The organism is Sphingobium sp. LMC3-1-1.1 (genome assembly GCF_040676285.1).
Classification (GTDB): domain Bacteria; phylum Pseudomonadota; class Alphaproteobacteria; order Sphingomonadales; family Sphingomonadaceae; genus Sphingobium.
In genome coordinates, this window is sequence record NZ_JBEGHQ010000012.1 from 1 (window position 1) to 115343 (window position 115343).

Consider the following 115343-nt stretch of genomic DNA (forward strand, 5'->3'; position numbering starts at 1 on the left):
CATCTAAGCGGGAAGCCTCCCTCAAGATAAGATTTCTTCGAGCGGTCGTAGACCACGACCTTGATAGGCCGGATGTAGAAGTGTGGTAACATATGGAGCTAACCGGTCCTAATTGCTCTGATCGCGCTTGGATGGTCCCCTGCAAAAGTACCACTTTTGTAGGAGCCAAAGAGTCCCACCATCAATGACAACACTGGATATTCCAGCAAACGTCAGCATATGTGGTGATCTAACAGCCAGATATCTAAACCTTATGTGCACGGCACCGATTAAAACCCGAAGCGCAAGCTCTATTGCTTGGTGACCATAGCGTCTGTGACCCACCCGATCCCTTCCCGAACTCGGACGTGAAACCAGTCTGCGCCGATGGTACTGTGGCTCAAGCCCCGGAAGAGTAGGGCGTCGCCAGGCATTACAGCTCGCGCTTCAATACCCATTCACAATTTATGCTTCATGCAAAAAAGCCCGCCCGCAACGGCGGGCTTTCTTGCGTCTGATACCCCATCTCTGAATAGCCCCTAGAGCGTTTTCTAATCAGGTGGAATCACCTGATGACTGTAACCGGTGTTCTGGCGCCACCTTGTCTGATTTGGTGGCTCAGGCAGAGATGCGAGGATGGACGACGCCATCCTTACGACCGCATTGGACACCCACACTGGAGTGGCTCTGAAGCCAGTTCGGCGGGTTGAAGTTCTCAGCGGGATGGCCGGACGACGGCGTGTCTGGACGCTGGAGCAGAAGCTGGCGCTGGTTGCGGAGATGGAGCGTTGCGACAATGTCGCTGCCTTTGCATGCGAGCGGGATGTCAGCACTGCGCTGCTTTACACATGGCGCCGGGAGCTGCGTTACGCGGTAGAGGCCAGCAAGATTCCGCCCCGTCACGAGCCGATGTTCGTGCCCGTGGTTGGCGAGACATCGCCGCCGGGTTCGCACGATGGGGTTGTAGAGGTCGAGGTCAGCGGTGCCGTTGTCCGGATCGGGCAAGCGGCCCGGACTGACCTGGTGGTAGCCGTTATCCAAGCTCTGCAGGCCCCAGGCATTGATGGTGATCGATGATCGGGATCGGGCCTGGTACACGGGTGATGGTGGCGACGCGCCCGGTAGATTTTCGCAAGGGTGCAGATTCGCTCGCGGCGCTGGTTGGTGCTGAGTACGGCAGTGATCCTTATTCGGGCGTGATCTACGTGTTCCGGGCGAAGCGCGCCGACCGGATCAAGCTGATCTGGTGGGACGGCACCGGCCTGTGCCTGATGGCCAAGAGGCTGGAGTCCGGCGGTTTCAAGTGGCCCGGCATCCAGGACGGCGTGATGCGTCTGACGGCGGCGCAACTGGGCGCTCTGCTGGAAGGTCTGGACTGGCGCCGAGTGCATGGCGGGCGGCGCCCGATTGCTCCGCAGATTGCCGGTTGACGGGGCATTCGTCTGCTGATTCACTGCCCTCATGCTTATAGAAGCGGACCTTCCCAACGATGTCGAAGCGCTCCGTACGCTCGTCCTCAAACAGGCCCGCGAGCTTGATGCTCTCAAGGTTTTCCAGGCCGAGGTCGAGCGCCTGAAGGCCATCATCGATGCCTTGCAACGCCACCGTTTCGGCCGCCGTTCCGAACAGCTCGATCCCGACCAGTTCGAGCTCTCCCTGGAAGAAGTCGAGACAGCATTGGCTCAGGCCGAGCAGGCCCGCGACAAGGCGAAGCGGGCACCGGCGGATCGGCCGCGCAAGACCAACCGCGGATCACTGCCTTCCCATCTCGAACGGATCGAACAGGTTGTCGATCTCGAGGACAGGGCTTGCCCTTGCTGCGGGGGCTCACTCCACCAGATCGGCGAGGATGTGGCCGAGCGTCTCGATGTCGTGCCCACCACCTTTCGCGTGCTGGTCACGCGCCGTCCGCGCTACGGCTGCCGTTCGTGCGAAAGTGCCATTGTGCAGGCGCCGGCGCCGGCACGGATCGTCGAAGGCGGCATTCCTACCGAAGCGCTGATCGCGCAGGTGCTGGTCGCCAAGTACGCTGATCACCTGCCGTTGTACCGACAGGCACAGATTTACGCCCGCCAAGGCATCCAGCTTGATCGCTCAACGCTGGCCGACTGGGTGGGACGGGCGGCTTGGTATCTGCGCCCACTGCGCGACCATATCCTGGAGCGATTGCGACGATCCGAGCGGCTGTTCGCCGACGAGACCACCGCACCAGTGCTTGATCCCGGTCGAGGGCGGACCAAGACCGGGCAGTTATGGGCCTATGCTTGCGATGATCGCCCGTGGGACGGCGATGATCCGCCGATGGTTGCCTATGTCTATGCCGCCGATCGCAAGAGCGAGCGGGCGGAAACGCACCTGGGCGACTTCGCCGGCATCCTGCAGGTCGATGGCTATGGTGGCTACGCCGCGCTCGCCCGGCGGCGCAACCATATCCACCTCGCCTTTTGCTGGGCACATGTGCGCCGCAAGTTCTACGAACTGGCCGACAGCTCGCCAGTCGCCACCGAAGTGCTGCGCCGGATCGCACAGCTCTACGCCATTGAGGACGAGGTACGAGGGCTGCCTGCCGAACAGCGCCGGTTGATCCGCAGCGAACGCAGTCGCATCATCGTCGATGACCTGCACCAATACCTCAATGCGCGGAACCGCCAGGTAAGCGCAAAGAGCAAGCTCGGCGAGGCAATCCGATACGCGCTCACCCGTTGGGATGGCCTCTCGCGCTTCCTCAATGATGGCCGCATCGATCTGGACAGCAACACCGTCGAACGCTCAATCCGGCCCCTCGCGCTCAATCGAAAGAATGCCCTGTTCGCCGGCTCCGATGAAGGCGGCGACAACTGGGCGGTCACCGCCACGCTAATCGAGAACTGCAAGATCTCCGGTATCAATCCGCACACCTGGCTGACCGAAACGCTCAGCAAGCTGGCCGCGGGTCATCCGGCCAGCGCCGTCGGCGAACTCATGCCATGGACCGCCGTGGCCTGAGAACACCGGTTACGGTTGAACTCCGCCCTGGAGCAAAACACGCCGACGCCTGCGTAGAATGTCGTTGGCGGCGAGCCGATTCACCGGTTTCATGTCTGTCGCGACGTTGCTCCCACGATCTTGGGTTTCGGCAAGCCGGAGTGAGCGCATCGCCGGACCAGGAATCACCGCAGCGTTGCTCGCAGCAGGATCTATGGCGCGAGGATAGCACATGAGTTTCTGCTCGCCACCTTTACGCCACCTAGGATCTGGCCATCGACAAAGGTGGGCGCCATTTGCATTTCGAGACACAGGCGAGGGCTTCATCAGGGCGTTGACGGCCCGAGGGTCAACCGCCTCACCGCACGCCAAATTATCGACGTCCAGGCACGGCCGAGTCACAATTCACCGCGCCTGATCGATCACATCCAGCAACCGTCGGTGGCACTGCAAGCCTTGTGTAGTGGCACTCTTGGCGTAGCAGGAGCGCGCAATCGTCCTAGACTTGGCTGTATCGGAGGATGCCGGGCACCTGCATCGCGACATCAAGAACGCAAACGAACGGGGCACGGACATGAAGAAGCATCAAAACCTACATAATGGGCTGATGATGGGGGTTGCCCTTACCGGCCTGCTGGTGGCGATACCTGCGCGCGCTCAGGCACCGCAGCAAGACGCTCCACCAGGAAGGGACGAGGCGCAAGGACCGAGCGAGATCGTTGTTACCGCTACCCGCCAGGCGCAGGTCGCATCACGCGTCCCAATCAGCATCAGCGCCTATTCCCAAGAGTCGATGGATGTTCGCGGCATCAAATCCTTGGCCGACGTCGCGCGCTTCACCCCTGGGATTCGTTTCGGGCGAAGCGCGGGAGGCGCAAGCAACAACATCAGCATCCGTGGCATTGCGTCAGACGCGGGGGCGGGCACGACCGGCATCTACATAGACGACACTCCAATTCAGATACGCGGATTGGGCTTCAGTTCAGATAACACATTGCCCGCCATCTTTGATCTGGAGCGTGTAGAAGTGCTTCGCGGGCCGCAAGGCACGTTGTTCGGCGCCGGGTCGGAAGGTGGTACGGTCCGATTCATCACGCCGCAACCCAATCTTGATCATTTTCAGACTTATGACCGGGCGGAGATCGCTGCCGTTGCACATGGCGGTGTCAATTGGGAAACCGGCGCAGCGATTGGCGGACCGATCGTTCCCCAGAAACTCGGCTTCCGGATCAGCGCCTGGCACCGGCGTGACGCCGGCTACATCGATCATGTCGACAACCAAACCGGCATCGTCGATGACAAGAACATCAATCACGGCGACGTCACTGTGCTGCGGGGCGCTCTTACTTACGCGCCGGACGAGGACCTCAAGATCACCCTCGGCATCACCTATCAGAAGCGCGTTACAAACGCATCTGACAATTTCTTTGTCGGCATTTCTGATCCGGGGAACGGGGTTTTCCGCACCAGTACTCCGGAATATCGGGGCAGTTCCGACCGCTGGTATCAACCCTCGCTGAACATCCAGTACGACGCCGGCGGAGTCTCGATTACATCGATCAGTTCATATTTTCAACGTATGAACCGCACCGGTTACAGCGGCACGCTGTATAATCTTTCCTATTACCAGAAATGCTATCTGGATGGTTGCGGGTTTCAAAGCACCGGGCCCGGCGGCAGTACCGATGCCAATCCCGGCCCGCTCTACCCTTTCCTGACGCCGACCGGCATCGATAAGAGATTGCCCTACTATCTTAGCCCATCGCACGTCACCAATACACAGCGGCTCGTGACGCAAGAACTTCGCCTGCAATCGTCGGATCCGAACGCACGCCTGAACTGGGTGATCGGGCTTTTCTACCAGCACAGCCGCCAACGCAGCACGGACGAGCTGGTCGATCCGCTCGGCAATAGCTTCTTCAATGCAGTGTTCGGCCAAAGCCTCGAAGACTTTTTCAGCTATCCGCTCTATGGACAGGATAGCTACATCAACAATTCGGTCGCCACGGAAAGCCAGATAGCCGGTTTCGCCAATGTCACCTATGGGATCACCGAAAAGCTCAAGCTCGTCGCCGGCGGTCGCTACGCGGAGTCCAAATTCTCAGTCGTCAATTTCGCCGACGGCTCGCAAAATGGTTCGCGTACCGAAGGATCCGGCAGGAAAACCGACAGGCCCTTTACGCCAAAGCTGGGCGTGAATTATCAGGCCGACCGGAACAACCTGTTCTACGCCAGCTGGTCCAAGGGATTTCGCGCCGCCGGCGCCAATCCGCCGATCCCGGTCACTCCGTGCGCAGACGATCTTGCTGCGCTTGGTCTGAACTCTGCTCCAGGCGCCTACAAATCCGACAAGGTTACGAGTTGGGAGCTTGGTTCGAAGAACAAGTTTTTCGGAGGAAAGGTCCAAATTGAAGCGTCGGCGTATACTTCGAACTGGAGCGACATCCAGCAAATAGTCAACCTGCCGACCTGCGCCCTGCGCTTCATCGCCAACCTTGGCACCGCGCGTAGTCGCGGGTTCGATCTTCAGGCTTCGCTCTCGCCGCTGCGGGGCGTGACACTGGACCTGGCGGCGGGCTACACCGATACGCATTTCACGCAGGATGCGCGGTTGGCGCCGCAAGGTCAGATCGTGGTGCTGAACGGCGACGCGATCGAAGGTCCGCCTTGGACATTGAGCGTCGGCGGGCGGTATGAATTTGGAATCGGCGGCGTCGATGCCTTCCTCCGCGGTGACCTTCAGTATCAAAGCCGACTGCGACGTCCGATACCGCAACGCGATCCTGCTAGCGCCAGTTACGACGCCGGTTTGATCGCCCCCGCGGCCACTACGTTCGTCAGCCTGCGTGCTGGCGCGCTTGTGCATGGCGCGGATATATCGCTGTTCGTGGACAATCTGCTCGATAGCGCCCCCCGTCTGGCCCTTGCTCATCAGGATAGCAGCACGCTGCTTTTCGAGAATGCGACATTCCGCCCGCGTACCATAGGTCTTACCGTGACGTACCGCCGGTAGCAGCGTCTGTCGCCGATGATGGCGCAGCTGACCGGACGCGCGCTGATGGAGCAAGCACATCAGCGTCCGGTCGGTGTCGCGCTTGGCCATCGGAAATCTTGCATGGATTTGGGCTGCGAAGCCCAAGCTGTCGATGACATGGAGAAGACGGAAGTGCAGGCGTCGCTGGGACAGAGTGCCGACGGGCGGCTTTCTACGGATGATCGGCTTTGCCGCGCAGTGGCTGACGCGACTTTGGGTTGGCGGATCCCTGGCTGGACCAGCGTGCTGAAAGTTTCACCGGCTGCCACAGTCGTGGTCCCATGATAGTCAGGGCCGCGCCTGCGCTTCCGCTCAGAAACAAAAGGGCGGCGAGTGTGATTTCTGCAGCGGTCATCTCCGTGCCCGGAGTGCCCAGGACCAGCCGATGTAACAGGCCTTCCTCTGGCCAAGTGGAGATCAACAGGACCAAGCCAGCCAGCCTCACTCCGATTTTAGCTGCCCCATGTTCATACCAGTGCGTCATTTCGGCATTCTCCTTCGGGGAGAATGTCCAATTGCGCATTTCGGCGTAGATTATCGAGAGCGAAAGGCCGCGCTCTGCGTTTAAATTCCATAGGATCCGACAGGATTTTCGTGCATTCCTACGCCAATCCTATGCTGATCGAATAAAGTTCCACTGGAAATATAATGTGGCTCCATGCAATGGGCGGCCGGGAAACAGCGGGTGACGGTGCGGATGACGGATCGAGCGGGCGAGGGGGTTGGCCACGGCCATCCGCAAGAGAAGCTGCCGCTTCTGGCGCTGGGGGCGCTGGGTGTGGTGTTCGGCGATATCGGCACATCACCGCTTTACGCCTTGAAGGAGAGCTTTGTCGGCCACCATCCGCTGGCCGTCGACCCCGCTCACATCTATGGAGTTTTGTCTCTGGTCTTCTGGACCATGACGCTGATTGTCACCGTCAAATATGTGTTCATCATCATGCGTGCCGATAATCACGGGGAGGGCGGCAGCATGGCTCTGCTCGCGCTGATTTCCCGCAAGCTGGGCGAGAGTCGGTGGACGCCGACGATCGCCATATTGGGCGTGCTGGCGGCAGCCTTGTTCTACGGCGACGCGATCATTACTCCCGCCGTATCGGTTCTCTCTGCGGTGGAAGGGCTGGAGACCGTGAATGACGGTTTCACGCCCTTCGTTCTTCCGGTCGCTATCGTCATCCTGATCGGGCTGTTCCTGATCCAGAAGCATGGCACGGCGCGGGTGGGCGCGCTGTTCGGACCGATCATGGCCGTTTATTTCCTGGTCCTGGCCGGGCTCGGCATTCTCAACATCATTCGCCATCCGGCGATTGTCGCGATCGTCAACCCGATGTGGGCCATCCATTTCTTTGTACTGGATGTAAAGCTCGCCTTTCTGGCGCTCGGATCTGTCGTGCTCGCGGTGACGGGAGCGGAGGCGCTCTATGCCGATATGGGGCATTTCGGGCGCAAGGCGATCAGCATAGCATGGCTCTACGCTGCCTTTCCCTGCCTGCTGCTCAACTATATGGGCCAGGGCGCGCTGCTGCTCGATCTCCCGGAGGCGGCGGAAAATCCCTTCTTCCTGCTTGCGCCGGAATGGGCGCGCCTGCCGCTGGTGATATTGGCCACACTCGCCACGGTGATTGCCAGCCAGGCCGTGATCTCCGGGGCTTTCTCGGTCACTCAGCAGGCGGTGCAGCTAGGCTTCCTGCCTCGCCTCAAGATCGCACACACCAGCGCCTCGGCGGCGGGACAGATCTATGTGCCGCTGGTCAATTGGGCGCTGCTGTTCCTGGTCGTGCTGCTGGTGCTGGGCTTTCGGTCTTCGAGTAATCTCGCGGCGGCTTATGGTATTGCCGTTACGGGGACCATGGTCATAACCACCTGCATGATGGCCGTGCTGACCTTCAGCGTCTGGCGCTGGAACCGGCTGCTCGCCACGGGCGTAACGGGGCTGTTCCTGGTGGTGGACGGTGCCTATTTCCTGTCGAATGCGACCAAGATTCCCGATGGGGGCTGGTTCCCGCTGCTGGTGGCGGCCGTGGTGTTCATCGCCCTTACGACATGGTCGACAGGACGGAAGATCATGAACTTCTATCTGCTCGAAGGCGCGATGGATGTCGAACTGTTCATCCAGTCTGTTTCCGGTTCCCTGAAGCGTGTGCCGGGCACGGCGATCTTCCTCAATTCCCGCATAGAGGGGGTGCCGCCGGCGCTGCTCCATAATGTGAAGCATAACAAGATACTGCATGAGCGCGTGATCATCCTGACCGTGCGAACGGAAGGGGTGCCGCACCTGCCGCTGACCGGCCGGTCGGAAGTGACGGATCTGGGCGCGGGCTTCTATCGCGTGATGTTGCGCCATGGTTTCATGGAAGAGGTCGACATTCCAGCCGCGATGAAAGCGGTCGAAGGTTGCGGCGGACCGATCGCCGTCAGCCAGACCAGCTATTTCCTCAGCCGCCAGACATTGATCCCGTCGGAGAAGCCCGGCATGGCCATTTGGCGCGAGAAGCTGTTCGCCTGGATGATGCGCAACGCGGTGACGCCGATGGATTTCTTCAAATTGCCCACCAACCGCGTCGTGGAACTGGGATCGCAGGTCGAGATCTGAACGCTGCGCTTCGGCGGCTCAGTGCGGGAGCGCTTAACCGCCATCGCCCTCCTTCAGCCGGTAGCCTATTCCCAGTTCATTGGCGATGATGCGCGGTCGTTGGGGGTCATCCTCCAGCTTCTGCCGCAGGGTGCGCACCAGAACGCGCAGATATTCAACATGATGCGCATGTTCGTGCGGCCACACATGGGCCATGATCTGCTGATGGGTGATCACCCGCCCGGGATATTTGGCCAGTTGCGCCAGCACGCCATATTCCTTTGGCGTCAGATGCACTTCCTGTCCCTTCTTCGTCACGATCCGCGCCATCAGGTCGATCATGACATTTCCCGCGCGGACCGTCGAAACGCCACCATCCTTGGTCATACGATTGCGGAGCGCCACGCGCACGCGCGCGAGCATCTCGTCCGTGTCGAAAGGTTTGGTGAGATAATCGTCCGCGCCCAGATCAAGCGCCGCGACCTTCTGTTCGGTCGCGTCCCGTGCCGAGATGACGATCAGGCTGGTGTCCGAGTCCCTCTTGATGAGCGGCACCAGTTCCAGCCCGTCCCGGTCGGGCAGGCCCAGATCAAGCAGGCTGATGTCCGGTCGCTCCTCCCGCAGTTTCTCGAGCGCTTCCCGGGCATTGGCTGCTTCCACCGTCGCATAGTCGGCGCGGGCCAGGGCCGCATGGATCAGCCGACGGATCTGCGGTTCATCGTCGACGATGAGTACCTTGTGGCGGGTCGTCATAATATGTCCTCATCGGGAAGCGGAGACAGGATCAGTGTCTGGGGAAAGCGGAGGGTGAAACAGGCCCCTGTCGGGTCGCCCCGGTTTGCCGCGGAAACGCCAAGGCCCATGGCCTCTGCAAAGCCCTTGACGATGGCGAGGCCAAGGCCGGTACCGTGCTTCGCCCGGTCAGATCCCTCCATGCGGGTGAAAGTGTCGAACACCCTAGCCTCGCTGCCCAATGGAATTCCGGGGCCTTCATCGATCACCGAAAGGGTGATCGCATCATGCAGGCGCTGCCCCCTGATGATTACGGGCGTGTCAGGATCGGCGTAGCGCCCCGCATTGTCGAGCAGGTTGATGAGGATATGATGCAATAGCGTCGGATCGACCCGGACCAAGGGAATATCGGGCAGGATATCCACCTTTACCTCATGCCCTGCGAGCGATTGGCGCGTGTCATGTACGGCGCCTGCCACTGCATCGAACAGGTCGATCGGCTCGATCTTCAGCGGCAATGCGCCAGCTTCGACGCGCGCCATGTCCAGCAGGTTGGCGACAAAGCGGGTCAGCCGCTGCGCCTCCGCCTCCACCGTGTCGGCAAGATCGGAGGGGTGTTGGCGCTTCAACTCGTGAATGGCCGAGATGATGGTGGTGAGGGGGGTGCGCAGGTCATGGCTCACGGAGGAGAGCAGGGCCGAACGCAGCCGGTCCCGTTCCCGGATCTGGCGCGCATCGAGCATCTCCTCCTCCAGCGCCATGCGATCGAACGCGATCGAGGCCTGGTCCAGCAAGCTCATGAGCAGCGGCAACTGATCGGATCGCAGCGGTTCCCCGGCATCCTCCCGCGCCAGCCCCAGCACGCCGAGCACGCCGCGCGTCGTCCGCAAGGGGTGAAACAGCCAGTCCGATGCCGTCAGCGTCGATGATCCACGTCCCGCGGGCTGCTCATTGTCCATCGCCCATTGGGCGGCGGCCTTCTCGATCTGCTCCAACCGATCCTCGGGTGGCACGGCGGCTCGCAGCTGCGGCCCATCGGGGGAGGGAAGGAGGAGGACCGTGCGCACATCGAACAGCCGTCCGACCTCGCCGCATATGGCGTGCATCAACTCATCCTGGCTGGCAGCGGCGGTGAGTTGACGGGAGAAGCCGGCGAGCGCTGCATTTTGCCGCGCGCTGCCATGCGCCAGATCCGCCTGGGCGCGGACGCGCGCGGCGAACTGGCTGGTGACGATGGCGACGCCCAGCAGGACAAGGATGGAAATGACATTTTCCGGATTGCTGACCGTCAGCGTGCCGGTTGGCGGCAGGAAGAAGAAATTATATGCCAGGCTGGACAGCAGCCCGGCGAACAGCCCGGCACGCAGGCCGAAGCTGGCGGCGGCGAACATCACAGGCACCAGATAGAGCAGGGCGATGTTGCCAAGCGCGATGGTCTGGACCAGCAGGCGCCCCACGGCGGTCATCATCGCGATCATCGCCGTCGACCACAGATAGTCGGAGGGCTTCCCCCAGGGACTCGTGGCGGCGCGCCGGGTACGGCGATGATGGGCCGTTTCTTCGCCGGGCAGCACATGGACTGCGACATCGCCCATATTGCGCACCAGCCGATCGACCACTGACCCATGGCGCAGTTCGAACCACCAGCTCCGGCTTGCCTTTCCAATCACGATCTGGGTGGCGCGTGCGTCTGTCGCATATTGACGCAGTCCTTCCACGACACTGGAGGCCGGGATGGTCGCGGTCGTTGCCCCCAGGCGCGACGCCAACGCCATGGTGTCCGCCAGATGAGCGCGTTCCTCCGCCGTGAAGGCAAGGCTGCGCTGGGTTTCGATGTGGACAGCGGTCCACGGGGCCCTCAGGGCATCTGCCAGTCGCTTGGCAGCGCGCACAAGGCCCTGTGCGCTTGGCAGTTCGCTGATCGCGACGACGATGCGCTCGCCCGCTGCGAAGCTGCCGGCGAGCGCATGGGCCCGCACATAGTCCAGCATCTGGGCATCGACCGCCTGCGCGGCGCGGCGCAGCGCCATCTCTCGCAGCGCCGTCAGATTGGATTTGGAAAAGAAATGGTTGAGCGCCCGGCTGGCCTCCGCCGGAACATAGACCTTGCCCTCCTTCAAGCGCTCGATCAGTTCGTCGGGCGGGATATCGACTACCTCGATCTCGGCCATTTCAAGGATTGAATCGGGTACGGTTTCCCGCACCCGGACGCGCGTGAAGGAAGCGACGATGTCGTTCAGGCTCTCGACATGCTGGATGTTGACGGTCGAATAGACATCGATGCCGGCATCGAGCAACTCCTCGACATCCTGATAGCGTTTGGGATGGCGGCTGCCCGGTGCATTGCTGTGAGCGAGTTCGTCGACCAGCACCAGAGCGGGATGGCGGGCGAGGATGGCGTCGAGGTCCATTTCGGTCAGGCCATGGCCCTGATGATCGACTTCGCGTCGGGGGATGACCTCATGCCCATGGAGCAGGGCCTCGGTTTCGTGCCGGCCGTGAGTTTCGACCACACCCACCGCGACATCTACGCCGGCCTTCAGCCGTTGCATGCCGTCGGTGAGCATTTCATAGGTCTTGCCCACGCCCGGTGCCGCGCCGAGAAATATCTTGAGACGGCCACGCCCCTCCTGCGCTGCCTGACGGAGAAAAATTTCGGGATCGCGGCGCTCAGGGTCACTCATTCTGTCACAGCGAGGTGTCTGCAGCCGCGGGAAGGTTTCCGGTCGGAACCCAGGCAAATTCATGGATTGCTTCAGCATGGCCCGATTGGTTTGCGTGATCAAGCGAAATCGCGGGTAAGATCCCGATAAAGACGGTCCGCCTACTGATTGTTGTCGCTGTGCCACGCACATGCGCCGGTCAGAGCCCCGGAAGAAAGCGAACCGTAACCGTTGCTGCCTTCAATGATTTAAGCCCGGCCAGGTCGTCAGACGGCGGCAGAGGATCCTGTGATGCCAGATCCCTGTTTCGCCTCAATCTTGGAAAAACACTCGCCGGGCGGTTTCGCCGGGCAGGAAGCGTCACGACGTTCGGCCGGGTAAGCGTCCGCCTGTTCATGCGTTCCAATCTGGCGCGAGCCTGCTGATCGGCTGCTTCTTCAGCAGCACTCGATCAGCAACGGTGCTGCCCTGGGCCTGCCGGCCCTTTCGACATCTCCGGATTCAGGCGCGTTGCGAGAATGGCACGGTGCTTGCGGTCCTGATCATCGTCAGCCGCTGCGGCCGAATGCGGCATTTTGGAGGATGGTAGGATGGACTTCCGCTCGACGACTTTGGACGGCAAGGGTTTGCAGGCGGTCAGCCCAGATGTCAGTGATCCCCTGGCCCGGGCCCATGCTCTGGCCGAGCTGTTTGACCTTTCCGCGCCGGATCGCGACCGTGCCGGCGGAACGCCGAAGGTGGAGCGCGATCTGCTGCGGGAAAGCGGGCTTTTGCGTCTCAGCATTCCCGTCGCTTATGGTGGCCTTGGCGGCGACTGGACGACCGTGATGAAGACCGTGCGGATTCTGGCAGCGGCCGACAGCTCGCTTGCTCATGTCTATGCCTTCCATCACCTGCTGCTGGCCACCGTCCGACTCTTCGGCGCGGCGGGCCAGTGGGAATCGGCCTATCGGGATACGGCGCGCGCGCCGCTGTTCTGGGGCAATGCGCTCAATCCGCTCGACAGTCGCATGCTCAGCACGGCGCAATCAGGCTGGCGGTCGTTCAGTGGGCACAAGAGTTTCTGTTCCGGCGCACTCGATTCCGATCGCCTGATTGTCTCGGCACGGCAGGCCGGGCTCGACCGGCTCGTCATCGCCGCGATCCCCAGCGACCGGAAAGGCATCACCCCGCATGACGACTGGGACAATATCGGCCAGCGCCAGACGGACAGCGGAACCGTGACGTTCGAAGACGTGCGCATCGAGGAAAGCGAGATATTGCAGACGCCGGGTCCGCTGGGGTCGACCTTCGCGACGCTGCGCCCGCTCATCGCCCAGCTCATCCTGTCCAACATCTATCTGGGCATTGCCGAAGGCGCGTTCCGGGCGACGAAGAAATATGTCCATGGCGAGGCGCGCCGCTGGTTGTTTTCGGCCGCCGAGCAGCAGTCGAAAGACCCCTATGCATTGGAGCGGGCCGGGGAGTTCTGGCTCGCTCTGGAAGGTGCGCGGTTGCTCAACGATCGTGCTGCGGCCCTGTTGGACGCCGCATGGGAGCAGAACGACGCCCTATCCGGACAGCGGCGGTCGGAAACGGCGATCGGCATCGCCACCGCGAAGGTCGCGTCGATCCGCGGTGGGATGGAGATCACAAACCGCATGTTCGATGTGATGGGCGCGCGTTCGACCATGGGACGTTTCGGCTTCGACCGCTTCTGGCGCAATTTGCGCACCCACGCCCTGCATGACCCGATCGATTACAAGCTGCGGGAACTGGGGGATTGGGCGCTCAACGATGAGGAACCGCTGCCTACCTTCTACTCCTGATGATCTCCTGCTGCTTATGCAGCAGGAGATCAGCACATGGCTGCGCAATAAGAAGCATGCCGGTCGAACGATGTGGGCTAGAACTGAAGTAAATAGCTGAAAATAAATAATATAATCAAACTGGCACGCTTTCTGCTTAGTGAAGTTCGTCCACAAGGAAGCAGTTCGATGACCAAAGTGCTCAACGTAACGGCCATTGCCGGCTCACTGCAGCAGCCCTCTCGTACCGAGGCGTTGCTCGATGCGATAATTGGTGAATTGCAAGCCGCGATGCCTGCCCGCGTTCGGACGGTGAAGCTTTCCGAAATCGGACCGCAGGTCGGCGGCGCAATGCAGCGCGCGCATCTGCCCGCCGATGCCTTTGCTGCCGTGCAGGCGATCGAGGAGGCGGACCTGCTGATTGTCGCCAGTCCCGTCTACCGGGCATCCTATACCGGGCTCCTCAAGCATCTGTTCGACTTTGTCGGGCGGGAGGCGCTGGTCGGCCGTCCGGTGCTGCTCGCCGCGACGGGTGGCACGGAGCGGCACATGCTGATGATCGATCATCAATTGCGCCCATTATTCGCCTTTTTCGACGCGGTGCCGCTCCCGCTCGGCATCTACGCGACCGAAGGCGACTTCATCGATTTTCGCCCGGCCAGTCCGGCCCTGGTCGAGCGCATCGCAAGGGCGGTCGATGCCGCTCTCCCCTGGCTCAGCCGGCTGGAGGCAGCGCAGCCCGCCATTCTGCGCCAGCCCTTTCTGGCCCAGCTCTGACTCCCCCAATCCTTCCCCATCACGACAGGAGATTGCCCATGTCCTCCCCCTCAGTCGAACCAGTTCGCTTTGCCTATTGGGTGCCCAATGTCAGCGGCGGCCTGGTCGTCAGCAAGATCCAGCAAAGGACAAGCTGGGACATCGACTACAACCGCAAGCTCGCCCAGATCGCGGAAGCGGCGGGCTTCGACTATGCGCTCTCACAGATCCGCTTCACCGCAGGCTATGGCGCGGAATATCAGCATGAGCCGGTTGCCTTCAGCCAGGCGCTGCTGGCGGCGACGACTAGGCTGAAGGTCATCGCCGCGATCCTGCCGGGGCCGTGGACGCCGGCCGTCGTCGCCAAGCAGCTTGCCACCATCGATCAGATCAGCGGGGGTCGGGTGGCCATCAACCTCGTCAGCGGCTGGTTCAAGGGCGAGTTCACGGCCATTGGCGAACATTGGCTGGAACATGACGAGCGCTATCGCCGCTCTGAGGAATTCATTCGCGCGCTCAAAGGCATCTGGACTACGGACAACTTCAGCTTCCGTGGCGATTTCTATCGTTTCACTGACTATACGTTGCAGCCCAAGCCGCTGCAGCAACCGCATCCCGAGGTGTTTCAGGGCGGCAGTTCGCGCGCGGCGCGCGACATGGCGGCGCGCGTGTCCGACTGGTACTTCACCAATGGCAACAGCATCGAAGGGATTAAGGCACAGGTCGACGATGTGCGTGCCAAGGCGGCAGCCGAAGGGCGCAGCGTCAAAATCGGTGTCAACGCCTTCATCATCGCGCGCGATTCCGAGGAGGAGGCCCGGCAGGTCCTCGACGACATCATCGCGCAAGCAGATCCGGAGGCGGTCCAGGCGTTCGGATCGGCGGTAAGCCAGGCAGGCAAGGCTTCGCCGGAGGGTGAAGGCAATTGGGCCAAGTCGACCTTCAACGACCTCGTCCAGTATAATGACGGGTTCAAGACGAACCTGATCGGTACGCCGCGCCAGATCGCCGAGCGCATCATCGCGCTGAAGGCTGTCGGCGTCGACCTCATCCTTTCGGCCTTCCTGCATTTCCAGGAAGAGGTCGAATATTTCGGCCGCAATGTCCTGCCGATCGTGCGGGAGCTGGAAGCCGAAGCGGCGCTCGAAGTGGCCTGATCCCGATGAGCAGCGCACCACCCGTCCTTCTCGCGCATGATGGAGCGGAACCCGCTGACCATGTCTCGCGGGCAGGCGGGTGCGGCCTGCCGGCGCGAAAACGCCGATCACCCCTCAGAAGGAGGCAAGGCATTGGCCAATAGCGATTCCTTCCTGACCTATTCCGATCCGCGCTCGCTCACCAAGTCGGTGCGCGCGTCCGCGATGGTGTTCGAAGATCCGTTGTCGCGCGCGCTGCTTGACCGCATCCGCCGCATCGCGCCGAGTGAGGCCAATGTCCTCATCATCGGCGAGACCGGCACGGGCAAGGAGATCGTCGCGCGCCACGTCCATGAACTGAGCGCGCGGCGGGAAGGGCGCTTCGTCGCCGTCAATTGCGGTTCCCTGCCGGAAACGCTGGTCGAGGCAGAGTTGTTCGGCCACGAAAAGGGCGCGTTCACCGGCGCCGTCAACGCCAAGGAAGGCTGGTTCGAAGCCGCTCATGGCGGCACATTGTTCCTGGACGAGATTGGCGACCTGCCGCTTGCGATGCAGGTCAAGCTGCTGCGCGTGCTGCAGGAACGCGAGGTGGTGCGTGTGGGCTCCCGCACGAGCCGCCCGATCGATGTGCGGCTGATCGCCGCCACCAACGTTCATCTGGAACGGGCTGTGGCTTCGGGCCGGTTCCGCGAGGATCTGTTCTATCGCCTGCGCGTCGCCTCGCTCGAATTGCCCGCCTTGCGAGAGCGGACGCGCGATATCCTCCCCCTTGCCGCCTTCTTCCTGCGCCAGCATTGCCAGCGGCTCGGCTATGCGCATGCCGTCCTCTCGCCGGAAGCGGAGCGGGCTTTGGTGCAGCATAATTGGTCCGGCAATATCAGAGAGCTGGAAAACGCCATTCATCATGCTCTGCTGATGTGCGAGAGCGGGGTCATCAGCCCTGCGGACCTCCAACTCCAGGTGCGCGCCGCTTGGGAGCCGGGAGCGGCGGCGCCAGCCTCCCGGAGTGCTGACGCGGAACCGGCTGCGCTCTCTTCCCAGGGCAGGCCCGGTCTGGAAGAGGCGCTGGTGCCGTTGTTCGAGGAAGGCGGCGAGAACCTGTTCGAACGGATCGAGGATCGATTGTTCCGCGCCGCGTTCGACTATTGCCACCGCAATCAGGTGCAGACCGCGCGCCTGCTTGGCATCAGCCGCAATATCGTGCGGGCGCGCCTGATCCGCATGGGCGAGATAGGCGCGCCGCCGAGCCGCCCCGCGTCGCCGGCGAACAACAGTTCCTCCGCAGATGACACGACGCTTTCACTCGACGGCCGCTCCGCGCTGCCGCCGTTCCACAGCATCAACTGAACAGACAATCCGTCCATCCCCGTTTCAAAAGGAGTATCGTCATGAATGCGATCAACAAGCCCAATGTCCAGGAAGGCGTGCCGCCGCTCGCCCGCCCCGCCGAGCCTGCCCACATCATCCGCAGCGATGCCGAGGCGATCGAGACGGCAGAAAAGCTGGCGGCGCGTTTTGCCGAGGGGGCTGTGGAACGCGATCGCGAGCGCATCTGGCCGGTCGCTGAACTCGACGCCTTTTCGCAAAGCGGACTCTGGTCGCTCAACGTGCCGCGAGACCATGGCGGGCCGGAGCTTTCCTACCGGACGATCGTGAAGGTCATCGAAATCATTTCGGCCGCCGATCCGTCATTGGGCCAGATTCCCCAGAACCATATCGGGGTCGTCGCGGCGATCCGCACCACCGCCGAGCCGGAGCAGAAGAAGATCCTGTTCGAGAAGGTGCTGTCGGGCACGCGGTTTGGCAATGCCTTCTCTGAATTCGGATCGAAACGCGCCGCCGAATTCGAAACCAGCTTCGCCGAGGACGGCGACGATGTGATCGTTTCGGGCCGCAAATTCTATTCGACCGGCGCCTTGCTCGCGCATCTGGTTCCGATCGTCGCCGTCGATGGCGAAGGCCGCGCCTGGTATGCCATTGCCGAGCGGGGCGCGCCGGGTCTGACCGTGATCGACGACTGGTCCGCCTTCGGCCAGCGCACGACGCTGAGCGGCACGGTCATCCTGGACAATGTTCGCGTACCCAAGAGCCACGTGATCCCAGGGTGGAAGGGCTATGCCGAGCCGACGGCCGACGGCCCGATCTTCCAGATCATTCAGGTCGCGGTCGATACCGGCATCGCCGCCGCCGCGATCGAGGACACCATCCGGTTCGTGCGAACCAAGTCGCGACCATGGCTGGACAGCGGCCTCGACCATGCATGGCAGGATCCCTATGTCATCCAGGCAGTCGGTGGGCTGAAGCTGCGCCTCAACGCGACACGCGCGCTGCTTGATCGCGCGGCGATCGCGGTCGATGAAGCGGTCGTCAACCCGAATGCGGAAACCGTAGCCGCGGCGCAGATCACCACGGCCGAAGCCAAGGTGCTGAGCACCGAGCTTGCCATCGACGCAACCAACAAGCTGTTCGAGCTGGCCGGTACCCGCTCGACGCTTGCCGAACATGGGCTCGACCGGCACTGGCGGAACGCGCGCACCCATACGCTGCACGATCCGGTCCGCTGGAAATATGCGATCCTGGGCAATTATTATCTCAACGGCGAAAAGCCGCCGCTTCACGCGTGGAGCTGAGCCATGGCCGCCCCCGTCCCTGACAAGATCAATGTTCTCTGGTTCCTGCCGACGCATGGCGACAGCCGCTATCTGGGCACGCAGGAGGGTGGCCGGGCGGTCGACCTGCCTTATCTGAGGCAGGTGGCCCAGGCCGCGGATTCACTGGGCTATTATGGCGTACTGCTGCCGACGGGCCGCAGTTGCGAGGATAGCTGGGTGGTCGCCTCCGCACTTGCGCCAGTGACGGAGCGGCTGCGCTTTCTGGTAGCGGTGCGCCCGGGCCTGCAGTCCCCCACGCTCGCCGCGCGAATGACAGCGACGCTGGATCGCATTTCCAACGGTCGCTTGCTCATCAACGTGGTCACCGGCGGCGACCCGGTGGAAAATGGCGGCGACGGCATCTTTCAAAGCCATGCCGAACGCTATGAGGTGACCGAGGAATTTCTCGGCATCTATCGGGCGCTGCTGCGCGGCGAGGTCGTGGAGCATGAGGGCAAGCATTTCCGCATTTCTGACGGGCGTCTTTTGTTTCCGCCGGTTCAGACGCCCTATCCGCCGCTCTATTTCGGCGGATCGTCCGATGCCGGGTCGCGCATCGCCGCGCGCATGGTCGACAAATATCTGACCTGGGGCGAACCCCCGACGGATGTCGCCGCGAAAATCGCCAATATCCGCGCGCTGGCCAGGGCGGAGGGGCGTGAGGTCAGCTTCGGCATTCGCCTGCATGTGATTGTCCGGGAGACGCGAGAGGATGCCTGGGCTGAAGCCGACCGTCTGATCAGTCGCCTCGACGACGACACCATCGCCAGCGCGCAGAGCGTGTTCGCGCGGATGGACTCGGTGGGCCAGCAGCGCATGAGCAACCTGCATGGCGGCCGCCGCGACCGGCTGGAGATCAGCCCCGACCTGTGGGCGGGCGTTGGCCTCGTCCGGGGCGGGGCGGGCACCGCTCTTGTTGGCGATCCGGAAACGGTGGCGGCGCGCATCGACGAATATCGACGCCTGGGCATCGACAGCTTCATCCTGTCGGGCTACCCGCATCTGGAGGAAGCCTATCGTTTCGGTGAGCTGGTGCTGCCGCGCCTGCCGCTCGCCCATGCGACCGGGGCCAGGGCGGCCGCCAGCAATATGGGACCGTTTGGCGAAACCATCGCCGGCGACCACCGCCCGTTGCTGCGAACCGGTCAGTCCTGAGGAAGATGGCGTGACAAACCATCTTCCTCCAACGGTAGCGATCATCGGCGGCGGTTTTTCGGGCGCGGCGACTGCATATCACCTGGCGAGGATCGGGGGCGATGCCGTGCGCATCCTGATCTTCGAACCGCGTGATGCGATCGGTGCGGGCCTGGCTTATTCAACCCTCGATCCATCGCATCGCGTCAATGTTCCGGCGCGTCGCATGACGCTGGATCCTGATGAACCCGACCAGTTCAGCGACTGGCTCGACCAGAATGACGCGCTGGGCGACGATCCGGATGCGGTGCTGCCGGACGGGCGCCGCTTTCCGGCGCGGCATTTGTTCGGGCGCTATGTCCGCGAGATGCTGGAACCGGTGCTGGCGAGCGGGCGCGTTCGCCATATCCGGTCCGCAATCGCCCGCGTCCGTCCCTCCACCCGTCTTGGCTGGGCCTTGGAGACGAGCGGAGGAGAGCTGTATCAGGCAGATGTGGTCGTCATCGCCACCAGCCACCCTCCGCCCATGCCTCCGGCGCTATTGACCGGCGGATTGGCGGGGCAGCCCAAGTTCGTTGCCGATCCATGGGCGCCGGGCGCGCTGGATGGCATTGATGCCAGCGACAGGGTGCTGATCGTCGGGACCGGGCTGACCATGGCTGACGTCGTCGCTTCGCTGGAGCGCAAGGGACATGCCGGTCCCATCACCGCCATTTCCCGCCGCGGCCAGCGGTCGCGCGCCCATGCCCGGAAGCTGGTCGAACCTTATGGCGATTTCCTGACTCCGCCTTCGCGTACGGCACTCGACCTGGTTCGCCGCGTGCGTCGGGCGGTGCGGCCCGACCGCCCCTGGCAGGGCCTGTTTGATTGTCTTAGAACGCAGGGCCAGGGCATCTGGCGCGCATTGCCGCTTGCCGAGCGGCGTCGTCTCATTCGCCATATCCGCCCCTTCTGGGATACGCACAGATTTCGCATAGCGCCGCAGGCCGACGCGCTGCTCGATCGACGATTGGCGAGCGGGTCGCTCGACATATATGCCGCATCCCTGCGATCGGCCGATGCCGACGCTGCTGGCTTGCATGTGTCGCTCAAAAGGCGGTGCGGACGGACGGAAAGGCGGACCTTCGATGCCGTTGTGGCGACGACCGGGCCGGGTCATTCGGACGTCCTGACGTCCCAGCCCTTTCTCGCCGACCTGTTTAACGCGGGCCGGGCCGTGGTCGATCCGACCGGACTTGGCTTGCCTGTGGATGAGAAAAGCCGATTGCTCGGCAAAAACGGCGCGAATGGCTCGCTGTTCGTGGCCGGTCCATTGGCCCGGGGCCAATTTGGGGAACTGATGGGTCTTCCCGAAGTGACCCATCATGCGGTGCTTGTCGCCAATGGCATCATCGAGGCCCTCTCATGGGTCATGGCCTCAGCCGCCGAATGACGAGGGTCAGGGCCGTGTCCGATGGGCGACGATGTCGTCCAGTCGTTGATTGATTTCGAGGACATTGACCCGTGCTTCGCCCAGAAAGCCGAGAAGCGGCTTCCGGATGCTCCCCTGGACCAGCGCGCGGACCTGATCAGCGTTCAGTCGGCGTGCCTTGGCCACCCGTTCCACCTGGAAAAAGGCCGCATCGGGGCTGATATCAGGGTCCAGCCCCGATGCGGAGGTGGTCACCAGGTCGGATGGAACGGGACGACCGGGCGAGTGAAGCGCTTCGACGTCCGTTGCGACCCTCTCCGCCAGCGCTTTCGCCGTGGGACCGAGGTTGGAGCCGGAGGAGGCAAGGCCATCATAGCCCTTGCCCGCTGCGGAGGGGCGTGGATGGAAATAGCGGTCTTCGGAGAAGTTCTGGCCGATCAGGGCGGAGCCGGTTGGTCTGCCGTTCTGCCGGATCACGCTGCCATTGGCCTGAAAGGGAAAGAGCGCCTGGCCAATGCCGGTCAGCGCCAGGGGATAGATGAGCCCCAGCAGCAGCGCGAAAAGCAGGGTCATGACCAGCGCGGGGCGCAGGGCGGTCTTCAGGTCGGTAAACATCGGAAAGTCCTTTCCTCCGTTCGCGCGAAACGAACGGCTGTTGCGCTGCGGGTCAGGCCAGGCCCAGCCCATTCACGGCAAGGTCGATCAGCTTGATCCCCACAAAGGGCGCCACCAGCCCGCCAAGTCCATAAATGGCGAGGTTTCGCGCCAGCAGCGGTCCCGCCCCGATCGGGCGATAGGTCACGCCCTTCAGCGCCAGAGGAACCAGGCATGGGATGATCAACGCGTTGAAGATGATGGCCGAAAGGATCGCGCTCTCCGGACTGGCGAGGTCCATGATGTTGAGCACCCCAAGGCCGGGATAGAGCGCCACGAACATCGCCGGGATGATCGCGAAATATTTGGCGACGTCATTGGCTACCGAGAAGGTGGTCAGCGCCCCCCGCGTCATCAGCAATTGCTTGCCAAGGCCCACCACCTCGATCAGCTTGGTCGGATCGCTGTCGAGGTCGACCATGTTGCCGGCTTCCCGCGCCGCCTGGGTGCCGGTGTTCATCGCCACGCCGACATCCGCCTGCGCCAGCGCCGGCGCGTCGTTGGTGCCGTCGCCGCACATGGCGACCAGCCGGCCTCCCTGCTGTTCCTTGCGGATCAGCGCCAGCTTGTCCTCAGGCGTGGCCTGGGCGAGGAAATCGTCCACGCCCGCTTCCGCCGCGATGGAGGCTGCGGTCAATGGATTGTCGCCGGTGATCATCACCGTGCGGATCCCCATTTGCCGCAGTTCCCCGAAACGTTCACGGATGCCCGCCTTGACGATATCCTTGAGGAAGATCGCGCCGAGCAGCCGCCCATCCTTCGCCACCGCCAGGGGCGTGCCGCCCGCGCGCGCGATTTCGTCGGTGATGCGGCGAAGCTCCTGTGCCGCGGCCTCCTCCTCCAGGCCGGGATTGGCCCGCAGGATGCTGTCCACCGCACCCTTCTGGATGGTCGATCCCTGAAGCGTCACCCCGGAAAGGCGGGTCTGGGCGGTGAAGGGAATGACCACTGCTCCCTGGGGCAGCGTATCCGCGCTTTGCCCGAACTTCTCCCGCGCCAGAAGGACGATGGAGCGGCCCTCCGGTGTTTCGTCAGCCAGGCTGGCGAGCAGCGCGGCTTCAGCCAATGCGGCCTGGGTTGCTCCCCCGACGGCGCGGAATTCGGTCGCCTGACGATCGCCCACGGTAATGGTGCCGGTCTTGTCGAGCAGCAGCGTGTCTATGTCGCCGGCCGCCTCCACCGCGCGGCCCGACTTGGCCAGCACGTTGAACCGCACGAGCCGGTCCATGCCCGCAATGCCGATGGCCGACAGCAGCGCGGCTATGGTCGTCGGAATGAGCGTGATCAGCAAGGCGGCGAGGATCGCCACCGGAATGCTGCCGCCCGCATAGCTGGCAAAGCCCGGTATCGTGCCGACCGCTATCAGGAATATGATGGTGAGGCCCACCAGCAGCAAGGTGAGGGCGATCTCATTGGGGGTTTTCTGCCGTTCGGCGCCCTCCACCAGGGCGATCATGCGATCGAGAAAGCCCTGTCCAGGATTGACCGTGACGCGAACGCGGATCTGGTCGGAAATGACGCGCGTACCCGCCGTCACCGCACTGCGGTCGCCGCCCGCTTCCCTGATGACCGGCGCGGATTCGCCTGTGATGGCCGCTTCGTTGACCGAAGCGACGCCGGCAATGACCTCGCCGTCGGAGGGGATGAGGTCGCCGGTTTCGACCAGCACGACGTCGCCCATCCTGAGCAGGCTGGCCGGGACCGTCTCGACGGCGTCGCCCTTCAGCCGCTTTGCGGTCAGTTCCGCCTTGGCTGCGCGCAGCGAGGCGGCCTGCGCCTTGCCGCGCCCTTCCGCCAGCGATTCGGCAAAGGTGCCGAACAGCACCGTCAGCCACAGCCAGACCACCAGTTGCAGCTTGAAGCCGATGGCGAGATGGTCCTGCCCCACGGCGAGCAGCACCGTCAGCAGCACGGCGACCGTGGCGGTCGTGAACATCACCGGGTTGCGGATCAGTTCCCTTGGGTTGAGCTTGCGGAAGGCGTCGCCGATCGCTGGAAGGATGAGGTCGGCGGTGAAGAGCGATTTGGCTTCGGACCGGGGCATGGGGTGATCCTTAAAAGAGCTGGCCATGGATCATCGCGAGATGATCGGCGATGGGGCCAAGGGCGAGGCCGGGCAGGAAGGTGAGTCCGCCGACGATCAGCACGATGCCGACCAGCAGCCCTGTCCAGAGCGGCCCCGTGGTGGGGAAGCTGCCCGCGGTTTCCGGCGTGTATTTCTTCGCCGCCAGCCCGCCGGCGATGGCCAGCATGGGTATGATGACGAAGAAGCGCCCGATCCACATCGCCACGCCCATCAGGCCGTTGTAGAAGGGCGTGTTGGCGGAGATGCCGGCAAAGGCCGACCCATTGTTGGCGACCGCGCTGGTGAAGGCGTAGAGGATCTCGCTGAACCCGTGCGGTCCCTTGTTGAGCGGCCCCGCAAGACCAGCCGGCAGCACGCTCGCCAGCGCGGTGAAGACCAATATCACCAGCGGCAGCACGGCGATGGCGAGAACGGCGAGCTTTACCTCCCGGCTCTCGATTTTCTTGCCGACATATTCCGGGGTGCGACCGACCATCAAGCCGGCGACGAACACGGCGAGGATGGCGAACAGCAGGAAGCCATATATGCCCGCGCCGACGCCGCCGACCACGACTTCGCCCAACTGCATGTTGAACAGCGGGACCAGGCCGCCGAGAGCGGTGAAGCTGTCATGCATGGCATTGACCGCGCCGCAGCTTGCCGCCGTGGTGATGACGGAGAAGAGGGCGGAGGCGGCTATGCCGAACCGTACCTCCTTCCCCTCCATATTGCCGCCGGGCACTCCCAGATGGTGGAGGATGGGGTTGCCCGCCGCCTCCTGCCAATAGGTGACGGCCACGCCGGCGAGGAACAGGACCATCATCGCGGCAAGGATGGCCCATCCCTGGCGCACATTGCCGACCGCCTTGCCGAAGGTGTAGGTGAGGCCGACGCCGATTGCGAAGATCGAGAGCATCTGCACGAAATTGGTGATGGCGGTCGGATTCTCGAACGGATGGGCGCTGTTGGCGTTGAAGAAGCCGCCGCCGTTGGTGCCCAGCATCTTGATCGCCTCCTGTCCCGCGACCGGGCCCAGGGCGAGGGTCTGCTTCGCGCCTTCCAGCGTCGTGATGTCGATCGACCCCGCCAGCGTCTGCGGCACGCCGCTCGCCATGTAGAAGATGGCAAGCACGACAGAGAGCGGCAGCAGCAGGTAGAGCGTTACCCGCACTGTATCGGCCCAGAAATTGCCGATGGTGGCGCTGCTGCGCCGCGCGAAACCCCGGAACAAGGCGAATGCGAGCGCAATGCCCGTCGCGGCCGAAAGGAAATTGTGGAGGGTGAGCGCCAGCATCTGGCTGAGGTTCGACATGGTCGATTCCCCAGAATAGCTCTGCCAGTTGGTGTTCGAGGTGAAGCTGATCGCGGTGTTGAAGGCGAGATGCGCGTCAATCGCGCCCAGATGCTGCGGGTTGAGCGGCAGCACCGCCTGCATCCGCAGCAGCGCATAGGTGAGGAGCAGCGCCACCGCGTTGAGGATCAGCATGTGCACGGCATAGCGGCGCCAGCCCTGCTCCTCCTGCGGGTCGATGCCGCAAAGGTGGTAGAAGCCGCGCTCGACCGGGCCGAGCACGGCATGAAGCGGCGTGCGGCGCCCTTCGTATAGCGCGAACAGCCACAGGCCGACCGGCTTTACCAGGACAAGCAGCAGGCCGACAAAGGCCGCGATCAGCAGCCATCCCTGAAAGGTCATGAAACGCCCTCCCTAAAAGCGTTCGGGCCGCGCAAGCACGGCGACCAGATAAAAGAGAAGGGCGATGGCGGTGAACCCGGCGAGCCAGAGGTCGATGGTCATGACGCCGCTCCTCACGCCCGCTCGCACAGCGCGGCATAGCCGAGGCTGGCGACGAGAAGGAGGAGGATCAGGCCGATCCAGAGCATGTCTTGCATAAGAAAACTCCCGCAGTCGAAACTGTCGCGCAGGGGTGCGGGACGGGCTATCGTCTGCCGCAGGTCAATTAAGGCATGGCGGCGTTTGAAATCGAGACAGGGGAAATGAGCGAGGCATAGAAATTGCGTATGAAAATGATCTGCTGAAAATGATCTGCTTCGCAATCCAGCCCGCGCCGCGTCAGATGCCTTTCACTGCGGGGCACTGCCCGGCACGGCGTCATGGATCGAGCAACGGGATGACGGATATGGCGTCGTCATTGCAGATGGAAGGGAACGGTTCTTGTCCGGTGCGATTGTTGACGATGGCTGACCGCCGTTCCTGCCGCGTGCACCAATGCGCCCCTTGCGGCGTCCGGTCCGGTCCGATCTTTTGGCGGCGCAAGATGCAGGTTCAGCGCAGAGGAAAGGCTGCGCGCTCGACTGATTTTCCTGGCCTTGATGATTTTACCCGACACAGGAGACAAGCCGACACCATGACCGACACGCGCGCTCGCATCAACGCCATCGGGTGCGCCGTGCCCACGCTGGACATGCATGCGCCCTTCGTCCGATGGGCGACGGAGCAATTGGACGACCCGCACGAACGACGGCTGTTTCAGCGCATGGCGGAGCGATCCGGCATCGAACATCGCTGGTGCGTGCTGCCGTCCACGGCGGAGGGCGGGTCCCCGGTCGACCCTGGCGGCTTCTATGCAGGCGAAATGCCGCCGACCTCGCTGCGCATGCGCTGCTACGCCGATCACGCTCCCCGACTGGCGATGGAGGCGATCGCCCGACTGAAGGCGCAGGTGCCGGTCGAGGGGATCAGCCATCTGGTGGTGGCAAGCTGCACCGGCTTCGTCGCTCCCGGCATAGACCAGATCATTGCCGAGCGGCTGGGCCTGGCCGATGTCGAGCGGACCCTGGTCGGCTTCATGGGCTGCTATGCCGCCGTTGCGGCGTTGCGCACGGCGCGGCATATCGTGCGGTCGGAGCCCGATGCGCGGGTGCTGGTGGTGACGGTCGAACTGTCTTCCCTGCATTTCCAGCCGGAGCGGCAGATCGAGCGGCTGTTGATGATGCTCCAGTTCGCGGATGGCGCTGCGGCCGCGCTGGTGATGGGGACCGGGGCGGGGATTGCGATCGACCGGCCCTTCTCGCTCAACCTCGCCGACTCGGCGGAACTGATCCGCTGGGACATAGGCGATAGCGGCTTCGTCATGCATCTGTCCGGCGAGGTGCCGGGGCGCATCCAGGCGGCGCTGGCCGATCCCGCTGTACGTCGTCGCCTTTGGGGCAGTGAGGATATGGCGGCGATAGAGCGATGGGCGGTGCATGCCGGCGGCCGGTCGATCCTGGACGCGGTGGAGCAGGGACTCGACCTTGGCCGGAATGCCCTGGCGCCGTCACGAAGCGTGCTGGCGCGGTTCGGGAACATGTCGTCTTCCACCCTGATGTTCATCCTGCACGACATGCTGGAGGGCGCGGGGCAGGGGGTGGCGCTCGCCTTCGGGCCAGGATTGGCGGCGGAGGGATTTCGCTTTGAAGGACTGCCATGACGTCGCGCTTGCCCGCGCTGGTCGTCGGTGGCGGGCCGGCGGGCGCCGCGGCGGCGATCGCCCTTGCGCGGGCGGGGGTGGACGTGCAGCTCATCGACCGCCAGAACGGCCCTCATGACAGCGTGTGCGGCGGTTTCCTAGGCTGGGATGCCCTGGCGGCATTGGGCGATCTGGGTCTCGACGCCCACCTGTTGGGCGCGCGGCCGATCCAGCGATTGCGCCTGCTGGCGGACGGCCGGGAACTGGAACTGCCGCTGCCCCATGCGGCGGTGGGGCTGTCGCGGCGTACGCTGGACGAAGCACTGATCGGCCGCGCCGCGCAGGCTGGAGTTGTCATCCGGCGCGGCCGGGCAGTGCGTGCCGCCCATCCCGCAGAGCGCTCCATCCGGTTGGACGATGGCGAACATCTGAAGGGAGACGCGCTGTTCCTGGCGACGGGCAAGCATGAATTGCGCGGATTGGCGCGTGATCTTGCCCGGTACCGGCAGGCGCCATGCGTCGGGATACGCGCAATCCTTCCCGGCGGTGCGGACTTGGCGGGCGTGATCGAGATGCATCTGTTCGACGGCGGCTATGCAGGGTTGCTGTTGCAGGAGGATGGCTCCGCCAATTTCTGCCTGTCCGTTGCGCGGGACCGCCTGTCGGATGGCGTCCCGGAGCTGATCCAGGCCATTATGAAGGAAGCGCCGCATCTGGCCGATCGCATGGCCGGAAAAATGCCGCACTCTTTCGAGGCGATTGCTGGCGTACCCTATGGCTGGCGCGCGGCGGCGAATGTGCCGGGCATCTTCCGCATCGGGGATCAGGGCGCGGTGATCGCTTCCCTGGCAGGGGACGGCATCGCCATCGCGCTCCACAGCGGAGCGAGTGCGGCGCAGGCCTATCTGCGCGGCGGTGCGGAGGCGGCGATGGATTGGCAGGACGCATGGCGCCGCCGCAGCCGGCGGCCGCTGGCGATTGCCGAAGCGTTGCGTCTCGGGGCGGCGGGACCACGGGGGCGCGGGCTGCTGATGCAGTTGCTGCGCTGGATACCGGCCCTGGGGGCTCAGGCCGCGCTGTTCACCCGCATATCCGCTCCACGCACAGGCGGAAGGAAAAGCGTCGGACGATCCGGACATCGTCCAGGCTGACACCGGCCTGGGGCAATATTTTCGCCCAGTCGCCGGGACGGAAGGACCGGGCGATCGACAGCTTGCCATCCTCCCGGACGATGCGGTGGACGCGCAGCAGGCGCGCGAGCAGCGGAAAGCCCCAATAGGCAAAGCCATGCCGGTGCAGGTCGCAGATCAGCCAGCCCATGCGCGCTTCCGCCTCCATATGGCGCAGGAACGTCATCAACTGCGCGTCCGTCATATGATGCGTCACCTGGCTGGAGATGATGAAGTCGAATTGTTCGGGCTGGTCCAGATAGTCGCCAGCGCGATAGTCGATGGGAAGGTTGGGCGGCGTGGCTCGACGAGCCGCGGCAAGGCTCTTTTCATTGAGGTCGACGCCGATCAGTTCCGCCTCGACGCCCCGCCGGCGCGCCCAGCGCGCGACGGCACGCAGGACGTCGCCGTCGCCGAAGCCGACGTCGAGCAGGCGGAAATGCCGGGCGGAACCGATTGCGCGGTTCAGGAAAGCGATGGTGGGCCACGCCGTGAAGGTCCAGCGGTTCACGCGCGCGAGATCGTGGAGCACGCGCTCATAGACGGCGGGATCCAGGTCTGGCGCGTCCATCTGCTCTTCCTGCCGCGAACGGATCGAAAGATCTGCCATAAGCCCTCTCTTCTTTGCTTGCATCATAGCATATCTTCATGGGCGTGGAGGTGCATGCCATGGGATTATTCGCCGCGTTCCTGCTCCTGACGGCCGGAGCCCAGCCAGCGTCCGTCGAGGGGCAATGGCTGACGGAGGATCGGAAGGGCGTGGTGCAGATCGCGCCATGCGGGGGACAGATGTGCGGACGGATCGCGCGGGTGCTGGACAAGGGGCCGGGCGTGCCTGCGACCGACGTCAACAATCCTGAGCCGAAATTGCGCGGGCAGCCGATATTGGGCCTGCTCACCCTATGGGGTTTCCGCCGTGTCGGCGCGATGTGGAAGGATGGGCGCGCCTATGATCCCAAATCGGGGCGCAGCTACCGAGCGACGCTGGGGTTGAACCTGGATGGAACGCTCAAGCTGACGGGCTGCGTGTTGTTCATCTGCCAGTCTCAGCGCTGGACGCGGGTGCGTTAGAGGGATTTTCAAGCGGTGGATCGCTGGTCCGCACCCTTTTCCCAAAGGAAAATGCCATAGCGCATGGCGCCTGTGCGAAGCGCGAGGATCAGGCGCGGCAGGCTTAGGATGAAGTCGCGGCTCCGGGTACGGGGGTTGAAGGCGAGGCTTCGCAGCATCGGATCGTGGATCATCGCCAGCGCCAGTCGCCGCAGGCAGATGGTCCAGGTGCGGCGCACGCGGACGCTTGCATCCTCATAATCGCGCAGCACGAACCCCGCTCCGGCTGCGAGCGCCTCATAGTCCATCCGGCTACCCATGCTGGGCAGCCGCCCTTCGCGACAGATGGGATGCAGGAGGTGGCGGATCTCCCATGGCCGCGCTCCTTCACCCTCCAGCCAGGCGCAGACGACCAGCCGCCCGCCGGGCCGCAATGTCCGCGCAACCTCCGTGAAAAAGCGGGCCTTGTCGACCATATGTTCGGAACTTTCGATCGCATAGGCGCCGTCGAAACCCGCATCGGGCAGTTCATTGTCCAGCCAGTCGCGACGCAGGCAGGTGAAGCGGGAGAGCGCGCGCGCTTTTGCAACATTCTCCTGCACGGCGGAAAGGGTGAGGCCCATGATGTGGACATCGTGGCGGGCGATGATCCGGGCGGCGGTGGCGCCATAGCCGCACCCTATGTCGCACAGCGTCTGCCCCGGTTCCGGCGCCAGACGCGCCTCCACCTGCGCAACCAGCGCTTCGGCCGCTTCGGCGGGACTCTCATATCCCGTCTGCCAGTAGCCATGATGGACATGCTCGCCCCAGATCCGCCGGTAGGCGAGGTCCAGTTCGTCATAATGAACGGCGACGCCCGCCGCGGTAGAGGGGCTGTCCGGTACGATCATGCCGCCTGTATCACCCGCCGGACTGGCGGGCGCAACGGATTTTCAGAAGCGAGGCCGCGCCTTCACCCCGCCGCCGCCAGCAGCTTCGCGCTGAGCGCGGGCCATTCGGTCATATCCCAGCCTTCGGGCGTTTCGCGCGTGATGATCTGGTCCGCGCCGAAGCAATTGGCAAGATCGATATCCTCTGCCTTCACAAAGCCGCGGTCGGCGAGGCAATAGAAGGGCCGCACCACCGGCAGCGTCAGATCGTCCGCATTCTGCTCCACCACGATCGCCAGCCGGTGCGAGCGCAGGCGAACCAGCGATCCGACCGGATAGATGCCGACCGCCCGCTGAAATGCCTGGAAGATTTCGGGGTCGTAGAGCGTCTGCGCCTCATCCAGCATCAGCAGGGTGCGGGACGGGTCTTCGCCATGGCGGTGGATGCGGTTGGACGTCATCGCGTCATAGGTGTCGCAGATCGCCGCCATGCGGGCGAACCGTCCGATTTCCTCGCCCTTCAGCCCATGGGGATAGCCGCTGCCGTCCAGCCGCTCATGATGATGAAGGCAGACGTCCAGCACGGCGTCCGGCATTTCTCCGCCCAAAGCCAGAAATTCATGGGCCAGCGTGGTGTGGCTCTTCACCACCTCCCACTCCTCTGGCGTGAGCGGACTGTCCTTGTCCCAGGTTTCCTGCGGCACATGGCCCATGCCGACGTCCATCAGCAATCCGGCAAGCCCGGCCTGTTGCACCTCCTCGGGAGAAAGGCGGAGCTGCTGCGCCAGGCTGATCATCAAGGCGCAGACCGACAGGGCGTGGAGATAAAGATATTCGCTCGTGTTCTTGAGCCGCGTCACGGCCATGAAGGCATGAGGATTGCGCTGGATGGAACTGGAAATCTCGTCGATCATCGATTCCAGCTTGTTGAGCTTGATCGCGTTGCCCAGGCGGGAATCGTCGAAGATCTTGTGCATCGCGCGCACGGACTTGCGGACGAGGCGGTTCGCGTGAACCATCTCTGCCTTGGTCGAAAGCCGGTCCTTCGACAGCGGATCGAAGGGACGGCTGACGGGAGCGGGCGCGGCGCGTCGGGCTATGGTCGCGCCTGCGCGGCCGAAAGGGCGGTCGCGCAGGTCGTTTGCCGGCGCGCGGGGTGCGGCTGGCGTTTCCCTGGGTTTCAGGTCAGCGCCGCGCGTCGTGTCGATCTGTACCCATTCGACCTTGCTCGCCTTCAGGTTTTCCAGCTGATCGGCGTCCTCCAGCAGCATCCGGCTCTTCCAGAAGGGGTGGGAGAACCAGGACCCTTCCATCTTGTGGAGAAACATGCCCAGCTCGACATGCTCGGTACGAATTCTTTTCAACATGATGATGCGCGGCCCCGAGTTGAGAGTCCGTCCTGTCTGAACCGAAGCGCGCTTCTCCGTACGTGCCGGGTCCCCTCCCGGACGGGTCGCGCTCTCATCCAGACGATATGGACTTCCAGAAGGGCATTTCGCCCCTAAAGCCTTGCGGAAAGGTTAAATTCCCGATTGCCAGCCCAGGCCAAGCGCCTTTTGCAGGGCGATATAATCCGCCGTCATGGCCGCTGTCCCCTGCGTCAGAGCCTGTGCCGCCGACAGGCTCTGCCGCTCCGCGTCAAGAAGCTGGATACGCGTGGCAGTTCCGGCGTCGAAACGCTGGCGTGTCAACGCGGCGGTGCGGTCGGCCGAAGCCTTGGACCGGGCAGCGCTGGCGACGCTCAGCCGACGGGCGCCGAAGCGGGAAAGCGCATCCTCGCTGTCGCGCAGGGCGTTGAGCACTGCCTGCCGATATTGCGCGGCCGCCTCGTCCCGCACGCCTTCGGCCTGGCCCACGCGGGCCGCGTTGCGGCCGAAATCAAGGAAGCTCCAGCTCAGGCGTGGCATGGCGATGGCGGCCAGCGTACCGAGATCGACCAGATCACCCGGATTCGTGCCGCCGATCCCGATCAGGCCCATGAAGCTGAGGCTGGGAAAACGCGCCGCTTCCGCGACGCCGATCCTGGCGGTGGCGGCGGCGAACTGGCGTTCCGCCGCACGAATGTCGGGACGGCGTTTCAGCAGCGCAGCCGGATCGCCGACTGCCACCTGTGCGGGAGGCAAGGGCACCGGTGCGGGCGCGGCCAGCATGCCGTCAAGCGCACCGGGCGCTTCCCCGGCAAGCGTGGCCAGCGCGTTCAGATAGGCGTCGCGCTCCGCACTGAGCGGCAGCAGCGCTGCGTCGCTCTGCTCCAACTGGTTGCGCTGCTGTTCCACCTCCAGCGCGGACGCAGTGCCCTGGGCACGGCGCTGCTCCGTCAGGCGCAGCATCTCCTGCTGCCGGGCCGTGGCCTGCTGTGCGAGGGCGATCCGCTGCTGGCGATCGCGCAGATTGACATAGGCCTGGGCGATTTCGGCGGTCAGGCTGACCTGCGCGTCGGCGACATTGGCTTGCGCCGCCTCGAACTGCGCCCGTGCCGCCTCCATGCCGCGTCGCCGACCGCCCCACAGGTCGATTTCCCAACTCGCGTCGAAGCCGAGATTATAGAAGTTGAGCGACTGGCTGTCGCCACCGTCGGAACTTCCATCGTTCGAACTGCCCAGATTGACGCCGGGAACGTCGGCATGGACGTAGATGGCGGATGCATTGACCTTGGGCAGGGTGTTGGCGCGCTCTGTCCGCAGGGCGGCGCGTGCCTGCCGCACCCGCGCCTCTGCCACGGCCACGCCCGGATTGGCGGCAAGCGCGCGGGTTTCCAGCGCGTCGAGAACCGGATCTGCCAGCGCCGTCCACCAGTTCGCCGCGACCGGGGCCTGCGGGCTGATGTCAGCGGGCGTCCTGGCGAAATTGGCGGCCGGGCTGACGGGCCTGGCCGCTTCCGGTCCATGATAATCCGGTCCGGCGGTGCAGCCAGCCAGGATCAGCAGGGGAAGGACCGCCGGGAAAAGGACTTTCGGGGGGAAACGCATGGAACCAGCCTCAATGCATCGCGATCGCTTGCCCCTTGGGCAAGGGACGCAGGAACAGCACCAGCGGCAACACGGCAATGATGCCGACCGCCAGCATCGTGAAAATGTCGTTATAGGTCATCACCAGCGCTTCCCGCTGGATCGTGCCCGCCAGCGAGCGAAGCGCGGCGTCCTGCCCGCCCAGCGAATGGGCCAGGCCACCGATATAATCCTGCACTTGCCCGCTATTGGCGCTCAGGCTTTCCTCCATGCGGCGGCTGTGCAGCCAGCTTCGCTGGTCCTGGATGGTGGCGATGCCTGCCAGCGCCAGCGATCCGCCCAGATTGCGAACGGCGTTGAACAGCCCGGCGGCATCGCCTGCATCCTCGGGCGGAACTGCTGCGATCGCGGCCTGGTTGAGGAAGAGGAAGCCGAACACGTTGCCGATGCCTCGCAGTAATTGCGACTCGACGAAATCATGACCCACCGCCTGATTGGTCAGCACCGTGTCGATCCCGCAGCTTGTCGCCATGACAAGGAGGCCAGCGCCAACGGCAATGCGTATGTCGAGATGCCGGATCAGCAGCGGGGTGAGCGGCATCAGCATCAGGCTGGGAATGCCCGACAGAAGGACGATCCGTCCCGATTGCAGCGCGTCATAGCCGGCGATCGCCGCCAGAAACTGTGGAATGATGAAGGCGGTGCCGTAGAGCATCATGCCGATGACCAGCCCCATCAGCGCAACAGCGCCAAATTGCCGGTCCAGCAGCAGCTTCAAGCGGATGACCGGCCTTTTCGCGAAATATTGCCCCGCGAACAGCAGGATGAAGCCGATACCGCAAATGATCGACATCAGGACGATTTCCCGGCTCTGGAACCATTGTTCCCGCTGTCCCTCCTCCAGCACGATGGTAAGACCGCCCAGTCCCAGCGCCATGCCCGCAATGCCGAGCCAGTCGGCCTGCCAGAATTCGCTGGGGCGCGGCTTTTGATGCGGCATCGTCACCAACAGCAGGGTGATGAGCAGGATGCCCACGGGCAGGTTGAGGAAGAAGGCGTAGTGCCAGCTTATATTCTCCGTCAGCCATCCACCGACCAGCGGGCCGAGTACGGGGCCCAGAATGGCGGTGACCCCGAACAGCGCATTGCCGATCGGCTGCTGGGAACGGGGCAGGCGGGTGGCGATGATCGTCATCGCCGTCGGGATCAGCGCGCCGCCGGTAAAGCCCTGGCCGACCCGGCCGACGACCATTGTCGTGAGATCGCTCGCCATGCCGCAGAGCATGGAAAAGCCGGTGAACAGAAAGGCGGCGGTGAGCAACAGGGTGCGTAGACCCAATAGTCGTTCCAGCCATGCCGCCAGCGGAATGATGATGATTTCCGCGACCAGATAGGATGTCGCGATCCAGGTGCCTTCCGTGCCGCTGGCGCCGATTTCGCCCTGGATCGTGGGCAGTGCGGAATTGACGATGGAAATGTCCAGCGTCGCCATCATTGCGCCCAGGCTGCCCGCGATGACGGCCAACCATGCGGCGGCGTCGGCGCGTTCGGGCGCGGCCGTATAGACAGGGGCGTTCATCGCTCGGTCCGGGCGTTATGCCGCTCCTGCTCCCGCCGGATCTGGGCGGCCGCATTCCTGGCCGAGCGGGTGTCGACGGACACTTCGACAGACATGCCTGGAACCAGCAGTTTTCGGGTCTCAGGCCCCGCGCTTATGGCGATGCGAACCGGTATGCGCTGGACGATCTTGGTGAAATTGCCGGTGGCATTCTGCGGCGGCAGGATCGAGAACTGGGCACCGGTGCCGGGCGCGATGCTGGCGAGCTTTCCTGGCAGTTCAACCCCCGGCAGTGCATCCACCTCGATCGTCACCGGTTGGCCGACGCGCATCAATCCCAGTTGCGTTTCCTTGAAATTCGCCTCGACATAGAGGCTGGCCTTGGGGACCAGTGTCATCAGGCGGCTGGCGGCCTGGACAAACTGGCCCTGCCTGACGCTCTTGTCGCCGATCCGGCCGTCGGCTGTTGCCCGCAAAATCGTCGCTTCCACATTGGTGTTGGCGGCCGAAAGCTGTGCGCGCGCAGCCTCTCCCTGTGCCTGTGCCTGTCGGACCTGTGTCTCCAGCGTGGCGATCCGCTTCTGGGCGCCGTTCAGCGTCGCGCGGGCGGCAGCAGCCCTTGCCCGCGCCTGCGTGGCCTGGTTCTGAAGCTCCGAGAGGCGTTCGCGCGTCTCTGCGCCGCTCGCCGCCAGCGGGCGATAGCGCTCCACCTCGCTCGCGGCGAAGCTTGCGCTGGCATTGGCGGCATTCAGCTCAGCCTCGGCCTGGGCGATGGCCGCCCGTTGCTCGGCCATCTGGGCGACCACGCCGGCCGCATTGGCCTTGGCCAGGTCGATCTGCGCCACGGACTGGGCGGCCTGCGCCCGGTAATCGCGCGGATCGATCTGCGCGAGGGGCTGGCCTGCCTTCACATCCTGATTCTCGGCGACAAAGACGCGGTCGACATAGCCCGAAACCTTGGGGGCAATGGTGATCGAATCGGCCTGGATATAGGCGTCATTGGTCGATTCCTGATATTTGCCGAAGGTTTCGAAGCGGATGAACCACAGCACGCCGCCGCCGATCAGCGCGAGAGCCACCACCAGCAGGATCAGGCGGACACGCGGACTTTTGAGCGGGGAAGGCCGGCTCTGGCCCGAGTCGTCGGCCGTGCTGGGGGAAGAAGCCATTGTTTCGGAATTCATAGGGGAGCCTGCTGCATTCAATTCCGTTTCATATGCTCGCACTTGCACTATAGCGCAATACCATTTATTGAGGTTCCTCATGAATGGTGCAGACGAACAGCTACTGACGGACCTGTTTCGGTTGATCACATTGATCCGCCGGTCCTTTGACCGTGCCATGACCGGGCAGGGGGCTTCGCTGGCCCAGACCAAGATATTGATGTGCATAAAGGCGCAGAATGGATCGGCGCGCGCCGCCGATATCGCGGAAATGATGAATCTGGCGCCGCGGACGGTGACGGAGGCATTGGACGGATTGGAGCGCGAGGGTCTGATCCTGCGCGTGCCCGACAGGGATGATCGGCGGGTAAAGCGGCTGGCGATCACCCCTGCAGGGGAGGCGGCGGTGACCGTGACCGAGCCCCTTCGCATCGAACTTGGAGCGAAGCTGCTGAAGCCCCTCGCCCCATCGGATCGCCGGCAATTTCATGCTGCACTGCAAAAACTATTGCAGGGACTGGCCGATAGCTGACCTTTTGATTTCCGTGAGATTCTCTGTTAGCATTGCTCCGCCTGACTGGCCAAGATCCGGCGGCGAGGGAGAGTGCGATGGAGCGTATGCATTACAGCATGTGCCAATGCAGCGTCGGACTGCTGAGCCTGTTCAGCGCGTCGGCACTGCTGTTGACGGGCACGGTCTACGTCCTGCTTCACTGATCGTTCGTGCATGAGCAGCCTCAAGGCCGCGCCGCATCGCTGAATGCGGCGCGCAGTTCGGTTATCAATCCTTCTCCACCTGACCCACGTCCCGCACCGCGCCGCGCGCGGCGTTGGTGGTGAGCGCTGCATAGGCGCGCAGGGCGGGCGAAACATTGCGCTTCCGCCCAAATGGCTTCCATGCCCTGGCGCCGCGTGCCTCCATTTCCACCTTGCGGGTAGCGATGACGGCGTCATCCAGGTCCAGCTTGATCAGGCGATTGGGAATATCGATGAGGATGGGATCGCCGGTCGCGATCAGGGCGATCAGGCCGCCCTCTGCCGCTTCCGGCGAGACATGGCCGATCGACAGCCCCGACGTGCCGCCGGAGAAACGTCCGTCGGTGATGAGTGCGCAGGCCTTGCCCAGACCCTTCGATTTCAGATAGCTGGTCGGATAGAGCATTTCCTGCATGCCAGGGCCGCCCTTTGGCCCTTCATAGCGGATGACGACGACATCCCCGGCCTTCACCTCATTGCCCAGGATGCCGGCGACCGCAGCGTCCTGGCTTTCATAGACGCGGGCTGTGCCGTGGAAGGTCAGGATGGATTCGTCCACCCCTGCCGTCTTGACGATGCAACCCTCCGGCGCGATATTGCCGAACAGCACGGCGAGGCCGCCATCCTTGGAGAAGGGGTGCTCCGCGCTGCGGATGACGCCGGTCTCGCGATCCGTGTCTAGTTCCTCCCAGCGGGCGCTCTGGCTGAAGGCCTGGGTCGTGCGGACGCCGCCGGGCGCCGCACGGAAGAAGTTGCGAACCTCCTCGCTGTTGGTGCGGCCGATGTCCCAACGATTGAGCGCGTCGCCCAGTGTCGGCGCATGGACGGTGGGCAGGCTAGCGTCGACCAGTCCGGCGCGCTCCAGTTCCCCCAGGATCGCCATGATGCCGCCAGCGCGATGGACATCCTCCATATGCACGTCGTTCTTGGCCGGCGCGACCTTGCAGAGGCAGGGAACGCGCCGGGACAGGCGATCGATGTCCGCCATGGTGAAATCCACCCCGCCTTCATAAGCGGCGGCGAGCAGGTGCAGCACCGTGTTCGTGGAACCGCCCATGGCAATGTCCAGGCTCATGGCGTTTTCGAACGCGGCGAAGGTAGCGATGTTGCGGGGCAGGGCCGACGCGTCGTCCTGCTCGTACCAGCGCTTGGCCAGATCGACGATGGTACGGCCTGCTTCCAGGAAGAGCTTTTCCCGGTCGGCATGGGTGGCGAGCGTCGATCCGTTGCCCGGCAGCGACAGCCCCAGCGCTTCGGTCAGGCAGTTCATCGAATTGGCGGTGAACATGCCGGAACAGGAACCGCAGGTCGGGCACGCCGACCGCTCGATCACCTTCACCTCCTCGTCAGTGTAGCTGTCGTCCGCCGCGACGACCATGGCGTCGACCAGGTCCAGCGCGACGATCTTGCCGCGCAGTTCGGTCTTGCCGGCCTCCATCGGGCCACCGGAAACGAAGATGGTCGGAATGTTGAGGCGCATGGCGGCCATCAGCATGCCCGGCGTGATCTTGTCGCAGTTGGAAATGCAGACCAGCGCGTCGGCGGTGTGGGCGTTCACCATATATTCGACGCTGTCCGCGATCAGATCCCGGCTGGGCAGCGAATAAAGCATGCCGTCATGACCCATCGCAATGCCGTCGTCGACCGCGATGGTGTTGAATTCCTTTGCGACGCCGCCCGCAGCCTCGATCTCCCGCGCGACGAGCTGGCCCAGATCCTTCAGGTGGACATGCCCGGGCACGAACTGCGTGAAGCTGTTGGCGATGGCGATGATGGGCTTGCCGAAATCCTCATCCTTCATGCCGGTGGCGCGCCAAAGGCCCCTCGCGCCCGCCATGTTGCGGCCGTGGGTGCTTGTGCGTGAACGATAATGCGGCATGGTCTGTCCTCGGTTTTTCTCCTGCCGTCATACGCTGTTGCGAGCAGGTTGTGAAATATATTGCAGCGATGCTATAAAGTCGCAGGATGAATGAATAAGATGGACCTGCGCCAGCTCAACCATTTCCTTGCCGTGGCAGAGGAATTGCATTTCGGTCGTGCCGCTGAGCGGCTGGGCATGACGCAGCCGCCACTCAGCCAGTCGATCATGGCATTGGAACGCGAACTGGGTGCGCCTCTCTTCATCCGGACAAAGCGTCAGGTGACGATGACTCCCTTCGGCCGCCAATGGCTGGAACATGTCCGGCCGGCGGTGGGCGCCGTGACCGATCTGGCTGCGGTGGCGCGCCACTTGCGGGCAGGGACGGTCGGGCGACTGGCCCTGTCCTTCGTCAGTTCGGCTGACTACAGCATTCTGCCTGAACTGGTGCGGCGCTATGCCCATGCCTTTCCAGAGGTGGACATGACACTGATGGAAGCGACGAGCGACGTTCAGGTGGAGGCGTTGGTCGAAGGGCGAACGGACGCGGGATTGCTGATCCCGCCTGCCTCGGGCCTGCCCGCCGCCATCGACTATCGCCCTTTGCTGAGAGAGCCGCTGGTGGCGGCCGTGCCGGAGAATTGGGCGGAGGACGGGCGCCTGCCGGTCAAGGACGGCAGGCTGGCCGGGGAGGACTGGCTTGACCAGCCGCTGCTGCTTTTCCCGCGGCATGTTTCGCCCACCTTCCACGACCTGGTCGTCGACCATTATCGGGCCAGGGGACGGGAACCCCATGTGCGCCAGCGGGCGATCCAGATGCAGACGATCATCAGCCTTGTGTCCGCCGAAATGGGAATGGCCCTGGTTCCCGCCTCGCTCCGCAATCTGGCGCGAACGGGCGTTCGCTACCTGCCGTTGGCGGACGAGGCGCCTGTGCTGGAAACGGGCCTGGCGTGGCGCGGGGCAGACGAGGCCCCGACGCTGCGCGCCCTTGTGCGGATCGCTCTGGGCCCGGACGGGTAGGATGGGAGACGACGCTCAGCCTGCCCTGGCAGCGAAAGCCGGGCTGGACAAGGGAAGCATCGGCGCCGTTTCCTGCAGTCGGGTCCTGACCATGACCAGCCTTTCATGGCCTGCGCGGACATTGGCGAAGTTCCTGCCCATCCAGGCGGGAACATGTTCGAGCATCGACTTGCTCCATGGCTCTGGTCACCGACTGAAGAGATAATCTCAATTGCGCGCAGGACGTTTCATGGCGCCGTGTTGCGCCATGGAAGCATTCAGAACCAGAGAGACATGGGTGAGGGCGCCGTCCTGATAGGCGGCGGCCGATCCTTCAATATTTCCTTCCCTCTCGCCTACAGGATTTCGAGAGCGACGGCGGTCGCTTCGCCGCCGCCGATGCAGAGCGCCGCAACACCCTTTTTCAGGCCTCTAGCCTTCAAGGCCGCCACCAGCGTGGCAATGATCCGCGCGCCGCTGGCACCGATGGGATGCCCCAGCGCGGTCGCGCCGCCATTGACGTTGATGCGGTCGTGCGGGATGTCGAGGTCGCGCATCGCGATCATCGCGACGGCGGCGAATGCCTCGTTGACTTCGTAGAGGTCGACCTCGCCAGAGGACCAGCCGGCCTTATCCAGTACCTTGCGGATCGCGAAAACCGGGGCCGTCGTGAACAGCGCGGGAGCATGGGCATGGGCTGCGGTGGCGACGATGCGCGCTTCTCTTGCGAGGCCCAGCTTCTCCGCGACGTCGGAACGGGTCAGCACCAGCGCGGCCGCGCCATCCGAGATGGAGGCAGAGGACGCCGCCGTGATCGCACCGTCCTTGGCAAAGGCAGGCTTCAGGGAAGGAATCTTCTCGGGCCTGGCATTGCCGGGCTGCTCGTCCTTGTCGACCTGGACTTCGCCGCCGCGCGTCCGGGCCGTCACCGGAACAACCTCCCCAGCGAAGGCGCCGCTGGCGATCGCGGCGTTGGCGCGAGCGAGGCTCTCAACCGCATAGGCGTCCATTTCCGCGCGCGTGAACTGATAGTCGCGGGCCGTATCCTCGGCAAAGGCGCCCATGGGCTTGCCGCGGTCATAGGCGTCCTCCAGCCCGTCCATCATCATCGTGTCGATGATCCGGTCATGGCCGATGCGCGCGCCGGAACGATGCTTGGGCAGGGCATAGGGGGCATTGGTCATGCTCTCCATGCCGCCCGCAATGACGATGTCCACGGTTCCCGCGCTCAGCGCTTCGGCGGCCATGATCGCCGCCTGCATGCCGGAACCGCACATCTTGTTGACGGTGGTCGCTTCGACGGACTGTGGAAGACCTGCGCCGAGCGCCGCCTGTCTGGCGGGCGCCTGCCCAAGCGCGGCGGGCAGGACGCAGCCCATATAGATGCGGTCAATGGCTTCCGGCGCGGCACCCGAACGCTCGACCGCCGCCTTTACCGCCACGGCGCCCAGTTCCGGCGCGGAAACGCCCGAAAGTGCGCCCTGAAAGCCACCCATCGGGGTCCGGGCATAGCCGGCGATGATGATATCCTTGCTCATTGCTCTTTCCTCAAGCGGTTCGGGAGCGGACCCTGCGCCATATCATGGCACGAATCGCAACAAGGGTTTCCGCCCACATCGCTTGTCTCTTCCCCTATCGCGACCATGCGCGCAACGTTGGGGGTCACTAAAGGCGGCGATGCGGAGGAGCCCTTCAGCCGTCACGCTTGGGGACTGCCGACCCCCGGCGATTGGGCATGGTGACGGAACCGCTTTCCGGATCGTCCGCCTTCTTCTCGCGCCGACCCATGCGCTTTTCGATCAGGAGGAGCAGGGACAGCAGGACCAGCGCGATCAGCGATCCTGCAAGCACGAGTACATATTGGCCGGCCCCTGCCGTGATTCCGACGGCTGCCGCCATCCACAGGCTGGCGGCCGTGGTCATGTTGCGCACATCGCCGCCGCGCACGAAGATGAGGCCGCCCGCAATGAAGCCGATTGCCTGGGCAAGACCCTGAACGACGCGGATCGGATCGCTGTCCTGATGGGCTTCCGCCAGTTCCAGTGCTGACAAAGTCAGCATCGCCGAACTCAGCGACACCAGTCCATGGGTACGCAGGCCCGCATCATGGCCGTGACGTTCCCGCTCAAATCCCAGCGCAAGGCCCAGCAGGGTTGCGAGCAAAAGGCGGACGAGCGTGGTACCGAAATCATTGGCCAGCATGGCCATAATACACGCGAAAGAGACTCGCCGTTCCATCCACGGCGACGAATTCGACAGGCCGCGTTCGCTATGGGATGTTAACGATCGTCGCTGTCGGAAGAAACATGTGCAATCAGGCCGTTGACCCGCATTTCATTTTCAGCCGTGCATGCGAACAACTGACAGAACCAATCCATCCATCGCGTCAGAATCGCCATGGTTCCTCTCCCTCTTTGCGTCCGATGATAGCAGTTCGGGCGAGTGAAGAGAAGTGTAACCATCGCAAATCGAGCGCAGGTGCGGACGTGTTAACTCTGTCCTTTTACGACCTTGCGATCGGGCGAATGCAGTCTTATCAGCGCCAGTGCGACAGGTTCCCCGTGAGGGGATGAAAAGGGAAGTCGGGTGGAACGCCCGCGCTGCCCCTGCAACTGTAAGCGGCGAGCGATCCAGCCATCGCGCCATTGGAACCAGAGGTTTCGAGAAGGCGGCCGGAAAGCGTCGACCCGCGAGCCAGGAGACCTGCCTGACGCGGTCGTTCTTCGGCCGGACAGGGTGTGCCGGACGAACGGGGATATCCTCGCCGAGCGACAGTCATCGCCTTGCCGGCGCGGCCGCGCAGGGGAGTTCTATCGCCTGCCCGATGCCGGCCAGTCCTCTCCCGCGCGGTTCCCGACAGGGCATATGCCGTCGGGGCTGGAGGATATGATATGACTTTTTCGCGGGGCCATCGCTGATGTTGCGGCCTGTGGAGCCTGGGGCTTCGGTGGTCGTTTGTTCGACCTGTCGCCTTTCGGCGGAACAACGGGAGGATGGAGCGGGGCGGCGGGGCGGCGCCCTGCTGGTGCAGGCGATGCAGAAGATACGCGACGGCGATCCCGCCTATGCGGGCATTGCCGTGCAGGACATGCCCTGCCTCTTCGCCTGCCAGCGCCACTGCACGGTGCATGTGCGCGGGACCGGCAAGGTCGGCTATGTGCTGGGCGATTTCGCCCCGGATGAGGACGCCGCGCGCGCGATCCTCGATTATGCCGTGCGCCATGCCGAAAGCGAAGAGGGCGTGGTGCGCTATGCCGACTGGCCGCAGGGCGTGAAGGGGCATTTCATCGTCCGGACGCCGCCCGAAGGCTTTGTCTGCTCATGATCCGGTTCAGCGACAGCACGGCCTTTGCCGCGGCGCTGAAGGATTTGCCGGCTCCGGAAGCAGAGTTCATCGATGCCGCAGCGGCGCGGCAGGCCATATTGACGAAGCCCGCCGGTTCCCTGGGGCGACTGGAGGAAATCGCCCTGTTCATGGCGGGCTGGCAGGGCCGGGAGCGGCCTGTGGCGGAGCGCCTCCGCGCCGCGATCTTCGCGGGCAATCATGGCGTGGCCGCGCGGGGGGTCAGCGCCTATCCCGCCGAGGTGACGGCGCAAATGGTGGCGAATTTCCATCATGGCGGAGCAGCGATCAATGCGCTGGCCCAGGCCTGCGGCGCGGAACTGACCGTGGTCGCGATCGAGTTGGACAGGCCGACAGGCGACATCTGTGTCGAGGCCGCCATGAGCGAGGCCGACTGCCTGGCCGCGATCAATGCGGGGGCGGCGGTGGTGGAAGCGGGGCTGGACCTGCTGCTGCTGGGCGAAATGGGCATTGCCAACAGCACGCCGGCCGCGGCGCTCTGCGCCCAGGCATTCGGCGGTCCGGCGGAGCATTGGATCGGGCGCGGCACGGGCGTGGACGGCGAGGGATTGATACGCAAGGCCGGTGCGGTGGAACGGGCACTCGCCGTGCATGGGGGGCAGTGCATCAATGCGTTCGAAACCCTGCGGCGATTGGGCGGGCGAGAGATCGCGGCGCTGGCCGGAGCGGTGTTGGCGGCGCGGATGCGGCGCGTTCCCGTGATGCTGGACGGGTTTATCTGTTGCGCGGCCGTCGCGCCGCTAGTGAGGGACAATCCGGCGATCACCGACCACTGCCTGGCGGCCCATCTGTCGGCGGAGGCGGGGCATCAGCGACTGCTGGCTGCGCTGGCCTTGGAACCTTTGCTGCGGCTCGACATGCGGCTGGGCGAGGGAAGCGGTGCGGCGGTAGCGGCGCAGATCGTCCGCTCCGCCCTTGCCGCGCATCAGGACATGGCGAGCTTTGCCGAAGCCGCGGTGGCCAGCGCCCTGTGAGCGCCTTTTCCCTCCATCTGATGCGGCATGGCGCGCCGCAGCTTGCCGGGCGTCTGCTCGGTCATCTGGACGCACCGCCGGAAACGGAGGGCATCGCCCTCTGCGTCGAGCGGGCGCGGGGGCTGGATTTCGCCCGACTGGTGACATCGGACCTCGCCAGAGCGCGAGTGCCGGGCGCCGTCATCGCGGCGGAGCGCGGAATCGAACACCGGGTGGATGCGCGCTGGCGGGAGTTGAATTTCGGGGATTGGGAGGGGACAGACCCGACGAGCCTTCCGGCGGACGACCTGGCGCGCTTTTGGGATGATCCGGATCGCTTCCCGCCGCCGGGTGGGGAAAGCTGGACTGGCCTCTGCACCCGGATCGGCGAGGCGCTGAGCGCATCTGGGGAGCCGGCGCTGGTGGTTTGCCATGCCGGGGCGATGCGGGCGGCGTTGGCCGTGCTGTGCGGCTTTGACGTGAGGCAGGGATGGGCGGTGGATCTGCCCTATGGCGCGATTTTGAGCCTGCGGGTTTGGCCGGAGAGCCGGTCGGCACAGATTATGGGCCTGATCACATGAAGCGGCTGGTCCTGGCCATGCAATTAATGACGCGCCTGCCATTGCCCGCCCTGAATGTGGATGAGCGGGACTTCGCGGCCGCGATCCGCTGGTTACCCGCAACCGGCATCGCGGTGGGCCTGATCGTGGCGGGCGGCGCCGGGCTGGGGATGCGGATCGATCCATGGGTGGGCGCTCTTTCCGGACTGGTGGCATGGGTCGCGGTGACCGGCGCGCTACATCTCGACGGACTGGGCGATATAGCAGATGCGGCAGGGGCAGCGCATGGCGACCGAACGCGCCTGTCCGCCGTGCTGGCCGATCCGCATATCGGCAGCTTCGGCGCGGTCGCCATCGGTCTGCAACTGCTGGTCAAGCTGGTGCTGTTGCGATCGTGGTTGGAGAGCTTTCCACTTTGGATGCTCGCTGTCGTGGCGATGGTGGCGCGTATCGGACCGCTATTCTGGACGCGCTGGTTGCCGCCGCTTCACGAAGGGCTGGCGAGCCGCTTTCGCGCAGGCTGGCGGCCGGAACCATGTGTCCTCTGGTCGATGCTGGCGCTGGTGGCGTGTCTTCGGGAACCCGCCCTTTTGGCGGCGATCCCATTGATTCCGCTCTGGGGACTATGGTTGCGGTCCCGGATCGGCGGCATTTCAGGTGACGGGCATGGCGCGGGCATCGAATTACTGGAAAGCGCGCTGTTGCTGGCGATGGTGTCGGCGCGATGAGCGCCTTCACATCCCACGGCGGCCGCCTGGCCGACGCGCGCGCCCTTTATGGCGGCGATGACTGGATCGACCTTTCAACCGGGATCAGCCCGTTCACATGGCCGGGGGGCGATCATCTGGCCGTCGACTGGCGGCATTTGCCCGATCCGCATGATCTGGCGGCGATGGAGGCAATGGCGGCGGCCTGCTTCGGGGTTCATCCCGACAATCTTTGCACCCTGCCGGGCAGCGAGGCGGGATTGCGGCTGGTCGGACGGATGCTGGACATGCCCGGCCGCTGGCTGGTGCCCAGCTATCGCACCCATGGGGAGATTTTCACCCAGGGCGCCCCCATGCGCGCAGGGGAGGAGCCGCCCCGCGAAGCGATGGCGCTGCTGCTGGCCAATCCCAACAACCCCGATGGCCGCATCCTGCCGCCAGCCCGCCTGCTGCAATGGCTTGATCGGCTGGAAGATGCCGGCGGATGGCTGATCGTTGACGAGGCCTATGCGGACGCCGTGCCGGCATGCAGCCTGGCGGGCATGGTGGGGGACGAACGGCGGCTGATCCTGTTGCGGTCCTTCGGCAAGTTCTTCGGGCTGGCCGGGGTGAGGCTGGGCTTTCTGCTCGGACCGCGGGCGGTTGTCGCGCAGGTGCGCCGGATGATGGGAGAATGGCCCGTTTCCGCGGCGGCGATCGCCTTTGGCACCGCGGCCTATCGGGACCGGAACTGGATCAACGAGACCGTCGTGACCCTGGAGGAGCAGGCGGCGAAGCTGGACGGCGTGCTGGCGCGGCATGGATTGCAGGGGCGCGGCGGATGCTCGTTGTTCCGATTGGTGGAAGTGGATGACGGCCTGACCCTGTTCGACAGGCTGGCGCGACGGTCTATCCTGACACGTCCCTTCGATGAGGACAGGCGCTGGCTGCGGCTCGGCCTCCCCGCCGATGCAGCTGCCCTCGCCCGACTGGACCGGGCTTTGGCCGATGTTTGAGCCGGTGGCCTTGGCGGCGCTGATGATGGATGCGGGACTGGGCTGGCCAGGCTGGCTTCATGCGCGGCTCGGCCATCCGGTGGGCGGCTTTGCCCGGATCATCGGCACTGTGGAACGGCGATGGAACCAGGGTCGGTTGAACGGCCGCCTACGGCGCTGGACGGGACTCGCCCTCCTCTTGCTGTTGCTCGGCGCGGGGGGAGGCATGGGTCTGGCGCTGGAATGGACGATCCGCCGCTGGGGCGGTCCCTGGGCCTGGCTGGGGCTGGCGCTCGCGGCCTGGCCAGCGCTGGCGCAGAACAGTCTTTATGTCCATGTGCTGCCAGTTGTCCGCGCTTTGGAAAGAGGCGAACTGGATGCCGCGCGGCGGGCGGTGGCCCGAATCGTGGGGCGTGACACCGCTGCGCTGGATGAAGCCGGTGTGGCGCGGGCCGGCATAGAGAGCCTGGCGGAGAGCTTCTGCGACGGCGTCGTGGCGCCGCTTTTCTGGTTGTTGCTGCTCGGGATGCCGGGAATATGGGCTTATAAGGCGGTCAATACGGCCGACAGCATGATCGGGCACAAGGAAGCGCCCTTCACCGATTTCGGCTGGGCTGCGGCCCGTTTCGATGATCTGTTGAACTGGGCGCCGGCGCGGCTTTCGGGCGTCATGCTGTGCATCGCTGGCGGTGGCGGATGGGCCGTGCTGCGGCGGGATCGGCGGAGGCATGCCTCGCCCAATGCCGGATGGCCGGAGGCGGCGATGGCCGGTGCGCTCGGCATCCGGCTGGCGGGGCCGGTCCGGTATGAGGGCGTTCTGCACGACAAGCCGTGGATAGGGACGGGCGGAGAGGCGGACGTCCACAGCATGAGGACGGCACTCGGCATCTACTTGCGCGCTTGCCTGCTGCTGTGGGTCCTGGCCGCGATATGGGGGAGTGTTGGATGAAGCGGATGCTGGTGCTGGGCGGATGTCGATCCGGCAAGAGCCGCTTTGCGCAGGAGCGATGCGAGGCTGCCGCTAGTGGCGATCTCGCCTATGTCGCGACGGCGCAGGCCTTCGATCCGGAGATGGAGGAGCGCATCGCCCGCCATCGAAGTGAACGCGGAAGCCGCTGGCTGACGATCGATGCGCCGATGGATCTGCCCTCCGCGCTGTCGGAAGCGGCGCTGCGGGCCGACGCCGTGATGGTGGACTGCCTGACGCTTTGGCTTACGAATCTGATGCTTGCGGACGCGGATGTGGCGAAGGCGCGGACAACGCTGGCCGAGGCGATAGCGGCCTGTCCCCTCCCTGTCGTTCTGGTGAGCAATGAGGTGGGTTTGGGGATCGTGCCGGACAATGTTCTGGCCCGTCGGTTTCGCGATGAGTCAGGATGGCTGAACCAGCAGATGGCGACCCTGTGCGATGAGGTCATATTGATGGCGGCCGGACTGCCGCTGAGGCTGAAAGGGTAGGACATGCCGGCGCCTTTCGCGAGCGAAGGGAGCAGGCAACAGCGTCATTCTTCCCTGAAATCAGCCCCGATGACCCTATAGAGCAGGATACGGTTCGCGATCAGCGTCAGATTGGTCGCGATAGCGCTTTGTTGCGCATTGTAGAGGCTCCGCTGGCTGGTCAGGCTGTTGAGGAAGGTATCTATGCCAGCGCGATAGCGTTCCTCGGCCAGTGCGTAGCTGCGCTGGCTGGCGAGGACCAGACGCTGCTGTGCAGCCTGCTGCTCGTCGATAGTACCCTCCCGCGCGAGCGCATCGGACACTTCCTGGAATGCCGCCTGGATCGCCTTTTCATATTGGGCCAGATACAGGTCGCGTTGCGCCTTGCTGTAGTCGAGATTGCCGCGCGCGCCGCCGCCGAAGATCGGCATGCTGGCCGAAGGCGCGGCGGACCAGGCGAAACCGCCGCCCGTGAAGAGGGAGGAGAGGGCCGAACTGGCGACGCCAATGGCGGCCGTGAGGCTGATTTTCGGGAACATGGCGGCACGCGCCGCGCCGATGTTGGCATTGGCGGCCTTCAGCTGATGTTCGGCCTGCAGCACGTCGGGACGCTGGAGCAGCACGTCGGAGGATAGGCCTGCCGGCGTCTTCGCGATGCCGTCGGTGAGCGTTTCCAGCGACTGGGGGAGCAGGGCATCCTCGACCGGCGCGCCCGCCAGCAGGTCGAGCGCGTTCCGGTCCTGCGCCACCTGCGTCACATTGGCGGCGATATCGCTGCGTGCCTGTTCCACCGTGGTTTCGGCCTGATGCACGTCCAGCTTGCCGGTCAGCCCCGCACCATTCAGCGAACGGGTGAGGGCCAGTGTACGTTCGGCGCTGGCCAGGGTTTGGCGGGACAGCGACAGCAGTTCCTGGTCAGCGGCCAAGGTGGCGTAGGCCGTGGCGGTTTCCGCGATCAGCGTGATGCGGGTCGCGCGCGCGCCTTCCTCCGTCGCGAGGTATGATTCGAGTGCTGCACGGCTCAGGTTCTTCACCCGGCCGAACAGGTCTATCTCGAACGCGCTGAAGCCAATATCGGCGCTGTAGCTGTTCTGGCGGTCGTCGTTGCGGCGGGCGAAGCTGGCAGCGGCATCGCCGGTGACGGTGGGGAGCCGGGCTGCGCGCTGGACCCGATATTGGGCGCGGGCGGCCTCCACATTGGCGAGCGCGGCGCGCAGGTCCCGGTTATTGGCAAGGGCGCGCGCTATCACCGCCCTGAGGCGTTGATCGCTGATCAATGCTGTCCACGGCAGGCCCGGCCTTTCCGTGATGGTCGCCGACGGATAGGCGGTGTCAGCCGGGAAGGTGGCGGGAACGGGGGGCGCGGGCCGGACATAGGTCGGCGCCATGTTGCAGGCCGACAGCGCAACAGCCGAAGTCAGGGTGAGGAGAGCGCGTTTCATGCCGGAACCTCCGCAGCGGGAACGGCAGGTTGCGGCGGATCCTTGCGGCTGAAGATGCGCATGATCGTCAGGAAGAAGAGGGGAACGTAGAAGATGGCGAGGACGGTCGCGGTCAGCATGCCGCCCACCACCGCCGTGCCTATGGCGACGCGGCTCTGCGCGCCGGCGCCGGTGGCGATGGCCAGCGGGATGACCCCCGCGATGAAGGCAAGCGATGTCATCAGGATAGGGCGGAAGCGCAGGCGTGCCGCCTCCAGCGCGGCGGACATGGCGTCCTTGCCCTGCAGATAGGCGAGCTCTGCAAATTCGACGATCAGGATCGCGTTCTTTGCGGCCAGTCCCATGGTCGTGAGCAGGCCGACCTGGAAGTAGATATTGTTCTCCAAGCCCCGCAGCGTCACCGCCAGCGCTGCACCGATCAGCCCGAGCGGGATGACCAGAAGCACCGCCAGGGGGATCGACCAGCTCTCATAGAGCGCGGCAAGGCAGAGGAAAACGACCAGCACCGACAGGCCATAGAGCAGCGGCGCCTGTCCACCTGAAAGCTGTTCCTGATAGGAGAGGCCGCTCCAGGCATAGCTGGTGCCCGGCGGGAGCTGTTTTTGCAGCTTCACCATCTCGTCCATCGCCTCGCCCGAACTGGCGCCGGGCGCAGCCTGCCCCTGGATTTCATAGGATGACTGGCCGTTATAGCGCGACATGGTCGTCGGGCCCATTGTCCAGTGGGTGGTGGCAAAGGCCGAGAAAGGCACCATTTCGCCGGTCGTGCTGGACCGCACCTGCCAGTTGTCGAGGTCCGTCGGCAGCGCGCGATAGGGTGCATCAGCCTGCATGTAGACGCGCTTCACCCTGCCGCGGTCGACGAAATCGTTGATGTAGGTGCTGCCCCAGGCGGCGCTCAGGACATTGTCGACGCTGCTTTGCGTCAGGCCCAGCACAGCGAGCTTTTCGGAGTCGATGTCGACCTTGAGCTGCGGCGTATCCTCCAGCGTGGCGGCACGTACGCCCGCCAGCTTGGGATCGCTCGCCGCCGCCTTCATAAGCTGGTTGCGCAGCGCGAGGAAGCGGTCGCGGCTGAGGCCGCCGGTGTTCAGCAACTCGAAGGTGAAGCCGTTGGACTGGCCCAGGCCGCGAATGGGCGGGGGGGTCATGGCCAGCGCGTTCGCATCGCGGATCGCGGCCAATTGCCTAGTGGCGCGGTTGGCGATCATCGTCGCGCTGTTCGCCGACCCCTTGCGCTCGTCCCATGGGGCGAGATTGATGAAGCCCTGGGCGGTGTTCTCGCCCTGGCCGGCGAAACTGAAGCCCTGGGCGATGAAGGCGAAGGCGACATTGTCCTTTTCATCGGTCAGGAAATAATTCTGGACGCGCTCCACCGCTGCGGCCGTGCGGGAGGATTTTGCGCCGGCAGGCAAGGTGATCTGGACCATCACCTGGCCTTGATCCTCCACGGGCAGGAAGCTGGTCGGCAGGCGGACGAACAGCAGCCAGAGCAGAACGAGAATGACCGCATAGCCGATCCAGAACCATTTCCGGCGGCCGATGAAGGCGTGGAGGCGCGTCATGTAGCCGTTGGTGACGCGGCTGAACCAGCGGTTGAACTTGCCGGTCCAGCCATGATCGCGATGCTCGTGCGAAATCGGCTTCAGGATGGTGGCGCAGAGAGCGGGAGACAGGATCAGCGCGACCAGCACCGAAAGCAGCATCGAAGAGACGATGGTGATGGAGAACTGGCGATAGATGACGCCGGTCGACCCGCCGAAAAAGGCCATGGGCAGCAGCACGGCGGAGAGGACCAGCGCGATGCCCACCAGGGCGTTGCCGATTTCGCCCATCGACTTGATGGTGGCGTCCCGTGGGGAAAGCCCTTCCTCCTCCATGATGCGTTCGACATTTTCCACCACGACAATGGCGTCGTCGACCAGCAGGCCGATGGCCAGCACCATGCCGAAGAGCGTCAGCGTGTTGATGGAATAGCCGAACAGTGCCAGCACGCCGAACGTACCCAGCAGCACCACCGGAACGGCGACGGCGGGCACCAGCGTGGCGCGCCAGCTTTGCAGGAACAGGAACATCACGACGACGACCAGCCCGACTGCCTCGATCAGGGTCTGGACCACCTCCTCGACCGACAGCTTGATGAAGGGGGTGGTGTCGCGCGGGTATACGACGGCGTAGCCGTGCGGCAGATTGTTCGACAGTTCGTCCACCTTGGCCTTGACCAGCTCGGCGGTCTTGAGCGCGTCGGCGCCGGGGGCAAGCTGCAATGCCATGCCGGAGGCCGGATGCCCGTTGAGGCGGGCCAGGGAGGTGTAGCTTTCATTGCCCAGTTCGACCCGCGCCACATCGGACAGGCGGACGACGGAACCGTCGCTCTGCGTCTTGACGATGATGTTGCGGAACTGCTCGGGCGTCTGCAGGCGGGCACGGGCCGTGACGGTGGCGTTGAGCTGCTGCCCCTCCGGCGCCGGGTCGGCACCGATCTGTCCGGCCGACACTTCGACATTCTGGCTGGCGATGGCGCTTTGCACGTCGGACGGCATCAGCTTGACGGTGGCGAGCTTATAGGGGTCCAGCCAGATGCGCATCGCATATTGCGATCCGAAGATCTGCGACGAACCCACGCCATCGATACGGGCGATCGGATCCTGGAAATTATTGACCAGGTAATCGGCAATATCGGCCTGCGATGCCGTATCGGTGCGGTCGTACAGGCCGACCACCATCAGGAAGTCGTTCTGCGACTTGGTAACGGTCAGGCCCTGCTGCTGCACGGCGTTGGGCAGCCGGCTCAGCGCCTGCTGCACCTTGTTCTGCACCTGTACCTGCGCGGTGTCGGGATCGGTGCCCTTGTTGAAGGTGACGGTGATCCGCGCCTGACCGTTGGCCGTCGACGAAGATGAGAAATACATGAGGCCGTCGATGCCGGTGAGCTGCTGCTCGATGACCTGCGTGACGCTGGTCTCCACGGTCTGGGCCGAGGCGCCGGGATAGTTGGCGCTGATGTTGACGGACGGCGGCGCGATGTCCGGATATTGCGCGATCGGCAATGTCAGCATGGCGCCCAGGCCGGCCATCATGATGCCGATGGCGATGACCCAGGCGAATATCGGACGTTCGATGAAGAAGCGGCTGAGCAAGGTTCCGCTCCCTTATTTCGCGGCCCGGTCGATCGGGACGGCCTTCACCGTGTCGCCGGGATTCACCTTGTCCGTGCCTTCGACGATCAGCCTGTCGCCTTTACGCAAACCATCGGTGATCAGCCATTTGTCGCCGACGGCTTGCGCAGCGGTGACGATGCGCCGTTCGACCTTGTTTCCCCTGCCCACGACCAGCGCGGTCGCATTGCCCTTCGGATCGCGGCTGATTCCCTGCTGGGGCACGAGGATCGCGTTCGGTACCACCGATTGCGGTGCGACCACGCGCACGAACATGCCGGGCAGCAGCAGGCCGTCGGGGTTGGGGAAACGGGCGCGGAGGGTGACGGTGCCGCTGTCCGGATCGACGATCGGCTCGGCGAATTCGATGCGGCCTTCCAGCGGATAATCGGTGCCGTCGTCCAGCTTCAGCCGGATGGTCGCGCTGGCGGGCAACGCCTTGCCCGCCGCGAGCGCGCGGCGCAGCTGGAGCAGTTTGGCGCTGGACTGCGTCACGTCGACGAAGATCGGGTCGAGTTGCTGGATGACGGCCAGGGGTGTTGCCTGGCTGGCCGTCACCAACGCACCGGGCGTGACGGCGGACCGGCCGATCCGTCCGTCGATGGGTGCCCTGACCTGCGTGAAATTGAGGTTGATGCCGGCGGTCTGGAGCGTGGCGCGCGCCTGCTGCACGGCGGCGGCGGCCTGGCGGGCCGTGGCGATGACGTCATCGCGGTCCTGCGCGCTCACTGCCTCGCTCTGACCCAGCGTACGGTAGCGGCTGGCCTTCGCCTGCGCGGCGGCGGCGGTCGCCTGCGCACTGGCCAATGTGGCCTGCGCCTCGTCGCGCGAAGCGCGGTAGAGCGAGGGATCGATCTGGTAGAGCGGCTGCCCCGCCTTCACGATCGACCCTTCAGTGAACAGGCGCTTCTGGATGACGCCGGCGACCTGCGGCCGAACCTCCGACATCATGGTGGATGCAGTGCGTCCCGGCAATTCGGTCGATACCGTGACCTCCTGAGTCGCCAGCGTCACCACTCCCACCTCCTGAGGCGGCTTTTTCGATGCTTCCTTATGTCCGCATCCGGCGATCAGGATGCAGAACGCCACAGGGGCGATCCGAAGGACGGAGAGGCGGCTGAGCATGGTCGACAGGCGGTTCCACAGCGGAAGGAGGGACTTCGCCCGGCGCAGGGGGAGGGAAGGGCGCGCCGGGCGAAGGTCGGCTCCGGTCAACGGCGCCGACCTCCCCCTAATCCATCCAAGGCGCGTCGCATTGTAGAGCGACTTTTCATCCGGCTGGATCATTTTGTAGCGGATTGTATCGATATGTAACGACGCAGCGGCGAGCGCAGACTCGCAGCGTCAACGCCACTAGAAGGAGACAATGCCCGACATGCCGCCATCCCGCCCGTTCCGCGTGATCGTCGTCGACGATGACGAAGATATCAGGGGTCTGATCGTCGGCCAGCTCGCCCAGGAGCATTATGAGGTTCTGGCGGCCGGCAGCCTTGGCGAATTGCGGGCGACGATGGCGGAACATGAAGCCGACCTCATCGTGCTCGACCTCAACCTTCCAGACGGCGACGGATTGTCGCTGTGCCGCGACCTGCGGGCCCAGGGCAGCGGTGTCCAGATCATCATGGTGACGGCGCGGGGCAGCGCCATCGACCGGGTGCTGGGGCTGGAACTGGGCGCGGACGATTATCTGACGAAGCCGTTCGAGCCGCGGGAATTGCTGGTGCGGGTGCGCAACCTGCTGCGCCGGTCACGGAACGAGGAGTCGGCGCGGCTGAAGACCGCGCGGATTGCGCGCTTCGGATCGTGGCGACTGGACCTCTTCCAGCGACGGCTGATCGCCAGCGACGATCGGTTGATCATGTTGTCCTCTGCGGAATTTCGCCTGTTGTCCCGCTTCATCGACGACCCCAATGTGGTGCTCTCTCGCGAGGCGCTCGTTCCCGAACGGCGGGCAACGGCAGCGTTCGATCGGTCCATCGACCTGCAGGTCAGCCGGCTGCGGCAGAAGCTGGCGGACAGTCCGGGCGGCGACGGGCTGATCCTGACGGTGCGGGGGGAGGGCTATGTGCTGGCCAGCACGGTGACCTATGAATGATGGCTGGCTGATCGGCACATGATGGTCTCTGTCGTGGCGCGGGCGCGCAATTTCTTCCGGTCGCTGGTCGGCCAGATATTCCTGCTGCTGACCGTCGGCATGACGGTGGCCGCCGTGCTGGCGCTGCTGGTCGCGGAGCAGGCACGGCATCTCGACTTCGAGCGCTGGCGCCTCCAGCGCGTGGTGGCAAGCGCGGCGGACATCGCGCAGCGGCTGAGCCACGACCCGGTGAAGATAGAGGCGATGTTGAAAGACCAGCAGATCATGGGCGCACGGACCGCGCCGGAGGGCGTGGCTCTGACGGACCCCGACCCGACGCTGGCAGACGCTCTGGAGGCGCGCTTCGGGTCGCAGTCCAACCCCGAAGCAGGCCAGGTTCCCATCGGTCTCTGTTTTCCAGCGAGCAAGGTCGATCCGAACAATCGGGCGGCCGGGCTGATCGACGCGCCGCGCCCCGATTGCTGGGTCGTCCGCTTTACCGACAGGACGGGCGAGCGGCGTTCTCTCGCGCTCTACCTGCCCCGCCTCGTGAAGCCGTCGAGCAATCTTGCCAGGCCGATCTATCTGCTGCTGATCCTGATGTCCTCGGCCGGACTGGCCATCATCGTGGCTCGTTTCGTCGCCAAGCCGCTGCGTAGGCTGGAGCAGGCGGCGGAAGCCTTTTCGGTATCCGTCGATCCGGAGGAAATCCCGGAGCGGGGCCCGGAAGAGGTGCGGGCTGCGCTGTCCACCTTCAATCTGATGCAGCGCCGGGTAAGGGCGGGTTTTGCGGAGCGGACGCAGTTGCTGGCGGCGATCAGCCATGATCTCCAGACCCCTCTCACCCGCCTGCGCTTACGGCTGGAATTGGTCGAAAATGAGGAACTGCGTGGGCGGCTGTTGCAGGACCACCAGGCGATGATGACGCTGGTCCGCGAAGGGCTGGATCTGGCGGCCAGCACTGAAGCCCATGAAGACTGGTCGGTGATCGACATCGATTCGCTGCTCACCAGCATGGCGGAGGACGCGCAGGATCTGGGATCACCCGTGCGGTTCCTGTCGGGATGCGGCGGCACTGTCCGGGTCAAGCCCAATGCCCTCACGCGCTGCATCAGCAATCTGGTCAACAATGCGGTGAAATATGGCGGCAGCGCGGACGTCAGCTGCTCAAGACAGGGCGGGCGCGTGCTCATCGAGGTGCGCGATCACGGTCCGGGCATCCCGCCCGATCAACTGGACCAGATGTTCGAACCCTTCACGCGCGGCGTGGCGGGACAGCCGGGCGGGCGGCACGGAACGGGCATCGGCCTGACCATCGCTCGATCGCTGGCGCTCAGTTTTGAAGCATCGGTCCGTCTGGCCAATGCATCGGACGGCGGGCTGATCGCGACGATCGATATGAGAGCCTGAGTTCATCAGTTATCGGGGCGGAGGGTGAATCCTCCGCCGGCGGGGCAGCATGTTACGCAACGGAACCAAATCGGCTCTGGCGAGATTATCTTCTTTGCCCTCTTCCCTCTCCGGGCCTCAAGTGACACTATGCATTGGATCGCGGCGGGGGACGTCGCGCTGATTTGAAGATGCTGCATGACAGCGGCGCGGCAATATTTGCCGGTCGTGAATGAATGCCCAGATCGTTGCCGGCAATGTTTTTGCACGGCCGGGCAAGCATTGCGCAATTCCTTGCAACAGGCGCTGATTAAAGATTGGACAGATTCGAATTTTTTACTCTGCGTGGATGGTATTGCACTGTTTTTACAGGCCATAAGGGTCTATATACATTCCATGGCTACTTTAGCGGGAGTCGCCAGTGACAAAGAATGAGCTGTTTTCCAGCTTCACGCGGAAGTTCGATGATCGGCGTCAGGCCGAAATGTCCATCGAAGATTATCTGCTGGGATGTCGCAATGATCCACTGATGCATGCATCGGCGCCCGAACGATTGCTCGCGGCGATCGGTGAGCCGGAGATCATCGACACGTCACGTGATCAGCGGCTGGGCCGTATCTTCATGAACCGGACGATCCGGCGCTATGCGAGCTTCAGGAACTTCTACGGTATGGAGGGGACGATCGAACATATCGTCAGCTTCCTGCGCCATGCCAGCCAGGGATTGGAAGAGCGCAAGCAGATACTCTACCTGCTTGGCCCGGTGGGCGGTGGCAAGTCGTCGCTGGCGGAGCGGCTGAAGGCCTTGATGGAGGTTCATCCCATCTATGTGCTGAAGGCGGGAGAGGAGATCAGCCCGATCTTCGAAAGTCCCCTCGCGCTGTTCGATGCGGAAACGCATGGCGATTTCATAGAGGAAAATTACGCGATTCCCCGGCGGCGGCTGACCGGCATGATCAGCCCCTGGTGCCGCAAGCGGCTCGACGAGTTCGGCGGCGACATTTCGCAGTTCAGGGTCGTGCGCATGATGCCCTCGCGCATGCGGCAGGTCGCCATCGCAAAGACCGAGCCGGGGGACGAGAACAATCAGGACATCAGTTCGCTGGTCGGAAAGGTCGACATCCGCAAACTGGAGATGCTCTCGCAGAATGATCCGGACGCCTACAGCTATTCGGGCGGCCTCAACCGGGCGAACCAGGGAATGCTCGAATTTGTCGAGATGTTCAAGGCGCCGATCAAGATGCTCCATCCGTTGCTGACCGCAACGCAGGAGGGCAATTATATCGGTACGGAAAATATCGGCGCCATTCCCTATACCGGCATCATCATGGCCCATTCCAATGAATCGGAATGGGCGAATTTCAAGAACAACAAGAACAACGAAGCATTTATTGACCGCATCTATGTCATCAAGGTTCCCTACAGCCTGCAGGCGACAGAAGAACGGCACGTTTATGAAAAATTGCTGAGGGAATCCGATCTCAACAAGGCGCCCTGCGCCCCGGGGACCCTGGACATGCTGGCGCGCTTTTCCGTGCTGACGCGGTTGCGTGAGCATGAAAACAGCAACCTCTACTCCAAGATGCGTGTCTATGATGGCGAGATGCTGCGGGAAATAGACCCGCGCGCGAAAAGCCTTCAGGAATATCGCGACGCGGCGGGCGTGGACGAGGGCATGTCGGGCATTTCGACCCGCTTCGCGTTCAAGGCGCTGTCAGCCACGTTCAACCATGATACCAACGAGATCGCGGCCGACCCCGTGCACCTCATGTATGTGCTGGAGGGCATGGTCCGGCAGGAACAGTTCCCCACCGAGGTGGAATCCCGTTATCTGGAGTTCATCAAGGGCGAACTGGCTCCGCGCTATGCAGAGTTCATCGGCAATGAAATCCAGAAGGCTTATCTGGAATCCTACCATGACTATGGCCAGAATCTGTTCGACCGCTATGTCGCCTATGCGGACGCGTGGATCGAGGACCTGGATTTCAAGGATCCCGATACCGGGCAGTTGCTCGATCGGGAGGTCATCAACCAGGAACTGTCCAAGACAGAAAAACCCGCCGGCATCGCCAACCCCAAGGATTTTCGCAACGAAGTCGTGAAATTCGCCCTGAGGATGCGGGCCAGCAATGATGGGCGCAACCCGTCCTGGACCAGTTACGAGAAGATCCGCGAGGTCATTGAGAAGCGGATGTTCAGCCAGGTCGAGGACTTGTTGCCGGTCATCAGCTTCGGATCGAAAAAGGACGGCGAAACCGCGACAAAGCATGATGAATTCGTCGCGCGCATGATCGAAAGAGGCTATACGGAACGGCAGGTCCGGCGACTTGTGGAATGGTATATCCGCGTGAAGCAGGCCGGTTGATGGAGGGCCTGTAGGGCACCATGCACATTGTCGACAGACGGTTGAATCCGGGGGGCAAGAGCCTGGTCAACAGGCAGCGCTTCCTGCGACGGGCGCGGGCATATGTGCAACAGGCGGTGCGCGACAGCCTGAAGGATCGCAGCATCAAGGATCTGGACAAGGAAGGCCAGATTTCCATCCAGCGCGATGTCATCCACGAACCAACGCTGCATCGCGCGGCGCAGGGAGGAAGCCGCGAACGGGTGTTCCCCGGCAACCGTGATTATATGGAGGGGGACAAGATCAAGCGCCCCGACGGCGGCGCGGGCTCTGGGTCGAAGGCCGGGCAGGGCGATGGGAATGACGATTTCCAGTTCGCGCTCAGCCGGGAGGAGTTTCTGGACCTGTTCCTGGACGACCTGGAACTGCCCGACCTGGCCAAGAGACGGCTGATAGGCGGTGCGGTCGATGGTATCCGGCGCGCCGGATATTCGACGGCCGGCAACCCTTCCAACTTGTCCGTCCCGCGCACCATGCAGAAGGCCATGTCGCGGCGACTGGCCCTGCGGCGTCCCAAGGGCGCGGATCTGGCACGGATCGACGAGGAGATCGCGCTGATCGAGGCGCGCGATCCTCCCTCGCCCGACGATGCCGTTCGTCTGGAAGCGCTGCGCGAGGAACGATCGACCATCATCCGGCGCCGCAACCTGATCGCCTATATCGACCCTGTCGACCTGCGCTACCGCCGGTTCGAAACAGTGCCCAAGCCCGTGGCCCAGGCAGTGATGTTCTGCCTGATGGACGTTTCCGGTTCCATGACGGAGCATATGAAGGATCTGGCGAAGCGCTTCTTCGCGCTGCTGCATCTGTTCCTGTCGCGCTGCTACGAGCATGTGGAGGTGGTGTTCATCCACCATACCGATCGGGCGGCGGAGGTTGACGAACAGACCTTCTTCTACAGCACGGTGACGGGCGGCACGCTGGTGTCGAGCGCGCTGGAGAAGCTGATCGAAGTGGTGCAGGAACGCTTCCGTCCGGATGACTGGAACATCTATGTGGCGCAGGCGTCGGACGGTGACACCATGCAATCCGACAATGGCCGGGTGGTCAGTCTGATGCAGCAGGAGATCCTGCCCTTCAGCCAATATTTCGCATATCTGGAAGTCGGGCGAGAGGAATTCGCCGATATAGAGATGGTCGGAACGACGACCGGCCTATGGCAGGCCTATGCGCCTGTGAGCGACGCCAACCGCAATTTCGTGATGCGAAAGGTGCATCACCGGCGCGAAATCTATCCGGTGTTTCGCGAACTGTTTCAGCGCAAGGGCGTGGCGGAGCGGAGTTCATGATGGTGGCAATGGCATGACCGTCGCTTTGGCACCTGCCCCTCTGTTTTCAGGAAGCGATTGGGATTTCGCGCTTATCAATCGCATCTATGAAACGGTGGAACCTATCGCGCTCCAGGAAATGAAGCTCGACATCTATCCCAACCAGATAGAAATCATCAGCGCGGAGCAGATGCTGGATGCCTATTCCTCCATCGGCATGCCGCTCTTCTACAAGCACTGGTCCTTCGGCAAGCAGTTCGTCACCAACGAGATGATGTACCGCAAGGGGCTGCGCGGCCTTGCTTATGAACTGGTCATCAACTCCGACCCATGCATCAATTATCTAATGCAGGAAAACAGCGCGACGATGCAGACGCTGGTCATCGCGCATGCGGCCTTTGGACATAATCATTTCTTCAAGAATAATTATGTTTTCAAACAATGGACTGATGCGGAAGGTATCCTCGACTATCTGGAGTTTGCCAAACGCTACATCGCGCAGTGCGAGGAGCGCTATGGCCAGTTGCCGGTGGAACGGGTGCTGGATGCCGCCCATGCGTTGATGAACCAGGGCGTCCATCGCTATCCGCGCGTCCGGCCAAGGGATCTGAAGGCAGAGGCGGCACGGGAAGCGGAACGGCAGGCATATCGCGATCGCATCTATGACGATCTGTGGCGGACAGTGCCGACGGGTGCGAGAGCCGATGCGATCCCCAGCGACGCCCGGCGCGCGGCGCTGGGACTGCCGCAGGAGAATATCCTCTATTTCCTGGAAAAAACGGGGCCTCGGCTGGAAAGCTGGCAGCGCGAGATATTGCGGATCGTGCGCCTGATCGCTCAATATTTCTATCCCCAGCGCCAGACCAAGGCGATGAATGAGGGCGCCGCGACCTATACCCATTATCGCATCATGACGACACTGCACGAACGGGGATGGCTGACCGACGGTGCCTTCATGGAATTCATCTCGTCCCATACCAATGTCGTCTATCAACCCACTTATGATTCAGGGCAATTTGGTGGTTTCAATCCCTATGCCCTGGGCTTTGGCATCATGTCGGATATCGAGCGGGTCTGCCGGGAGCCGACCGAGGAAGATCGCGAATGGTTCGGCGACATCGCCGGGTCGGGCGACCCCATGGAGGTGCTCAAGGACATTTGGGCCAATTACCGCGATGAAAGCTTCGTTTCGCAGTTTCTCAGCCCGCATCTGATACGCCAATGGCGCCTGTTCAAGATACTCGACAAGGAGGGCGACTCGGAACTGCGGGTGGATGCCATTCACGACGAGCGCGGTTATCGTCGTATCCGGCGATCGCTGGCGCGGGAATATGAAATCGGGCGACAGGAGCCGGACATACAGGTGGTCGATGTCGACCTGTCCGGCGACCGCAAGTTGATCGTCGAGCATTCAGTGCTGGACGGCGTGCAGCTGGATGAGGGCGATGCCGCTATGGTATTGCAAAATCTCGCCAATCTCTGGGGGTATGAGGTGCTGTTGAAGGAAGTGGAGTCCGAAACCCGCAAGGAGCTGAAAAGCCATAGCGCGCAGCCGAACATGGCCTGGCTGCGCTGAACCGTTGCATGCGACGGACGGGACAGGTGTCGGAACAAGATTCTGTTTTCAATCGATGATGGGAAAGGCTAAGTTGAGCCCCGTTTTTCGCGGCTCAAGGTCGGATCTTTCGCTCTGAAGGCGATGGAGAAGATGATGTCCGCGACAGGCAGGAGTTTGATTCATGACGAATGCTCTTACGCCAGAAGAATGTCTTGACCGGGCAAGAATGCATGATCAGTTGGCGGCCACGACCGCTGATGCTTCCGCGCGAATGATGCATCAGGCCATGGCCGCGGAGTTTCGTCGTCGCGCCGAGACCGCATCTGGCGGCATGCCGCAGGCCGCCTCCAGGCCCATCATCGAACTGATGCCGAACGTGGCCTGATGGCCTCCGGGCCGGTCAGCCGGGCCCGCGTCTTCGCAGAAGATAGATGTCCATGATCCAGCCGTGCTGCCGCCGGAGTTCGGCGCGGCATGAAATGATTTCGTCCCCCTTGATCGTCAGGGGTCCGTGGATCAGCCTTTCCTGCGGCAGTCCCAGATAGGCGCCCCACCAGATATCGAAATCCTCAGGCAGCAGGGTCTGGAAGGCGCAATGGCCGTCCAGCATAACGACCAGGGTGTCGGAGCAGGCTGGCCAACCCTGCTGGCCAAGGCGCCTGCCTGTGGTGACCAGCACCGGTTGGGCAAGGTCGTTGAGGCAGATCCCATGGGCAGCCGTCAGCGCCTGTATGCTGGTGATGCCGGGAATGACGCGCACCGTTGCGCCGGGCAGGCGGGCGGCAATGCGCAGGCTGCTGTCATAGAGCGACGGATCGCCCCAGACGAGCAGCGCCAGCCTTCCGCCATCGGGAAGATGCAGGGCGATCTGTTCCATCCATAGCCCTGCGATGGCGTCATGCCAGTCGAGGACGGCGCCGACATAGTCGCTCCTGTCGGTTCGCCGCGGCATGTTGAATTCCACGATCTTCACGTCCCGCGTGAGAAGCTGCGCGCAGATGGCGCGGCGCAGGTCGACAAGGTCGGACTTCGCATCGCCCTTTCGGGGCAGCAGGATCATGTCGGCCATGTTCATCGCCTTCTCCGCCGCGCGGGTGAGGTGATCCGGATTGCCCGTGCCGATGCCGATAAGGTCGATGCTGATCATGGGACGGCTTTCGATGAGTGGGCGACAAGGTGGAAGAAACCGCCGGTCACACGGCCGCGATGCGATCCCGTGGAGGAAATCGGCTGCCCCTCGGCGTCGGTCACCTGGGCGAGCGGGTGGTCGGGTTGCTCGACGATGGTGGAATAATGGAATTCATGCCCGTTCAGCACCGTTCCTGCGCGCATGCCGGCCATGGGCGCCAGCAACCGCGCCCGCCGGTAGCCCAGATGGAGGCGCCGTTCCGCGAAGCTGGTGACGAGGCCGAGCAGACCGGCCATGGCGTGCGCCTGCCCATCGGCGTCGATCAGTGTCTGCCCCAGCACCATATAGCCGCCACATTCGCCATGGATCGGGCGGTCCAACGCGTGGCGTCGGAGGCCGGACAGGAAACGGCCCGCCCCCGCGATCCTGCCCGCATGCAGTTCAGGGTAGCCGCCGGGCAGCCAGACCGCATCGGCCTGGGCTGCCGGGGCTTCGTCCGCCAGCGGGGAGAAGGGAAGGATTTCCGCCCCAGAATCGCGCCAATCCGACAGGATATGCGCATAGGTGAAAGAAAAGGCCTCGTCACGCGCGACGGCGATACGCTGACCAGGCGGCGGCATCGACAGGCCCGATCCGCGATAGTGCCGCGCGCCGGAACGAGCCGCGCGAAGGACGATATTCAGGTCCACATGGGCCTCGACGATATCGCCCATGCGGTCGATGGCTCCGTCCAGATCAGCCTGTTCGGCGGCCTGGACCAGACCCAGGTGACGTTCAGGCAGGCGTAGCGACGTGGAACGCGGGATCGCGCCGAATATCGGGATCGCAGCCTCCTCCATCGCCACGCGGATCAAGCGTTCATGGCGTTCGCTGGCGACATGGTTTAGGATGACGCCGGCCATTGAAAGGTCGGGGCGCAGTCCGCGAAAGCCGCTGGCGATGGCGGCGGCGGATTGGCTCTGGCCCGACACGTCCATGACGAGAATCACGGGCCAGCCGAACAGCGCGGCGAGATCGGCGCTCGCGCCGTTGCCGGCTTCCCCTGCGGCGGGCGCGCCATCGAACAGTCCCATCGCGCCTTCGGCCACCATCAGGTCCGCGTCCGCGCCGCCCACGATCGCGGCCATCTGCGATGGGGACATCGCCCAGCTATCGAGATTGAACGAAGGACGGCGGCTGGCGGCCCGTTGGAAGGCTGGGTCGATATAGTCGGGGCCAGATTTGAACGGCTGGACCCTGATGCCCATACGGGAAAAGGCGCGCAGCAGGCCGAGCGTGACGGTGGTCTTGCCCGATCCGGATCGGGGCGCCGCGATCAGAAGGCCCGGCGTCATGGCTTGTCGATGAAGATGGAGTCGGCGCTGGCCGGTCGGAAACGGCGGTCATAACCAGGCGCATAGAGGCTGCTTTCCGCAAAATCCTCGCTGCCCAGCACCGGGCCCACCAAAATCATGGCGGTCCGTTCGGGCCCATCCGCAGCGGCCGCCATGATGGTGCCAAGCGTTGCGCGAACGATCCGCTGATCCGGCCAGCTTGCGCGCCATATCACCGCCACGGGGCAATCGCCGCCATAATGCGGCGTCAGGTCGCGCACCACCTGCGCGAGATTGTGGACCGAAAGATGAATGGCAAGCGTCGCGCCGGTTGCCGCGAAAGCAGCCAGGCTCTCACCCTGCGGCATGGAACTGGCCCGGCCCGGTGTCCGCGTAAGGACCAGCGACTGGGCGAGTTCGGGCAGCGTCAGTTCAGCACCGATGGCGGCGGCGGCGGCGGCGAAGGAGGGGACGCCGGGCGTGATGCTGAACGGTATGCCGATCGCCTTCAGCCGGCGAAGCTGCTCGCCCATGGCCGACCAGATGGACAGGTCGCCGGAATGCAGGCGCGCGACATCCTGCCCCGCTTGATGGGCCTCCGTGATGATGGCGATGATCTCGTCCAACGTCAGCGGCGCCGTGTTGACGATCCGCGCGTCCGGGGGGCAGTGATCGAGGAGGGCGGCCGGCACGAGCGATCCGGCATAGAGGCACACCGGACAGCGCGCGATCAGGTCGCGGCCACGCAGGGTGATGAGGTCGGGCGCTCCGGGACCGGCGCCGATGAAATGGACAGTCATTCGTCAGGACCTTCGGCTATGGCGCAGCTTGCGAGGCGGTCGGAAGAGAGGGCACGAGGCGCGAAAAGCCGCCCCTTGGGCCTCAGGGCGGCAAGAGCGGCCGCTTCGGCAACGCTGCCCACGCCATAGGCGGCCATGCTGGCGGCGGACCGGGTAAGCACGGGCTGATCCGACAGGCTTTCCGCGCTTACGGCTATGAGGGGAAGGGCAAGGTGGCGCGCCAGGGGCGCAAGCTGCGCGGCCTTGCGATCAATGGTGGCAAGCGCGTCGACGGCGATCATTGCGCCCATCGCCCCCTCAAGCGCTGACTCCAAGGAAGCGAGCGAGGCGCTCTGGCGGAAGCCGAAGCCCGCGACGATCATAGCGACACGCTCCATTGCACCAGCGGATAGGCGGAACGCCAGCCGCGCCGAGTGCCCAACGGCACCGCCTGCGCAAGTTCGATGCGAAGCAGGTCGCCCCCTTTCTCCGCCTGCCATTGGGCGAGCAGCGCTTCGGATTCGAGGGTGACGGCATTGGCGACAAGTCGCGTTCGGCCACCAGGCATCGCGAACAGGGCTTCAAGCATGGGCTGGCTCAGTCCTCCGCCAATGAAGACGGCGTCGGGGGGATCTCGACCGATCAGCACGTCCGGCGCCTTCCCCGCAACCATGGTCAGACGGTCGGCGCCCAGACGGACGGCGTTGGCGCGTGCGCGCTCGGCACGTTCCGGATCAGCCTCGAACGCGATGGCTCGTGTGGAGCCATGGGTGAGCAGCCATTCTATGGCGACAGAGCCGGAGCCTGCCCCGATGTCCCACAGCATTTCGCCGGGGCGGGGGGCGAGGGCGGACAGGGTCAGGGCGCGGGCGGGACGCTTGGTGATCTGGCCGTCATGGTCGAACCAGTCGTCGGGGATCCCGCTGGCGCGAGGGAGCGTCCTGCCGTCGCCAGCCACGGACAGGCCGATCGCCACAGGATGGGCGATGTTGGTGATGTCCAGCCTTTCGGCCGTGCACTGTCGGATACGCTCGCGAGGGCCGCCCAGCGCTTCCAGCACGTGCAGGGTCGAGGAACCGAAGCCCTGTTCCGTCAGCCAGGCGGCGAGTTGGGGCACTGCCCGTCCGTCGCGCAACAGCAATATGGCGCGCCGTCCGGGTACCAGACACGAGCGCAGTCGCGTCAGCGGCGCGGCATGGAGGCCATGGCATTCCACCTCCTGAAGCGGCCAGCCCAGCCGGGAGGCGACAAGCGAGAATGAGGAGGGGGCGGGATGCGCCGTCCACTCTCCGGCTTCCAGATGGCGCGTCAAGACGGCCCCTGCGCCGAACCAGAAGGGATCACCGGAAACAAGCAGGATGGTCGGCATTCCCCGGCGGGCGAGCAGCGCCGGAATCCCTTCCTCGAACGGGGCTGGCCAGCCGAAGGTTTCGGCCCTAAGGGCTGGCAACAGCGCAAGATGGCGCGGCGATCCGGCAATGAACGCGGCCCTGTCCAGCGCGGCGCGGGCGGCGGATGACAGGCCGCTGGCGCCGTCTTCGCCAATGCCGATGATCGTCAGCCAGGCACCGTCAGGAGTATCGGGCATTTCCAACATCCTCATATTGGGCGGGACCACCGAAGCCAGCGCGCTCGCAGCAGCTCTGGCCGAGCGTGGGGCGCGCGCGCTGCTGAGCTACGCCGGGCGGACGGAGAAGCCACGGGCGCAGCCGGTGCCGGTGCGTGTCGGCGGCTTTGGCGGGATTGCAGGCCTCGTGCGCTATTTGCGGGAGGAGAGCGTCACCCATCTGGTCGATGCCACCCATCCTTTCGCCGCGACGATGAGCGAGCATGCCGTTGCCGCAGCGCGGGAGGCGGGGGTCGGGCATATCATGTTGACCCGTCCCCCGTGGACTGCGGCTGAGGGGGACCAGTGGACGCGCGTGCCCGACATGGCCGGCGCCGTGGCGGCGCTGGCGGGAGCCGCCCGCCGCGTGATGCTGGCGGTGGGTCGCGTGCATGTCGATGTGTTCGCTGCACAGCCGCAGCATCATTATCTGCTGCGCTTCGTCGACATGCCCGACGCTGTCCCGCAATTGCCCCGACATGCGCTGGTGATCGACCGGGGCCCCTTTACGGTGGAGGCCGAAATGCATTTGATGCGCGCCCATGGGATCGACTGCGTGGTTTCGAAAAATGCTGGTGGCGATGGCGCGCAGGCGAAGCTGATTGCGGCGCGGCAACTGGCATTGCCGGTCGTGATGATCGAGCGCCCGGCCTGTCCGGCCGCGCTGATGACGCATGAGGTTGCGGCGGTGCTGCAATGGCTGGGTCATGCGGCGGAGCGCGGCGTATAGAGGATCGGCGGCCCTGATCGGCTAATCAGCCGGGTGCGGCTGGAACCGACGATGACCATGGTGCGCATGTCCGCCATCTGCGCGGTCGCCTCGCTCAGCGGCACGATGCGCAGAGTTTCTTCGGGCGTGGAAACGGCGCGGGCGAACAGGATAAGTCGATCCTCGTCGCATTCCTCGCGCAGGATCGTCAGCGCCCGCCCGAAGCCTTCCGGCCGGGAGCGGGATCGCGGATTGTAGAAAGCCATGGCGAAGTCGGCCTGTGCCGCGAGGCGCAGGCGGCGTTCGATCAGCGGCCAGGGCTTCAGATTGTCGGACAGGTTGATGGCGCAGAAATCATGGCCGAGCGGAGCGCCCGCGCGTGCCGCGGCGGCGAGCATGGCGGTGATGCCCGGGAGCACGCGGACATCGACATCGCGCCAGTCCTGCGGGCCTGCCTCCATGGCTTCGAACAGGGCCGAAGCCATGGCGAACACGCCCGGATCGCCCGAAGACACCACTGCGACCCGCCTGCCCTGGGCGGCAAGGGTCAGGGCATGGGCAGCGCGTTCAAGTTCGACGCGATTGTCCGATGCGTGGAGCATGAGGCCCGGTCTTTGCGCCACACGGGCCACATAGGGGATATATCCGATGACGTCGGTTGCCTGCGCCAGTGCATCCGACACCTCTGGCGTGACGAGCGCATCCGCGCCCGGCCCAAGGCCCGCTGCCACGATCCAGCCGGTCATGGGCGGCGGCCCTGTCCATGGATCAGCAGGATCGAGAAATAGGCGGTGACATCGGTCGCCTCTGCCAGCGGCGTGATACGCTGATCCGCCATCGTCGCATATTCGATCAGCCAGGCGCTGTCCTGTCGGCCGGCCGCTTCGATCGCGCGGCGCAGCTTGGGGAGGTTGCGGCCGATCTTCATCACCGCCAGCGCATGGCTGTCACGGATGCGGCGGACGAGTTCCTCTTCGGGCAGCGTCGCCATCAACACGGTCAGGACATCGTCCCCCCAACTGATCGGCGTGCCGCTGGCGGTCCAGGCGCCGGACATGCCGGTGATGCCGGGGACGATCTTCACCGGCGCGGCGAGCCGGCTGTGCAGATGCATGAAGCTGCCATAGAAGAAGGGATCGCCCTCGCAGAGGACGACCACATCCTCCCCGCGCGCGGAGAGTCCTTCCAGATGCGCGGTGCAATCGGCGTAGAAGGCCGAGAGAAGGTCATTGTAGCGGGGATCGGACAGCGGGATTTCCGTCGTCACCGGATATTCCATCGGGAATTCGACCGCATCGGCGCGCAACATGCCCTCCACGATGCTGCGGGCATGACCCGACCGTCCCCGCTTGCGGAAATAGGCGATATGCCGCGCGTCGCGGATCAGCCGGTCGGCACGGACGCTCATCAGGTCCTGGGCGCCCGGTCCCAGGCCAACGCCGTGGATGGTCCCGCCTGTCATTCCGCCGGGCTCGCAATGGCATTGACCGCCGCGACCGTGACAGCGCTGCCGCCAAGGCGGCCCTCTACGACGCAACAGGGGACGGGTTGGGCGTGCCAGAGCGCCTCCTTCGATTCTGCCGCTCCGACGAAGCCGACGGGACAGCCGATGATCGCGGCCGGTCGAGGGCAGGCGGGATCCTCCAGCATGTCGAGCAGATGGAACAGAGCCGTCGGCGCATTGCCGATCGCGACAAGCGCGCCTGCCAGATAAGGCCGCCAGAGTTCAAGCGCGGCGGCGGAGCGGGTGTTGGACATGCGCTCCGCCAGCGCGGGCACTTGCGGATCGTTCAGCGTGCAGAGGATGGGATTGGCGGCCGGCAGGCGCTTTGCGGTGATCCCTTCGGACACCATGCGCGCGTCGCAGAGGATCGGGGCGCCGGCCTGAAGAGCGGCGATGGCAGCTTCTGCGAAGGAGGGAGAAAAGCGGATCCGGGACGCAAGTTCGACCAGTCCCGCCGCATGGATCATGCGCACGGCGATGCGCTCCTCCTCGGGCGAGAAGCGGCCGAGATCAGCCTCCGCGCGGATGATGCGAAAGGACTGCCGGTAGATGGCGGCGCCATCGGTTTCATAGTTTTGGGGCATCAGGGCCTTCCAAAATGGGCGAGGACTTGGTCGGCGGTCATGCCGGCCAACTCCGGCGATGATCCGGCGGGGCCGTTGCGGGACAGGTCGAAGCGGCCCTGCCTGCCGGTGAGAACAAGGTCGGCAGGCACCTGTCGGGCACAGCCCTTGGCGCAGCCCGACACATGCAGGGAGCCATCGACCAGCGGTGCGAGCCGGGTGGCGAGGCTGCGGGTCGCAACGCTGGCCTGCGGGCATGCAGGCGCGCCAGGGCAGGCATCCATTCCGAGCAGCCGGTCAATGGAGAGGTTGTCGGCATCCTCCTTGGCTCCTTCGAGGATCAGGCCGCGCCAGGGGGTGATGCGCACGGCGCAGACATTCCCTTTTTCCGCCAGCGCGATGAGGCTGTCGGCATGGAACTGGCCGAAGGGAATGCCGTGAAACGGGCCGGCTGCCGCCGCCAGCGCTTGGGAAGGCGGGCGGGACGGCGCGGGCGCGACATCCGCAACGGTTGGCAGAGGAGCTTTGTGCCGGGCTGCGCGGCCAGATGCTGCCCCGCCCGTGGCCAGAAACCAGTGGAAAAGGGCGCTCAGGTCGCGAGCCGCGTTTTCGACGCTGGTGGTAGAACCGAGCATCCGTCCGTCCATCCTCAGCAGCAGCATGCCCGTTGCGCTGCGTTCGAAGCGGAAGTCCGCGGGAACAGCTGCCAGACAGGGCGCAGGGCCGGCGTCGATGGCGATCCCGATCTTGGGGGGAAGTTCGGGCATTTCATCAAGATGCTCGATCAGGCTGAGGGCGATGTTTTCCGTGTCGTCCCCTGGCGAGGAATCGGGCGTGAGCAGGACATTGCCGCGAGCCTCACGGCCAGGATCGGGATCGGCGAGGCCAAGAGCGATGAGTTGCCGGAGCAGTGGAGCATGGCTTTGCTCCGCCACGCCGCGAAGCTGGAGCGCGGCGCGGTTGGTAAGGTCGATCAGGCCGTTGCCGTGCGAACGCGCCGCTTTTGCAAGTCCGATGGCCTGCGGCACGGTGAGGCGGCCCAGTCGGGGGCGCACCCGTACCAGCAATCCGTCGCCTGCCGTCATCGGACGCCATGCCGATGGACACCAGCCGCGAACGGCGGCGGACGATGCGCTTTGCGCGTCTGGCAACGAACTTCACCTCCCACGTCGCAACGACGACCGGAGGATGTCCCCCAGCCGCATTCGTCGCCCGTGCGGAGAACCGAGCCGTGACCATCCCCTGGACCATGGCTAGAGCGACCTTTGCGTTCGGCAGGTATCCTGGCTTGCGGGTCGTCGCCTTGGCACGGGCCTTCCCGGATTGCTCCAGTGGCTGGCCATCCCGGATGGGGGGCCGTCCTTGCCTTGCTCGCCGCTTACAGTTGCAGGGACAGCCGCGGATTAGGGAGCATCCTCCCGCACCGCGTTCCCATTTAAGCCCCTCGCGGGGCACCGACGCGATCGATGGAGCGGGCGGAACCCGTTCCAGCAACGCCTCATAGGCGGGGAGGACGGGAAAGGAAAGAGCCGTTCAGCGGCAATCGTCAGCGCGTGACGATCGCGGAATGCCAGTCGGTGCGATGTTCCCAGCCCCGTCTTTCCAGTTCCGGCGTAGCCTCTTCGCTTACAGGATAGCCCAGGCATATCAGCCCGAGGCAGCGCCAGTTGCCGGGAATGGCGAGCATCGCATCCACCGTCGCGGGATCCAGTATCGACACCCAGCCCAGCCCAATGCCGCGCGTGCGGGCGGCAAGCCACAATGTGTGGATGGCCATCACGCAACTGTAGCGGCGCGCCTCCGGCATGGTGATTGCGCCCAGCCTGTGCCCCGTTTCAGTGCCTTCGTCGCAATAGACGGCGAACAGCACGGGCGCTTCGCGCAGACCGTGCAATTTGAGGCTGCGGTAGAGCCGGTCCTCCTCTCCATCGTAGATCTTGCCCGCTCTGGCGATCTGGGCATCGACATGGACGGCGAGATCCTCGCGCAGCCCCGGCGTTTCGATCCGGACGAACCGCCAGGGCTGCGAAAGCCCCACGGACGGGGCGCTGTGCGCAAGGGCGAGCAGCCTTTCCACCTCGCTTTCGTCCAGCGGGTCGGTCAGGAAATGGCGCACGTCGCGGCGCAGGTGGACCAGATCCTCGAAGGCGGCGATGTCGAAGGCGGTGTGTGTCAGAATTCGATTCCCGGCTGGGCCTTCACGCCGCTGCGGAAGGGATGTTTGACAAGCGTCATTTCGGTGACGAGATCGGCCGCGTCGATCAGCGCTTCGGGCGCGTTGCGGCCGGTGATGAGCACATGCTTCATCGGGCTTCTGGCGGTCACGGCTTCCAGGACCTCTGCCACGGGCAGGTAGTCGTAGCGCAGGACGATGTTGAGTTCATCGGCAAGGACCATGTCATAGGCCGGATCGGCGATCATGCGTTTCACCTCATCCCACGCTTCGCGCGCCAGGGCAATGTCCCGGGTCCGGTCCTGCGTATTCCAGGTGAAGCCTTCGCCCATCGGCTTGAATTCGACATTGTCCGGAAACGCATCGAACACCCGTTTTTCTCCGGTGGTCATCGCGCCCTTGACGAACTGGACGACGCCCACCTTCCTGTCATGGCCGATGGCGCGGACCACCATGCCCAGGGCGGCGGTCGTCTTGCCCTTGCCCTTGCCGGTGTGGACGATCAACAGGCCCTTTTCCTGCGTCTTGGTAGCCATGATCCTGTCATGGGCGGCCTGTTTCTTCTTCATCTTTTCGGCATGTTGTTCGGGCGTGCGTTCGATCATTGCGAGGCATCCTTGATTTGGGAGAGAAGCATGGCGGCGCTGTTCGACCGGGGCTTCCAAAGGGCGCGGTCCAGCGCTTCGTGGAGGCGGGCGGCGGTTTCCCGCAGGGCTGCCGGATTGGCCTGCGCCATGAAGGCGCGGACCGTCTCATCCTCCATGAAGGCGGCATGGACGGCGTCGAAATGATGGTCCTTGACGGCATGGGTGGTGGCGGCGAAGGCGAACAGATAGTCGACCGAGGCGGCGATTTCGAACGCACCCTTATAGCCGTGGCGCATCATCCCGGCGATCCATTTGGGGTTGGTGACGCGGGCGCGGACGATACGGCCAATCTCATCCTCCAGCGTGCGGATGACAGGACGTTCGGGGCGGCTGTGGTCGTTATGATAGCTGAGAGGCTTCCTGCCGGAGAGATGCTCGACGGCGGCGGCCATGCCGCCTTCGAACTGATAATAATCATCGCTATCGAGCAGGTCGTGCTCGCGATTGTCCTGATTCTGTATCAGGGCGTCGGCGTCGGTCAGGCGCCGGGCGAAGAGGCTGCGTTCGCTGTCGCCCTCCACCCCGCCGCCATAGGCATGGCTGCCCCAGTCGAGATAGACATTGGCCAGGTCCGACCTGTCATGCCAGATCCTCTCGTCAATCATCGCCTGAAGGCCTGCGCCATAAGCGCCGGGTTTCGACCCGAAGACGCGGCTGCCTGCCCGGCGCAGCGCGACCTTTTCCGCCATGCCCTCCGCGATCAACGCCGCGGTTTCCGCCCGGTGGCGCGCTGCCGCCGGGTTGTCCTCCTCCGGTTCGTCCAACGCCATGACGGCGCGGGCTGCGCTGTCGACAAGGTCGATCTGCTCCGGGAAGGCATCCCGGAAGAAGCCCGAAACGCGCAAGGTGACGTCGACGCGCGGGCGGCCCAGTTCCGCGATCTTCATGACCTCGAACCCGATGACGCGGCCGGAAGCCCAGTCCCAGCGGGGACGCGCGCCCATCAGGGCGAGCGCCTGCGCAATGTCGTCGCCGCCCGTGCGCATATTGGCGGTGCCCCAGGCCGAAAGGGCGATGGCGCGAGGATAGTCGCCCTCGCGCTGGAGATAGTCCTGCACGATGAGATCGGCGGAGCGTTGCCCGAGATTCCAGGCGGCGACCGTGGGCACGGCGCGGGTATCGACCGAATAGAAATTGCGGCCGGTGGGAAGGACGTCGGGCCGGGCCCTGGTGGGCGCTCCGGAAGGGCCGGGAGCGACGAATTTGCCGTCAAGGGCGTCGAGGAGCGCGGCCTTTTCGGCACGTCCGCAGGCATCGACGCGGGGGGCGAGATCGGCTTCGATGGCCTTGAGAACGGCCTCGCTCCGTCGGCCTGGGGCACCTTTCCGCTGAATGCCGTCATTCCCCTGTTCGCGGGACAGATAGTCCACCAGGTCGATGGCATAGAGTTCCAGCCGTTCGACCGTGTCGCCCGTGGTGCGCCAGGGGGCCTTTGCGACAGCCTCCAGGGCGGCCGGGCGTGCGCCGGTCCATGCCTCGCCCATCACGCAATCCAGGGGATCGAAATCCAGCGCCAGATCATCGGCCAGCGCGCGCAGCAGCGATTGCTGGCCTTCCTCCATCCCTCTGGGACAGCGGGCGAGGGCGATGAGGAGATCCCGGCGGAGACGGCCTTCCGGGCTCTGCGTGAAGATATGCAATCCATCGCGGATCTGCATTTCCTTGAGCTCACACAGATAGTTATCAATCGCGGCTAAGGCCTCGTCTCCGCTTCCTCGCGCGCCTGCATCCCTGTCCAGTCCCTGTGCGGCGGCGAGTGCCAATATGTCCTTGCGCAGCGTTTCCAGCCGGCGCGGGTCCATGCCGGCGGCAAGATAATATTCATCGACCAGCGCCTCCAGCTCCTTGAGCGGACCATAGCTCTCGGCGCGCGTCAGCGGCGGCGTCAGATGATCGACGATGCACGCGCCGATGCGGCGCTTCGCCTGGGTGCCTTCGCCGGGGTCGTTGACGATGAACGGGTAGATTTGCGGAATCGGTCCGGCGCAGATTTCCGGGAAACAGCTTTCCGACAGGGCGACGGCCTTCCCCGGCAGCCATTCGAGATTGCCATGCTTGCCGACATGAACGACGGCATGCGCTCCAAACGCGTCGGCCAGCCAGATATGGAAGGCGAGATAGGCATGGGGCGGCGGCAGCGCCGGGTCGTGATAGCTGCTCCTGGGATCGATATGGTAGCCGCGGGAAGGCTGGACGGCGACGACGATGTTGCCGAAACGGTGCGCCGGCAGGTGGAAGGCGCCGTCGCGGAAAAAGGGATCGGCTTCGGGTGGACCCCAGCGGTCCTGGACGGCATTACGCGCCGCTTTGGGCAGCGCGGCGAAGGCCGCCTGATAGGCGCCGAGCGGCAGGCTGACCTCGCCGGGGCGATCCGGAGAGGCGTTGGTGACGGCGCCGGTCATGAGCTGCATCAGTGCGGTGCTGTCGGCGGGAGCAGTGCCCGTCCGGTAGCCCGCCTCCGACAGGGCCTTCAAGATGGCGGCGGCGCTTGCGGGCGTGTCCAGTCCGACGCCGTTGCCGATGCGGGCCTCGCTGTTGGGGTAGTTGGCCAGAACCATCGCGACCCGGCGCTCATTGGCTGGTAACCTTCTGAGTTTTGACCAGTTTGCAGTAAGTTGTGAAACAAAGCTTACACGATTTTCCAGAATATGAGGCGTCACGATGCCGCATTCCGTAAGCTCGTCGAACCGCGCCACAGCCTTGAAGGCGACGGCGCGCGTGAAGAGGCGACCGTCCACCTCCGGCAGGGCGATGTGCATCGCAAGATCGCGAGGGCCCAATCCCCGCGCGCTGGCCTCCCAATTGTCATGCTCGGCGCTGGCGAAGATCGTCTGGAGGATCGCGCAGTCCGCCAGCTCAAGGATCGAGGGCGTGCGCGGCTCTCCCGGCGCGCTGGCGGCAAAGGCGGTGGCGTTGAGGATGACGTCCGGCGGGGTTCCCGCCATCTGATGGCGCAGGAAATCCCTGGCAAATGGTTCGCGCAAGGCACGGACATGGACAGGAAGGACATTAAGGCCGGCGGCCTCCAGTCCCGCGATCATGCGGTCCACCGCATCCAGCGTACCGGCGATCAGCAGGGCACGGTAGAAGAGGAAAAGGGCGGTGGGCCGACCGGCCTGCCATCTGGCCTTGACCTGATCCAGGGTCGGGCGATCGTGACCAGGCAGGTAAAGGCCCGCATCGGCCACCGGGACGGGCGCATCGACGGCGCCCGCGTCGAAGCCGGCAAGATCAGCGGCCTTTCGCAGGAAAGCGATGGCATTGGCTATGCCGCCCTGCCGCAGATAGTCGCGCAGCAGACCGCAGCTTTCCGGGCCAACGGTCGAAGCGGCGCGCAATTCTGGATCATCTTCCCGATCATCGGCGATGGCGGCGAAGGCAATGCCTTTCTCCCGCGCGATATTTGCAATCTCATCAATGCCATAGGGCCAATAGCTCTTGCCCCCTAGCAGGATGACGCAGACGAATTTGGCATGGGCCACGACCTTCTCGACATACATGTCGACCGAATAGGGATGTTTTAGCTGGAGAAGGTTGGCGAGCCGGATGCGCGGCGCGCCTTCCCCCAGTTCCTGCGTGAGCGCATGGGCCGCGCTGGCGAAACAGGCCAGTTCGCTGTCCGCCACGGTCAGCAGCACGATGTCCCCCGGTGACTGGCCGAGGTCTATGGCTTCGTCGCCATTGGAGACGGTGCCGGGCGTGGCGGTCAGCAGATGCATCAGGCGGTCGCCATCCGGGCGCCGATTCCGGCCTCTATCGCGGCGCGGTCCATGCCGCGCTGGCCAATCACCACCAGCCGGGATCGGCGCGGCTCGCCGGCCTGCCAGTGCCGGTCGTAATGATGCTGGATGCGCGGACCGACCGCCTGAAGAACCAGGCGCGCCGGGCGCCCCTCAATGGCGAGGAAGCCCTTGACCCGCAATATGTCGTGCGCGGCGATGCTCTGCGCGAGCGCCGTCAGCAGCGGCTCTGGCCCGGCAAGTTCGCCCAGATCGACGACGAAGCTGTCAAAATCGTCATGGTCATGATCCTCCTCATCGTCATGGTGGGAGGGGCGTGCATCGATCTGGTCCTCCACGCCCGCGTCGAGACCGAGCAGGATAGCGGGATCAATCTCTCCCCTGGCGGTGCGGAGGATGCGGACGCCGGGTCGGATTTCCCGGGCCAGTTCCTGCTCCAACGCCACCAGGCGGTCCGGCTCCACCAGGTCGGTCTTGTTGAGCAGGACGAGGTCGGCACAGGCGAGTTGATCTTCGAACAATTCCTCGATCGGGCTGTCATGATCCAACGTGGGGTCCGCAGCACGGGCGGCCGCGAGCGCGACTTCGTCATGGGCGAAGCGGCCGGCGGCGAGCGCGTCGGCGTCGATCAAGGCGATGACGCCGTCGACCGTGGCCCGCGTCCGGATGTCGGGCCATTGGAACGCCTTCACCAGCGGCTTGGGCAGGGCAAGGCCGCTGGTCTCTATGATGATGTGATCAGGCGGGACAGGGCGATCGAGCAGTTTCTGCATGGTCGGCAGGAAATCGTCGGCCACGGTGCAGCAGATGCAGCCATTGGCCAGTTCGATGATGTCGTCATCCGGGCAGGCTTCGTCGCCGCACCCCTGAACCAGCGTGCCATCGACGCCCACATCCCCGAATTCATTGATGATAAGGGCCAGACGACGGCCGCCGGCATGCTGGATGAGGTGACGGATCAGCGTGGTCTTGCCGGCACCCAGAAAGCCGGTGATGACGGTTGCAGATACCTTTTTCATGCGGGATTTCCTTGCGGTTGGTGGCCAGCGGCGGGGATGAGTTCGATCTCGTCGAAGCCCTTCCAGCGATAGAAGGCCCAACTCGCCAGCCAGCAGGCGGCGAACAGGCCGATGATGATGAAGCCAAGGCTGTTGAAATGGGCGCCCAAATCGGCGGCGAGGGTCCAGATGCCGCCGCTGAGGCCGAGCTTGTCGCCCAGCAGCGCCGCCGCCTCGATCCCGCCGATCAGCAGCGCGACCAGAGCCGACATCAGCGTTATGGTGATATTATAGTAGAGTTTGCGGATCGGTTTCACGAACGCCCACTGATAGGCGCCCATCATCAGCGCGCCGTCCGTGGTGTCGATCAACGCCATCCCCACCGCAAAGAGCAGGGGGAAGATAAGGACGGTCGCGATGGAAAGGCCGCTGGCGGCCTGGCCGGCGGAAAGGCCCAGAATGGCAACCTCTGTCGCGGTATCGAAGCCCAGACCGAAAAGAAAGCCGAGCGGCGCCATGTGCCAGCTTCGCGTCACCAGCCGGAAAAGCGGGCGGAAAAGGTGCGACAGGAGACCCCGATTGCCCAGAAGAATGTCCATATCTTCATCGATATAGGCGCCACCCCTTCGAACATGATTGAAGGTCTTGAGCACGGATCGCAGGATGACCAGATTCATCGCCGCAATGGCAAGGAGGAAGGTCGCGGACACCAGCGTCGCAATGGTGCCGCCAATGGCTCCTGCGGCTTCGACGCGGCTGAGGGCATTGGCGGCGAATGCGATGAGGACAGCGGCGATCAGCACGATGCCGCTATGGCCGATGGCGAACCAGAAGCCGACCGTAAGGGGCCGCTGGCCGTCCTGCATCAGCTTGCGGGTCACATTGTCGATGGCGGCGATATGATCGGCGTCGACGGCATGGCGCAGGCCCAGGCTCCAGGCAAGCACCGCCGTACCGAGCATGACGGGATCGCCCGCGAAGATGGTGAAGGCCGCGATCCAGGCGGCCAGATTGGCGGCGATGAGACCGGCGAACATGCCGGTGGCGCGGCGACGCAGGCCGCCAGGAGGCGCCTGCATCGATGCCTGCGCATCGGAGGAAATGGTCATCGGACGGTATCCCGTCGGCGTCTGCGAAACCGGACGGAAACCGCCTTCATGCCGGACGGACGCTCTTGCGCCCGGCATGCGGACAGCAGCTCCCGCTGCGAGAAGCGTCGCTCAGACGGAGGACCGTGCCGCGGCCATCCCCTGGACCAAGGCAAGAGCGACCAGACGCAGGCAGGTTTCCTGGCTTGCGGGTCACGGCTCGGCGCATGGCCTTCCCAGGCCTCGCATGGTTTAGCGTCCGGCCCAGTGGCTGATCATCCGGCGCTCCGGAGGATCGCTATGCGTCTCGCTCACCGCTTACAGTTGCAGGGACAGCTGCGGATTCATCACCGCATTCCCTATTAAGCCCCTTGCGAGGGCACCGGCGCGATCATGAAGACCAACCGAAACCGATCTTCACGGCCGTGCATAGAGGCTGGGAAAAGAAATGGGAAGGGGCGCTTCATCGGCGCCTTCATCAGCGGTCGTTCCCTGATGAGGCATTGGGCGATGACCTCCGTCATGGCGCGGTGGCGCATCGGCTGTCGCTGGAGGTGATTCCGGTCGACCGGCATTCTTCGAGCAGGGTATCGAGGAACGCCAGGCCGGTGGGCGACAGTTCCCGATCGTGGATCAGCCAGAGCGAACTCATGACCGGCAAGTCGAACGGGCGGTTGACCACATTGTCAAGGTGCAGCCGCGCCATTGACAAGGGTATGACCGTAGGCCCGAACCCCGCCGAAACCAGGCCCAGCAGGGTGGCCAGGCTGCGGGCTTCATGGGAGATTTTGGGGACGAAGCCAGCCTCCGTGCAAAGGGCCCGGAAATGTTCCGTGAAGCCTGTGCCATTGGGTGCGCCGTACAGGACCAGCGGTTCATCGAAAAGGTCGGCAATCCGGGGTGGGGCCGCCCTTAGCGCCAGCGGATGATCCGCGCGCAGCGCCAGCACCATCTCTTCCTTGAGCAGGCATTGCGACAGCAAGCCATCAGACAGCGTCAATGCCGTGAAATCACGCAAGATTCCAAGATCGAGCTGGCGGCTGGCGACCCCCTCTATCTGTTCGTCGCGGCCCTGTTCGCGCAGGATCAGTTCGACGTCCGGATGGGCTTTGCGGAAGCGGTAGAGCGCGCGCGCGATCGGCGGCACGAAGGGTCCGGACGTAGTGAAACCCAGCCCCAGCCGCCCGATCTCCGCACGCTGCGCCATGCGCGCGATCTGTGCTGCGCGGTCGGCCTGGGCAAGCGTCCTGCGGGCTTCCGGCTCGAACAGCCGGCCCGCCTCCGTCAGGCGCACCTTGCGGCTGGTGCGATCGAACAGGCGGACGCCAAGCTCCTCCTCCAGGGCGCGGATTTGCTGGCTGAGCGGCGGCTGGGATATGCCGAGGCGAAGCGCGGCGCGGCCAAAATGCATCTCTTCAGCGACGCACAGGAAATAACGAAGGTGGCGCAGGTCCATATTATCATGTCGTCAAAGATATCGATCATGCCATATTATATATTAGACGTGGAATGTCCAAGGGCGCATGGGCGTTTTCGAATGCGGCGGTGTCCCATGACCGTCGGGCGGATGTGCGCGGGCTATGCCCCCTCATTGCCGCAGCACTCCGCCCATGGTCGGGGATGTCGTCGCATTCTTGGGCGCATTGTCAGGCAGGCCGGTCACGGACAATCGCCTGAAAATGCGAAAAAAAGATATGCGCATTTCCTGGCGCTGTTCGTCACTGTCCCAGAAGGCGAAAAATATATCCGGAGAGGTCGCGTTTCATGTGCGGCGGGGATCACCTGGCGGCGCTTGCGTGGAGTCGTGAATGATCGATATCGTCAAGGTTGCCCTGCATCGTCCGCTGACCTTCATCGTAATGGCAATCCTGATCGCGATCGGCGGGGTTCTGGCGGCCGTGCGCACCCCGGTCGACATCTTCCCCAACATCCGCATCCCGGTGGTGGCCGTTGCCTGGCAATATGCGGGCCTGTCGCCGGAGGACATGGCGAACCGCATCGTCAATCCCTATGAGCGGGTGCTGACGACGACGGTCAATGATATCGACCATATCGAGAGCCAGTCGCTTCAGGGTATCGGCGTCATCAAGATCTATTTCCAGCCGGGCGCCGACATCCGGACCGCCACGGCGCAGGTGACATCGGTGTCGCAGACCGTCCTGCGCCAGATGCCGCCGGGAATTACGCCACCGCTGATCCTGAACTATAGTGCGTCGACCGTTCCCATCCTCCAGCTTGCCCTGTCGGGAAAGGGGCTGTCGGAACAGCAATTGTTCGACATGGGCATGAACCAGGTCCGCCCGCCCCTGATCACGGTGCCCGGTCTTGCCATGCCATTCCCGTCCGGCGGCAAGCAGCGGCAGGTTCAGATTGACCTCAACCCGCTGGCGCTTCAATCGAAGGGTCTGTCGGCGCAGGATGTGGGCGCTGCCATCGCGGCGCAGAACCAGATCAACCCGGCCGGCTTCGTCAAGATCGGCGAAACGCAATATAGCGTGAAGTTGAACAACGCCCCGTCCTCCATAGAGGCTCTGAACGACCTGCCGGTCAAGGTCGTGAACGGCGCGACCATCACCATGCGGGACGTCGCGCATGTTCGCGACGGCAGCGGCCCGCAGCAGAATATCGTGCATGTCGAGGGCAGCCGGTCGGTGCTGCTGACCATCCTCAAGAACGGCGCGACCTCCACCCTGGCAATCGTGGACGGCGTCAAGCAGAAACTGCCGCAGATTGCCGCGGGCCTGCCCGACGCGCTCAAGATCCTGCCCATCGGCGACCAGTCGCTCTTCGTGAAGGCAGCCGTGGAAGGCGTCATCCATGAAGGCGCGATCGCCGCGGCGCTGACGTCGTTGATGATCCTGCTGTTCCTGGGATCCTGGCGTTCGACGGTGATCATCGCCCTGTCGATCCCGCTCGCCATATTGGCCGCTATCGCGGCGCTGGCGGCTTTCGGCCAGACGCTGAACGTCATGACGCTGGGCGGCCTGGCCCTGGCGGTCGGCATATTGGTCGACGATGCGACCGTGACCATAGAAAATATCAACTGGCATCTGGAACAGGGCAAGGGCGTGATCGAAGCCATATTGGACGGCGCGGCGCAGATCGTGACGCCAGCCTTCGTATCGCTGCTGTGCATATGCATCGTTTTCGTGCCGATGTTCTTCCTGCCCGGAGTTGCAGGCTTCCTGTTCGTGCCGATGGCCCTGTCCGTCGTATTCGCGATGATTGCGTCCTTCATCCTGTCGCGGACGCTGGTGCCGACCATGGCGATGTATCTGCTGAAGCCCCATGTCGAGGGGGGCGATATGCACCTGGCCGGGGCGCCCGCTTCCCGCAATCCGCTGGTCCGGTTCCAACGCGGGTTCGAAAAGCGCTTCGAGAAGACCAGGCGCGGCTATGTCGGGCTGCTGCACCGGGCTCTCCATGCGCGCAAGCCCTTCCTGCTGGGCTTCATGGCCATCGTGCTGCTGTCCTTCGCGCTGCTGCCGATGCTGGGCAGCAATTTCTTCCCCTCGGTCGATTCCGGCCAGATCGCGATGCATGTGCGCGTACCGGTGGGGGCGCGGATCGAAGACAGCGCCGCGCGCTTCGATCGTATCGCGCGGGAAGTCCGCTCGATGATTCCGGCGGAGGAACTCGCCTCCATCACGGACAATATCGGCCTGCCGGTAAGCGGCATCAACACCATCTACAACAATAGCGGCACCATTGGCCCGCAGGATGGCGACATGCTGATCGCCCTGACGAGGGATCACCGGCCGACCGACGAGATTGTCGCGAAGCTGCGGCGGGAATTGCCCCGTCGCTTCCCCGGAACGAGCTTCGCCTTCCTGCCGGCCGACATCACCAGCCAGATCCTGAATTTCGGCGCGCCGGCACCCATCGACGTGCAGATCGCGGGCAAGAATGCCGATGGCAACCGCGCCTATGCCCAGAAGTTGCTGGCGAGGATGGCGGCCATTTCCGGGCTGGCCGATGCCCGTATCCAGCAGCCGGCACGCTCGCCCCAGCTTGAGGTGGAGGTCGACCGTTCACGGGTCGGGCAATATGGACTTTCGGAGCGCGACGTGACGACCAGCCTGGCCAGCCAGCTTGCGGGTACTTCGCAAACGGCACCGGTCTATTTCGTGAATCCGGAAAACGGCGTCCAATATCCGGTGGTGGCGCAGGCGCCGGAATATCTTGTGGGATCGATGAGCGATCTCAGCAATGTGCCGGTGTCGAGCAGTGCGTCCGGCGCCCCTGTTCAGCCGCTGGGCGGGCTGGCGACGATCCGGCGGTCCAACACCGTGCCGGTTGTCACGCACTATGATATTGCGCCCGTGCTGGACATTTTCGCGACGACGCAGGGACGGGATCTGGGCGCGGTCGCCGCCGATGTTCAACGGGCGATCAAATCATTGGAGAAGGAACTGCCCAAGGGCACGACCGTCACAATTCGCGGCCAATATGCGACGATGAACACGGCCTTTTCGGGGCTTGGCTGGGGTCTGGCGGGGGCGATCGTGCTGATCTACCTGTTGATCGTCGTCAATTTCCAGAGCTGGGTCGATCCCTTCGTGATCATCACCGCCTTGCCCGCGGCGCTGGCGGGCATTGTGTGGATGCTGTTCATTACCGGCACGACATTGTCCGTACCGGCGCTGACCGGGGCGATCATGTGCATGGGCGTGGCGACCGCCAACTCCATCCTGGTCGTCAGCTTTGCGCGGGAAAAGCTCGCCGAACTCGGCGATGCCGGCAAGGCCGCGCTGGAGGCCGGCATGGTGCGCTTTCGCCCGGTGCTGATGACCGCGCTCGCCATGGTCATCGGAATGGGACCGATGGCGCTCGGCCTGGGCGATGGCGGCGAGCAGAATGCGCCGCTTGGCCGCGCCGTCATCGGCGGCCTGATCTGCGCGACCATCGCAACCCTCTTCTTCGTCCCCACCATTTTTGCCTTCGTCCATCGCAAACATGGGCAGAAGGCGTCTTCCCTGGAAATGCAGCCCCACCATGTCTGAGCACAACCCCATCGAACATCCCGAAGCACAAGGACCCGACAGCCGCACGCTGAAGCGGGTGGGCGTCGGCGCGGCGGTCATCGCCGTCGCTGTTGTCGGCCTGGGCATCGCATCGCGCATCCACGCGACCAATGAGTTGAAGCAGGTGGCCGCCGACGCCGCCATACCCACCGTGGCGGTCGTGATGCCCGCCACCGCCGGCGAGGGCGACGCGCTGGTTCTGCCCGGCAATGTTCAGGCCTATAACAGCGCGGCGATCTTTGCCCGGACCAATGGCTATGTGCGGCGCTGGTTGGCCGATATCGGCGATCATGTCCGGGCGGGCGAGCCGCTCGCCATATTGGACGCGCCGGAGGTCGACCAGCAGCTCGCGCAGGCGCAGGCGGATTACCAGACCGCGCTCGCCAATGAACGGCTGGCTGCCACCACCTCCCGGCGGTGGTCGTCTATGTTGGCGCAGGATGCCGTTTCACGGCAGGAGGCGGACGAGAAGGCCGGCGATCTTGCCGCGCGCAAGGCCCTGTCCAATGCGGCACTCGCCAATGTGAAGCGCTTGCAGGCGCTGCAAGGATTCACCCGGCTGTCGGCGCCGTTCAGCGGCGTGGTGACCAGCCGGTCGGCGCAGATCGGGGCGCTGGTGGTGGCGGGCAATGCGGCGGCCCAGCCACTGTTCACCGTGTCGGACACCCACCGGATGCGCATCTATGTGCGCGTGCCGCAGGGCTATTCGGCCGCCATCAGGCCCGGCATGGCGGCAACGCTGACCCTGCCGGAATATCCAGGACGCAGCTTCGATGCGAGGCTGACCAGCAGTTCGGGCGCGGTGGATACGCAGTCGGGCGCGGTGCTGGTGCAGTTACAGGCCGACAATGGCGACGGCGCGCTGAAGCCGGGTGCTTACGCGCAGGTCCGCTTCAAGGTGCCGGCGGGATCCGGCAATGGCGTGACCTTGCCGGGAAGCGCGATCCTCTACGGCAATGACGGACCGACCGTAGCGGTGGTGGGAGGGGATGGCCGCGCGACCGTCAAGCCCGTCACCATCTCCCGCGACGAGGGCAATGTCGTGCTGCTCTCCAGCGGGGTTCGGCGAACAGACCGGGTGATCGACACGCCGCCCGACGCCATTCGCAGCGGCGACAGGGTGCGGGTCCAGAGCGCTGCCAAGGATGTGGTCCATGGGGGTTGATCGCAGGATTGCGTTTCTGCTGCTGGTGGGGCTGACGGGCTGTTCGATGGCACCGGACTATCGGCCGCCTGCAACCCCGGTGCCACGGGATTTTAAGGAATTGGAAGGGTGGACGGCTGCGACGCCGATGGATCAGGCTCCGCGTGGCCAGTGGTGGGAAGCCTTTGGCGACCCGGTGCTGAACGATCTGGAGGCGCGGGCGGAGCAAGCCAGCCCGACCCTGGCTGCGGCGTTGGCGCGCTATGACCAGGCGAAGGCTTCGGCAGGGATCGAGCGGGCGGACCTGTTTCCGCAGGTAAAGGCAGGGGGCGATGCGAGCCGTCAGCGGCTGTCGGGCAATCGCTTCGGCGGCAATGGGGTGGCCCCGGTCTATGATGATTTTTCGGTCGGGGCGACGCTCGACTATGAGTTGGACCTGTGGGGCCGCATCCGCAACAGCGTGAAAGCGGCGCGGGCTGACGCGCAGGCAAGCGAAGCCGATCTTGCGTCTGCCCGGCTCAGCCTTCAAGCGGCTGTGGCGGATGCGTATGCCCGGTTGCGCGGGCTGGATGCGGAGGCGGAATTGCTGCGCCAGACGGTGGATGCGTTCGGCAAGGCCTATCGCCTGACCACGACGCGGCATGATGGCGGCATAGCGTCCGGCATCGACGTCAATCGCGCGAAGACCGTGCTGGACAATGCGCAGGCGCAGATTTCCGCCGTCGCCAACGAGCGGGCGGCGACCGAGCATGAGATCGCCGCGCTGGTGGGGGCCATAGCGTCCGACTTTTCGATCCCGGTGCGGGTGCAGCCGCTCAGGGCGCCCGAACTGCCGGTCGGCGCCCCTTCGCAACTGTTGCAGCGCAGGCCGGACATTGCCGCTGCCGAGCGGCGAATATTTGCGGCCAATGCACGGATCGGCGTGGCGAGGGCAGCCTTCTTCCCGACGCTGACGCTGGGACTGTCCGGCGGCTATCAGGCCAGTCATGGCGAATTGTTCAGCAAGCCAAGCAGCTTCTGGGGTTTAGGTCCGGCATCCGCAGTCCTGGCACTGTTCGACGGGGGACGGCGCAGGGCGGGGGTCAGAATGTCGCGCGCGGAATATGAGGAAATGACGGCGGGCTATCGCGAAACCGTGCTGGGCGCATTCCGGCAGGTCGAGGATGCCCTGGCGGCGAACCGGCACCTGGCCGATCAGGCGGTGAGCCAGCGCGGCGCGGCAACGGCCGCCGGGCGGACCAGCGAACTGGCGCTCACGCGATATCGCGATGGCGCGTCCGATTATTTGGAAGTGGTGACGGCGCAGACCGACGCGCTGGAAGCGCAGCGGGCTTTGCTGGCGGTGCAAACCCAGCGGATGCGGGCGAGCGTCGCTCTGGTGAAGGCCTTGGGCGGGGCCGTTTGAAGATCCCTGGTTGAAGCGACTTCCAGTCGGGTGGCGTCATCCGAAGGTCAGGAAATCGCGGAAAACCAAGAAACCCGCTCTAATGCGCTTCCGCCCTCAGCCGTTCGACCAGCTTTTCGATCTCCCATGGTTCCAGCACCCAGGTCCGTGTCTTGCGGCCTTCGCGATGGACTGGCTGGGTCAGCAGGATGCGCGCCTGTTCCTTCGCATGGGGCTTGAAGATAGCAAAATGCTGGGCGCAATCGCGGATCGTGCCGATGATCGGCGCCTTTCCGTCAAGGTCGATCATGGTGGCGGGCTGGTCCCAGGGCATGTTGAGCATGATAGATTTCCGTTTCTGATATTCAGCGCTGCGCGTCGCGGACGATGCAGCGAAAGCCGATATGGCTGGTGGAACTGTCCACCGCCTGCGGGTGGCGTGCGGCAGGGCGATAGCGCTGGCAATAGCTGGGCGCACACAGATGGGAGCCGCCCTTCAACACCTTTCGCGGGATCGGCACGTCGGGATTGGCGGGATCGAGGCTTTCGCGCTTCGTGCCGCCACGCGGGTTCGCGGGAACGCAGCAGCTTCCCTTCGTCTTGCGCATGATCCTGGGCTGGGCATACCAGTCGACGGTCCATTCCCAGACATTGCCGATCATATCGTAAAGGCCATGGCCATTGGGCGCATAGCAGCGCACTGGCGAGGTCCGTTCATAGCCGTCCTCCAGCAGATTGCTGTAGGGGAACAGGCCCTGCCAGTAATTGGCCTGGCAAATGCCGCCGGGCGCCAGTTCGTCGCCCCAGGCATAATCCGCGCCGTCCAGCCCGCCGCGCGCCGCAAATTCCCATTCCGCCTCGGTCGGCAACGCCTTGCCCGCCCATCGGGCATAGGCATCCGCGTCCTGAAAGACGACATGAACCACCGGATGATCCCAAAGATCGTCCAGATTGCTGTCGGGACCGTGGGGATGACGCCAGTCCGTGCCGAAGCTGAAATGCCACCATTGGCTGACATCGTTCAGATCGACCGGCATGGCGGTGCGCTGAAACAGCAATGACCCGGCCCGCGCCATTTCGGGTGGCATGCCGGGATAATCCTTCGGATCTGGCGGGGTTTCGGCAAAGGTGCGGTAACCCGTCGCGTCGACAAATTCCGCGAACTGCCGGTTGGTGACGGGCGTCTCATCGATCCAGAAGCCGTCAACGCGCACGTGCCGAACGGGCGCTTCCTCCGGATAGAAGCGGTCCGAACCCATCGCGAAGAGGCCGCCATCGATAAAGCGCATGGCTGTGGCGATTGCGTTCCCGGTCTCGATCATTCGCCGACCATAGCGGCGGACAGAACGGCTGTATCGCTCAAAATAAGGACGCCGAAAGCCGCTCCGGCCTTCGGCGTCCCGATAGCAGGCGGCTTTTTAGAAGTCCTTGCGGACGGTCACGCCGATCTTGCGCGGTGTACCGATATTGTACCCCAACCGGCCCCGGCCGCCGCGCTCGCGGTCCAACGAATAAAGCGCATTTTCGTCGAACAGGTTGTTCACATAGAGGGTGACCGAAAGGCCGCTGTTCCAACTGACGCCGGTCGACAGGTTGACCAGATTATAGGCGCCCAACCTGTAGGAACCGAAGTTGAAGGCGCCAGTGCCGTAGGCGCCGGTTGCTGGATCATAATAGATGGAATTGGCGAAGCTGCCCGCACCCGGTTCCTGATCGGCAAGCTGGGTGTAGCGATCGCCCACATGCTGGACACTGGCGGTGAAAGACCAATCGGTCTCCGTCGCGATCTCCGCGGTATAGGTTGCCGCTGCCGCCATCTGGAACTTCGGCACGGTGGGCAGGCGGTTGCCCTTGCGGATGCCGGCGATGATCGCGCCGCCCGCGTCAGTGACGTTGCTGTCGATCTTCGAGTCGATATAACTGCCGCTGAGCGACAGATCGAAATTGGGGGAGATGCGGGCGCTCAGTTCTGCTTCCAGGCCCGCCGTATGAGCCTTAGGCACGTTGAACAGGACGCGCGAGGAACAGCTTCCCGCATCCGCCGTGACCTGAAGGTTCTTGATGTCGTTGTAGAAGAACGCGGCGTTGAACGTGATGCCCCGCCCTGACGCCTTGACCCCGGCCTCATAGTTCCAGAGCGTCTCGTCGTCGAAAGTCGGACGGTTGCCATAGGTCGCCGCGTCCGGCCCGGTGGCGCCGCCATTGCAGAGCGGCAGGTTCAGCGGATCATTGACCCCGCCCAGGCGGAAACCCTTGGACGCCTGCACGTTGAAGGTCAGGTCGCGATTGGCTTCATAGCTGGCGATGAAACGGGGGGAGAAACCGGTCGAACCGGTCTTGTCGCCCACGCGGTTGTCGTCGTTGGAAAAGAGACCGCCTGTCTTGAAATCGCGCGTCTCCTTGAAATCATAATAGCGACCGCCCGCCGTCAGCTTGAACTGGCCCAGCTTGTAGCTTGCCTCGCCAAATGCGGCATATTGCTTGATGATGTAAGGAATGTCGGCGTTATAGGGCGAATCGAGCGGGAAACCATTGGCTGCCCCGGCCGAAGTGCCTGCACCCAGCGTCGCGTCGACAATGGCGTCATAGCCCGGCGTCGGCAAGCGCTGTTCATAGGTGCGGTCGACATGGCTGTAGAAGCCGCCCAGCACCCATTGGAACGGCCCTCCGCCGGTCGAGGCAAGCCGCAGTTCCTGCGTCCATTGCTTGAGCCTGGTCGTGTCCCGCAGATTGGATGGGAGATTGGCGAGAGCAGGCGCCACGCCCAGCGACATCACGAAGGGCGTGACCGACACCGACCCGGTCAACGCGGACGCATCACGGCTGACCAGAATGTCGCGGTGAATATAGGTGGTGATCGAGGTCAACGCGATGTCCGACCCCATGTCGATGTTGGCCGTCAGGTCAGCGAGCGTGGTCTTGTCGCGGAATTCCTCGCGCAGCTTCAGATATTGAGTGCGTTCCGGGAAAACGTCCGACGGGCTGATCAGCGGGTTATAATAAAGGTGATAGCTGTCCTCCCGGTTGAAGCCGTTTGTCCTGATATCCTGATAGATGATGCGCGGCGTCACCTTGATGCCGGGCGCGGGTTCCCACAGCAGGCTGAGACGTCCGCCATAGCGGCGGCCGTCATTGATGTTCTTGCCCGCGGCCGGGCCGATGGCGTCGATGAAGCCCGCATAATGTTCGGCATAGCCCACGGCCCGGATTGCCGCCGTCTCGCCCAGGGGCAGGTTGATCGCGCCCTTGCCCGAATAACCGACATCGCCGCCCTTCAGGACATTGACGCCGCCTTCGACCGTGCCCTCGGTCTGGCCGAGTTTCGGCTGCTTGGTGATGTAGCGGACGGTGCCGCCTTCCGAACCGGATCCGAACAGCGTGCCCTGTGGTCCGCGCAGCGTTTCCACGCGATCGAGGTCAAACAGATCGAAATCGGGCGTGAACAGCGACATGGAGATCACGGACTCGTCCAGATAGACGCCAACCTGTTCCTTTACGCCCGGCTGGTCGCGAACGACCTGGCCGGCGGATACGCCGCGCACGGAGACCTGGCTCTGCCCCGGCCCAAGATTCTGAACCGTCAGGCCCGCGACGCTACGCGATACGTCTTCGATGGAGGTGGCGCCCATGCGCTGCATGGCTTCGGCGGTCTGCGCATTGATGGAGAAGGGCACATTCTGGATAGATTCGTTGCGTTTCGTGGCAGTAACGATAATTTCGTTACCCGACCAATCGGAGGAATTTTCCGTTTCTTGCGAAAAAGCGGCGATAGAAATGCTCGACAGTGCGAGAACAAGGCATGAGGCCGATAAACGCAATATGTTTTCGTGGCGCGGAAATCCTGTCATATCATCCTCCCTTTTAACACACTGACCATTATAATTATGTTTTTGACTGATAGGGGTCTGCGCCCATTTCAGGAATATTATTCAAATCTAATCTAGATCAGCCCCATCACGGGATGCAATAAAAATTGCGCAAGAGAGATCGATTCTTACGCGACTGTTACTTCCCTGCCTCACCTTCCAGTAGGAGGAGTTGGAACGGGCCGCTTGCAGGCGCCTTTCACCTTGCGGCGCGGCATCGGGCGGCGTTATGACGACCCGATCAAGCAGCAACGGCCATTAGATCGCCGTTTGAGCTTTTTACCGCGATTTCCTGACCGGCGATCATTCCGATCGCTTGGAAATCGCTCTAGGGGGCCCTGCACGGACATATCCGGCAAGGTTTGGGGGACAGGTCTTGGGCATATTGGGGAAGCTGGTTGGCGGTGCTGCCGGATGGGCTGCATTGAGTCTGTCCATGACGGCGCATGCGCAGGCGACGGGCGACCGGCTATTGCTGAGCGACAGCTTTCGCATCGGCAGCGAGGGCGGCGCCCTGTGCCAGGCGCAGAGCGCGTCGGGCGATCCCTCCGCGCGGACGATGTTCGATCGCGCGTGGACGCTGGTGTGCCGAGATGCAGCTAGTCCAGTAGGTCAGATTTTCGCGCTGCGAAGCGGTTCGGGCGATGCTGGCCAGGCATTGCTGGATCGGCTTGCCGCTTCCCGCAAGAGGGCGGTCGAATGCGGTGCGCCCGGCGGCGTCAACCTGCCCGGAATTGGCGCGGCGCTCATGCGCAATTGTACCGGCGCAGTCGGCCCCTATCGCATATTGACCGTCGAGCGCGGCAAGACGGTCTATGTCGCGCAGGGCTATGCGGCCTATGCAAGCGCTCTTGACCTTGGGCTCCGCTCGGTCATTTCAGGGCGGATCGTACCGGGTAAGCTCGATATCGCGACCGTGGGCGCGAATGGTGCCGGCTATGCCCGTTTGCAGGCGGCGGCGCTGGACCCGCAAACGGTGCTAGCCGAAGGCTACAGACGCAATGCGTCGGGCAATTATGCCGAAGCGGCGGAGTTCTTCGACAGCCTGACGGACCGGCTCGCGCGCGATCCCGATACGGCGAAGCTGACTCCGACCGAGCGGGCGAACCGGGCGCATGAATATCTGGTCAACCGGGGCCTTCAATTGTCCAACCTGGGTCTGTTCGATCAGGCGGACACGGCCTTCGCGGATGCGCGCGGCATTGCCACCGCCGATGCCGTGCAGATCCGGCTGCGCCGCAATTTCGAGGCGATGCATCACATCAACCGGCAGGACATAGCGGGCGCGCTTGCGATACTCGATCGCCCCATGACCGCCGGCGCGACTGCCCCGACCGATGGTGACGGCGCGGTTTCCCTGCCGCCGGAGCTGGCTGCGGGAATGAGCAGCGGGGCGTCGCAGGCACGGGCTCTGGGAGTGCGGCAGGACAACAGGCTTACCCCGGCCGAGCGGGCGGCGATCCTGGACGCGCAGGCGCAGCAATTGCGGGGCACGATCCTGCGCCTGTCGGGCCAGCCGGCGCCCGCGCGGGATGTGCTGACAAGAGCGCTGGCCAGCGCCGTCGCGATCCGTGACGGGCGCGTCACGTCGATCACCCGCCTGCGCGCCCAGCTTCTGGGAGAGATCGCGCTGACATATGAAGCGCAGGGGGATTATGGGCAGGCAGAGCGTCAACTGAACGAGGCGCTGGCATTGCTGGGCGCGCAATATCCTGAAACCATAGCATTGAACGGCGCACGAGCGCGGCTGGGCGCATTCCTGATCCGGCGGGGCCGCAATGAGGATGCGCTGAAGATTTATCGCGGCATCGTCGCCTCCGCCATGGAGAACCGCGCCGCGCTGACCGGCATGGCGAACCAGCTTCAGCCCTATTTCAGTCTGTTGGCGCAGGAAATTCCCACGCGACCTGAACTGACCGCCGATCTGTTCGCGGCGTCGCAGATGCTGATGCGCCCCGGCGCGGCCGATACGCTGGAGCAACTGAGCCGCGAGCTGTCCGCCGGGGACGGAGAGGCAGCGCGGCTTTTCCGCCAGTCGGTGTCCTTGTCGCGCGACATAGAGCGCGGGCGGATCGCCCTGGCGCAATTGCGGCAGGCGGCTGAGGGGCAGGGCGCCTTGTTGCCCGACCTCGCGCAGGCGCAGGCCGACATTGACCAGCTTGCCGCCGATCAGGCCAGTACGCTGGCAGCGTTGGCGGCCTATCCCCAATATCGTGCGCTGAGTCCGCAGGGGCTGACACTGGCTGAAATGCAGGCGACGCTGAAACCGGGCGAAGGCTATTACAAGCTGGCGCAACTGGGCGACGCGCTTTACGCCCTCTGGATCGATGCCGACGGCGCGACCGGATATCGGCTGGCGGCCAGCGCGACCGATGTGGCGCGCAAGGTCACGGCGCTGCGCGAGACGATCTCCATCGATCTCAATGGCGCGCAGACCACCTACGCGCTGGACGTTCCGGTGGCGCGCAGCCTGTATCTCGACCTGTTCGGACCGGTGGAGCAGCGGTTGCAGCCGGTACGGCACCTGATCTTCGAGCCCGATGGCGCGATGCTGCAACTGCCGGTCAATCTGTTGATCGCCAGTCAGGCAGGCGTGGACGCCTATGAGGCTCGTATCGCCCAAGGGGGCGACGAGTTCGATTTTCGCGGCATTGACTGGCTGGGCCGCGACCATGCGGTCAGCACGGCCCTGTCGGCGAGAGCCTTTCGCGACGCCCGGGCGGCGGCGCCCTCCAGCGCGACGCAGAGCTATATCGGCTTCGGCGACAATGCGCCGCTTGCCGGGCCGGTGCTGACGGCCTCCAGCCGGGGCGCATTGTCCAGCGGGTCCACGGCCGATTGCGGCTGGTCGCCCTTGCAATGGAACCGTCCCATCCCCGCCACGGAGTTGCGGGAAGCGGCGCAGGCCATTGGCGGGCAGGGCAGCGAACTGATTACGGGCACTGCCTTCACGGACGAAGCGGTGATGGCGCGGAGTGACCTCGACCGCTTTCGCATCCTGCATTTCGCCACCCATGGGCTCGTGACGCCGCCGCATCCGGGATGCCCGGCGCGCCCGGCCCTGCTCACCAGCTTCGCGCCGGACCGGAAATCGGACGGCCTGTTGCAGTTCAGCGAGATTTTCGACCTGCGGCTGAACGCTGACCTGGTCGTTCTGTCCGCGTGCGACACGGCGGGCGCGGCCGGTGTGGAGACGACGCGGGCGGCGGGACTTTCGGGCGGCGGCGGGGCGCTGGACGGGCTGGTGCGGGCCTTCATCGGCGCGGGGAGCCGCGCCGTCATCGCCAGCCACTGGCCCGCACCGGAGGATTATCATGCGACCGAGCGGCTCATGGCCGGCCTGTTTGCCGCCGGGGCGGACCAGCCCATGGCCGAGGCGTTGCAGGCCGCGCAGATCAGGCTGATGGATGATGCGGAAACCTCCCATCCCTTCTACTGGTCGGGTTTCGCCATCATCGGCGACGGCGCGCGTCCACTGATCGCGCGCCGCTGATCATCATGCCGATGCGGGGCCTGCTGCGCCGCGGCGCGCGACTGGTGCGGGAGACGGGACGCTGGCGCCTGGCAGCGACGGGGGCGCTTTTGCTGCTGGCGCTGTTCCTGGCCGGGTGGGACTGGAACCGTCCCCTGGGCGGCGGAAGGGCGCGAGAAGTCCTGACCGCCGATGCGGAGAGAGGCCTTTACGACTGGCGAGCCGCGACCTTCGCGCCCCGCGTGGCGCAGGACCAGCGCATCCTGATGCTGGTCTATGACGATCAGACCCTGATAGCCACGCGCAAGCGGTCGCCGCTCGACCGGGGCCTGCTGGCGCGGGCGCTGCGGAACATCGATGCCATGGGGGCAAAGTCGATCGGGATCGACATCCTGTTCGACCAGCCGCAGGACGAGGATGGCGAACTGCTCTCCACCCTCCACGCCATGCGCACACCGGTCTGGCTCGGCTACGCCAATCTGGGCGACAATCAGGAACAGATCATTTTCGAGCAGCAGCAATATCTTGATCGGTTCATCGGCGAGGCGCGGACGGCCAGGGTCCGTCCCGCCAGTATCCGGCTGGAAACCGATGCGGACAATGTGGTGCGAAGCTGGCCCGTCCCGACGCCAGGACAGCCCCCCTTGCTGACGCTGGCGATGCAGCCTTCCGCATCCTTTCGCGACTATCGCGGCGCAATCCGCTTCCGCCTGCCGATCAGGCAGGCCGACGGGTCGGAGGAGCCGGTGATTCCCAGTCTCCAGATCGATACCCTGGCCGACCCCGCCATGGCCCCGGCGCTTGCCGCCATGGTGCGCGGGCGGCACGTGCTGATCGGCGGTGATATCGTCGATATCGACCAGTTCGAAACGCCGTTATCGGGGCGGCAGGCACGTTCGACCATGATCGGGCTTGAAGTGCACGCGACGATGCTGGCGCAATTGCTCGACGGCGCTCGCCTGGCCGCGGTGCCGGAGGGGTGGCGCTGGTTCGCGGCGCTGCTGGTCGTCTGCGCGGCGGGCTTGACCAGCCTGGCGGAATTACGATGGTTCGCGCTGGTGCCGGCGCTGGCCCTGCAGGCCGGGGCGATTGCGGGCGTACCCCTCTGGCTTCAGGCACGGGGATGGGACACCAAGGGGCTGCCGGCGGTCGGATGGGTGCTGGGCTGGGTGCTGGCCTTTACGGCCATCGGCGTGGCGGCGCGGGCCGTGACCTCGCAGCAGCGGCGCTTCGCGCAGGCGGCGCTGGGCAAATATCTGCCCCGCGACATCGCCGCGCAGATATTGGCGGAGCCGGAGAAGTTGGCGCTGCACGGCGAAAAGCGGTTGATCTTCACCCTCTTCACCGACCTGGAGGGCTTCACCAAGCTCAGCCACGCCATTGCGCCGGAAATGGTCGCCCAGTTGCTCAATCGCTATCTCGACATGTTGAGCGATGTGGTGCTGGCCCATGGCGGAACCATCGACAAATTCGTTGGCGATGCGGTGGTCGCCTTCTGGGGCGCGCCCATTGCCCGGCGGGACGACGGACGCAACGCCGCTCTCGCCGCCTACGCCATGTGGCGGGCGGGGGAGGCGTTCCGTCGGGACCTGCCCCCCGGCGTGCCACCGATCGGGCGGACCCGCGTCGGATTGCATCATGGCGAAGCGATCGTCGGCAATTTCGGCGGTGAAGGGCGCATCCAATATACCGCGCTCGGCGACAGCATGAATACGGCATCACGGCTGGAAGCGGCAAACAAGGCGCTGGAAACGAACGTCCTGGCAAGCCGGGAAGCGATGTTGCTGTCGGGGCTGGACTGGTGGCGTCCGATGGGGCGGGTGCGACTGCGCGGCCGATCGACCCCGGTCGATCTGTTCGAGCCGGCGCCGGACTTTCCCGCCGGAGAACGCGCGGCACTGGCGCAGATATTGGCGGCATTCGATGGCGAGGATGCCGAAGCGCAGAACGGTGCGCGGCAACGTCTCAAAATGATGGTTAACCATCATCCGGACGATGCGGCCATCGCCAATCTGCTATATCGTTATGAGCATATCGGGGAAGGAAGTAGCTATGGTCTGGGGTAAGCTTGCCGCGCGCGGCGCATTGGCCGGATATGTCGTGGCGGGGCTGGGCGGGCAGGCCGCAGCGGAGACCATGGTGGTGCGCGCCACCGGACCCTCGGCCGCGACCTACAAGCCGGGAAGCAAGCTGGGCGATGGCGGATCGCTCACGCTGAAAGCGGGCGATGTGGTGACGCTGCTGGATGCGAGGGGCACGCGGACGCTGCGTGGGCCCGGCAGCTTCAACGTCGCCGCCGCCGCCAGTGCGGCACCCGCTAATAATGTGATGCTCTCCGCCCTGCTGGATACCAAGCGGGTGCGGCGCGCCCGAACCGGGGCAGTACGCGGCACCATTGGCGAAACGCCGGCCGCTCCGCCACGCCGACCCAATCTCTGGATGGTCGATGTCGCGCAATCCGGAACACTTTGCGTTGCCGACCCCGCCGCGGTGCGCCTGTGGCGTGCGGATCCGGCCAAATCGGGAACGGTACGCGTCATCGGCGATGGCGTGCAAGCGACGGCGAGCTTCGCAGCCGGCGAATCAGTGACTGGCTGGCCGGCCGCCGCGCCAGTCCGTGACGGTGCCGCCTATCGCCTGAGCGACGGATCGCATGCAGCCGATGTTCGCTTCGCACTGGTCAGCCCGGAAACGGCGGGGCTGGACGGCATCGCATCCAGCCTGATCGCGCGCCAATGCACGGCGCAGCTCGACCTGCTGGTGGACATGGCGGCGCTGTCCAACGGGGCCGCGCGGAATTGATTGTCGGGACGCGCCGGCGCTGTTAACCGGCGGTCAATCGCGGGGAAAGGGTGACGGGCAGAAGCCCGCGCCTGAAGACAGGGAGTGAGGCAGCCCTAAGGGAAAGGCTGCCTTGGACCGTTTGGGGACAGATATGGGGAACAAGGGGCACATGCGGGCTTCCGCCTTGAGCGGATCGGCGGCGGCGCTGGCGCTGGCGCTGATGCTGCCGATCGTCTTGCCTGTGGCGGCGGCGGCGCAGGTCGCGCCCCGCGCTCCGACGCGCGAGGAACTGACACGCGGGCAGTTGACGGACGAAGCGGCGAATCGGGGCAGCCGCCTCACTGTGGTCGGCGGCGTCGAACGCGCGCCATGCCCCCTGGCCGATCCGCGCTATGCGAACGTTCAGGTCAATTTCGCCGATGTCCGTTTCGAGGGACTGCGCATCGTCGATCCGGCCGCGCTTGAGGATAGCTGGCGCGAATTTGCCGGGCGCGAAGTGCCCATAGCGACCTTGTGCGAAGTGCGCGACCGGGCCGCAACCATGCTGCGGCAGATGGGCTATCTGGCGGCCGTGCAGGTTCCGCCCCAGCGCATAGAGAAGGGCGGGACCGTTCGCTTCGACATTTTCATGGCCCGGCTGGTGGCGGTGGAGGTGCGCGGCGACGCGGGCAACAGCGAAAGGCTGATCGCCGCCCATATGGAAGCGTTGAAGGGTCAGCCGGTCTTCAACGTGCGGGACGCGGAACGGCATCTGCTGCTGGCCCGCGACCTCCCAGGCTATGATGTTCGCCTCGCCCTGCGCCCCGCGGGCACGGCGCCGGGGGAAGTGGTGGGCGAGGTGCAGGTGGTGCGCCAGCGCGTTCAACTGGACGTCAATGTCCAGAATTACGGCAGCAACGCCGTCGGCCGCTTCGGCGGGCTGGCGCGGGTGCGCTTCAACGACATGACCGGGCTGGGCGACAGCACATTGTTCAGCATCTTCAACACCGCTCAACCGAGCGAACAGACGGTGCTGCAGGTCGGACACAGCATGGCGCTTGGCAGCGATGGGCTGCGCTTGTCGGGCGACCTCACTTACGCCTGGAGCAAACCGGGGGTCCGCGGCGTGCCGCTGTCATCGGAAACCATGATAGCCACGGCGGCGCTCGCCTATCCGCTGGTGCGGCGTCAGGCGCGCACCCTGCTTGCGACGGGCGGCCTGGAGGTCGTCAACCAGGATCTGCGTTTCGGCACCGCCACCCCAAAGATACCGCTGTCCCGCGACCGGCTGCGCGTGCTGTTCCTGCGGCTGGAGGGGGAATTGATCGATCCTGAGAGCATTGTCAGCACGATCGGCTATTCCGGCGTGGAGCCTCGCTGGCGGCTGGGCGGGATGGCCGAGCTGCGCCAGGGGATCGAAGGGCTGGGCGCGAGCGAAACCTGCGGCGCGGCATTCGTCAACTGCGCCTTCCCCAGAACGCCGATCAGCCAGTTGGACGGCGATCCTTCAGCCTTCGTGCTGCGAGCGAGTGTCCAGGCGGAGTATCGGCCGCGCCCGGACCTGACCTTCGCATTGTCGCCCAGGGCGCAATATAGCCCTGACGTGTTGCTTTCCTATGAGCAGATGAGCGCTGGCAATTATACCGTCGGCCGCGGTTATGATCCCGGCGTCATCACCGGCGACAGTGGCCTGGGGATCGGCGCGGAACTGCGCTACGGGCGGATCACGCCACGGGAGCCGGGCGCGATCGCGCTCCAGCCCTTTCTTTTCTTCGATGCCGCCTGGATGTGGCATCACAGCGCCAATTTCGCCGGGCTTGATCCGCAGAAACTCTATTCGGCGGGCGGCGGTCTGCGCGCGACATGGGACAATCATGCGCGGCTCGACCTGACGGTGGCGACGCCACTGCGCAAGGCAGGTTTCCAGACCGACAGGGGCGCCACGCGGCTGCTCCTTTCCCTGACCACGCAAATCCTGCCATGGAGGCGTTGATGAGGACGAAGCATGGCGCTTTCTCGCTCTGGACATTGCTGGGCCGCACCAGCGCGGTTGCGCTCGCGGTCGGCCTGGGCGCCGGCGCGGCAGTTGGCCAGAAAGCGTTTCAGGGCAGCTATACGCCAAATCCCGACGTCTATATCTCGCAGGGCAGTTCCCCTGGAAACGATGCGATCTCGCTGAACTCGACGCAAGCGGTCATTGACTGGACGCCCGATGACAGGGGAGCGGCCAGCGCCGGCACGATCGACTTCCTGCCTCAGGGCAGGACAGTCACATTCAGCTCTTCCAGCGACTTCACGGTTCTGAACCGTATCCTACCCCTGGATGGCAATGGCCTGCCCGTATCGCGCGTGATCGCGCTCAACGGCACGGTGCAGAGCCAGATCGTCGGCAGCCCGCCCACCACCGGCGGATCGGTCTGGTTCTATGCGCCGGGCGGCATCATCGCAGGCGCCAACAGTGTCTTCAACGTCGGGTCGCTGGTCCTGACCACCAACGCGATCGACACAAGCAACGGACTTGACAGGAACAATGTCCGTTTCGCTGGTCCGGCGGGCAGCACATCCTCGGTCGAACTTCTTCCGGGCGCTCAGGTCAACGCACTTTCATCCGGCAGTTATGTGGCGCTGGTCGCGCCGCGCGTGGTGCAAGGCGGAACCGTCAACGTCAACGGTTCAGCCGCCTATGTCGCCGCGGAAGCCGCCGATATCAGGATCAACAACGGCCTGTTCGACATCGCGATCACGGCCGGCACCACTGATGCCAACGGCGTCGTCCACAGCGGCACGACAACGGGCCCGGCCTCGACCGGGGGTACCGATCTGCAGCGCGTCTTCATGGTCGCGGTGCCGAAGAACAATGCGCTGACCATGCTGCTGTCGGGCAATGTCGGCTATACGCCCGCAACGTCGGTGACGCCGGACGGCAGCGCCATCGTCCTTTCCGCCGGGTCGGACATCGCCCATGACGCCGGCGGCAACCTGATCGTGACGCGCAATGCCACCGCGACGGCCGCCGCAGGTTTCAGCATCGGGTCAGGCGACTGGCAAAACGACGTGACCGGCGCGGCGACCGGCGACATCGTCATCCGCCCTGCCACGGTCACCCATTTCCTGGGCAATGTCGCGCTTTCCGCCGAACGCAGCATCACCCTGCAGGCCGACCAGTCCGGCACGATCACCGTCGACCGCGACATGAACCTGAAAGCCGGCAACGGGGGCACAGGCGGGCGCATCGACCTGCTGGCCTTCGGCGGCAGCGGCGCGCCCTCCACCAACGGACAGATCGGCGTTACCGGCACTCTCAATCTGGATGCCAGCGGGGATGGCGAAGCGGGCGTCAGTTCGGTACCCTTGGTCGGCGGCGACGCCAATGGCGGCATCATCAATCTGATCGCCACCGGCGGATCGATCACCGCCGCCAGCCTGACGGCAAATGCGGTGGGCTATGCGGGTTATGGCAGCGACAGGTCCGGCAACGCGACAGGCGGATCGATCACCCTTTCGGCACTGACCGCTGCCGGGCCCTCCGGCACGGAAGGAGGGAGTCTGGGCTTCGGCAGCACCACGCTCGACGCCTCGGCGGGAACGGCGTTCCAGGTGTCGGTGCCGCCGGTGGACGGCGGCAATGCCGTTGGCGGCAGCATCGCGATCAACGGCACGTCCGGCGCCTTCATACAGGGTGGCCTGGATCTGGGCACCGTTCGGGCCACAGCGCAGGCGACAGGCGGCATCGCGAGCACGGGCGCGGCGGGCAGCGCGACGAGCGGCGATATCCGGGTCGCCATATCCGCGGGCAGGCACGATTGGACAAGCTTCTTCGCTGACGTCAGCACCGCGCCGGGCTATGCGACGGACGGCGGCAGCTATGGCGCGGCGATCCCCGGCACAACCGGCATCGACATCGACGTGGGCGGCACGGGCAGCCTGAACATCCTTACATCCGTTTCGCTCTACGCCGATGCGACGGCCTATGGCGGAGGGGCGTCGGGCGGCATGCTGCGGGGCGGGCGGATCAACATTTCGGCGCATGATGGCGGAGGCCTCGCGATCGCGCAGGACCTGTTCGCCACTGCCGACGCCTCGGGCTTTGCCGCCTTTGCGGGATCGACCTTCCTGACGCCGCGCACCGCCGACGCCCTTGGCGGAAGCATCACCATCGGCGCTGCGGGCGGCAGTTTCAGCGCGGCAGGACTCTATGTCAGCGCGGGTGGCTTTGCCGGCGATGCGCCCGGCCTGGCGGGCAGCGGGACGGGTGGAAATGTGGCCCTGTTCGCCAGTGCATCGAGCGGGCAGCGTGGCAGCTTCTCGCTCAGCGACTGCCCCAACTATTCGTGCCGGATCTCTGCCAATGGCGGGGGCGCATCGGGCGCGAACGGATCGAACGGCACGGGCGGATCGGTCCTGCTCTATGCCAGCGATGGCGACTTTTCGGCGCTGGGCGACATGACGCTGCAAGCCAATGGCGTTGGCAGCAGCGCAGCTTCCGACGGCGTCGCGGGTCGCGGCGGCGACGGGCTGGGTGGCAGCATCCTTGTGGAAAACCGGGTCGGCTCGGCGGGCGACGGCGCTCTTCGCTTCGGCAACCTTTATCTGTCGGCCGAGGGTGCTTCGGCGCCCCCGATCGATGGCATAACGTTCAACGGCGGCGATGCCGGCAATGGCACGGGCGGCACGATCAACGTCAACATATTGGCGGGCAGCCTGACGGCCGATCTGGTGGATGCGAGAGCGAACGGCGCTGGCGGCGCCGCCGGCGAAAACTGCCTTATATGCGAGGGCGGCGGCACAACGTCCTTCCGTGCAGGCAACGGGCAGGGCGGTACGGCAGATTTCCTTATCGCGGGCGGCGGTGCCACTCTCGGCACGCTGCTGCTGAGCGCGCAGGGCACCGGCGGGGAGGCGGACGGTGCGAATAGTCCATCATCAGCCGCGGCGATCGCGGGGGCGGGCCTTGGCGGCAACGCTGCGCTGCAATCGCGCGGCGGGACGCTGGGACTGACGACACTTGCCATCGATGCGGGCGGCGCCGGCGGCATGGGCTATCCGGTCTTTCAGGCCGACGGCGCGGATGGCGGAACCGGCACGGGCGGTACTGCCGGGTTGTTGTTGGCTGCGGGAAGCAGTGGGGCCGTCACGATCACGGGCGCGGCTATCGTCCGCGCAACGGGCAAGGGTGGCGATGGCGCGGAAACCGGCGCCGACGGCGCCGGATTTTATCGCGCCGGCGCAGGCGGTCTTGGCACGGGCGGGACGGCGGACGTGACGCTGGCGGGCGGCGTGCTGACCGCGCCGTCGCTGCTGATCTCGGCGGAGGGCATGGGCGGCGCGGGCGGCAATAATGGCAGCGACGGACCCGGCGCGGCGGCCGGCGACGGGCTGGGCGGCACGGCAGCTTTTTCCTATCTGAACGAAGGCCATGCCATTGGCGCTGTCACCGTCGATGCCGACGGGATTGGCGGTCAGGCGGGCAATAGCGGCTTCAGCAGCTTCGACAATAATGGCAACCCGATTTTCTTCTACGGCACTACGGGCGGCGGTGCGGGTGGCCGGGGAACGGGCGGCAGCGCCGCGATGCTGGTCGACGTCGATCCCCTTTTCGCGAACCTGACCGTCAGCGCCGACGGCATCGGCAGCATGGGCGGCGGTGGCGGGACCGGCGGCGCGGGTGGCTTCGGAATGGGCGGCGCCGCGACACTCGGCCTCTCATTCGGCGCGACGACAGTGAGCGGGACGCTGCGCGTCACCGCTGCCGGTCTGGGCGGTACAGGCGGCACTGGCTATGATGGCAGCGGCGGGCGCGGCGGCGATGCATTCGGCGGAAGCGCGTCGCTGGGTCTGACCGGAGCCTCGACCCTGCTGGATGCCGGCGATATCGGCGTGTTGGCGGAAGCGATCGGCGGGGCTGGCGGCCAAAGCGGCGTGCGCAGCGGCGCGGGTCTTTTGGGGGCGGACGGCGGCAATGCGACCGGCGGCGCGGCCTTGTTCGCACTTGGCTCCGGCGCGACGGCGACAACCGGATTGGCGCTGCGCATCAGCGGCGATGCGACGGGCGGCGATGGCGCTCTTGGCACTGCCGGGCCGGTCGGCGGCAATGGTGGAGCGGGCGGCAATGGCCTGGCTGGCTCGGCGACATTACGGATTGCGGATGCACGCATTGTGCTGGGCGGCGCCCTGCCTCAAATGCCCGCTTACAGCATCACCGCAAATGGCCAGGGCGGGCTGGGCGCCGATGGCAGCGTGGGTAGCAATGCGGGCCTGTCCGGCGGCCTGGGCGGCAACGGTGGAAACGGCGCGGGCGGCCTTGCGGCGTTCGATTCCAGCAATGGCGATTATGTGCTAGGCGGCATGACCTTGCGCGCGGACGGACAGGGGGGACTGGGCGGGATCGGCGGCAAAGCGCCGGGCGGCGCCTCTGCCGCGGGCGTCACCGGCCTGGGCAGCGGCGGCACCGCCAGCTTTGCCAATCGTGATGACGGCTTGCTGTCACCGGGCGCGCAGCGGTTGATCGACGCATTGTTGATGAGCGCGAGTGGAGACGCGAGCGGTCTCGTCAGCCTGACCGACGGCAGCACGGCCACCAATGGTGGACTGAGGGTCACTGGATCGGCCCGGCTTTCCAGTCTCGGCATCCCGACCGCCGGCTTTTCGGGCGTTTCCGTGGGCGCGACCAACCTCGTGCGGATCGGTGGCAATGCCGACTTCGTGAGCGACGGGCCACTCTCCTTCGCTTTCGCCGGGGCTGGCGATATCATGGCGACCGGTGCGCTGACGGGCGTGTCGGGAACACGCATCGATTTCAGCCATGTCGGGCGACCGCAGGGCAGTGACAGCCTTTTTGCGGACAGCATCCTTTTCACCGCGCCGGGCAACATCACCATGTCCTCGGCGGGCAGTCTGCGCGCGGTCAACGATCTGACGATCCTCAGCGCGGCGGGCAATATCAATCTCGCCGCCGGCAGCGTGCTGACCGCTGGCGGAAATCTGACGCTGTCCGCGCAGGGGATCAACGCCGCCAGCCTGGTTGCTGGCGGTCAGAGCCTGCTGGATGCGGGCGCCGGCCGCCTGGTGGTCAGCGATATCGCATCGGCGGGTCCGATCACCGCGAGTGGCGGCGCGGTCAGCCTTGGCGCGACGGGCGGCATGACGATAGCGCAGGCGACGGCATCGACAGGAGCGCTGCTGCTGAAAGCGGGTGGCGCTCTGTCCATCGCCGACGCCAGTGCTGCAACCGGCATGACCCTCTCAGGCGGATTGATCAATGCGACCCGGCTTTCTGCCGGAGATTCGCTGACGGCCACGGCTGCTAGTTCGGCAATTTTCGGCGATGTGATATCGCTGGCGGGCGACATCCTTTTGAACGGCGGCGGCCTGCTGACGCTGACCGGTTCCGCATCCGCCCGGACGATTACGATCGGATCGCGCGACATTGTCCTGGGCGGTTCGGCCCAACTCGGCAGCGTGAACAGAACGAGACAGGTCGTTTTCAATGCCATCAACCTGCAGCAGCCGGCCTATATTGGCGGAAATGACGTCGCTGGAACCTACAGCCTGTCAGCGGCGGAACTGGCGCGGGTAACGGCGACGCAGATCGCCTTCAATGCCCCGGCGCGCAGCGTTGCGGGATCGCCGGACATCATCGTGCAGGACCTGACACTGGGCGCGGCCAATCTGGCGAGCGGCGGGATGCTGACGATCGGCACCAGCGGGCATCTGCGCGTCCAGGGCGCGGTGCGGCTGATCGGGCGATCAGGGCAAGGAGGGCTGGCCCTCACGGCAGGCCGACGGCTGGAAATCATAGCCGGCGCCGGCCTGATCGACATCAGCGACGGCAATGGCGCACTGGGCGGCGTGCTGACGCTCGACAGCCCAATCATCATGGCGGCATCTCTGTCGGCCATAGCGGACATCGGTTCCACAGGATCGATCACCGCCAGGGATTTGCGCCTGGCGCAGAATGACGGCCCGGTCGACGATGCCGGCATCCTGCGTGCGGGAACAATCCGGGCCAATGCGTCCCAGGCCTTCTTCATCCAGAATAGCGGCCTCTCGGTAGCGATCCCGGACCGGCGCGGATTCACGGCCAATAATCTGGTGATCGGTTCGCAGGGTCCAGCTTTGCAGATCGCCATCAACGGGCGTCTGGCCCTCTCGACGGGGGCGTTCGCGCAGGGCCTGGAAACGATCCCGCTGGTTGCGGTCAACGGCGGCTATGCCTTGGGATCGAGGATCAACGGTTGCCTCATCGGCAGCCCGGCTGCCTGCACCAGCGTCAGCTTTGACAGCCGCGACACATGGAACGGCGTGCTGGACCCTTCGGTATCGGTCAGCCGCATCTTCACCCTGTCCCTGATCGAACTGCGCGACATCGTCGCACAGGGCTATCCACCCCTGATTGACGAACCTGTGACAGGTGCGGGCAATGAGGATCTTTGGGAACGCTCCTGCGGTGGACCTGACGAAGCGGGCTGCGGGGACGGTGGTACGCACTGATCGGGCGGCGTGGGCAAAACGTGATTGAAACAACGGGTTGATCCCGTAGAGAGAAATGCGCGGCTGACGCAGGGGAAACTGCCCGAATCAGCCTGCACGGGGGCGTGACAAATGAGGGGCAAGGTCGGGGTGATAGGCAGGTCCTTGGGCGGGATGGCGCTGGTCGCCATGCTGCTGGGATGGCTGCTGCTGTCCGCTCTGCCGGGTGCAGGTTCGGGTGTGGCGGATGCCGCGTCGGCTGTTCGCACCTATACTGGCGTCGCTTCCTGCGCCGGTTCCACCTGCCACGGCCGGATGGAAGGCGACGGCAAGGTCGTACGCCAGGATGAGCTTATGCGCTGGCAGGAGCCTTCGACGCCGGGCGGCGCCCATAGCCGCGCCTTCGCGGTGCTGAACGGCACGCGGGGGCGACAGATCGCGGCGACGCTGGGACTGGGCGACCCGTCCTCTGCGCCCGCGTGCCTTGGCTGCCATTCCACGCCGGCCGCAGCGCGCGGCACGCGTTTTCTGGCGCAGGACGGCGTCGGCTGCGAGGCGTGCCACGGCGCGGCAAGCGGCTGGATAGCGTCCCATTACGCGGTGGGCGCAAGCCATGCCGCCAATGTCGCAGCCGGCATGACCCCACTAGACCAGCCGGAGACGAGGGCATCGGTCTGCCTCGACTGTCATTTCGGCAGTGCGCGGGACGGTCAGTTCGTGACGCATCGGATCATGGCGGCAGGCCATCCGCGCATCTCCTTCGAGCTCGACCTCTTCTCATCGATGCAGGCGCATCATGATGAAGATGCCGATTACGCACGACGCAAGGGGCGAACCGACAGCCTGAAGCTATGGGCGGTCGGGCAGGCGATGGCCGTGGAACGCGCCCTGGCCCTCTATGCCGGCACAAAGGGCATGGAGGGGACTTTCCCCGAATTCTACTTTTTCGATTGCCAGAGCTGCCACCGCCGCATCTATGACCAGGCGGAACGCAGCAAGACCTGGGAAGCCAATCCGGGCCGCCCGATCCCGGCAGGCATGCCCCCCTTCAATGACGAAAACATGATCCTGCTGTCCGCGGCGGCGCGCGTGGCAGCGCCGGGACTTGCGGGGCGTTTCGACGCCGACAGCCGATCGTTCCACGCGGCAATCGCGCGGGATCGCCCTGCGGCGATAGCTGCCGCTGGCAAACTGGCAGGCAGCGCGCGGGCCCTGGCCGATGCCTTTGCCGCTGGGGGAATGCGGGGCGACATGGCCTTCGCCATCGTGCGCGAGATTGCGGGCAGCGCCATATCGCCGCGCTTCACCGATTATGAAGGATCCGTACAGGCCGTCATGGCGATCGATACATTGCTCAACAGCCTGGTGAAATCCGGACGCGTCACCGTGGGCGCCGCGGCGGGGATCCGGGCGGACGTCAACCGCGCCTATGCCGCGGTCAAGGAACCGAACAGCTATCGCCCTGGAGATTTCCGTGCATCTCTTGGCAGCGCGGCGCGCGGTATCGGGGCGCTGCAATGAGTGGCAGGCTCCACCGGTTGAGCGCCCTGGCCGCTGGCGCGGTACTGGTTCTTGCCTCCTGCGGCGGCGGTGGAGGAGGGGGTGGCAGCGGCGGCGGTACGTCGACCCCTGCGCCAACGCCGCCACCGTCCAGCCTCTACGCAGCGCCTGCGCAGGAGTCGCTTACGATAGCGGACGTCGAAACCGTAGTGGCGCATGCCGTTGCGGAGGCGAAGGCGCGCAATCTGCCCGCCGTGGTCGCGGTGACCGACCGGGTGGGCAATGTGCTCGCGATATTCCGCATGGCGGGGGCACGCGCCAGCGCCATCACCAGCGCGGCGCCCAATGGTGATAATATCGACGCGCAGAACCTGACCGTTCCCGCCGAGGCCGGCGCCATCGCCAAGGCGATCACCGGCGCCTATCTGTCGAGCGGCGGCAACGCCTTTTCCACCCGCACGGCGAGCATGATCGTGCAGCAGCATTTCCCGCCGGCACCGACCACCGCCGGGCTGGAAAGCGGGCCGCTGTTCGGGGTGCAGTTCAGCCAGTTGCCCTGTTCCGACCTGTCCGCGCGCTTTGTCTCGTCCGGCTCACAGGCGATGATCGGGCCGAAGCGCTCTCCATTGGGGCTGGCAGCCGATCCGGGGGGCTTTCCCCTCTACAAGAATGGCGTGGTGGTTGGCGGCGTCGGCGTCATGGCGGACGGGGTATACGGCTCCGACAGCAATGTCCTTGATGATGATAATGATCCAGAGGAATATGTCGCGCTGGCGGGAACCCTGGGGTTTGAAGCGCCCGAGGCTATCCGCGCCGATCGAATCACGGTGGACGGCACTTCGCTGCGCTATTCCGATGCAGCCTATTCCGGCCTGATCGCAACGGGTGCCGTGAGTTTTGCCGCGATCAACGGAAGCGAGGGTTCACTGGTCGCGGTGCGCGGCTATTATGGTGATCCGGCGCCTGCGATCCTGCCCGGCGTCGCCTATGGCACGGAGGCGTCTGGCATCCGGCCGGCGCGATCAGCCGAATTTTCCAATATGGACGCCTTCGTGCTGACGGACGGATCGGGCAATGACCGCTTCCCGATACGCGCCGGGACCGACGGTGGCGATGTGGCGCAGCCGCTCACTACGGCGGAAGTGACCGCGATCCTTGAAGAAGCCTTCGCCGTCATGAGCCGGGCCAGGGCGCAGATCCGCCAACCGCTGGACAGCCGGGCGCAGGTGACGATCAGCCTGGTCGATACGCGCGGGCAGGCACTGGGGATCGTCCGATCGCCCGATGCGCCAATCTTCGGCACCGACGTCAGCCTGCAGAAGGCGCGTACGGCGGCTTTCTTCTCCGGCGCCCATGCGGCGGCAGACCTGTCGGCGAGCAGCAGCGCCGATGTCGCTGCCTTTGTCGGCAAGGCGCGGACGTTCCTCAACGATCCTTCCGCGCTGACCGGGCAGCATGCCTTTACCGACCGCGCCAATGGCAATCTTTCCCGACCCTATTTCCCAGATGGGGAGGTCGGGCGGCCGAACGGACCCTTTTCGCGTCCAATCGCGCAGTTCAATCCCTTCTCCACCGGCCTGCAATCTGCGCTGGTGGTGGGCGACCTTGCCGCGCATCTCGCTTATGTGACGGGCGCGAACGCAACCGACACGCCCCAGCGCTGCTCGGCTGTCCCGACCGTGTCCAACCGGAACCGGGTGCAGAACGGCATTCAGATCTTTCCGGGTTCCGTACCCATTTATCGCGGCAATGTTCTGGTCGGCGGCATCGGTGTATCGGGCGACGGCATCGATCAGGACGACATGATCAGCTTTCTTGGTCTGCACAATGGCGGTGCGCGCGTCGGCGGGATCGGCAATGCGCCCGCCGCGATCCGCGCTGATCAGATCGTCGTCGATCTGGGCAATGCGACGGTGCGGCTGCGCTATGTAAGCTGTCCCTTTGCGCCGTTCCTTGCCAGCGCATCGCAAAATGTCTGCGCGGGGCTGTAGGGCATGGGTCTCGTCTCCCTCCTGCCCCTGTTCGCGCTGGCGCAGCCGGGCGAGCCGGTGCCGCCGCCTCCGCCGGACAATTGGCAGGAGATACTGGACGCCGATGGGCAGTCCATAGAGGGCCGCCGTCGCCCCGGATATGAGGCGCCGTTGCCCGACGCGGTGACGCAGGACAACAAGGGCGCGGTCCGCGCGCCTCCGCCAGAGGCCTTTCCGACCGACCAGGTTCCGATCCCGGACCGCTGGCGCCTGATAGAGAGCCTGGGTGTGGTGAAGGAGCGCTGGTTCGATCCCTATAACCAGAACACGCTGAAGGGCGACAGGCCGATCGACCGCGAAAAGGTGAAATGGCTGCCGATCAAGGGCGACGACTGGTTCTTCGTCGCCAATGCGGTGAGCGACACGGTGCTGGAGCCGCGGACCTTTCCGATCCCGGTCGGGGTGCAGACGACGGAACGGCCGGGCAGCATCGACGTCTTCGGCAAGGACGCGAGCTATGTGTTCAGCCAGACCTTCATCGGCGGCGTGGCCCTCATCAAGGGGGCGACCGCCTTCAAGCCGCCGGAGATCGAATATCGCCTGACGCTGGCGCTCAACGTCAACCATGCGGACGTGCCTGAGCGGCGCGTGCTGTTCGTGCAGCCCTCCCGGCCGTCCCATCGTACCGATCATTTTCTGGGCGTGCAGGAAGCCTTTGTCGACTATCACCTTGCCAACACGTCCGATCGCTACGACTTCCGGTCGTTGCGCGTCGGCATCCAGCCCTTTCAGTCGGATTTTCGCGGTTTCCTGTTCAATGATCAGCAATTGGGAATCCGGTTGTTCGGCAATCGCGACAATAACCGCTTCCAGTTCAATCTGGCTGCCTTCTGGCGATTGGAGAAGGACACTAACAGCGGACTCAATTCGGTTGTGCAGTCACCGCGTCGGGACTGGATATTCCTGGCCAATCTCTATCGCCAGGACTTCCTGATCCCTGGCCTCACCAGCCAGATCACCGCCGTTTACAACATGAACCGCGAGAAGCGGGACATCGAGATCGACGATAACGGCTTTCCGGTCCGTCCGGCGCTGCTCGGCGACCTGCGCGGGCGGGAATATGATGTCGTCTATCTGGGATATAATGCGGACGGACGGATCGGGCGGGTGAACCTGACGGCGTCGCTCTATGGTGCGCTGGGGGAGGACCGGAACAGCTTCTTCACCTCGCGTCCCGCGCAGATCAGGGCGTTCTTCGCGGCGGCCGAAGCGAGCATCGACAAGGACTGGATGCGGTTCCGCATCTCAGGCCTGTACGCCAGCGGCGATGGCAATCCTCATGACAATCGCGAAAACGGGTTCGATGCGATTTTCGAAAACCCAGTCTTTGCGGGAGCCGACACCAGCTACTGGATCAGGCAGTCCATTCCCTTCGCCGGCGGCGGGCGCGTCATTGGAGTCAACGGACGGAACGGAATCTTGAACTCCCTGCGCTCCTCGAAGGAACAGGGCCAGTCGAACTTCAACAATCCCGGCACCATCCTGCTCGGCGCCGGCGGCGACTTCGACCTGATGCCGGAACTTCGCCTGTCGGCCAACGCCAACCATCTATGGTTCCAGAATACGGCAACGCTCCAGGCGCTGCGCAATGAGGGCAGCATTCCCAGGTCCATCGGATGGGATCTGTCGACGGCTGCGATCTGGCGACCCAAGGCGACGCAGAACATCGTCTTCCGCCTGTCGGGTGCAACCCTGTTGCCCGGCGCGGGATTTCGCGACCTTTTCACCAACAGCGAGCGCAACCGAAACTATTATTCGGTGCTCGCAAATCTGATCCTTAGTTACTGATGCGCTGGCCCGCCGCCTCCCTGTCGCATTATCGTGCTCGCGCGAAGGCACGCGCCGCGGTCCGACCCGGGAACAGGATTTCTGCCCTTGCGGGAATGGCGCTGCTCCTCCTGCTGCTCGCGGCCCTCCTCATCCCCGTCGCCATCCTCCACGCCTCCGACGCCGAAAAGCCGGTGGAGCGCCATTACGCCGTCGTGCCGCCCGCACCGATGAGCCAGACCGCCGAACAGGTCGCCGCGAAATCCGATGGTTGCTACAGCTGCCATAGCAAGACGGACGAGCCATCAATGCATGCCACCCCGGCGGTCATGCTGGGTTGCACCGACTGTCATGGCGGCAATGCGGCAGTGCGTGGCGATCCGGCTCTGGGCTTTGAGGATCCTGCCTATGTCGCCGCGCGGGAGAAAGCGCATGTCCTGCCCCGCTATCCCAGGAGCTGGCATTACCCTTCCTCCGCCAATCCGCAGCGCACCTACACGCTGCTGAACCGGGAGGCGCCGGAATTCGTCCGCTTCGTCAACCCCAGCGACTATCGCGTGGCGCGGGAAGCGTGCGGCTCGTGCCACATGCAGGTCATCGAGGCGGCGGAGCGATCCCTGATGGCATCGGGCGCGATGCTGTGGGGCGGGGCGGCCTATAATAACGGCATCGTGCCCTTCAAGAACTATATCTTCGGGGAAGCCTACACCAAGGACGGCAAGCCGGCGAAGATCGTCTCGCCCGGAACGCCCCCCGGCACCCTGACCGCCGGGGAGAAGGCGCGCGGCGCGCTGGCCGAACTCTATCCGCTGCCGACGTGGCAGGTAATTCCACCGGGCGACGTCTTCCGCGTGTTCGAGCGAGGCGGGCGCAATATCAACACGCAATTCGCGGAAATAGGCCTGCCCAATCCCACCGGCTCGATCCAGCGGCTGGAAGAACCCGGGCGACCGGACCTCAAGCAGTCCAATCGCGGGCCCGGAACGGGGCTGCGCGTGGCGATCCCGGCACTCAACATTCACAAGACCCGCCTCAACGACCCCTATATGTGGTTCATGGGCACGAACGACCAGCCCGGCGATTATCGCCATTCGGGTTGTTCCGGGTGCCATGTCGTCTATGCCAATGACCGCGAGCCCCGCCACAGCCTGATCTATGCGCAATATGGCCGCGATGGGCAGACCGCCACCATCGATCCGACCATTGCGGCCAAGATCAGCCATGGTGGGCTGAAGGGGCCCCATGGCGAGACGATCACTCCCGATCATCCCGTTGGCGCGGTCAAGGAAAGCGGTCATCCGATCCGCCACGCCTTCACCCGCGCGATCCCGACCGCGCAGTGCATGAACTGTCACATGCACCAGCCCAATATCTTCCTGAACAGCTATCTGGGCTACACCATGTGGGACTATGAGTCCGACGCGTCCCTGATGTGGCCGGAAAAGCAGAAATATCCGACCGCGGCGCAGGTGCACCAGACGCTGGAACGCAATCCCGAGGGGGCCAGTCCCCGCGGCAAATGGTCGGACCTGGAATTTCTGCGCAACGTCTATGACCTGAACGACAAGGCGAAGGACACGCAGTTCGCGGACTATCATGGCCATGGCTGGAACTTCCGCGGCGTGTTCAAGCGCGACCGCGAAGGCAATCTGCTCGACGCGGACGGCAAGATCGTGTCACCCGAGGACCCGGAAAAATGGCGCAGGAAAGGGGAGGGCAAGTTCGTCCCCGTCGGCACCAATCCGGGCAAGTCCGTGCATCTTATGGACATCCATGCCGAAAAAGGCCTGCAATGTGCCGACTGCCATTTCGCGCAGGACAGCCATGGCAACGGCTTCATCTATGGCGAGGTGGCCAATGCGATCGAGATCGGGTGCAAGGATTGCCATGGTACGGCCGACGCCTATCCGACGCTGCTGACCTCCGGCCCGGCCGCGCCGCCCAAGGGGACGAACCTTGCGCTGCTGCGCAATCCGGACGGCAAGCGGCGGTTCGAATGGTATTTCGATGCCAGCGGGCGGCAACGGCTGATCCAGCGTTCGATCGTCGACCCGAAGCTGGAGTGGGAAGTGTCGCTGGTGAAGGATTCGGTCGATCCGGCCAATCCGCATTTCAACGCCAAGGCCGCTCGCGCCAAGCTGATGAGCCGTTCGGGCGCGGAGGACGGCAGCTTTGCCTTTGGGCCGGGCGTCGCCAAGGAAGACCGGGCGCATGGCGACGACAGCATGGCCTGCTTCACCTGCCACCTCAGTTGGACGACCAGTTGCGGTGGCTGCCACCTGCCGATCGAAGCGAACTGGAAGACCTCGCTTCACCATTTTGATGGAGAGGAAACGCGCAACTTCGCGACCTATAACCCGCAGGTGGCGCGCGACGAGATGTTCCAGCTCGGCAAGCACATGACGACCAAGGGCAATGAAACGGCCCCGGTTCGTTCGACTTCGGCGCTGGTCCTGTCATCCACAAACATCAACCGCGAACGCATCTACATCCAGCAGCCGCCGATATCGGGCATCGGCTTTTCGTCGCAGGCCTTTGCCCCCCATTTCCCGCATACAGTGCGCCGGACGGAGACAAAGACCTGCACGGATTGTCATTTGTCGGCCAAGGACGACAATAATGCCATCATGTCGCAGTTGCTGCTGCTCGGCACCAATTTCGTGAATTTCGTCGGCCTGAACGCCTGGACCGGGCTGGAGAGCGGATTCGAGGCGATCCGCGTCACCGAATGGGACGAGCCGCAGGCCGTGATCGGCAGCTATCTGCAGAAATATGCCTATCCCGATTACTGGAAGCTGCACGTCGAGCAGAACAAGCGCGAACTGAAGAACTGGGTGCGCGGCAAATATTTCGACGGCAAGGCTTCCGGCGAGACCCATGCCGTGGAAGAGTTCCGCAATGTCGTGAAGGGGACGGCCGATCGCGTCGGATGCCTGCAACTGCGCGGCGAATATATGTATGTGGCCGAGGGGAAGGGCGGTTTCCGCGTCTATGACGTGGCATCCATCGCGAACAAGGGTATTTCCGAACCGATCCTGAGTGCGCCCTTCTCAAAGCTGGGCCACAACAGCGGCGTTTCATCCAGGAACGCGACCTGCATGGCGCTTGCCACCAACCAGCCGGTCAATCCGCTGCGCAACACGCCGGAACTGCGCCGGATCAACCAGGAACAGCCCTTCCTGCCGATCTACAGCTATGCGGCGGTGACGGACAGCGTCGAAGGGCTGATCATGGTCAATATCGAGACCATGGCCGATGGCGATTTCCGCAACAATTTCCTGAAGCGGGCAGTCACGTGGAATCCCGACGGCGTGCTCGACGGGGCGCGGCATATCCAGCTTGCGGGGCAGATCGCTTATATCACTGCCGATGTCGGACTGGTCGTGGTGGACCTCAGCGACCCGCTTCACCCCCGTCTTGCCGCCGTCCGCCCGATGAAGGACGCGCGGGCCAGCGCGATCCAGTTCCGCTATCTGTGGGTCACGGATTCAGAAGGGCTGAAGCTGTTCGACGTGACGAAGCTTACGGATCCGGTGGCGGTGCCGTCCGCCACCGTGCCGCTGGCCGATGCGCGCCGGATCTATCTTGCCCGGACCTATGCCTATGTGGCGGCCAAGTCCGAAGGGCTTGCAATCGTCAACATCACCAATCCGCTGCGTCCCGTCGTCTACGCCAAGGAGACGTTTGGTGGCCAGATGACCGATGTGGAGGATGTGATCGTCGGCACGACCAACGCGTCGCTGTTCGCCTATGTCGCGGATGGCCGGAATGGCCTGAAGGTGGTGCAGCTGACCAGTCCGGCCAGCCAGCCCAATTTCTACGGCTTTTCGCCAGCGCCCAAGCCGGAGCTGATCGCCTGGGCACGGACGCCTTCGCCGGCCTTGGCGCTGTCCAAAGGGCTGGACCGCGATCGCGCGGTGGACGAAACGGGCGGGCAGATCGCGGTGTTCGGTCGCCTCGGCTCGCGCCCCTTTACCCGCCCGGAAATGGAGCGGCTGTTCCTGACCTCCCGGGGAATACCCTATAAGGTCAGCGACGAAGTGGATATGAAGGGCTGGCGACCGCCTTTGCTTCGTTGAAACTGGCCGGGGATGACTGGCCCGACAGGACTGGCGGCGCGTGGCTCAGGCGCCCGGCACGCCCAATATCCGCGCCTCATCCCTGATCCGCGCTGCCTGCGCTGGATTGGCCGACCGCGCCTGCGCATAGGCCGCCACCGCCTTGCCCGTCTCGCCCAGCGTCATGCGGCTGCGCATCAGCATGATCCAGCCGTCGACATTGCCCGGATTGGCCTTCAGTCGGGACTCCAGACTGGCCACCATTCCCCCGACCATCGCGTCCTGCTGTCCTTGGGGAAGCTGTGCCGCGGCCTGCATCTGCTCGCGGCTGGGACCAGGGATCGCCGCCGTCGCCACGGACATGCCGGCACCCAATGGCGGGTGCAGCGCAGTCGGCTTCACCGCGGCCAGCCGTTCCGCGACATCAATGCCGTTGATCTTTCCCACCTGCTCTATCGTCCGGCGCAGATCGGTTTCCCATGGCGCGCCCGGTGGCGTGTCGCCCAGCAGGGCGAGCCAGTCGCGGATCGCGCCCTTATGATCCTTCGCAAGATCCTTGCGCACCGCCAGGAAGTAACGCGCCCTGGGATCCTTCGGATCGAGTGCGATGGCCCGGTCAAAGGCGTCCGCAGCTTCCTTCGGCATGGGATCACGCTCGCTCTCCATCACCGCGGCCTCGCCTAGCGACGACCAGAAGGTCGCATTGCCGGGCGCGAGCTTTGTCGCGTGACGATAGGCGCGCACCGCATCGGCATGGCGGCCGCTTTCGAAATAAGCCCAGCCAAGCCTTTGCCAGCCCTCCGCATCGTTGGGGTTGGCCCCGACCCGTTCCTGAAGCGCGCGTATCACCGCCTCCGGATCGGCAGGCTCCTGGCCAGCTGCCAATGGGGAGGGCAGCGCTGGCACCTTCGTTTCCTCGGGCGCGTGCGTCAGATTATAGCCGATGGATAGAGCGGCGATGCCAACCGCGCCCATCAGCAACACGCGCCTCCAGTTCCAACCCATTATTCTTGCACTCCCCGGTTGTTCCCCGCGATCTTCTCTAGCGTGACGCTGCGGAAATGATAGAGTGCCGCCCGGGACAGCGTCCGGTAACAGCCGGAACACAGGGGCATATCGGGGGACAATCATTGAATGACCGCGTGCGTATCGCGATCGTCGGATCGGGGCCGGCGGGGCTGAGTGCGGCCGCGCGCGCCGCTGCGCTGGGGCTTTCGCACCTGCTGATAGAAAAGACGGACCATCTGTCCGACACCATCTTCAAATATCAGAAGGGCAAGCATGTGATGGCGACGCCCAGCCAGCTCGTGCTGCGGTCGGACTGCGATTTCGAGGCGGGCAAGCGCGAATCGATTCTCGACCGCTGGAACGGACAGGCAGACGCGCAGGCCATCAATATAGCCTATAATGCGGAAGTGAAGGCGATCGTCGGCACCGGCGATCCGATCGCGGGCAGCATCCAGAAAATCGTTGAGCGCAAGCGTGACGGCACGAGCGAAACGAAGGAAATCCAGCGCTTCGCGCCACCTTATCGGCTGACGCTGAACGACGGGAGGGAGGTGATTGCCGATGCCGTCGTCATGGCCATCGGCACGCAGGGCAATCCCAATCTGATGCGCGTGCCGGGCGCCGACCTGCCCCATGTGCAATATCAGCTGGACGATCCAGCGGAATATAATGACGAGCACATCTTTGTCGTCGGGACGGGCGATGCAGGCATAGAAAATGCCCTCGGTCTCGCTGCCGATGAGGCGCAGGGCAATGTCGTCACCATCCTCAACCGATCGACCGAGTTCGCCAGCGCCAAGGCTGCGAACGTCAAGGCGCTGATGGCCGCCGCTGAAGCGGGGCGCCTTGCCATCATGACCGAAAGCACCACGGCAAAGGTGGAGCCCGGTTTCATCACGCTCGACAGCCGTGACGGCGAGGTGAAGCTGAAATGCGATCGCATCATCGCGCGCATGGGCTCCGCTCCGCCGCGCGCCTTTGTGGAGAGCTGCGGCATCGAATTCACCAGTGGGGACCGGCTGGCCTTCCCGAAATTGTCGCCGGTGTTCGAAAGCACCGCGCCCGGCATTTTCGTGATTGGCGCGCTGGCCGGTTATCCGCTGATCAAGCATTGCATGAACCAGGGCTATGACGTCGTCGAATATATCAATGGCAATCGCGACCTGAAGCCTGCGGACGAACCGATCCTGGCCGCCAAGTTCGCGGGATTGCCGGAGAAGAAGAGCGTCGCGGAATGGCTGGAGTATCTCCGCGCCAACGTTTCGATCCTGGAGGGGCTGTCTCCGCTCCAGATGCGGGAATTCATGTTGGACAGCGAAGTGCGCGCCTATCGCAGCGGCGACCTGATCTTCGAGAAGTTCGACCCCGGTTCCTCGCTCTTCGGCATTGCGCGCGGGCAGGCGCTGGTGGAAATCGCGCCCGGCGTCGATGTGCCCATTGAGCAGGGTTCGATCTTCGGAGAGGTCGGCCTGATTTCCGGCCGCCGCCGCGGCGCGACCGTACGGGCCGGCACTGACTCGATCATGGTGGAGGTGTCGCGCACGGCGGCGCTCAAGCTCATGTCCTCCAACCCTCCCGCCAAGCGCGCCATCACCCGCATCTCGACCGAGCGGCAATTGCTCCAGATGTTCGGCGCAGGCCTGACCCCGGCGGATATTGCCGACATTCTCGACACGGCGGAAATCCGAACGGTGAAGGCGGGGGAGGCGATCCTCACCGAAGGCGATATCGGCAATGACATCTATGTGATCCGGGTCGGGTCGATGATCGTGGAAAAGAAGATCGGCGGGAAAAACGTCTTCCTGTCCTATCTTCCCGCCGGCAGCTATGTGGGCGAAATGGCGTTGATCGCAGGCGGCCCGCGCACGGCCACGGTCAAGGCGACGGTCAAGTCCGAGGTCATCAGGCTGAACGGCGATGCCTTCGCCAGGCTGATGGCCGCCAAGCCTGCCCTGCTGGAACGCGCCCGGCGCGACATGGCGGCTCGGCAGGACGTCAAC

84 protein-coding genes, 2 rRNA genes and 3 riboswitches (1 of these 89 running past the window's edge) are annotated in these 115343 nt (G+C 64.5%); of the genes, 48 read left to right on the forward strand and 38 right to left on the reverse strand.

Annotation, left to right across the window (positions count from 1 at the left end; translation table 11 throughout):
• From MRBLMC3_RS10405 to MRBLMC3_RS10440, 8 genes are all read left to right on the forward strand, one after another.
• A 23S ribosomal RNA gene (locus MRBLMC3_RS10405) occupies positions 1–133 on the forward strand; the annotation flags it as partial.
• A 163-nt stretch (positions 134–296) separates the two neighbouring features.
• A 5S ribosomal RNA gene (gene rrf, locus MRBLMC3_RS10410) occupies positions 297–411 on the forward strand.
• Between the two features lie 204 nt (positions 412–615).
• Positions 616–1056, forward strand: a complete 441-nt coding sequence (locus MRBLMC3_RS10415; protein ID WP_363828288.1) for a transposase — start codon at positions 616–618, stop codon at positions 1054–1056.
• On the forward strand, positions 1053–1409 hold the full coding sequence (tnpB, locus tag MRBLMC3_RS10420) for an IS66 family insertion sequence element accessory protein TnpB (protein ID WP_363828291.1): 357 nt from the start codon (positions 1053–1055) through the stop codon (positions 1407–1409). The genes MRBLMC3_RS10415 and tnpB overlap by 4 nt, the downstream gene beginning before the upstream one ends.
• A gap of 31 nt (positions 1410–1440) precedes the next feature.
• Positions 1441–2964, forward strand: a complete 1524-nt coding sequence (tnpC, locus tag MRBLMC3_RS10425) for an IS66 family transposase (protein WP_363828299.1) — start codon at positions 1441–1443, stop codon at positions 2962–2964.
• Positions 2965–3517: 553 nt separating this feature from the next.
• Entirely contained in the window at positions 3518–5956 is a 2439-nt protein-coding gene (locus tag MRBLMC3_RS10430; RefSeq protein WP_363828302.1) for a TonB-dependent receptor, read from the forward strand.
• A 15-nt stretch (positions 5957–5971) separates the two neighbouring features.
• On the forward strand, positions 5972–6262 hold the full coding sequence (locus MRBLMC3_RS10435) for a hypothetical protein (RefSeq protein ID WP_363828305.1): 291 nt from the start codon (positions 5972–5974) through the stop codon (positions 6260–6262).
• A gap of 412 nt (positions 6263–6674) precedes the next feature.
• Positions 6675–8570 carry a potassium transporter Kup gene (locus tag MRBLMC3_RS10440; protein ID WP_363829409.1) on the forward strand — a complete coding sequence of 632 codons (1896 nt, stop codon included), beginning with the start codon at positions 6675–6677 and terminating at the stop codon, positions 8568–8570.
• Between the two features lie 33 nt (positions 8571–8603).
• Here the strand turns inward: MRBLMC3_RS10440 and MRBLMC3_RS10445 are convergent, their stop codons facing one another.
• A complete protein-coding gene (locus MRBLMC3_RS10445; protein WP_363828308.1) occupies positions 8604–9302 on the reverse strand; it encodes a response regulator transcription factor in 699 nt (232 codons plus the stop codon).
• Complete coding sequence (locus tag MRBLMC3_RS10450) at positions 9299–11965, reverse strand: sensor histidine kinase KdpD (protein ID WP_363828311.1); 2667 nt, start codon at positions 11963–11965, stop codon at positions 9299–9301. The genes MRBLMC3_RS10445 and MRBLMC3_RS10450 overlap by 4 nt, the downstream gene beginning before the upstream one ends.
• A 569-nt stretch (positions 11966–12534) precedes the next feature.
• Between MRBLMC3_RS10450 and MRBLMC3_RS10455 the strand changes: the two genes are divergently transcribed.
• The 7 genes from MRBLMC3_RS10455 (at position 12535) to MRBLMC3_RS10485 (ending at position 20840) form a co-directional block, all read left to right on the forward strand.
• The gene (locus MRBLMC3_RS10455; RefSeq protein WP_363828313.1) at positions 12535–13752 is read left to right on the forward strand and encodes an acyl-CoA dehydrogenase family protein; all 1218 of its coding nucleotides are present in this window, start codon (positions 12535–12537) and stop codon (positions 13750–13752) included.
• Between the two features lie 168 nt (positions 13753–13920).
• The gene (gene msuE / locus MRBLMC3_RS10460; protein ID WP_363828316.1) at positions 13921–14508 is read left to right on the forward strand and encodes an FMN reductase; all 588 of its coding nucleotides are present in this window, start codon (positions 13921–13923) and stop codon (positions 14506–14508) included.
• Positions 14509–14546: 38 nt separating this feature from the next.
• Positions 14547–15644 carry a dimethylsulfone monooxygenase SfnG gene (gene sfnG, locus MRBLMC3_RS10465; protein ID WP_363828319.1) on the forward strand — a complete coding sequence of 366 codons (1098 nt, stop codon included), beginning with the start codon at positions 14547–14549 and terminating at the stop codon, positions 15642–15644.
• A 132-nt stretch (positions 15645–15776) separates the two neighbouring features.
• A complete protein-coding gene (locus tag MRBLMC3_RS10470; RefSeq protein ID WP_363828321.1) occupies positions 15777–16970 on the forward strand; it encodes a sigma-54 interaction domain-containing protein in 1194 nt (397 codons plus the stop codon).
• Between the two features lie 41 nt (positions 16971–17011).
• A complete protein-coding gene (locus MRBLMC3_RS10475) occupies positions 17012–18253 on the forward strand; it encodes an SfnB family sulfur acquisition oxidoreductase (RefSeq protein WP_363828324.1) in 1242 nt (413 codons plus the stop codon).
• A gap of 27 nt (positions 18254–18280) precedes the next feature.
• The gene (gene ssuD / locus MRBLMC3_RS10480; RefSeq protein ID WP_363829412.1) at positions 18281–19429 is read left to right on the forward strand and encodes an FMNH2-dependent alkanesulfonate monooxygenase; all 1149 of its coding nucleotides are present in this window, start codon (positions 18281–18283) and stop codon (positions 19427–19429) included.
• Between the two features lie 10 nt (positions 19430–19439).
• Positions 19440–20840 (forward strand): FAD/NAD(P)-binding protein, encoded by a 1401-nt coding sequence (locus MRBLMC3_RS10485; RefSeq protein WP_363828327.1) that lies wholly within the window; start codon positions 19440–19442, stop codon positions 20838–20840.
• 6 nt (positions 20841–20846) lie between these two features.
• On the opposite strand, the gene kdpC is transcribed toward MRBLMC3_RS10485, so the two are convergent.
• The 4 genes from kdpC to MRBLMC3_RS10505 are packed head-to-tail and all read right to left on the reverse strand — an operon-like array spanning position 20847 to position 25333.
• Complete coding sequence (gene kdpC / locus MRBLMC3_RS10490) at positions 20847–21434, reverse strand: potassium-transporting ATPase subunit KdpC (RefSeq protein WP_363828330.1); 588 nt, start codon at positions 21432–21434, stop codon at positions 20847–20849.
• Positions 21435–21486: 52 nt separating this feature from the next.
• Complete coding sequence (gene kdpB / locus MRBLMC3_RS10495) at positions 21487–23517, reverse strand: potassium-transporting ATPase subunit KdpB (RefSeq protein ID WP_363828334.1); 2031 nt, start codon at positions 23515–23517, stop codon at positions 21487–21489.
• 10 nt (positions 23518–23527) lie between these two features.
• Entirely contained in the window at positions 23528–25231 is a 1704-nt protein-coding gene (gene kdpA / locus MRBLMC3_RS10500) for a potassium-transporting ATPase subunit KdpA (RefSeq protein ID WP_363828337.1), read from the reverse strand.
• Between the two features lie 12 nt (positions 25232–25243).
• Entirely contained in the window at positions 25244–25333 is a 90-nt protein-coding gene (locus MRBLMC3_RS10505; protein ID WP_363828340.1) for a potassium-transporting ATPase subunit F, read from the reverse strand.
• Positions 25334–25904: 571 nt separating this feature from the next.
• On the opposite strand from MRBLMC3_RS10505, the gene MRBLMC3_RS10510 reads away from it, so the two are divergent.
• Entirely contained in the window at positions 25905–26969 is a 1065-nt protein-coding gene (locus MRBLMC3_RS10510) for a type III polyketide synthase (RefSeq protein WP_363828343.1), read from the forward strand.
• Positions 26966–28099: an NAD(P)/FAD-dependent oxidoreductase gene (locus tag MRBLMC3_RS10515; protein WP_363828346.1), complete on the forward strand. Its 1134-nt coding sequence runs from the start codon at positions 26966–26968 to the stop codon at positions 28097–28099. The genes MRBLMC3_RS10510 and MRBLMC3_RS10515 overlap by 4 nt, the downstream gene beginning before the upstream one ends.
• On the opposite strand, the gene MRBLMC3_RS10520 is transcribed toward MRBLMC3_RS10515, so the two are convergent.
• The gene (locus tag MRBLMC3_RS10520) at positions 28029–28727 is read right to left on the reverse strand and encodes a methyltransferase domain-containing protein (protein ID WP_363828349.1); all 699 of its coding nucleotides are present in this window, start codon (positions 28725–28727) and stop codon (positions 28029–28031) included. The genes MRBLMC3_RS10515 and MRBLMC3_RS10520 overlap by 71 nt on opposite strands.
• A 59-nt stretch (positions 28728–28786) precedes the next feature.
• On the opposite strand from MRBLMC3_RS10520, the gene MRBLMC3_RS10525 reads away from it, so the two are divergent.
• The gene (locus tag MRBLMC3_RS10525; RefSeq protein ID WP_363828352.1) at positions 28787–29188 is read left to right on the forward strand and encodes a DUF2147 domain-containing protein; all 402 of its coding nucleotides are present in this window, start codon (positions 28787–28789) and stop codon (positions 29186–29188) included.
• A gap of 8 nt (positions 29189–29196) precedes the next feature.
• On the opposite strand, the gene MRBLMC3_RS10530 is transcribed toward MRBLMC3_RS10525, so the two are convergent.
• The 5 genes from MRBLMC3_RS10530 to MRBLMC3_RS10550 form a co-directional block, all read right to left on the reverse strand.
• Entirely contained in the window at positions 29197–30057 is an 861-nt protein-coding gene (locus MRBLMC3_RS10530; RefSeq protein ID WP_363828355.1) for a class I SAM-dependent methyltransferase, read from the reverse strand.
• 62 nt (positions 30058–30119) lie between these two features.
• On the reverse strand, positions 30120–31403 hold the full coding sequence (locus MRBLMC3_RS10535) for an HD-GYP domain-containing protein (protein ID WP_363828358.1): 1284 nt from the start codon (positions 31401–31403) through the stop codon (positions 30120–30122).
• A 153-nt stretch (positions 31404–31556) separates the two neighbouring features.
• Entirely contained in the window at positions 31557–33005 is a 1449-nt protein-coding gene (locus MRBLMC3_RS10540; protein WP_363828361.1) for an efflux transporter outer membrane subunit, read from the reverse strand.
• A 10-nt stretch (positions 33006–33015) separates the two neighbouring features.
• Positions 33016–34563: a DHA2 family efflux MFS transporter permease subunit gene (locus tag MRBLMC3_RS10545; protein ID WP_363828364.1), complete on the reverse strand. Its 1548-nt coding sequence runs from the start codon at positions 34561–34563 to the stop codon at positions 33016–33018.
• A complete protein-coding gene (locus MRBLMC3_RS10550; RefSeq protein WP_363828367.1) occupies positions 34560–35711 on the reverse strand; it encodes an HlyD family secretion protein in 1152 nt (383 codons plus the stop codon). Before MRBLMC3_RS10550 ends, MRBLMC3_RS10545 begins: the two co-directional genes overlap by 4 nt.
• 94 nt (positions 35712–35805) lie before the next feature.
• On the opposite strand from MRBLMC3_RS10550, the gene MRBLMC3_RS10555 reads away from it, so the two are divergent.
• Complete coding sequence (locus MRBLMC3_RS10555) at positions 35806–36237, forward strand: MarR family winged helix-turn-helix transcriptional regulator (protein WP_363828370.1); 432 nt, start codon at positions 35806–35808, stop codon at positions 36235–36237.
• 249 nt (positions 36238–36486) lie between these two features.
• On the opposite strand, the gene ilvD is transcribed toward MRBLMC3_RS10555, so the two are convergent.
• On the reverse strand, positions 36487–38340 hold the full coding sequence (gene ilvD, locus MRBLMC3_RS10560; protein WP_363828373.1) for a dihydroxy-acid dehydratase: 1854 nt from the start codon (positions 38338–38340) through the stop codon (positions 36487–36489).
• Between the two features lie 99 nt (positions 38341–38439).
• Here ilvD and MRBLMC3_RS10565 point away from each other — a divergent pair, with 99 nt between their 5' ends.
• On the forward strand, positions 38440–39342 hold the full coding sequence (locus tag MRBLMC3_RS10565) for a LysR family transcriptional regulator (RefSeq protein ID WP_363829415.1): 903 nt from the start codon (positions 38440–38442) through the stop codon (positions 39340–39342).
• A 15-nt stretch (positions 39343–39357) separates the two neighbouring features.
• On the opposite strand, the gene MRBLMC3_RS10570 is transcribed toward MRBLMC3_RS10565, so the two are convergent.
• From MRBLMC3_RS10570 to MRBLMC3_RS10580, 3 genes are all read right to left on the reverse strand, one after another.
• Positions 39358–39507 (reverse strand): hypothetical protein, encoded by a 150-nt coding sequence (locus tag MRBLMC3_RS10570; RefSeq protein ID WP_363828375.1) that lies wholly within the window; start codon positions 39505–39507, stop codon positions 39358–39360.
• Positions 39508–39677: 170 nt separating this feature from the next.
• Positions 39678–40859 (reverse strand): acetyl-CoA C-acyltransferase, encoded by a 1182-nt coding sequence (locus tag MRBLMC3_RS10575; RefSeq protein WP_363828378.1) that lies wholly within the window; start codon positions 40857–40859, stop codon positions 39678–39680.
• A gap of 154 nt (positions 40860–41013) precedes the next feature.
• Positions 41014–41529, reverse strand: coding sequence for an MgtC/SapB family protein (locus tag MRBLMC3_RS10580; protein WP_363828381.1), 516 nt, complete (start codon positions 41527–41529; stop codon positions 41014–41016).
• Between the two features lie 327 nt (positions 41530–41856).
• Positions 41857–42046, forward strand: a riboswitch (cobalamin riboswitch).
• Between the two features lie 192 nt (positions 42047–42238).
• On the opposite strand from MRBLMC3_RS10580, the gene MRBLMC3_RS10585 reads away from it, so the two are divergent.
• The 7 genes from MRBLMC3_RS10585 to cobU are packed head-to-tail and all read left to right on the forward strand — an operon-like array spanning position 42239 to position 47337.
• On the forward strand, positions 42239–42646 hold the full coding sequence (locus tag MRBLMC3_RS10585; RefSeq protein ID WP_363828384.1) for a DUF1636 domain-containing protein: 408 nt from the start codon (positions 42239–42241) through the stop codon (positions 42644–42646).
• Positions 42643–43659, forward strand: a complete 1017-nt coding sequence (gene cobT, locus MRBLMC3_RS10590; protein ID WP_363828387.1) for a nicotinate-nucleotide--dimethylbenzimidazole phosphoribosyltransferase — start codon at positions 42643–42645, stop codon at positions 43657–43659. Before MRBLMC3_RS10585 ends, cobT begins: the two co-directional genes overlap by 4 nt.
• Positions 43656–44219: a histidine phosphatase family protein gene (locus tag MRBLMC3_RS10595; RefSeq protein WP_363735977.1), complete on the forward strand. Its 564-nt coding sequence runs from the start codon at positions 43656–43658 to the stop codon at positions 44217–44219. The genes cobT and MRBLMC3_RS10595 overlap by 4 nt, the downstream gene beginning before the upstream one ends.
• The gene (locus MRBLMC3_RS10600) at positions 44216–44926 is read left to right on the forward strand and encodes an adenosylcobinamide-GDP ribazoletransferase (protein WP_363828390.1); all 711 of its coding nucleotides are present in this window, start codon (positions 44216–44218) and stop codon (positions 44924–44926) included. Before MRBLMC3_RS10595 ends, MRBLMC3_RS10600 begins: the two co-directional genes overlap by 4 nt.
• The gene (locus MRBLMC3_RS10605) at positions 44923–45900 is read left to right on the forward strand and encodes a threonine-phosphate decarboxylase (protein ID WP_363828393.1); all 978 of its coding nucleotides are present in this window, start codon (positions 44923–44925) and stop codon (positions 45898–45900) included. The genes MRBLMC3_RS10600 and MRBLMC3_RS10605 overlap by 4 nt, the downstream gene beginning before the upstream one ends.
• A complete protein-coding gene (cbiB, locus tag MRBLMC3_RS10610; RefSeq protein WP_363828396.1) occupies positions 45893–46828 on the forward strand; it encodes an adenosylcobinamide-phosphate synthase CbiB in 936 nt (311 codons plus the stop codon). Before MRBLMC3_RS10605 ends, cbiB begins: the two co-directional genes overlap by 8 nt.
• Before the next feature lie 5 nt (positions 46829–46833).
• Positions 46834–47337, forward strand: coding sequence for a bifunctional adenosylcobinamide kinase/adenosylcobinamide-phosphate guanylyltransferase (gene cobU, locus MRBLMC3_RS10615; protein ID WP_363829418.1), 504 nt, complete (start codon positions 46834–46836; stop codon positions 47335–47337).
• A 44-nt stretch (positions 47338–47381) separates the two neighbouring features.
• Here cobU and MRBLMC3_RS10620 read toward each other — a convergent pair whose 3' ends face one another.
• Genes MRBLMC3_RS10620 through MRBLMC3_RS10630 form a run of 3 tightly spaced genes read right to left on the reverse strand, consistent with a single transcriptional unit; the run spans position 47382 to position 53041 of the window.
• The gene (locus MRBLMC3_RS10620) at positions 47382–48758 is read right to left on the reverse strand and encodes an efflux transporter outer membrane subunit (protein ID WP_363828399.1); all 1377 of its coding nucleotides are present in this window, start codon (positions 48756–48758) and stop codon (positions 47382–47384) included.
• Positions 48755–51898 (reverse strand): efflux RND transporter permease subunit, encoded by a 3144-nt coding sequence (locus tag MRBLMC3_RS10625; protein ID WP_363828402.1) that lies wholly within the window; start codon positions 51896–51898, stop codon positions 48755–48757. The genes MRBLMC3_RS10620 and MRBLMC3_RS10625 overlap by 4 nt, the downstream gene beginning before the upstream one ends.
• Positions 51899–51910: 12 nt before the next feature.
• Positions 51911–53041, reverse strand: a complete 1131-nt coding sequence (locus tag MRBLMC3_RS10630) for an efflux RND transporter periplasmic adaptor subunit (protein WP_363829421.1) — start codon at positions 53039–53041, stop codon at positions 51911–51913.
• 241 nt (positions 53042–53282) lie between these two features.
• Between MRBLMC3_RS10630 and MRBLMC3_RS10635 the strand changes: the two genes are divergently transcribed.
• The 7 genes from MRBLMC3_RS10635 to MRBLMC3_RS10665 all read left to right on the forward strand — a co-directional run bounded on the left by MRBLMC3_RS10635 (position 53283) and on the right by MRBLMC3_RS10665 (position 60994).
• On the forward strand, positions 53283–54011 hold the full coding sequence (locus tag MRBLMC3_RS10635) for a response regulator transcription factor (RefSeq protein ID WP_363828405.1): 729 nt from the start codon (positions 53283–53285) through the stop codon (positions 54009–54011).
• 18 nt (positions 54012–54029) lie between these two features.
• Positions 54030–55400, forward strand: a complete 1371-nt coding sequence (locus tag MRBLMC3_RS10640) for an ATP-binding protein (RefSeq protein ID WP_363828408.1) — start codon at positions 54030–54032, stop codon at positions 55398–55400.
• Positions 55401–55577: 177 nt separating this feature from the next.
• Positions 55578–55814 carry a hypothetical protein gene (locus tag MRBLMC3_RS10645; protein ID WP_363828410.1) on the forward strand — a complete coding sequence of 79 codons (237 nt, stop codon included), beginning with the start codon at positions 55578–55580 and terminating at the stop codon, positions 55812–55814.
• A complete protein-coding gene (locus MRBLMC3_RS10650) occupies positions 55801–57744 on the forward strand; it encodes a PrkA family serine protein kinase (protein WP_363828412.1) in 1944 nt (647 codons plus the stop codon). Before MRBLMC3_RS10645 ends, MRBLMC3_RS10650 begins: the two co-directional genes overlap by 14 nt.
• Positions 57745–57764: 20 nt before the next feature.
• Entirely contained in the window at positions 57765–59072 is a 1308-nt protein-coding gene (locus MRBLMC3_RS10655; RefSeq protein ID WP_363828414.1) for a YeaH/YhbH family protein, read from the forward strand.
• 13 nt (positions 59073–59085) lie between these two features.
• Positions 59086–60627, forward strand: coding sequence for a SpoVR family protein (locus tag MRBLMC3_RS10660; protein ID WP_363828417.1), 1542 nt, complete (start codon positions 59086–59088; stop codon positions 60625–60627).
• A 208-nt stretch (positions 60628–60835) separates the two neighbouring features.
• Positions 60836–60994 (forward strand): hypothetical protein, encoded by a 159-nt coding sequence (locus MRBLMC3_RS10665; protein WP_363752007.1) that lies wholly within the window; start codon positions 60836–60838, stop codon positions 60992–60994.
• Positions 60995–61009: 15 nt separating this feature from the next.
• On the opposite strand, the gene cobF is transcribed toward MRBLMC3_RS10665, so the two are convergent.
• Genes cobF through cbiE form a run of 5 tightly spaced genes read right to left on the reverse strand, consistent with a single transcriptional unit; the run spans position 61010 to position 65418 of the window.
• Positions 61010–61756 carry a precorrin-6A synthase (deacetylating) gene (cobF, locus tag MRBLMC3_RS10670; protein ID WP_363828420.1) on the reverse strand — a complete coding sequence of 249 codons (747 nt, stop codon included), beginning with the start codon at positions 61754–61756 and terminating at the stop codon, positions 61010–61012.
• Positions 61753–63072, reverse strand: coding sequence for a cobyrinate a,c-diamide synthase (locus MRBLMC3_RS10675; protein ID WP_363828422.1), 1320 nt, complete (start codon positions 63070–63072; stop codon positions 61753–61755). The genes cobF and MRBLMC3_RS10675 overlap by 4 nt, the downstream gene beginning before the upstream one ends.
• The gene (gene cobM, locus MRBLMC3_RS10680) at positions 63069–63851 is read right to left on the reverse strand and encodes a precorrin-4 C(11)-methyltransferase (protein ID WP_363828424.1); all 783 of its coding nucleotides are present in this window, start codon (positions 63849–63851) and stop codon (positions 63069–63071) included. The genes MRBLMC3_RS10675 and cobM overlap by 4 nt, the downstream gene beginning before the upstream one ends.
• Positions 63848–64213, reverse strand: coding sequence for a cobalamin biosynthesis protein (locus MRBLMC3_RS10685; protein WP_363828426.1), 366 nt, complete (start codon positions 64211–64213; stop codon positions 63848–63850). Before MRBLMC3_RS10685 ends, cobM begins: the two co-directional genes overlap by 4 nt.
• A complete protein-coding gene (cbiE, locus tag MRBLMC3_RS10690) occupies positions 64210–65418 on the reverse strand; it encodes a precorrin-6y C5,15-methyltransferase (decarboxylating) subunit CbiE (RefSeq protein WP_363828429.1) in 1209 nt (402 codons plus the stop codon). Before cbiE ends, MRBLMC3_RS10685 begins: the two co-directional genes overlap by 4 nt.
• Here cbiE and MRBLMC3_RS10695 point away from each other — a divergent pair.
• A complete protein-coding gene (locus MRBLMC3_RS10695) occupies positions 65417–66166 on the forward strand; it encodes a cobalt-precorrin-6A reductase (RefSeq protein ID WP_363829424.1) in 750 nt (249 codons plus the stop codon). The genes cbiE and MRBLMC3_RS10695 overlap by 2 nt on opposite strands.
• Here MRBLMC3_RS10695 and cobJ read toward each other — a convergent pair.
• The 10 genes from cobJ to MRBLMC3_RS10745 all read right to left on the reverse strand — a co-directional run bounded on the left by cobJ (position 66142) and on the right by MRBLMC3_RS10745 (position 78314).
• On the reverse strand, positions 66142–66891 hold the full coding sequence (cobJ, locus tag MRBLMC3_RS10700; protein WP_363828431.1) for a precorrin-3B C(17)-methyltransferase: 750 nt from the start codon (positions 66889–66891) through the stop codon (positions 66142–66144). The two genes, MRBLMC3_RS10695 and cobJ, sit on opposite strands and share 25 nt — an antisense overlap.
• The gene (gene cobI, locus MRBLMC3_RS10705; protein ID WP_363828434.1) at positions 66888–67607 is read right to left on the reverse strand and encodes a precorrin-2 C(20)-methyltransferase; all 720 of its coding nucleotides are present in this window, start codon (positions 67605–67607) and stop codon (positions 66888–66890) included. The genes cobJ and cobI overlap by 4 nt, the downstream gene beginning before the upstream one ends.
• The gene (locus tag MRBLMC3_RS10710; RefSeq protein WP_363828437.1) at positions 67604–68233 is read right to left on the reverse strand and encodes a precorrin-8X methylmutase; all 630 of its coding nucleotides are present in this window, start codon (positions 68231–68233) and stop codon (positions 67604–67606) included. The genes cobI and MRBLMC3_RS10710 overlap by 4 nt, the downstream gene beginning before the upstream one ends.
• Positions 68233–69297, reverse strand: a complete 1065-nt coding sequence (locus MRBLMC3_RS10715) for a cobalamin biosynthesis protein CobG (RefSeq protein WP_363828440.1) — start codon at positions 69295–69297, stop codon at positions 68233–68235. Before MRBLMC3_RS10715 ends, MRBLMC3_RS10710 begins: the two co-directional genes overlap by 1 nt.
• Positions 69298–69467: 170 nt before the next feature.
• A riboswitch (cobalamin riboswitch) is annotated at positions 69468–69686 on the reverse strand.
• 72 nt (positions 69687–69758) lie between these two features.
• The gene (gene bluB, locus MRBLMC3_RS10720; RefSeq protein WP_414714644.1) at positions 69759–70388 is read right to left on the reverse strand and encodes a 5,6-dimethylbenzimidazole synthase; all 630 of its coding nucleotides are present in this window, start codon (positions 70386–70388) and stop codon (positions 69759–69761) included.
• Positions 70385–70990 carry a cob(I)yrinic acid a,c-diamide adenosyltransferase gene (gene cobO / locus MRBLMC3_RS10725; RefSeq protein WP_363828443.1) on the reverse strand — a complete coding sequence of 202 codons (606 nt, stop codon included), beginning with the start codon at positions 70988–70990 and terminating at the stop codon, positions 70385–70387. The genes bluB and cobO overlap by 4 nt, the downstream gene beginning before the upstream one ends.
• Positions 70987–74751, reverse strand: coding sequence for a cobaltochelatase subunit CobN (gene cobN, locus MRBLMC3_RS10730; protein WP_363828446.1), 3765 nt, complete (start codon positions 74749–74751; stop codon positions 70987–70989). The genes cobO and cobN overlap by 4 nt, the downstream gene beginning before the upstream one ends.
• On the reverse strand, positions 74751–75791 hold the full coding sequence (gene cobW / locus MRBLMC3_RS10735) for a cobalamin biosynthesis protein CobW (protein WP_363828449.1): 1041 nt from the start codon (positions 75789–75791) through the stop codon (positions 74751–74753). The genes cobN and cobW overlap by 1 nt, the downstream gene beginning before the upstream one ends.
• Positions 75788–76879 (reverse strand): HoxN/HupN/NixA family nickel/cobalt transporter, encoded by a 1092-nt coding sequence (locus MRBLMC3_RS10740; protein ID WP_363828452.1) that lies wholly within the window; start codon positions 76877–76879, stop codon positions 75788–75790. Before MRBLMC3_RS10740 ends, cobW begins: the two co-directional genes overlap by 4 nt.
• A gap of 153 nt (positions 76880–77032) precedes the next feature.
• Positions 77033–77260, reverse strand: a riboswitch (cobalamin riboswitch).
• Positions 77261–77378: 118 nt separating this feature from the next.
• Entirely contained in the window at positions 77379–78314 is a 936-nt protein-coding gene (locus MRBLMC3_RS10745) for a LysR substrate-binding domain-containing protein (RefSeq protein WP_363828455.1), read from the reverse strand.
• Between the two features lie 352 nt (positions 78315–78666).
• On the opposite strand from MRBLMC3_RS10745, the gene MRBLMC3_RS10750 reads away from it, so the two are divergent.
• Genes MRBLMC3_RS10750 through MRBLMC3_RS10760 form a run of 3 tightly spaced genes read left to right on the forward strand, consistent with a single transcriptional unit; the run spans position 78667 to position 84431 of the window.
• Complete coding sequence (locus MRBLMC3_RS10750; protein ID WP_363828458.1) at positions 78667–81861, forward strand: efflux RND transporter permease subunit; 3195 nt, start codon at positions 78667–78669, stop codon at positions 81859–81861.
• Positions 81854–83047 (forward strand): efflux RND transporter periplasmic adaptor subunit, encoded by a 1194-nt coding sequence (locus tag MRBLMC3_RS10755; RefSeq protein ID WP_363828461.1) that lies wholly within the window; start codon positions 81854–81856, stop codon positions 83045–83047. Before MRBLMC3_RS10750 ends, MRBLMC3_RS10755 begins: the two co-directional genes overlap by 8 nt.
• Positions 83037–84431, forward strand: coding sequence for an efflux transporter outer membrane subunit (locus MRBLMC3_RS10760; RefSeq protein ID WP_363828464.1), 1395 nt, complete (start codon positions 83037–83039; stop codon positions 84429–84431). The genes MRBLMC3_RS10755 and MRBLMC3_RS10760 overlap by 11 nt, the downstream gene beginning before the upstream one ends.
• Before the next feature lie 79 nt (positions 84432–84510).
• Here the strand turns inward: MRBLMC3_RS10760 and MRBLMC3_RS10765 are convergent, their stop codons facing one another.
• From MRBLMC3_RS10765 to MRBLMC3_RS10775, 3 genes are all read right to left on the reverse strand, one after another.
• Positions 84511–84753 carry a hypothetical protein gene (locus MRBLMC3_RS10765; protein ID WP_363828467.1) on the reverse strand — a complete coding sequence of 81 codons (243 nt, stop codon included), beginning with the start codon at positions 84751–84753 and terminating at the stop codon, positions 84511–84513.
• A gap of 22 nt (positions 84754–84775) precedes the next feature.
• Positions 84776–85699: a formylglycine-generating enzyme family protein gene (locus tag MRBLMC3_RS10770; RefSeq protein WP_363829430.1), complete on the reverse strand. Its 924-nt coding sequence runs from the start codon at positions 85697–85699 to the stop codon at positions 84776–84778.
• A 129-nt stretch (positions 85700–85828) separates the two neighbouring features.
• Positions 85829–88258: a TonB-dependent receptor gene (locus MRBLMC3_RS10775; RefSeq protein WP_363828470.1), complete on the reverse strand. Its 2430-nt coding sequence runs from the start codon at positions 88256–88258 to the stop codon at positions 85829–85831.
• Positions 88259–88712: 454 nt separating this feature from the next.
• On the opposite strand from MRBLMC3_RS10775, the gene MRBLMC3_RS10780 reads away from it, so the two are divergent.
• From MRBLMC3_RS10780 to MRBLMC3_RS10820, 9 genes are all read left to right on the forward strand, one after another.
• Positions 88713–91769 (forward strand): CHAT domain-containing protein, encoded by a 3057-nt coding sequence (locus MRBLMC3_RS10780; RefSeq protein WP_363828473.1) that lies wholly within the window; start codon positions 88713–88715, stop codon positions 91767–91769.
• A gap of 5 nt (positions 91770–91774) precedes the next feature.
• Entirely contained in the window at positions 91775–93814 is a 2040-nt protein-coding gene (locus MRBLMC3_RS10785; RefSeq protein ID WP_363828476.1) for an adenylate/guanylate cyclase domain-containing protein, read from the forward strand.
• Positions 93801–94550, forward strand: a complete 750-nt coding sequence (locus MRBLMC3_RS10790; protein WP_133654360.1) for a hypothetical protein — start codon at positions 93801–93803, stop codon at positions 94548–94550. Before MRBLMC3_RS10785 ends, MRBLMC3_RS10790 begins: the two co-directional genes overlap by 14 nt.
• Positions 94551–94701: 151 nt before the next feature.
• On the forward strand, positions 94702–96504 hold the full coding sequence (locus tag MRBLMC3_RS10795; protein WP_363828480.1) for a ShlB/FhaC/HecB family hemolysin secretion/activation protein: 1803 nt from the start codon (positions 94702–94704) through the stop codon (positions 96502–96504).
• A complete protein-coding gene (locus tag MRBLMC3_RS10800) occupies positions 96504–103001 on the forward strand; it encodes a beta strand repeat-containing protein (RefSeq protein ID WP_363828483.1) in 6498 nt (2165 codons plus the stop codon). The genes MRBLMC3_RS10795 and MRBLMC3_RS10800 overlap by 1 nt, the downstream gene beginning before the upstream one ends.
• A gap of 111 nt (positions 103002–103112) precedes the next feature.
• A complete protein-coding gene (locus tag MRBLMC3_RS10805) occupies positions 103113–104501 on the forward strand; it encodes a multiheme c-type cytochrome (RefSeq protein ID WP_363828486.1) in 1389 nt (462 codons plus the stop codon).
• Positions 104498–106471, forward strand: a complete 1974-nt coding sequence (locus MRBLMC3_RS10810) for a heme-binding protein (protein WP_363828489.1) — start codon at positions 104498–104500, stop codon at positions 106469–106471. Before MRBLMC3_RS10805 ends, MRBLMC3_RS10810 begins: the two co-directional genes overlap by 4 nt.
• 3 nt (positions 106472–106474) lie before the next feature.
• Positions 106475–108298, forward strand: coding sequence for a hypothetical protein (locus MRBLMC3_RS10815; RefSeq protein WP_363828492.1), 1824 nt, complete (start codon positions 106475–106477; stop codon positions 108296–108298).
• A 95-nt stretch (positions 108299–108393) separates the two neighbouring features.
• Positions 108394–112356 (forward strand): LVIVD repeat-containing protein, encoded by a 3963-nt coding sequence (locus MRBLMC3_RS10820; RefSeq protein WP_363828494.1) that lies wholly within the window; start codon positions 108394–108396, stop codon positions 112354–112356.
• Positions 112357–112401: 45 nt separating this feature from the next.
• On the opposite strand, the gene MRBLMC3_RS10825 is transcribed toward MRBLMC3_RS10820, so the two are convergent.
• Positions 112402–113310: a tetratricopeptide repeat protein gene (locus MRBLMC3_RS10825; RefSeq protein WP_414714645.1), complete on the reverse strand. Its 909-nt coding sequence runs from the start codon at positions 113308–113310 to the stop codon at positions 112402–112404.
• A gap of 167 nt (positions 113311–113477) precedes the next feature.
• Between MRBLMC3_RS10825 and MRBLMC3_RS10830 the strand changes: the two genes are divergently transcribed.
• Positions 113478–115343, forward strand: partial view of a cyclic nucleotide-binding domain-containing protein gene (locus MRBLMC3_RS10830; protein ID WP_363828499.1) — the 5' portion only. Its footprint extends 648 nt past the window's final position; 1866 of the gene's 2514 nt are visible here — the first part of the coding sequence; it begins with the start codon at positions 113478–113480; its stop codon lies off the right edge, out of view.

What these genes read in the sequence shown, in the direction of transcription:
- MRBLMC3_RS10475 (WP_363828324.1), top strand. Translation starts at nt 17,012, where the DNA reads ATGAATGCGATCAACAAGCCCAATGTCCAGGAAGGCGTGCCGCCGCTC.
- MRBLMC3_RS10510 (WP_363828343.1), top strand. Translation starts at nt 25,905, where the DNA reads ATGACCGACACGCGCGCTCGCATCAACGCCATCGGGTGCGCCGTGCCC.
- cobJ (WP_363828431.1), bottom strand. Translation starts at nt 66,891, where the DNA reads ATGACCGGCTGGATCGTGGCAGCGGGCCTTGGGCCGGGCGCGGATGCG.
- MRBLMC3_RS10430 (WP_363828302.1), top strand. Translation starts at nt 3,518, where the DNA reads ATGAAGAAGCATCAAAACCTACATAATGGGCTGATGATGGGGGTTGCC.
- MRBLMC3_RS10770 (WP_363829430.1), bottom strand. Translation starts at nt 85,699, where the DNA reads ATGCGCTTTATCGATGGCGGCCTCTTCGCGATGGGTTCGGACCGCTTC.
- MRBLMC3_RS10440 (WP_363829409.1), top strand. Translation starts at nt 6,675, where the DNA reads ATGACGGATCGAGCGGGCGAGGGGGTTGGCCACGGCCATCCGCAAGAG.
- MRBLMC3_RS10745 (WP_363828455.1), bottom strand. Translation starts at nt 78,314, where the DNA reads ATGGACCTGCGCCACCTTCGTTATTTCCTGTGCGTCGCTGAAGAGATG.
- cbiE (WP_363828429.1), bottom strand. Translation starts at nt 65,418, where the DNA reads ATGCCCGATACTCCTGACGGTGCCTGGCTGACGATCATCGGCATTGGC.
- MRBLMC3_RS10570 (WP_363828375.1), bottom strand. Translation starts at nt 39,507, where the DNA reads ATGCTCGAACATGTTCCCGCCTGGATGGGCAGGAACTTCGCCAATGTC.
- MRBLMC3_RS10565 (WP_363829415.1), top strand. Translation starts at nt 38,440, where the DNA reads ATGGACCTGCGCCAGCTCAACCATTTCCTTGCCGTGGCAGAGGAATTG.
- MRBLMC3_RS10765 (WP_363828467.1), bottom strand. Translation starts at nt 84,753, where the DNA reads ATGCTCAACATGCCCTGGGACCAGCCCGCCACCATGATCGACCTTGAC.
- MRBLMC3_RS10530 (WP_363828355.1), bottom strand. Translation starts at nt 30,057, where the DNA reads ATGATCGTACCGGACAGCCCCTCTACCGCGGCGGGCGTCGCCGTTCAT.
- cobI (WP_363828434.1), bottom strand. Translation starts at nt 67,607, where the DNA reads ATGACAGGCGGGACCATCCACGGCGTTGGCCTGGGACCGGGCGCCCAG.
- cobO (WP_363828443.1), bottom strand. Translation starts at nt 70,990, where the DNA reads ATGATCGAACGCACGCCCGAACAACATGCCGAAAAGATGAAGAAGAAA.
- MRBLMC3_RS10585 (WP_363828384.1), top strand. Translation starts at nt 42,239, where the DNA reads ATGTTGCGGCCTGTGGAGCCTGGGGCTTCGGTGGTCGTTTGTTCGACC.
- MRBLMC3_RS10505 (WP_363828340.1), bottom strand. Translation starts at nt 25,333, where the DNA reads ATGACCATCGACCTCTGGCTCGCCGGGTTCACCGCCATCGCCCTTCTC.
- MRBLMC3_RS10790 (WP_133654360.1), top strand. Translation starts at nt 93,801, where the DNA reads ATGGTCTGGGGTAAGCTTGCCGCGCGCGGCGCATTGGCCGGATATGTC.
- MRBLMC3_RS10455 (WP_363828313.1), top strand. Translation starts at nt 12,535, where the DNA reads ATGGACTTCCGCTCGACGACTTTGGACGGCAAGGGTTTGCAGGCGGTC.
- MRBLMC3_RS10675 (WP_363828422.1), bottom strand. Translation starts at nt 63,072, where the DNA reads ATGACGCCGGGCCTTCTGATCGCGGCGCCCCGATCCGGATCGGGCAAG.
- msuE (WP_363828316.1), top strand. Translation starts at nt 13,921, where the DNA reads ATGACCAAAGTGCTCAACGTAACGGCCATTGCCGGCTCACTGCAGCAG.
- MRBLMC3_RS10415 (WP_363828288.1), top strand. Translation starts at nt 616, where the DNA reads ATGGACGACGCCATCCTTACGACCGCATTGGACACCCACACTGGAGTG.
- MRBLMC3_RS10685 (WP_363828426.1), bottom strand. Translation starts at nt 64,213, where the DNA reads ATGATCGTCGCGGGCTTCGGCTTCCGCCAGAGCGCCTCGCTCGCTTCC.
- MRBLMC3_RS10450 (WP_363828311.1), bottom strand. Translation starts at nt 11,965, where the DNA reads ATGAGTGACCCTGAGCGCCGCGATCCCGAAATTTTTCTCCGTCAGGCA.
- MRBLMC3_RS10785 (WP_363828476.1), top strand. Translation starts at nt 91,775, where the DNA reads ATGCCGATGCGGGGCCTGCTGCGCCGCGGCGCGCGACTGGTGCGGGAG.
- MRBLMC3_RS10605 (WP_363828393.1), top strand. Translation starts at nt 44,923, where the DNA reads ATGAGCGCCTTCACATCCCACGGCGGCCGCCTGGCCGACGCGCGCGCC.
- cobF (WP_363828420.1), bottom strand. Translation starts at nt 61,756, where the DNA reads ATGATCAGCATCGACCTTATCGGCATCGGCACGGGCAATCCGGATCAC.
- MRBLMC3_RS10600 (WP_363828390.1), top strand. Translation starts at nt 44,216, where the DNA reads ATGAAGCGGCTGGTCCTGGCCATGCAATTAATGACGCGCCTGCCATTG.
- MRBLMC3_RS10660 (WP_363828417.1), top strand. Translation starts at nt 59,086, where the DNA reads ATGACCGTCGCTTTGGCACCTGCCCCTCTGTTTTCAGGAAGCGATTGG.
- cobU (WP_363829418.1), top strand. Translation starts at nt 46,834, where the DNA reads ATGCTGGTGCTGGGCGGATGTCGATCCGGCAAGAGCCGCTTTGCGCAG.
- MRBLMC3_RS10540 (WP_363828361.1), bottom strand. Translation starts at nt 33,005, where the DNA reads ATGCGTTTCCCCCCGAAAGTCCTTTTCCCGGCGGTCCTTCCCCTGCTG.
- cobW (WP_363828449.1), bottom strand. Translation starts at nt 75,791, where the DNA reads ATGAAAAAGGTATCTGCAACCGTCATCACCGGCTTTCTGGGTGCCGGC.
- cobN (WP_363828446.1), bottom strand. Translation starts at nt 74,751, where the DNA reads ATGCATCTGCTGACCGCCACGCCCGGCACCGTCTCCAATGGCGACGAA.
- MRBLMC3_RS10550 (WP_363828367.1), bottom strand. Translation starts at nt 35,711, where the DNA reads ATGGCTTCTTCCCCCAGCACGGCCGACGACTCGGGCCAGAGCCGGCCT.
- MRBLMC3_RS10665 (WP_363752007.1), top strand. Translation starts at nt 60,836, where the DNA reads ATGCATGATCAGTTGGCGGCCACGACCGCTGATGCTTCCGCGCGAATG.
- ilvD (WP_363828373.1), bottom strand. Translation starts at nt 38,340, where the DNA reads ATGCCGCATTATCGTTCACGCACAAGCACCCACGGCCGCAACATGGCG.
- MRBLMC3_RS10755 (WP_363828461.1), top strand. Translation starts at nt 81,854, where the DNA reads ATGTCTGAGCACAACCCCATCGAACATCCCGAAGCACAAGGACCCGAC.
- cobM (WP_363828424.1), bottom strand. Translation starts at nt 63,851, where the DNA reads ATGACTGTCCATTTCATCGGCGCCGGTCCCGGAGCGCCCGACCTCATC.
- MRBLMC3_RS10820 (WP_363828494.1), top strand. Translation starts at nt 108,394, where the DNA reads ATGGCGCTGCTCCTCCTGCTGCTCGCGGCCCTCCTCATCCCCGTCGCC.
- MRBLMC3_RS10645 (WP_363828410.1), top strand. Translation starts at nt 55,578, where the DNA reads ATGACAGCGGCGCGGCAATATTTGCCGGTCGTGAATGAATGCCCAGAT.
- MRBLMC3_RS10630 (WP_363829421.1), bottom strand. Translation starts at nt 53,041, where the DNA reads ATGCTCAGCCGCCTCTCCGTCCTTCGGATCGCCCCTGTGGCGTTCTGC.
- MRBLMC3_RS10710 (WP_363828437.1), bottom strand. Translation starts at nt 68,233, where the DNA reads ATGCCCCAAAACTATGAAACCGATGGCGCCGCCATCTACCGGCAGTCC.
- MRBLMC3_RS10575 (WP_363828378.1), bottom strand. Translation starts at nt 40,859, where the DNA reads ATGAGCAAGGATATCATCATCGCCGGCTATGCCCGGACCCCGATGGGT.
- MRBLMC3_RS10750 (WP_363828458.1), top strand. Translation starts at nt 78,667, where the DNA reads ATGATCGATATCGTCAAGGTTGCCCTGCATCGTCCGCTGACCTTCATC.
- MRBLMC3_RS10715 (WP_363828440.1), bottom strand. Translation starts at nt 69,297, where the DNA reads ATGACGGCAGGCGACGGATTGCTGGTACGGGTGCGCCCCCGACTGGGC.
- MRBLMC3_RS10515 (WP_363828346.1), top strand. Translation starts at nt 26,966, where the DNA reads ATGACGTCGCGCTTGCCCGCGCTGGTCGTCGGTGGCGGGCCGGCGGGC.
- MRBLMC3_RS10740 (WP_363828452.1), bottom strand. Translation starts at nt 76,879, where the DNA reads ATGACCATTTCCTCCGATGCGCAGGCATCGATGCAGGCGCCTCCTGGC.
- sfnG (WP_363828319.1), top strand. Translation starts at nt 14,547, where the DNA reads ATGTCCTCCCCCTCAGTCGAACCAGTTCGCTTTGCCTATTGGGTGCCC.
- MRBLMC3_RS10520 (WP_363828349.1), bottom strand. Translation starts at nt 28,727, where the DNA reads ATGGCAGATCTTTCGATCCGTTCGCGGCAGGAAGAGCAGATGGACGCG.
- MRBLMC3_RS10535 (WP_363828358.1), bottom strand. Translation starts at nt 31,403, where the DNA reads ATGTTGAAAAGAATTCGTACCGAGCATGTCGAGCTGGGCATGTTTCTC.
- MRBLMC3_RS10655 (WP_363828414.1), top strand. Translation starts at nt 57,765, where the DNA reads ATGCACATTGTCGACAGACGGTTGAATCCGGGGGGCAAGAGCCTGGTC.
- cbiB (WP_363828396.1), top strand. Translation starts at nt 45,893, where the DNA reads ATGTTTGAGCCGGTGGCCTTGGCGGCGCTGATGATGGATGCGGGACTG.
- MRBLMC3_RS10775 (WP_363828470.1), bottom strand. Translation starts at nt 88,258, where the DNA reads ATGACAGGATTTCCGCGCCACGAAAACATATTGCGTTTATCGGCCTCA.
- cobT (WP_363828387.1), top strand. Translation starts at nt 42,643, where the DNA reads ATGATCCGGTTCAGCGACAGCACGGCCTTTGCCGCGGCGCTGAAGGAT.
- tnpC (WP_363828299.1), top strand. Translation starts at nt 1,441, where the DNA reads ATGCTTATAGAAGCGGACCTTCCCAACGATGTCGAAGCGCTCCGTACG.
- MRBLMC3_RS10580 (WP_363828381.1), bottom strand. Translation starts at nt 41,529, where the DNA reads ATGGCCATGCTGGCCAATGATTTCGGTACCACGCTCGTCCGCCTTTTG.
- MRBLMC3_RS10620 (WP_363828399.1), bottom strand. Translation starts at nt 48,758, where the DNA reads ATGAAACGCGCTCTCCTCACCCTGACTTCGGCTGTTGCGCTGTCGGCC.
- MRBLMC3_RS10435 (WP_363828305.1), top strand. Translation starts at nt 5,972, where the DNA reads ATGATGGCGCAGCTGACCGGACGCGCGCTGATGGAGCAAGCACATCAG.
- MRBLMC3_RS10760 (WP_363828464.1), top strand. Translation starts at nt 83,037, where the DNA reads ATGGGGGTTGATCGCAGGATTGCGTTTCTGCTGCTGGTGGGGCTGACG.
- MRBLMC3_RS10805 (WP_363828486.1), top strand. Translation starts at nt 103,113, where the DNA reads ATGAGGGGCAAGGTCGGGGTGATAGGCAGGTCCTTGGGCGGGATGGCG.
- MRBLMC3_RS10810 (WP_363828489.1), top strand. Translation starts at nt 104,498, where the DNA reads ATGAGTGGCAGGCTCCACCGGTTGAGCGCCCTGGCCGCTGGCGCGGTA.
- MRBLMC3_RS10825 (WP_414714645.1), bottom strand. Translation starts at nt 113,310, where the DNA reads ATGGGCGCGGTTGGCATCGCCGCTCTATCCATCGGCTATAATCTGACG.
- MRBLMC3_RS10800 (WP_363828483.1), top strand. Translation starts at nt 96,504, where the DNA reads ATGAGGACGAAGCATGGCGCTTTCTCGCTCTGGACATTGCTGGGCCGC.
- MRBLMC3_RS10555 (WP_363828370.1), top strand. Translation starts at nt 35,806, where the DNA reads ATGAATGGTGCAGACGAACAGCTACTGACGGACCTGTTTCGGTTGATC.
- kdpB (WP_363828334.1), bottom strand. Translation starts at nt 23,517, where the DNA reads ATGCCCCGGTCCGAAGCCAAATCGCTCTTCACCGCCGACCTCATCCTT.
- kdpA (WP_363828337.1), bottom strand. Translation starts at nt 25,231, where the DNA reads ATGACCTTTCAGGGATGGCTGCTGATCGCGGCCTTTGTCGGCCTGCTG.
- MRBLMC3_RS10815 (WP_363828492.1), top strand. Translation starts at nt 106,475, where the DNA reads ATGGGTCTCGTCTCCCTCCTGCCCCTGTTCGCGCTGGCGCAGCCGGGC.
- kdpC (WP_363828330.1), bottom strand. Translation starts at nt 21,434, where the DNA reads ATGTTTACCGACCTGAAGACCGCCCTGCGCCCCGCGCTGGTCATGACC.
- tnpB (WP_363828291.1), top strand. Translation starts at nt 1,053, where the DNA reads ATGATCGGGATCGGGCCTGGTACACGGGTGATGGTGGCGACGCGCCCG.
- MRBLMC3_RS10545 (WP_363828364.1), bottom strand. Translation starts at nt 34,563, where the DNA reads ATGAACGCCCCTGTCTATACGGCCGCGCCCGAACGCGCCGACGCCGCC.
- MRBLMC3_RS10445 (WP_363828308.1), bottom strand. Translation starts at nt 9,302, where the DNA reads ATGACGACCCGCCACAAGGTACTCATCGTCGACGATGAACCGCAGATC.
- MRBLMC3_RS10525 (WP_363828352.1), top strand. Translation starts at nt 28,787, where the DNA reads ATGGGATTATTCGCCGCGTTCCTGCTCCTGACGGCCGGAGCCCAGCCA.
- MRBLMC3_RS10780 (WP_363828473.1), top strand. Translation starts at nt 88,713, where the DNA reads ATGACGGCGCATGCGCAGGCGACGGGCGACCGGCTATTGCTGAGCGAC.
- MRBLMC3_RS10795 (WP_363828480.1), top strand. Translation starts at nt 94,702, where the DNA reads ATGCGGGCTTCCGCCTTGAGCGGATCGGCGGCGGCGCTGGCGCTGGCG.
- MRBLMC3_RS10635 (WP_363828405.1), top strand. Translation starts at nt 53,283, where the DNA reads ATGCCCGACATGCCGCCATCCCGCCCGTTCCGCGTGATCGTCGTCGAC.
- MRBLMC3_RS10640 (WP_363828408.1), top strand. Translation starts at nt 54,030, where the DNA reads ATGATGGTCTCTGTCGTGGCGCGGGCGCGCAATTTCTTCCGGTCGCTG.